101 protein-coding genes and 2 pseudogenes (2 of these 103 only partly in view) are annotated in these 114,637 nt (G+C 61.5%); 45 read left to right on the top strand and 58 right to left on the bottom strand.

The window, feature by feature from the left end:
• A protein-coding gene (locus AC4LFW_RS09160; protein WP_491818769.1) for a response regulator crosses the window boundary here: on the top strand, positions 1-451 show its final stretch. It extends 1,652 nt beyond the left edge of the window; 451 of the gene's 2,103 nt are visible here — the last part of the coding sequence; the start codon falls outside the window, past its left edge; the stop codon is at positions 449-451.
• 77 nt (positions 452-528) lie between these two features.
• On the opposite strand, the gene AC4LFW_RS09155 is transcribed toward AC4LFW_RS09160, so the two are convergent.
• A complete protein-coding gene (locus AC4LFW_RS09155; RefSeq protein WP_491818768.1) occupies positions 529-3,105 on the bottom strand; it encodes a bifunctional diguanylate cyclase/phosphodiesterase in 2,577 nt (858 codons plus the stop codon).
• A gap of 566 nt (positions 3,106-3,671) precedes the next feature.
• On the opposite strand from AC4LFW_RS09155, the gene pgm reads away from it, so the two are divergent.
• Both pgm and AC4LFW_RS09145 read left to right on the top strand, forming a co-directional pair.
• Positions 3,672-5,336: a phosphoglucomutase (alpha-D-glucose-1,6-bisphosphate-dependent) gene (pgm, locus tag AC4LFW_RS09150; protein WP_491818767.1), complete on the top strand. Its 1,665-nt coding sequence runs from the start codon at positions 3,672-3,674 to the stop codon at positions 5,334-5,336.
• A 192-nt stretch (positions 5,337-5,528) separates the two neighbouring features.
• A complete protein-coding gene (locus AC4LFW_RS09145; protein WP_491818766.1) occupies positions 5,529-8,585 on the top strand; it encodes a PAS domain-containing hybrid sensor histidine kinase/response regulator in 3,057 nt (1,018 codons plus the stop codon).
• Between the two features lie 88 nt (positions 8,586-8,673).
• Here the strand turns inward: AC4LFW_RS09145 and AC4LFW_RS09140 are convergent, their stop codons facing one another.
• From AC4LFW_RS09140 to AC4LFW_RS09120, 5 genes are all read right to left on the bottom strand, one after another.
• On the bottom strand, positions 8,674-9,969 hold the full coding sequence (locus AC4LFW_RS09140) for a TRAP transporter large permease (protein ID WP_491818765.1): 1,296 nt from the start codon (positions 9,967-9,969) through the stop codon (positions 8,674-8,676).
• Positions 9,959-10,435 (bottom strand): TRAP transporter small permease, encoded by a 477-nt coding sequence (locus AC4LFW_RS09135; RefSeq protein WP_491818764.1) that lies wholly within the window; start codon positions 10,433-10,435, stop codon positions 9,959-9,961. The genes AC4LFW_RS09140 and AC4LFW_RS09135 overlap by 11 nt, the downstream gene beginning before the upstream one ends.
• Positions 10,436-10,484: 49 nt before the next feature.
• The gene (locus AC4LFW_RS09130; RefSeq protein WP_491818763.1) at positions 10,485-11,480 is read right to left on the bottom strand and encodes a DctP family TRAP transporter solute-binding subunit; all 996 of its coding nucleotides are present in this window, start codon (positions 11,478-11,480) and stop codon (positions 10,485-10,487) included.
• A 283-nt stretch (positions 11,481-11,763) separates the two neighbouring features.
• The gene (locus AC4LFW_RS09125) at positions 11,764-12,168 is read right to left on the bottom strand and encodes a hypothetical protein (RefSeq protein ID WP_491818762.1); all 405 of its coding nucleotides are present in this window, start codon (positions 12,166-12,168) and stop codon (positions 11,764-11,766) included.
• A gap of 115 nt (positions 12,169-12,283) precedes the next feature.
• A complete protein-coding gene (locus AC4LFW_RS09120) occupies positions 12,284-12,682 on the bottom strand; it encodes a DoxX family protein (protein WP_491818761.1) in 399 nt (132 codons plus the stop codon).
• A gap of 241 nt (positions 12,683-12,923) precedes the next feature.
• On the opposite strand from AC4LFW_RS09120, the gene AC4LFW_RS09115 reads away from it, so the two are divergent.
• The 5 genes from AC4LFW_RS09115 (at position 12,924) to AC4LFW_RS09095 (ending at position 20,570) form a co-directional block, all read left to right on the top strand.
• Positions 12,924-14,744: a YbhB/YbcL family Raf kinase inhibitor-like protein gene (locus tag AC4LFW_RS09115; protein WP_491818760.1), complete on the top strand. Its 1,821-nt coding sequence runs from the start codon at positions 12,924-12,926 to the stop codon at positions 14,742-14,744.
• Between the two features lie 52 nt (positions 14,745-14,796).
• A complete protein-coding gene (locus AC4LFW_RS09110; RefSeq protein ID WP_491818759.1) occupies positions 14,797-16,599 on the top strand; it encodes a thiamine pyrophosphate-requiring protein in 1,803 nt (600 codons plus the stop codon).
• A gap of 311 nt (positions 16,600-16,910) precedes the next feature.
• Positions 16,911-17,990, top strand: coding sequence for an endonuclease/exonuclease/phosphatase family protein (locus tag AC4LFW_RS09105; RefSeq protein WP_491818758.1), 1,080 nt, complete (start codon positions 16,911-16,913; stop codon positions 17,988-17,990).
• A 245-nt stretch (positions 17,991-18,235) separates the two neighbouring features.
• Positions 18,236-19,357: an aldo/keto reductase gene (locus tag AC4LFW_RS09100; RefSeq protein ID WP_491818757.1), complete on the top strand. Its 1,122-nt coding sequence runs from the start codon at positions 18,236-18,238 to the stop codon at positions 19,355-19,357.
• 145 nt (positions 19,358-19,502) lie between these two features.
• Complete coding sequence (locus AC4LFW_RS09095; protein ID WP_491818756.1) at positions 19,503-20,570, top strand: M42 family peptidase; 1,068 nt, start codon at positions 19,503-19,505, stop codon at positions 20,568-20,570.
• Positions 20,571-20,639: 69 nt separating this feature from the next.
• Here the strand turns inward: AC4LFW_RS09095 and AC4LFW_RS09090 are convergent.
• Positions 20,640-20,744, bottom strand: a pseudogene (locus AC4LFW_RS09090) (DUF2188 domain-containing protein); the annotation flags it as partial.
• Positions 20,745-21,169: 425 nt separating this feature from the next.
• Between AC4LFW_RS09090 and AC4LFW_RS09085 the strand changes: the two are divergent.
• Positions 21,170-21,940 (top strand): 3-hydroxybutyrate dehydrogenase, encoded by a 771-nt coding sequence (locus AC4LFW_RS09085; RefSeq protein WP_491818755.1) that lies wholly within the window; start codon positions 21,170-21,172, stop codon positions 21,938-21,940.
• Positions 21,941-21,990: 50 nt separating this feature from the next.
• On the opposite strand, the gene AC4LFW_RS09080 is transcribed toward AC4LFW_RS09085, so the two are convergent.
• The 12 genes from AC4LFW_RS09080 to AC4LFW_RS09025 form a co-directional block, all read right to left on the bottom strand.
• Entirely contained in the window at positions 21,991-23,481 is a 1,491-nt protein-coding gene (locus tag AC4LFW_RS09080) for a sigma-54 interaction domain-containing protein (RefSeq protein ID WP_491818754.1), read from the bottom strand.
• 101 nt (positions 23,482-23,582) lie between these two features.
• The gene (locus AC4LFW_RS09075) at positions 23,583-24,950 is read right to left on the bottom strand and encodes a TRAP transporter large permease (RefSeq protein ID WP_491818753.1); all 1,368 of its coding nucleotides are present in this window, start codon (positions 24,948-24,950) and stop codon (positions 23,583-23,585) included.
• A 16-nt stretch (positions 24,951-24,966) separates the two neighbouring features.
• Positions 24,967-25,578: a TRAP transporter small permease subunit gene (locus AC4LFW_RS09070; protein ID WP_491818752.1), complete on the bottom strand. Its 612-nt coding sequence runs from the start codon at positions 25,576-25,578 to the stop codon at positions 24,967-24,969.
• A 70-nt stretch (positions 25,579-25,648) separates the two neighbouring features.
• The gene (locus tag AC4LFW_RS09065) at positions 25,649-26,734 is read right to left on the bottom strand and encodes a TRAP transporter substrate-binding protein (protein ID WP_491818751.1); all 1,086 of its coding nucleotides are present in this window, start codon (positions 26,732-26,734) and stop codon (positions 25,649-25,651) included.
• Positions 26,735-27,168: 434 nt separating this feature from the next.
• Entirely contained in the window at positions 27,169-27,564 is a 396-nt protein-coding gene (locus AC4LFW_RS09060) for a MerR family transcriptional regulator (protein WP_491818750.1), read from the bottom strand.
• 123 nt (positions 27,565-27,687) lie between these two features.
• The gene (locus AC4LFW_RS09055) at positions 27,688-28,314 is read right to left on the bottom strand and encodes a CoA transferase subunit B (protein ID WP_491818749.1); all 627 of its coding nucleotides are present in this window, start codon (positions 28,312-28,314) and stop codon (positions 27,688-27,690) included.
• A gap of 2 nt (positions 28,315-28,316) precedes the next feature.
• Entirely contained in the window at positions 28,317-29,012 is a 696-nt protein-coding gene (locus tag AC4LFW_RS09050) for a CoA transferase subunit A (RefSeq protein ID WP_491818748.1), read from the bottom strand.
• Between the two features lie 38 nt (positions 29,013-29,050).
• The gene (locus AC4LFW_RS09045; RefSeq protein ID WP_491818747.1) at positions 29,051-29,953 is read right to left on the bottom strand and encodes a hydroxymethylglutaryl-CoA lyase; all 903 of its coding nucleotides are present in this window, start codon (positions 29,951-29,953) and stop codon (positions 29,051-29,053) included.
• Between the two features lie 111 nt (positions 29,954-30,064).
• The gene (locus AC4LFW_RS09040) at positions 30,065-31,963 is read right to left on the bottom strand and encodes an acetyl/propionyl/methylcrotonyl-CoA carboxylase subunit alpha (protein ID WP_491818746.1); all 1,899 of its coding nucleotides are present in this window, start codon (positions 31,961-31,963) and stop codon (positions 30,065-30,067) included.
• The gene (locus AC4LFW_RS09035) at positions 31,960-32,763 is read right to left on the bottom strand and encodes a gamma-carboxygeranoyl-CoA hydratase (RefSeq protein WP_491818745.1); all 804 of its coding nucleotides are present in this window, start codon (positions 32,761-32,763) and stop codon (positions 31,960-31,962) included. Before AC4LFW_RS09035 ends, AC4LFW_RS09040 begins: the two co-directional genes overlap by 4 nt.
• 164 nt (positions 32,764-32,927) lie before the next feature.
• Positions 32,928-34,535 carry a carboxyl transferase domain-containing protein gene (locus AC4LFW_RS09030; protein WP_491818744.1) on the bottom strand — a complete coding sequence of 536 codons (1,608 nt, stop codon included), beginning with the start codon at positions 34,533-34,535 and terminating at the stop codon, positions 32,928-32,930.
• 83 nt (positions 34,536-34,618) lie between these two features.
• Positions 34,619-35,782, bottom strand: coding sequence for an isovaleryl-CoA dehydrogenase (locus AC4LFW_RS09025; RefSeq protein WP_491818743.1), 1,164 nt, complete (start codon positions 35,780-35,782; stop codon positions 34,619-34,621).
• A 232-nt stretch (positions 35,783-36,014) separates the two neighbouring features.
• Here AC4LFW_RS09025 and AC4LFW_RS09020 point away from each other — a divergent pair, with 232 nt between their 5' ends.
• The 8 genes from AC4LFW_RS09020 to AC4LFW_RS08985 all read left to right on the top strand — a co-directional run bounded on the left by AC4LFW_RS09020 (position 36,015) and on the right by AC4LFW_RS08985 (position 44,712).
• Positions 36,015-37,694 (top strand): AMP-binding protein, encoded by a 1,680-nt coding sequence (locus tag AC4LFW_RS09020; protein WP_491818742.1) that lies wholly within the window; start codon positions 36,015-36,017, stop codon positions 37,692-37,694.
• 39 nt (positions 37,695-37,733) lie between these two features.
• The gene (locus AC4LFW_RS09015) at positions 37,734-38,327 is read left to right on the top strand and encodes a peroxidase-related enzyme (RefSeq protein ID WP_491818741.1); all 594 of its coding nucleotides are present in this window, start codon (positions 37,734-37,736) and stop codon (positions 38,325-38,327) included.
• Positions 38,328-38,427: 100 nt separating this feature from the next.
• Positions 38,428-39,696: an OprD family porin gene (locus AC4LFW_RS09010; RefSeq protein WP_491818740.1), complete on the top strand. Its 1,269-nt coding sequence runs from the start codon at positions 38,428-38,430 to the stop codon at positions 39,694-39,696.
• 236 nt (positions 39,697-39,932) lie between these two features.
• A complete protein-coding gene (locus AC4LFW_RS09005; RefSeq protein ID WP_491818739.1) occupies positions 39,933-40,706 on the top strand; it encodes an ABC transporter ATP-binding protein in 774 nt (257 codons plus the stop codon).
• Positions 40,703-41,419 (top strand): ABC transporter ATP-binding protein, encoded by a 717-nt coding sequence (locus AC4LFW_RS09000; RefSeq protein WP_491818738.1) that lies wholly within the window; start codon positions 40,703-40,705, stop codon positions 41,417-41,419. The genes AC4LFW_RS09005 and AC4LFW_RS09000 overlap by 4 nt, the downstream gene beginning before the upstream one ends.
• Positions 41,420-41,500: 81 nt before the next feature.
• Entirely contained in the window at positions 41,501-42,718 is a 1,218-nt protein-coding gene (locus tag AC4LFW_RS08995) for an ABC transporter substrate-binding protein (RefSeq protein WP_491818737.1), read from the top strand.
• A gap of 78 nt (positions 42,719-42,796) precedes the next feature.
• Positions 42,797-43,684: a branched-chain amino acid ABC transporter permease gene (locus AC4LFW_RS08990; RefSeq protein WP_491818736.1), complete on the top strand. Its 888-nt coding sequence runs from the start codon at positions 42,797-42,799 to the stop codon at positions 43,682-43,684.
• A gap of 35 nt (positions 43,685-43,719) precedes the next feature.
• Positions 43,720-44,712 (top strand): branched-chain amino acid ABC transporter permease, encoded by a 993-nt coding sequence (locus AC4LFW_RS08985; protein WP_491820185.1) that lies wholly within the window; start codon positions 43,720-43,722, stop codon positions 44,710-44,712.
• A gap of 57 nt (positions 44,713-44,769) precedes the next feature.
• On the opposite strand, the gene AC4LFW_RS08980 is transcribed toward AC4LFW_RS08985, so the two are convergent.
• Entirely contained in the window at positions 44,770-45,546 is a 777-nt protein-coding gene (locus AC4LFW_RS08980; RefSeq protein ID WP_491818735.1) for an enoyl-CoA hydratase, read from the bottom strand.
• Between the two features lie 172 nt (positions 45,547-45,718).
• On the opposite strand from AC4LFW_RS08980, the gene AC4LFW_RS08975 reads away from it, so the two are divergent.
• Entirely contained in the window at positions 45,719-46,609 is an 891-nt protein-coding gene (locus AC4LFW_RS08975; protein ID WP_491820184.1) for a LysR family transcriptional regulator, read from the top strand.
• Complete coding sequence (locus AC4LFW_RS08970) at positions 46,606-47,628, top strand: AraC family transcriptional regulator (protein WP_491818734.1); 1,023 nt, start codon at positions 46,606-46,608, stop codon at positions 47,626-47,628. Before AC4LFW_RS08975 ends, AC4LFW_RS08970 begins: the two co-directional genes overlap by 4 nt.
• 25 nt (positions 47,629-47,653) lie before the next feature.
• Here the strand turns inward: AC4LFW_RS08970 and AC4LFW_RS08965 are convergent, their stop codons facing one another.
• The 4 genes from AC4LFW_RS08965 to AC4LFW_RS08950 all read right to left on the bottom strand — a co-directional run bounded on the left by AC4LFW_RS08965 (position 47,654) and on the right by AC4LFW_RS08950 (position 51,889).
• Positions 47,654-48,100: a 3-phosphoshikimate 1-carboxyvinyltransferase gene (locus AC4LFW_RS08965; RefSeq protein ID WP_491818733.1), complete on the bottom strand. Its 447-nt coding sequence runs from the start codon at positions 48,098-48,100 to the stop codon at positions 47,654-47,656.
• 65 nt (positions 48,101-48,165) lie between these two features.
• The gene (locus tag AC4LFW_RS08960) at positions 48,166-49,488 is read right to left on the bottom strand and encodes a leucine-rich repeat-containing protein kinase family protein (RefSeq protein WP_491818732.1); all 1,323 of its coding nucleotides are present in this window, start codon (positions 49,486-49,488) and stop codon (positions 48,166-48,168) included.
• A gap of 113 nt (positions 49,489-49,601) precedes the next feature.
• A complete protein-coding gene (locus tag AC4LFW_RS08955) occupies positions 49,602-50,654 on the bottom strand; it encodes an RNA methyltransferase (RefSeq protein WP_491818731.1) in 1,053 nt (350 codons plus the stop codon).
• Positions 50,655-50,740: 86 nt separating this feature from the next.
• Entirely contained in the window at positions 50,741-51,889 is a 1,149-nt protein-coding gene (locus AC4LFW_RS08950) for an MFS transporter (protein WP_491818730.1), read from the bottom strand.
• A gap of 206 nt (positions 51,890-52,095) precedes the next feature.
• Between AC4LFW_RS08950 and AC4LFW_RS08945 the strand changes: the two genes are divergently transcribed.
• The 3 genes from AC4LFW_RS08945 (at position 52,096) to AC4LFW_RS08935 (ending at position 53,966) form a co-directional block, all read left to right on the top strand.
• Positions 52,096-52,398 (top strand): DUF1883 domain-containing protein, encoded by a 303-nt coding sequence (locus AC4LFW_RS08945; RefSeq protein ID WP_491818729.1) that lies wholly within the window; start codon positions 52,096-52,098, stop codon positions 52,396-52,398.
• Positions 52,399-52,531: 133 nt separating this feature from the next.
• On the top strand, positions 52,532-53,062 hold the full coding sequence (locus tag AC4LFW_RS08940; protein WP_491818728.1) for a MarR family winged helix-turn-helix transcriptional regulator: 531 nt from the start codon (positions 52,532-52,534) through the stop codon (positions 53,060-53,062).
• On the top strand, positions 53,055-53,966 hold the full coding sequence (locus tag AC4LFW_RS08935; protein WP_491818727.1) for a DMT family transporter: 912 nt from the start codon (positions 53,055-53,057) through the stop codon (positions 53,964-53,966). Before AC4LFW_RS08940 ends, AC4LFW_RS08935 begins: the two co-directional genes overlap by 8 nt.
• A 16-nt stretch (positions 53,967-53,982) precedes the next feature.
• Here AC4LFW_RS08935 and AC4LFW_RS08930 read toward each other — a convergent pair whose 3' ends face one another.
• From AC4LFW_RS08930 to AC4LFW_RS08910, 5 genes and pseudogenes are all read right to left on the bottom strand, one after another.
• Complete coding sequence (locus AC4LFW_RS08930) at positions 53,983-54,306, bottom strand: chorismate mutase (RefSeq protein WP_491818726.1); 324 nt, start codon at positions 54,304-54,306, stop codon at positions 53,983-53,985.
• Entirely contained in the window at positions 54,303-54,791 is a 489-nt protein-coding gene (locus tag AC4LFW_RS08925) for a GNAT family N-acetyltransferase (RefSeq protein WP_491818725.1), read from the bottom strand. Before AC4LFW_RS08925 ends, AC4LFW_RS08930 begins: the two co-directional genes overlap by 4 nt.
• 135 nt (positions 54,792-54,926) lie before the next feature.
• Positions 54,927-56,891, bottom strand: a complete 1,965-nt coding sequence (locus AC4LFW_RS08920) for a TonB-dependent receptor domain-containing protein (RefSeq protein ID WP_491818724.1) — start codon at positions 56,889-56,891, stop codon at positions 54,927-54,929.
• A 514-nt stretch (positions 56,892-57,405) separates the two neighbouring features.
• Positions 57,406-58,494: an endonuclease/exonuclease/phosphatase family protein gene (locus AC4LFW_RS08915; RefSeq protein WP_491818723.1), complete on the bottom strand. Its 1,089-nt coding sequence runs from the start codon at positions 58,492-58,494 to the stop codon at positions 57,406-57,408.
• Between the two features lie 207 nt (positions 58,495-58,701).
• A pseudogene (locus AC4LFW_RS08910) lies at positions 58,702-59,655 on the bottom strand (glycoside hydrolase family 5 protein); the annotation flags it as partial.
• 639 nt (positions 59,656-60,294) lie between these two features.
• Between AC4LFW_RS08910 and AC4LFW_RS08905 the strand changes: the two are divergent.
• Entirely contained in the window at positions 60,295-61,428 is a 1,134-nt protein-coding gene (locus AC4LFW_RS08905; protein WP_491818722.1) for a pyridoxal-phosphate-dependent aminotransferase family protein, read from the top strand.
• A gap of 243 nt (positions 61,429-61,671) precedes the next feature.
• On the top strand, positions 61,672-61,890 hold the full coding sequence (locus tag AC4LFW_RS08900; RefSeq protein ID WP_491818721.1) for a hypothetical protein: 219 nt from the start codon (positions 61,672-61,674) through the stop codon (positions 61,888-61,890).
• A gap of 78 nt (positions 61,891-61,968) precedes the next feature.
• Here AC4LFW_RS08900 and AC4LFW_RS08895 read toward each other — a convergent pair whose 3' ends face one another.
• Positions 61,969-63,645, bottom strand: a complete 1,677-nt coding sequence (locus AC4LFW_RS08895) for a putative bifunctional diguanylate cyclase/phosphodiesterase (protein ID WP_491818720.1) — start codon at positions 63,643-63,645, stop codon at positions 61,969-61,971.
• A gap of 203 nt (positions 63,646-63,848) precedes the next feature.
• Here AC4LFW_RS08895 and AC4LFW_RS08890 point away from each other — a divergent pair, with 203 nt between their 5' ends.
• A complete protein-coding gene (locus AC4LFW_RS08890; protein WP_491818719.1) occupies positions 63,849-64,439 on the top strand; it encodes a YqaA family protein in 591 nt (196 codons plus the stop codon).
• A 9-nt stretch (positions 64,440-64,448) separates the two neighbouring features.
• Here the strand turns inward: AC4LFW_RS08890 and uvsE are convergent, their stop codons facing one another.
• The 3 genes from uvsE to AC4LFW_RS08875 all read right to left on the bottom strand — a co-directional run bounded on the left by uvsE (position 64,449) and on the right by AC4LFW_RS08875 (position 68,013).
• Complete coding sequence (gene uvsE / locus AC4LFW_RS08885; RefSeq protein ID WP_491818718.1) at positions 64,449-65,462, bottom strand: UV DNA damage repair endonuclease UvsE; 1,014 nt, start codon at positions 65,460-65,462, stop codon at positions 64,449-64,451.
• Between the two features lie 159 nt (positions 65,463-65,621).
• Positions 65,622-67,451 carry an NAD(P)-binding domain-containing protein gene (locus AC4LFW_RS08880; RefSeq protein WP_491818717.1) on the bottom strand — a complete coding sequence of 610 codons (1,830 nt, stop codon included), beginning with the start codon at positions 67,449-67,451 and terminating at the stop codon, positions 65,622-65,624.
• A gap of 295 nt (positions 67,452-67,746) precedes the next feature.
• Complete coding sequence (locus AC4LFW_RS08875) at positions 67,747-68,013, bottom strand: hypothetical protein (protein ID WP_491818716.1); 267 nt, start codon at positions 68,011-68,013, stop codon at positions 67,747-67,749.
• Positions 68,014-68,022: 9 nt separating this feature from the next.
• On the opposite strand from AC4LFW_RS08875, the gene AC4LFW_RS08870 reads away from it, so the two are divergent.
• The 3 genes from AC4LFW_RS08870 to AC4LFW_RS08860 all read left to right on the top strand — a co-directional run bounded on the left by AC4LFW_RS08870 (position 68,023) and on the right by AC4LFW_RS08860 (position 72,438).
• A complete protein-coding gene (locus AC4LFW_RS08870; protein ID WP_491818715.1) occupies positions 68,023-69,633 on the top strand; it encodes a sigma-54-dependent Fis family transcriptional regulator in 1,611 nt (536 codons plus the stop codon).
• Between the two features lie 113 nt (positions 69,634-69,746).
• The gene (locus AC4LFW_RS08865; protein WP_491818714.1) at positions 69,747-71,735 is read left to right on the top strand and encodes a UvrD-helicase domain-containing protein; all 1,989 of its coding nucleotides are present in this window, start codon (positions 69,747-69,749) and stop codon (positions 71,733-71,735) included.
• 82 nt (positions 71,736-71,817) lie between these two features.
• Positions 71,818-72,438, top strand: coding sequence for a glutathione S-transferase (locus AC4LFW_RS08860; RefSeq protein WP_491818713.1), 621 nt, complete (start codon positions 71,818-71,820; stop codon positions 72,436-72,438).
• A 388-nt stretch (positions 72,439-72,826) separates the two neighbouring features.
• On the opposite strand, the gene AC4LFW_RS08855 is transcribed toward AC4LFW_RS08860, so the two are convergent.
• A complete protein-coding gene (locus AC4LFW_RS08855; protein WP_491818712.1) occupies positions 72,827-72,970 on the bottom strand; it encodes a hypothetical protein in 144 nt (47 codons plus the stop codon).
• 171 nt (positions 72,971-73,141) lie between these two features.
• On the opposite strand from AC4LFW_RS08855, the gene hppD reads away from it, so the two are divergent.
• From hppD to AC4LFW_RS08840, 3 genes are all read left to right on the top strand, one after another.
• Positions 73,142-74,221, top strand: a complete 1,080-nt coding sequence (hppD, locus tag AC4LFW_RS08850) for a 4-hydroxyphenylpyruvate dioxygenase (RefSeq protein ID WP_491818711.1) — start codon at positions 73,142-73,144, stop codon at positions 74,219-74,221.
• A 358-nt stretch (positions 74,222-74,579) separates the two neighbouring features.
• Positions 74,580-75,440 (top strand): polyamine aminopropyltransferase, encoded by an 861-nt coding sequence (gene speE / locus AC4LFW_RS08845; RefSeq protein WP_491818710.1) that lies wholly within the window; start codon positions 74,580-74,582, stop codon positions 75,438-75,440.
• 355 nt (positions 75,441-75,795) lie between these two features.
• Complete coding sequence (locus tag AC4LFW_RS08840) at positions 75,796-76,137, top strand: ribonuclease E inhibitor RraB (RefSeq protein WP_491818709.1); 342 nt, start codon at positions 75,796-75,798, stop codon at positions 76,135-76,137.
• Between the two features lie 10 nt (positions 76,138-76,147).
• Here AC4LFW_RS08840 and AC4LFW_RS08835 read toward each other — a convergent pair whose 3' ends face one another.
• Positions 76,148-77,104, bottom strand: a complete 957-nt coding sequence (locus AC4LFW_RS08835) for a LysR family transcriptional regulator (RefSeq protein ID WP_491818708.1) — start codon at positions 77,102-77,104, stop codon at positions 76,148-76,150.
• Between the two features lie 107 nt (positions 77,105-77,211).
• Here AC4LFW_RS08835 and AC4LFW_RS08830 point away from each other — a divergent pair, with 107 nt between their 5' ends.
• Positions 77,212-77,967: a sulfite exporter TauE/SafE family protein gene (locus AC4LFW_RS08830; protein WP_491818707.1), complete on the top strand. Its 756-nt coding sequence runs from the start codon at positions 77,212-77,214 to the stop codon at positions 77,965-77,967.
• 8 nt (positions 77,968-77,975) lie between these two features.
• Here AC4LFW_RS08830 and AC4LFW_RS08825 read toward each other — a convergent pair whose 3' ends face one another.
• A complete protein-coding gene (locus AC4LFW_RS08825) occupies positions 77,976-79,367 on the bottom strand; it encodes an MATE family efflux transporter (RefSeq protein WP_491818706.1) in 1,392 nt (463 codons plus the stop codon).
• 122 nt (positions 79,368-79,489) lie between these two features.
• On the opposite strand from AC4LFW_RS08825, the gene pdxB reads away from it, so the two are divergent.
• From pdxB to AC4LFW_RS08785, 8 genes are all read left to right on the top strand, one after another.
• Positions 79,490-80,635 (top strand): 4-phosphoerythronate dehydrogenase PdxB, encoded by a 1,146-nt coding sequence (gene pdxB, locus AC4LFW_RS08820; protein WP_491818705.1) that lies wholly within the window; start codon positions 79,490-79,492, stop codon positions 80,633-80,635.
• Between the two features lie 103 nt (positions 80,636-80,738).
• Positions 80,739-82,766, top strand: coding sequence for a DNA polymerase III subunit gamma/tau (gene dnaX, locus AC4LFW_RS08815; RefSeq protein WP_491818704.1), 2,028 nt, complete (start codon positions 80,739-80,741; stop codon positions 82,764-82,766).
• A gap of 19 nt (positions 82,767-82,785) precedes the next feature.
• Entirely contained in the window at positions 82,786-83,112 is a 327-nt protein-coding gene (locus tag AC4LFW_RS08810; protein ID WP_025241324.1) for a YbaB/EbfC family nucleoid-associated protein, read from the top strand.
• A 134-nt stretch (positions 83,113-83,246) separates the two neighbouring features.
• Complete coding sequence (recR, locus tag AC4LFW_RS08805; protein ID WP_491818703.1) at positions 83,247-83,846, top strand: recombination mediator RecR; 600 nt, start codon at positions 83,247-83,249, stop codon at positions 83,844-83,846.
• A gap of 191 nt (positions 83,847-84,037) precedes the next feature.
• On the top strand, positions 84,038-85,027 hold the full coding sequence (locus AC4LFW_RS08800; RefSeq protein WP_491820182.1) for an ABC transporter substrate-binding protein: 990 nt from the start codon (positions 84,038-84,040) through the stop codon (positions 85,025-85,027).
• A gap of 94 nt (positions 85,028-85,121) precedes the next feature.
• A complete protein-coding gene (locus tag AC4LFW_RS08795) occupies positions 85,122-85,865 on the top strand; it encodes an ABC transporter ATP-binding protein (RefSeq protein WP_491818702.1) in 744 nt (247 codons plus the stop codon).
• On the top strand, positions 85,865-86,638 hold the full coding sequence (locus AC4LFW_RS08790; protein ID WP_491818701.1) for an ABC transporter permease: 774 nt from the start codon (positions 85,865-85,867) through the stop codon (positions 86,636-86,638). Before AC4LFW_RS08795 ends, AC4LFW_RS08790 begins: the two co-directional genes overlap by 1 nt.
• Positions 86,639-86,649: 11 nt before the next feature.
• Complete coding sequence (locus tag AC4LFW_RS08785) at positions 86,650-87,360, top strand: type 2 periplasmic-binding domain-containing protein (protein WP_491818700.1); 711 nt, start codon at positions 86,650-86,652, stop codon at positions 87,358-87,360.
• 7 nt (positions 87,361-87,367) lie between these two features.
• Here the strand turns inward: AC4LFW_RS08785 and AC4LFW_RS08780 are convergent, their stop codons facing one another.
• From AC4LFW_RS08780 to hemN, 4 genes are all read right to left on the bottom strand, one after another.
• Positions 87,368-87,976, bottom strand: a complete 609-nt coding sequence (locus AC4LFW_RS08780) for an SCO family protein (protein ID WP_491818699.1) — start codon at positions 87,974-87,976, stop codon at positions 87,368-87,370.
• Position 87,977: 1 nt separating this feature from the next.
• The gene (locus AC4LFW_RS08775) at positions 87,978-88,526 is read right to left on the bottom strand and encodes an adenine phosphoribosyltransferase (protein WP_491818698.1); all 549 of its coding nucleotides are present in this window, start codon (positions 88,524-88,526) and stop codon (positions 87,978-87,980) included.
• Between the two features lie 5 nt (positions 88,527-88,531).
• Positions 88,532-89,266, bottom strand: a complete 735-nt coding sequence (gene fnr, locus AC4LFW_RS08770) for a fumarate/nitrate reduction transcriptional regulator Fnr (protein ID WP_491818697.1) — start codon at positions 89,264-89,266, stop codon at positions 88,532-88,534.
• Positions 89,267-89,372: 106 nt separating this feature from the next.
• Positions 89,373-90,755 carry an oxygen-independent coproporphyrinogen III oxidase gene (hemN, locus tag AC4LFW_RS08765; RefSeq protein ID WP_491818696.1) on the bottom strand — a complete coding sequence of 461 codons (1,383 nt, stop codon included), beginning with the start codon at positions 90,753-90,755 and terminating at the stop codon, positions 89,373-89,375.
• A 198-nt stretch (positions 90,756-90,953) separates the two neighbouring features.
• Between hemN and nadE the strand changes: the two genes are divergently transcribed.
• Positions 90,954-91,787, top strand: coding sequence for an NAD(+) synthase (gene nadE, locus AC4LFW_RS08760; protein WP_491818695.1), 834 nt, complete (start codon positions 90,954-90,956; stop codon positions 91,785-91,787).
• A 60-nt stretch (positions 91,788-91,847) separates the two neighbouring features.
• Here nadE and AC4LFW_RS08755 read toward each other — a convergent pair whose 3' ends face one another.
• From AC4LFW_RS08755 to ccoN (AC4LFW_RS08700), 12 genes are all read right to left on the bottom strand, one after another.
• A complete protein-coding gene (locus AC4LFW_RS08755) occupies positions 91,848-92,588 on the bottom strand; it encodes a sulfite exporter TauE/SafE family protein (protein WP_491818694.1) in 741 nt (246 codons plus the stop codon).
• A complete protein-coding gene (gene ccoS, locus AC4LFW_RS08750) occupies positions 92,581-92,790 on the bottom strand; it encodes a cbb3-type cytochrome oxidase assembly protein CcoS (RefSeq protein WP_491818693.1) in 210 nt (69 codons plus the stop codon). Before ccoS ends, AC4LFW_RS08755 begins: the two co-directional genes overlap by 8 nt.
• A 57-nt stretch (positions 92,791-92,847) precedes the next feature.
• Positions 92,848-95,286 carry a heavy metal translocating P-type ATPase gene (locus tag AC4LFW_RS08745; protein ID WP_491818692.1) on the bottom strand — a complete coding sequence of 813 codons (2,439 nt, stop codon included), beginning with the start codon at positions 95,284-95,286 and terminating at the stop codon, positions 92,848-92,850.
• Positions 95,287-95,292: 6 nt separating this feature from the next.
• Positions 95,293-95,799, bottom strand: coding sequence for a FixH family protein (locus AC4LFW_RS08740; protein ID WP_491818691.1), 507 nt, complete (start codon positions 95,797-95,799; stop codon positions 95,293-95,295).
• A gap of 11 nt (positions 95,800-95,810) precedes the next feature.
• Complete coding sequence (gene ccoG / locus AC4LFW_RS08735; protein ID WP_491818690.1) at positions 95,811-97,223, bottom strand: cytochrome c oxidase accessory protein CcoG; 1,413 nt, start codon at positions 97,221-97,223, stop codon at positions 95,811-95,813.
• Between the two features lie 135 nt (positions 97,224-97,358).
• Entirely contained in the window at positions 97,359-98,276 is a 918-nt protein-coding gene (gene ccoP, locus AC4LFW_RS08730; protein ID WP_491818689.1) for a cytochrome-c oxidase, cbb3-type subunit III, read from the bottom strand.
• The gene (locus AC4LFW_RS08725; protein WP_491818688.1) at positions 98,277-98,459 is read right to left on the bottom strand and encodes a cbb3-type cytochrome oxidase subunit 3; all 183 of its coding nucleotides are present in this window, start codon (positions 98,457-98,459) and stop codon (positions 98,277-98,279) included. It lies immediately after the preceding gene.
• 6 nt (positions 98,460-98,465) lie between these two features.
• Entirely contained in the window at positions 98,466-99,077 is a 612-nt protein-coding gene (gene ccoO, locus AC4LFW_RS08720) for a cytochrome-c oxidase, cbb3-type subunit II (protein ID WP_491818687.1), read from the bottom strand.
• Positions 99,078-99,089: 12 nt separating this feature from the next.
• The gene (ccoN, locus tag AC4LFW_RS08715) at positions 99,090-100,517 is read right to left on the bottom strand and encodes a cytochrome-c oxidase, cbb3-type subunit I (RefSeq protein ID WP_491818686.1); all 1,428 of its coding nucleotides are present in this window, start codon (positions 100,515-100,517) and stop codon (positions 99,090-99,092) included.
• 353 nt (positions 100,518-100,870) lie between these two features.
• Positions 100,871-101,806, bottom strand: coding sequence for a cytochrome-c oxidase, cbb3-type subunit III (ccoP, locus tag AC4LFW_RS08710; protein ID WP_491818685.1), 936 nt, complete (start codon positions 101,804-101,806; stop codon positions 100,871-100,873).
• 92 nt (positions 101,807-101,898) lie between these two features.
• Positions 101,899-102,510, bottom strand: coding sequence for a cytochrome-c oxidase, cbb3-type subunit II (gene ccoO, locus AC4LFW_RS08705; protein ID WP_491818684.1), 612 nt, complete (start codon positions 102,508-102,510; stop codon positions 101,899-101,901).
• A gap of 11 nt (positions 102,511-102,521) precedes the next feature.
• Complete coding sequence (gene ccoN, locus AC4LFW_RS08700) at positions 102,522-103,946, bottom strand: cytochrome-c oxidase, cbb3-type subunit I (RefSeq protein ID WP_491818683.1); 1,425 nt, start codon at positions 103,944-103,946, stop codon at positions 102,522-102,524.
• An 84-nt stretch (positions 103,947-104,030) separates the two neighbouring features.
• Between ccoN (AC4LFW_RS08700) and AC4LFW_RS08695 the strand changes: the two genes are divergently transcribed.
• Positions 104,031-104,723: an alpha/beta family hydrolase gene (locus AC4LFW_RS08695; protein ID WP_491818682.1), complete on the top strand. Its 693-nt coding sequence runs from the start codon at positions 104,031-104,033 to the stop codon at positions 104,721-104,723.
• A 150-nt stretch (positions 104,724-104,873) separates the two neighbouring features.
• On the opposite strand, the gene acnA is transcribed toward AC4LFW_RS08695, so the two are convergent.
• A complete protein-coding gene (acnA, locus tag AC4LFW_RS08690; protein ID WP_491818681.1) occupies positions 104,874-107,549 on the bottom strand; it encodes an aconitate hydratase AcnA in 2,676 nt (891 codons plus the stop codon).
• A gap of 305 nt (positions 107,550-107,854) precedes the next feature.
• Here acnA and rlmM point away from each other — a divergent pair, with 305 nt between their 5' ends.
• Together rlmM and tusA are read left to right on the top strand one after the other, a co-directional pair.
• A complete protein-coding gene (gene rlmM, locus AC4LFW_RS08685) occupies positions 107,855-108,904 on the top strand; it encodes a 23S rRNA (cytidine(2498)-2'-O)-methyltransferase RlmM (RefSeq protein ID WP_491818680.1) in 1,050 nt (349 codons plus the stop codon).
• 64 nt (positions 108,905-108,968) lie between these two features.
• Positions 108,969-109,220 (top strand): sulfurtransferase TusA, encoded by a 252-nt coding sequence (gene tusA / locus AC4LFW_RS08680; RefSeq protein WP_491818679.1) that lies wholly within the window; start codon positions 108,969-108,971, stop codon positions 109,218-109,220.
• Between the two features lie 44 nt (positions 109,221-109,264).
• On the opposite strand, the gene AC4LFW_RS08675 is transcribed toward tusA, so the two are convergent.
• Genes AC4LFW_RS08675 through coxB form a run of 3 tightly spaced genes read right to left on the bottom strand, consistent with a single transcriptional unit; the run spans position 109,265 to position 113,039 of the window.
• Positions 109,265-109,624 carry a hypothetical protein gene (locus AC4LFW_RS08675; protein WP_491818678.1) on the bottom strand — a complete coding sequence of 120 codons (360 nt, stop codon included), beginning with the start codon at positions 109,622-109,624 and terminating at the stop codon, positions 109,265-109,267.
• A complete protein-coding gene (gene ctaD, locus AC4LFW_RS08670) occupies positions 109,624-112,149 on the bottom strand; it encodes a cytochrome c oxidase subunit I (protein WP_491818677.1) in 2,526 nt (841 codons plus the stop codon). Before ctaD ends, AC4LFW_RS08675 begins: the two co-directional genes overlap by 1 nt.
• Positions 112,146-113,039, bottom strand: coding sequence for a cytochrome c oxidase subunit II (gene coxB / locus AC4LFW_RS08665; protein ID WP_491820181.1), 894 nt, complete (start codon positions 113,037-113,039; stop codon positions 112,146-112,148). The genes ctaD and coxB overlap by 4 nt, the downstream gene beginning before the upstream one ends.
• Before the next feature lie 144 nt (positions 113,040-113,183).
• Between coxB and AC4LFW_RS08660 the strand changes: the two genes are divergently transcribed.
• A complete protein-coding gene (locus AC4LFW_RS08660) occupies positions 113,184-113,648 on the top strand; it encodes a DUF2231 domain-containing protein (RefSeq protein ID WP_491818676.1) in 465 nt (154 codons plus the stop codon).
• Between the two features lie 74 nt (positions 113,649-113,722).
• On the opposite strand, the gene AC4LFW_RS08655 is transcribed toward AC4LFW_RS08660, so the two are convergent.
• On the bottom strand, positions 113,723-114,136 hold the full coding sequence (locus AC4LFW_RS08655; protein ID WP_491818675.1) for a CopD family protein: 414 nt from the start codon (positions 114,134-114,136) through the stop codon (positions 113,723-113,725).
• Positions 114,137-114,256: 120 nt separating this feature from the next.
• Positions 114,257-114,637, bottom strand: the final stretch of a protein-coding gene (locus AC4LFW_RS08650; RefSeq protein WP_491818674.1) for an ion transporter. The gene runs 498 nt beyond the window's last position; 381 of the gene's 879 nt are visible here — the last part of the coding sequence; its start codon lies off the right edge, out of view; its stop codon occupies positions 114,257-114,259.

Raw genomic sequence — 114,637 nt, 5'->3', positions numbered from 1 at the left:
CTACATTCCGCTGGCACAGTCCGAGTCAGTAGAGGAGCCGCGGGTCAATAAAGGCGCAACGGTCACTTCGGGCGATGGGCAGAGCATTCTCGTGGTGGAAGATGACGACTCCGTACGCCTGCTGCTCGACAGCGCGCTTCGAGACATCGGCTACCACGTTCACCTCGCTGAAGACGCTCAGCAGGCGTTAGGCTTGCTCAGCCGAATAGAGCGTCTCGACCTGTTGATCACCGACGTTGGTCTGCCGGGGCTGAACGGCCGCCAGCTGGCGGAAATCGCTCAGCACCAGCGACCTGACCTGCCTGTGCTGTTTATCAGCGGTTACGCCGAAAACGCCGCGATTCGCTCTGAATTCCTTGGCCCCGGAATGAACATGATGACCAAGCCATTCACCCTCGATTGTCTGGCGCAGACTGTAGCGAGGGCGTTTCAGGCCGAGGTGATCCACTGAGCTGCAGCCGCTGTCGCCAGACCGCAACCGGGACAACGCACCGGTTGCATTGGCCTGTCGACTCGGACCCTCGCCGGTCAGTCCAACCCGCCCCCGACGGGTGTCGGCGCCCCCTGCATGTCCGAGACATTCTGCTTGAACAGTGTCTGTGCCATGGGGCGGCCCAGATAGAAACCCTGGGCCTGGTCACAGGCGAGCTCTGTCAATTTGCCAAGTTGTGCCACGGTCTCGATGCCTTCAGCGGTGACGGTGAGGGAGAGGGCGTGGCCCATACTGACGATCGCGTGAACGATTGCCTCGCTGCTCTGCGACTGGTCGAGCCCCGCGATAAAGCTGCGGTCAATCTTGATGCCATCGAACGGATAGCTGCGTAGATAGCTCAGGGAGGAGTAGCCCGTCCCGAAATCATCCATGGACAACCGGATACCCAGTGTCTTGAGCTGATTCATCGTGATCAGCGTTGCTGCGGCATCTTCAAGCATCACGCTTTCAGTGATTTCCAGTTCAAGACGCTGCGGTGCAATCCCGGTGCGATTCAGCACCGCAGCGATGCGCTCCACCAGATCATCGCGTTGGAATTCAACCGGCGACAGGTTCACCGAAACCATCAACCCGTCCCCCCATTCCAGCGCGCTCGCGCAGGCCTCGCCGAGGACCCAGTCGCTGAGTTCGACGATCAACCCGGTTTCCTCGGCCAACGGGATGAAACTGGCGGGACTGAGCAGGCCCCGGGCCGGATGCAGCCAACGCACCAGCGCTTCGGCGCCGACAATGCGCTGCGAGGCTGCGTCGTAGCGTGGCTGGAAATCGAGGCGGAACTCATGCCGTTGCAAGGCTTGGCGCATATCCATTTCCAGCTGCCGGCGCGCCATGATTCGCTCGTTCATCGCTGGCTCGTAGAACCTGAACAGATTCCGGCCGCTGGATTTGGCCTCGTAGAGGGCGATATCGGCATAGCGCAGCAAGTCTTCTGCGGTCAGTCCGTCATAGGGGGCAGCGACAACGCCGATGCTGGCACCGACGCTGATCTCGTTGCCGGCAATCCGGATCGGCTGGTTGATCTGTTCGATCAACCGCTGGCACAGGCGTTCCGCTTGTTCGTGAGTCCGGCAATCGGTGGTCACGACGATAAATTCGTCCCCCCCCAGCCTGGCGACCAGATCCGTGCCGCGAGTGCTGCCGGTCAGTGCGTTGGCGATCTCACGCAAGACCAGGTCGCCGGCGGCGTGACCGAACGCATCATTGACGGGTTTGAATCGATCGAGATCCAGCGCCAGGACGAACATGGGTCGCTCGCCGCTCAAGCCGTCGTCGAGGCGGGCGTTGAGGAAGTGATTCAGACGATGCCGGTTGGCCAGCCCGGTCAGGGCATCGTGCTGGCTGATGTGCTCGATGCGCGCCTTGGCTTCGATTTCCTCGGTAATGTCGCAAACGGTGCCCAGGTACCCCTGGAGCGTGCCATCGATCCGAACAGCGCGGGCGGATAGCTGGCAATAGCGCCGCGTTTCGTCGTTGTCGCGCATTTCACAGCGAATCGGCTGACGCGCACTGACGCCTGGCTCGGCGATGGTGGCCAGCGCTTGGGTGTCATAGTTCAGCAAGTCCTTTAGCGGCCGGCCCAGCCAGGCATGACCAGGCAGGCCGGTGACCTGGCTGAAGCGCTCGGACAGGTAAGTCAGGTTCTGCTTTGAGTCGGTTTCCCATATCCAGTCCGATGAGGCTTCGCAGATATTCCTGAATCGCTGCTCGCTGATGTGCAGGGCTCGCTGAGCAGTCTCGATCATGTCCGTGGCATGGATTACCCGCCGACGTAGCCAGACCACAAGTACGGATACCAGCAGGCCGAGCGCGAACAGCATCGGGAGGAATTTCTTCAGCAGGGTCATGCCCCGTTCCTCGCTCTGCCATTGCAAGGTTACGGTGATCCCGATATCGGATTGCAGAGTGAGTTTCGGCGCCGGAGCGAGGCTTAGGTTGCCTGAGGCTGCCCGGAGCCCGCGAAGGTCGAACGCTTCGTCGATGACCTTCAGCTTCGCCTCGGTCAGCACGTCGACAAAGATGAGATACGACAGGCGGCTGAAGTCGGTGTAGGAACTGTCGGGGCGCATTACCGCTGCGGAGACAATGGCAGGCACCCCAGCGACGGAAAAATAGACCTGCGACACGCCGTCGTCGGCTGACTTGAGTCGCGCGTCGGCCAGTAGCGCGCCGAGGTTTCCGGTAATCCAGTCACTGGCCGCCGTGTCGCTGAGCTCGCCGTCGACGATGCCGTAGCGGGTCGTCGCGTCCGGCCCCAGAACAAATACACCGTCCAGGCCGTAGGTGGAAAACAGCGAGGGGCCTATGTTGTCCCCTTCGTAGGCCCAGGTCGCGTCGACGTCAGGGCTCATGTGCTGGTAGGCGTCATTCCAGAAGGCGTAATCGGCCAACGCTGTGCCGATCTTGTCTTGCCTGCTTTCGATGGCCTTGGCGGCATCCGTTTCACTGTGACGCACCTGCTGCTGATCCAGCGAAAGGCAAAGATAAGCCAGTGCCAGGCCAGCCGAGACAAACAGCATGGCAACAAGGTAGATGAAGCCGAGTGACGTCTTGCGGGTAATGGCGGTGTATTGCACCGCCTGGTCATGAAGGTTCGTTGAACAATGAGAGGTCATCGGTAATCGCCGGGTTCGACAGGAGTGAAGCCAAGTGGCTGACTGCATGACCTGTATCGGCCGGATGAGTGAATGCGTTGGGCTTGTACGACCTGATCCGACAAGTGGCTGGTCTGCTGGGGCCATGATCCTTGCCTGCAGCCTCTGTCCGGCTCTGATGGGCTTTGGTTGGCATGTGCCGAGCGAGCGACCTCCTGACGTCTGGGTGCAATAGCGGAGACCTGCGCTGCCAGCCGCACGCTCTGCGGCCGGTTGTTCGGCGTGTACGGATGTTCCAGAACGATCGAACTGATTCCGGCCCATCTTCCATTCATCGCTGCTACGAGCGTTGGGCAAGAGAGGCACATGCTGATCTGAGTCGCGGGACCAGACGTTCGCATGCGCTTAGCCAAGTTCTTCGGCGCCTCGTATCATGCCGCCGATGAGCCTGCGGATTAACCTCGACTGCTGGGGAACCAAAGCCCGAGGATCGGGGGTCGAAGCGCCTAGACAACCACCTTGACCCGTCTTGGTTCTTTATCGCCCCTAACCCGAGGCGACCTATTCAACCTTCAAAGGAACGACAGATGAGCACCGACCTCAACGCAGGACGCCTGCCGGACGAACACACCCTGACCAACATTCCGCGCCTGATCTCGCGCTATTACAGCGAGCGGCCGGACCCATCCGATCCGGCGCAGCAGGTGTCGTTCGGTACTTCCGGTCATCGAGGCTCCTCGCTCAAGGTCAGCTTCAACGAGTGGCATATCCTCGCCACTACCCAGGCGATCTGCGATTACCGCCAACAGCAGGGCATCGACGGCCCCATTTTTGTCGGCATGGACACTCACGCGCTGTCCGAGCCGGCGTTCGTTTCGGCGCTGGAGGTGCTCGCGGCCAATGGTGTCGAGACGCGCATCGACGCCGGTTGCCCCGAAACCAACGGCGAGCCCGGCTACACGCCGACCCCGGCGATTTCCAACGCCATCCTCGAATACAACGCCGGCCGCAGCCAGGGCCTGGCCGATGGCATCGTGATCACGCCGTCGCACAATCCTCCGGCGGACGGCGGCTTCAAGTACAACCCCACCAATGGCGGCCCGGCTGACACGGGCGTGACCAAGTGGATCCAGGAGCGCGCCAATGCGTTGCTGGCCGATGGGCTCAAAGGCGTCAAGCGGATGGATTATTCGCAGGCGCTAAAGGCGCCGACGACACAGCGCTTCGATTTCATCGAAAACTATGTGGGGGGTCTGGAGCAGGTAATCGATCTCGAGGCGATTCGCGGCTCGGGTCTCAAATTCGGTGTCGATCCACTGGGCGGCGCTGGCGTGCATTACTGGACGCGCATTGCCGAACGCTACGGCCTGCCGCTCGAGGTCCTCTCTACCCGCGTCGACCCCACCTTCCGCTTCATGCGCCTGGACTGGGACGGCAAGATCCGCATGGACTGCAGCTCGCTGCACGCCATGGCCGGGCTGATCGAGAACAAGGACCGCTTCGACGTCTCCTTCGCCTGCGACACCGACCACGACCGCCATGGCATCGTCGCGCGGTCGGTTGGCCTGCTGAACCCCAATCATTACCTGGCCGTCGCCATTGAATACCTGTTCACCCACCGCCCGGAATGGAGCGCGGGTGCTGGCATCGGCAAGACCCTCGTGTCGTCCTCGATGATCGATCGCGTCGCGGCCGGCATCGATCGCCGGGTGGTCGAGGTGCCGGTGGGCTTCAAGTGGTTCGTCGATGGTTTGATGGATGGCAGCCTCGGCTTTGGCGGCGAGGAATCCGCGGGCGCGTCCTTCCTGCGTAAGCAGGGCGGTGCCTGGTCCACCGACAAGGACGGCCTTATCCTCGGGCTGCTGGCCGCGGAAATCACTGCCGTCACCGGCAAGGACCCGGGCGAGCGCTACAAGGCGCTCACTGAACGTTTCGGCGCGCCGGTGTACCAGCGTATCGATGCCCCGGCGAACCGTGAGCAGAAGGCAAAGCTCGGCAAACTCTCCGCCTCGCAGGTCACCGCGGGCGAACTGGCCGGTCAGCCGATCACCCAGATCCTCACCGAGGCGCCCGGTAACGGCGCGGCTATCGGCGGGCTCAAGGTCGTGACCGAAAACGGCTGGTTCGCCGCGCGGCCATCGGGCACCGAGGACGTCTACAAGATCTACGCCGAAAGCTTCGAAGGCGAGACGCACCTCAAGCGTATCCAGGACGAGGCCAAGGCGCTGGTGGATAGCGTACTGGCAGGCTGAATGGCCATTGGCGCAGCCGCTACAGGCCGCGCCAATCTCAGCCCTGCAGGTCTGGTCAGGCGTTGGCAGTTGCACGGTGATTTGGCTACCGCTACGTGTTCCGCCGAGTTTCGAGGGAGAGATCCTGTGGTTGTGCTGGCGCGGTGCAAACCTCGACAATTGCGTTGTATTCGTAGTCCAGCCCCGTGAACCATGGCTGACGGCCCGCCATCGTCATCTGATCCCGAGATAGGTATCGCCCTGAAAGACCTTACCCGAGAAGCGCTTGAGGCGGAGGTCGTGCGCTTGCGCACGGTCCTCGAGAAGGCCGGGATCGGCGCTGAGCATCAGGCTTGGCGCGCGGTGCAACAGCCGGCTCCCTCTCCAACATGCCAGCCGGCAACGACAGCCGATCCCGCAACGCTGCAGGCGCTGACGGCAGAGCTCTCGGCCAGCCAGGCCGCTCTTGCCCGCAGCGAGGCGTTCCAGCGAGCAGTGTTCGACAGTGTCACGGAATTCGCCATTATCCTGACTGATCCGGCCGGTTTGATTACCGGATGGAACGCGGGGGCCGAGCAGGTGATGGGGTGGAGCGCCCGGGACATGCTTGGCCAGCGCAGCGATCTGATCTTCACGGTGGCCGACCGAGCCAGTGAACGGGCCAAGCAGGAGATGGACGAAGCCCTGCGTCAGGGTCGCGTGACAAGCGAGCGCTGGCATCTGCGCAAGGACGAGCAGCCGTTCTGGGCGTCGGGGTCGATGTCGCCGCTTTTCGGTGATGACCGTAGCCATCTTGGCTACGTGAAAATCCTGCACGACCGCACCAGTGAGCACCTGGCGAGCCACGCCATCGAGGACACCCAGCAGCGCTATCGTCTGGCTGCCAAAGCGACAAACGACGCCGTCTGGGATTGGGATCTGAGCACCAACCATGTGCTCTGGAACGATGCGCTGGAGCAGGCTTATGGCCATCCGATGGCGGACGTCGAAAACTCCGGTGACTGGTGGATCAACCACATCCATCCAGACGACCGCTCACGCATCCACTCCTCGATCCACGCTGTTATCGATGGCAGCGGCACCACCTGGACGGATGAATACCGTTTCCGCCGTCAGGATGGCTCATACGCTGATGTGCTCGATCGCGGCCAGGTAATCCGCAACGCCGAAGGCCGGGCCGTGCGCATGATCGGCGCAATGCTTGACCTGACCCGCCTGCGCGCTGTCGAGATAGCGTTGCGTCAGAGCGAAGAGCGGTTCCGAACCATTCTGGAGACGATCGAAGCGGCCTTCGCTATCGTTCAGGTCAAGTTCGACGCTGACGACCAACCTGTGGATTACCTCTTCGTCGAGGCCAATCCTGCGTTCGAGCGTCAGACAGGTGTCGATCTGCGCGGCAAGTGGGTTACCGAATTCGCCCCTAATCTGGAACAGTTCTGGTTCAAGACCTACGGCCACGTCGCCAAGACCGGGGAGCCGGCCAGTTTCGAAAGTTACGCTGGAGCGTTCGAGCGCTGGTTCGATGTGCGGGCCGTTCGCGTCGGCGACCCTGCCGAACGGAAGATTGCGATCCTCTTCAGTGATGTCACCCAACGGCGACATGCCGAAGAGCGCCTGCGCGTCAGCGAATCGCTTGCTCGGGAAAACATCCAGCGCGTCCAACTGGCGCTCGCGGCCGGCGCGATCATTGGCACCTGGAACTGGCATCTGCCAACCGACCAGTTCACGGTCGACCAAGGCTTCGCACACGTCTTCGATCTGGATCCGACCCTCGGCCGCGACGGGCTCAGCCTCGAGCAGGTGATCGCCAGCGTGCATGCCGAAGATCGGGAGGGGCTGAAGGCTGCGATAGCGGAAGTGATCTCCCGCGGTGGCGCTTTCGCCCACCAGTACCGGGTACGCCGCGCTGACGGCAGGTACTACTGGATCGAGGCGAACGGACGCGTGGAACACGCAGCAGACGGTACCCCTCATCGCTTCCCTGGCGTATTGATCGATGTTGAGCACAGGCGCTCCATAGAGGCGGAGCGCGACCGGGCAACTGCCGCCTTGAGAGCGCTCAACGACACCCTGGAACAGCGCGTGGCCGAGCGGACGGCAGCGCTGATCCAGACCGAAGACAAGCTGCGACAGTCGCAAAAGATGGAAGCCGTCGGCCAACTCACCGGCGGGCTAGCCCACGACTTCAACAATCTGCTCGCCGGGATATCGGGCGCGTTGGAACTGATGAGTCTAAGGGTGTCCCAGGGGCGTCTGGAGGATATCGACAAATACGTGACCTCTGCCCAGGGTGCGGCAAAACGCGCCGCAGCGCTGACGCACCGCCTCCTTGCGTTCTCGCGGCGCCAGACGCTCGACCCGCGCCCGGTCGACGCCAATGTACTGATGGAAGGCATGACTGAGCTGATCCAGCGCACCGTCGGTCCGGGTATCCGAGTGGAGACCCTCAGCGCCAAGAACCTCTGGTCGGCCTCCGTCGATGCCAGCCAGCTCGAGAATGCCATCCTCAACCTGTGTCTCAATGCGCGCGATGCCATGCCGGACGGTGGACGTATCACCATCGAAACGGCCAACCGGTGGCTGGTAGGCGATACGGCCCGTGCATACGAGGTACCCGAAGGGCAGTACCTGTCGCTGAGCGTAACGGACACCGGAACAGGCATGACAGCTGCCGTCATTGCCAAGGCATTCGACCCCTTCTTCACCACCAAACCCATCGGCCAGGGCACTGGCCTTGGGCTTTCGATGATCTATGGCTTTGCCAAGCAATCCGGTGGCCAGGTCCGCATTGATTCAGAGGTAGGGCGGGGCACCCGGGTTTCCATCTTTCTGCCGCGCCATATCGGGAAATCGACCGAGGGCGCAGCGACCGCAGCAAGGGCGGATACAGCCCTTGGAGCGGGCGTTGGCACGATCCTGATCGTGGACGACGAGCCGAGCGTGCGCCTGCTGCTCATGGATGTGCTGGGCGACCAGGGCTATACGCTGATCGAGGCTGCCGACAGTCTCAGCGGGTTGAAGGTGCTGCAATCGGATGTAGCCATCGACCTGCTCATCACCGACGTCGGCTTGCCGGGTGGCATGAACGGACGACAGATGGCCGATGCCGGTCGGGAGGTACGTCCGGACCTCAAGACCCTGTTTATCACCGGCTATGCCGAGAGCGCCGCCCTCGGCAACTATTCACTTGGGCCGGGGATGCAGGTGCTGACGAAACCCTTCGCCATCGATGCGCTTGCGCTGCGAGTCCGGGACCTGCTGGCTCAGTAGCTCAGGTGAGCTGGGTCATCGGCCGGTGCCGCTCCTGACGCGGTGCACCGGCAGCTGTAGGCATTCGGACAGAAGCGGCCACCGATTCTCAGACCCCATACCCCAGCAGGCGTGGCAGCCACAGCGCAATCTCGGGGAACACCGCCACCAGCACCAGCGCACTGCCCATCACCATGACGAACAGCAAGGCCCAACCAACCGTCTGTTCCAGCCGGATCTTGGCGACTTCTGCGGTGACCATCAGGTTGATCGCCACCGGTGGGGTGAACTGGCCGATGGCGATGTTCATCGCCAGCAGAATGCCGAACCACACCGGATTCCAGCCGAAGTGCTGCATGACTGGAATCAGGATCGGCATCAGGATCAGGTAGATGGAAATCGCATCGAGCAGCATGCCGGCCAGCAGCACCGCGATCATTACCAGGATCAGCAGCACGGCGCCGTTATCGGAGAGCGAGATCAGCCATTCGGCGAGGTGGCGGAAGGTGCCGAGCATGGTGCCGGCCCAGGCAAAGATGCCTGCCAGCGCGATGATCAGCATCACCACGCCGGAAATGACTGCCGCCTCGCCGCAAAGTCGCCAGAGGCTGCGCCAGTCCAGTTCACGAGTGACGAAGATGCCGATAACCACGCCATAGGTCACTCCAGCCACTGCTGCCTCGGTCGGCGTGAACAGGCCGCTGCGCAGGCCGCCAAGAATCAGCACGGGGGCAAAGAGCGCCGGTAGTGCCTGGCGGAAACTTTCACCCAGTGGCGGGCGTTCGGCGCCTTCCGGGTTTTCCCAGCCGTGGCGGCGTGCCAGCAGCCAGGCCGGCAGCAGCAACACAAGCCCAGCGATGATCCCCGGGAACAGACCCGCTGCGAACAAGGCTCGCAGGTCGACGCCAGGCACCACGATGGAATAGAGGATCAGCGCAATCGATGGCGGAATCAGAATCGCGGTCGAAGCGGATGCGGCTATCAGCGTGGCCGAGAACGGCTTGGGATAGCCGGCGCGGGTCATGCTCGGCAGCATCACCATGGCAACCGCGGCAGCGTCGGCCGGGCCGGAGCCACTCATGCCACCCATGATCAGGCAGACCAGAATGGCGACCATCGCCAGTCCGCCATGCCGTGGGCCGATCAATGCCTGGGCGAAGCGCACCAGGCGCAGCGCCACACCGGATTTCTCGAATACCAAGCCGGTGAGGATGAACAGCGGAATGGCAATCAGGGGGTATTTGGCGACCCCGTTGTAGGTGTTGGTGCCGAGCGTGGCGAGCATGTCGGGCGACAGGCCGGCAACGATGCCAATGGCGCCGGAGAGCGCGAGAGAAAACGCCACCGGCACGCCAATCAGCAATAACAGCAGAAAGCTGGCGAGCATCCAGAGATCAGGGCTCATCGGTGAGCCTCCCGCGCAGGCGGTCGATGGTCATCTGCGTCAGGCGTACCAGCATCAGCAGTGCCAGCAGCGGCAGCCATACCACGTACCACCAATTGGGCAGTCCCAGGCCGGGCGATTCGGATTCCCACTGGTATTCCTCCAGTGCGAACTGCCCGCCGTACCAGAGCACCATGCCGAGCACCAATACGCTGGCCAGCCACTGCAACAGGATCAGCGGCGTACGCAGGCGCGGAAACATCCGCTCGGCGAAGCCGATGCGGATGTGGCGGTTGCTGCGCATGGCCACCGAGGCACCGGCGAAGGTCAGGATCACAAGGAGAAATACGGAGATTTCTTCGGTAAAGGCAAAGGAGGCATCGGTGAAATAGCGCACCACCACGTTGGCCAGGCTGATCAGGCTGATGATCATCAGCGCCAGGGTAGCCAGCACGCGCTCAAGGCGCGCGTCCTGTCGATTGTTCATGGGTTTCCTCGAATCCCGGCGGCGTCGCGCCGCCGGGTAGAACGGTTTTTTACTTTGCAACGGCCGTGCGGGCCGCTTCGACCAGGTCGGCGCCGATTTTCGACGTCCATTTCTCGTGCACGCTGCGAGTCGCATCCACGAAAGCCTGATGCTCGGCCTCGCTCAGTTCGGTGACCTCGACGCCGCGGGCGCGAATGTCTTCCAGGCGCTTGGCTTCGGCGTTGCGCGACAGCTCGATCTCCCATTTGCCGGCGTCGATGGCGGCCTGGCGCAGCAGCTCGCGGTCGGCTTCCGGTAGTTCCTTCCAGACGCGCTGGTTGACGGCAAAGATCAGCGGGTCCGCCATGTAGTGCCAGAGTGTCAGGTGTTTCTGCCCGACCTGATCGACCCGCGCCACGTCGAATACCGACAGCGGGTTTTCCTGGCCGTCCACCGCGCCGGTGGTCAGCGCCGGTTTGGCGTCGGCCCAGCTCATCTGGGTGGGGTTGGCACCCAGTGCTGTAAAGGTGTCCTGGAACAAAGGCGAACCGACGACGCGAATCTTCAGGCCTTTCAGGTCGGCGGGGGTTTTCACCGGCTTGACCGAGTTTGATATCTCGCGGAAGCCGTTCTCGCCCCATGCCAGCGGGACGATGCCGCGCTTCTCGATGGCGGCGAATGCCTGCTCGCCAGCGTCGCCCTGGGTGATGGCGTCGAGATCGGCGCTATCGGCCATCAGGAAGGGCAGGGAGAACAGATTCAGCTCCGGTACCTGCGGCGACCAGTTGATGGTCGAGCCGACAGCCATGTCGATCAGGCCGGAGCGCATGGCGGAAAATTCCTTGGTCTGGTCACCGGCGACCAGTTGCGCATTGGGGTACACGCGCAGCGTGATCTCGCCATTGGAACGCTCCTCGACCAGATCAGCCCACTTCTGGGCGGCCTGGCCCCACGGGAAGGCATCGGACAGCACAGTGGAAACGGAGTATTCACGGGCCGAAGCGGCAAAGGTGGCAGAGAGCGCGGCAGCAGCAGCCAGCGCGGTCAAGCAGCGGGTCAGTTTCATGGGGCGTCCTTGTTCGGATCGGTCTTTTGGTTGTTATCGGTGATCGGCCGGGCACTGAAAACAGCGTCGGCTCGGCGATGGCAGGTGGGCCATCGAAACGCGCGGGGTTGCGCGAAGGACGCGGCAGGCTGCGGGCGGGTAGAGAGCAGCGAGACTCGCAAGGCGTCACAAGCGCTGTCAGCTTTGTGGGCTGACAGCAGTCCAGCCGTCTGGCCGGTCGGGCAACTATCGCAGATGGCGGCAGCGAGTGCCATTACCGGGCATCCCGGCTCGGCATCGTTCGTCAGGCATCACGCAACAGGTCGTGGGCATTGAGCAGGCTGAAGGCAATATCCGGGCGCTTTTCCAGGCCGCGGCGGATCGCAGCGGGGATCGACTGGCGGGTCTTGCGGCACAAGCCGGGCAGGTCGGCGATGTCGATGCGGATGCCGCGCATGCTGCGCACTTCGTTCAAACCCGGTGCGATGGACAGGCGAATCCCCAGCTGTTCGTAGAGACGTTGCTGCATGTGCTCCAGGTCAGCCAGGCTCTGCAGGCTTTCCAGGCGAGACAGGAGGCGGTTCTCCTCCTGGCGGGTCAGCCGCAGGATGCGCAGGTCATTGCTGTCGGGCGCTTCGAGCAACTGGTCGCGCCCGCAGATGCAGGCACCGGGCGGGCAGGGGGAGCGAGTTGGGGCGGTTGGGCTCATGGGTTCAGATCATAGCCATGCCAACCGGTGATTGCGCAAGCCGCCCAGCGGGCGGTGCGCTAGTTTTGCCCAGGCCATGGGGCGGTCACCCGGCACGGGCAGGCCGCGCCATGCGCTAGTTGTAGCGGCCGTTCAGGCCACCCACGCTCAGACGGCCGGCGCCCAGCAATGCGATGGCGATCGAGCCGAACAGGAACAGGCCCTGGGTTTCCAGCGCCCAGCCGCCCATATTGCCGAGCGAGAACAGTTCCGACATGTGCGCAAGGGCAAAAGCCACCAGCATGTTGCCGACCATTAGCAGCGCACCGATTCGGGTGAACAGACCGATGATGACCAGGACGGGGCCGACCACTTCACCGAGGTAGACCCCGTAGGCGAGAAAGGTGGGCAGCCCGTATCCGGCCAGCATGCCGGCAATCCCGCCGACGCCGCTTTGCAGCTTGGCAATTCCGTGCAGGAGGATGAGCAAGGCGACGCTCACTCTCAGAACCAGCTTTCCGATGTCGTCAGTCATGTGTCCCGTCCTATCTAGCCTAAGGGTTGCTGAATGTCCTATCACGGTAGCCCAGCGTTTGGGTGGGTGCATGCAGTCACCTCGCGCCCGGAGATTATCGGGCCGTTTCCTGGGGTGCCGGCGTGGCAGATTGCGTGCCGCTACATCTCTCCCGACCGGCGGTGGAACTCAGTCAACCGCTGCGGACTCGCAAAAGAACACGCCCGCTGTTAGGCCCGTCCGCCTTTGACAAGGATCCCTCATGCGACCCGTCCCGTTTTTCCTTGCTCTGACCCTTATGCCGGGCGTAGCCCTGGCTGAACCCCTGCCGGCTCAACTGAAGGACGCCAAAACGCCTGACGTGAAGATCACCGGCCATATCGTCCGGCCGAAGCCAAAGGCCATACCGGCGTCAGAGCTTGATGTACCGCCGGGCTTCGAGGTGCAGGTCTTTGCCGATGATCTGGTCAATCCGCGCATGCTCGCTGTGCATGACAGCGGCACCGTTTACGTCACTCGGCGCAAGCTGGGCGACGTGCTCATGCTGCGCGATACCGATGGCGACGGTAGGGCGGACGAGCGCCGGGTCGTGGCCAACCGGACAAACGCCCATGGCATCGCCATCGATGGCGATACGCTCTATCTGGTCACCATCAAGGAACTCTACAAGACCAGCATCCAGACCGATGGCAGCCTGGCTCCGCTGGAACGCCTGATCAGCGATCTGCCCGATGCCGGGCAGCATCCCAATCGCACCCTGGTCGTCGGGCCGGACAAACAGCTCTATCTGTCGGTCGGCTCGACCTGTAATGCCTGTGCAGATGACAACCCGGAAAACGCGACGCTGCTACAGGTCAAGCCCGATGGGTCGAGTCGGAAGATATTTGCCAGCGGTCTGCGCAATACCATCGGCTTTGCCTTCGAGCCGGAGACCGGCGCGCTCTACGGCATGGATCACGGCATGGACTGGCTCGGTGACAACGTCCAGCACGAAGAGCTGAACCTGATCCAGAAGGGCAAGAGCTACGGTTGGCCCTATATCTACGAAGAAGACGGCATCAATCCGGCCGATCAACCGCCAGGCAAGATCACCCATCAGCAATGGGCCGCACGCAGCGTGGCGCCGGTGGGGCTCTATGTGCCGCACTCGGCGCCCATGCAGATGGCGTTCTACACCGGCGACCGGTTTCCCGAGGAGTATCGGGGGGATGCGTTCGTGGCCATGCGCGGCTCATGGAACCGCCGTCCTCCGTCGGGTTACGAGGTATTGCGGATCCGCTTCGATGAGGGCAAGCCGGTAGGCTTCGAGCCGCTGGTCAGTGGGTTTCTCGTTCAGGACGGCGAGGGCTGGGCGCGCTCGGCACGGCTCGCCGGCCTGGCACAAACCCGCGATGGCGCCCTGCTGGTTTCCGATGACGACAACGGTGTGATCTATCGCGTCAGCTACACAGGCAACAGCGGCAATGGCGAAGAAAGCAGCGACGCGAGCCGCCAACCGACCCATGCCGAGGGCTCGCGCGTTGGGATGCTGCAAGGCCCGCAAACGACGCGAGAAGCACAGCCGGACAAGCCCGCAGAGCTCAGCCGGGCCATCCTTGGAGCCCGGGGCTCCTCACTGGAGCTGCAGTCTTCGGCGTTTCAGGATGGCACCACGCTGCCCGACGAGCATGCCGCCGAACAGGACAATATTTCGCCACCGTTGCAATGGAAGGCGGGACCAGACGGCACCCGGAGTTACGTGGTGATCATGGAAGACCCGGACGTGACCAGCGAGCCGCCATTTGTCCACTGGCTGCTCTACAACCTTCCGGCTGACACCACCGAGCTTACAGCCGCAGTACCAGGCGCGGCTGCGTTGGAAACACCCAAGGGCGCGCTCCAGGGGCGTAATGACCGGGGCAGCCTCGGCTACTACGGACCACGCCCACCGAAGGGCGATTCCCCACATCACTACCACTTCCAGGTGTTTGCGCTGGATCGCATGCTGGATGTGCCCCATGGCGCCAGTCGCGCCGAGTTGCTGAAGGCCATGCGGGGCCATGTTCTGGCGGCCGATGAGGTGGTGGGCCGCTATTCGCGATGAATCCTGGGGGCCCGCCCCGTTCGATAACGCATCAACTTTTGAAGGAATACACATGAGCGCAATGACTGTTGGTGATTACTTCGTCGAACGGCTTTATCAATGGGGCGTGCGCCGCATCTACGGTTATCCGGGCGACGGCATCAACGGCGTGCTCGGCGCGCTGAACCGGGCCAATGGCAAGATCCGCTTCATCCAGGCACGCCATGAAGAAATGGCGGCTTTCATGGCTTCGGCGGACGCCAAGTTCAGCGGCGGTCTGGGTGTCTGCCTGTCGACATCGGGCCCTGGCGCCTCGCACCTGCTCACCGGCCTCTACGATGCGCGTCTCGATCACATGCCCGTGCTTGCCATCTGTGGGCAGCAGGCGCGCACAGCCATGGGCGCCCACTATCAGCAGGAAATCGATCTGCAGGCGATGTTCAAGGATGTTGCCGGCGCCTTCGTCCAGCAGGCGGCCGCGCCGGCGCAGGTGCGCCATCTGGTAGATCGGGCGATCCGCACCGCTTATGGCGAGCGCAAGGTAACGGCCATCATCCTGCCCAACGACCTGCAGGAAGCCGAATACAGCGAGCCGCCGCGTGCTCATGGTGCGGTGCTTTCCGGCGTCGGCTATACCCGGCCGAAGATGGTGCCCTACGAAGCCGACCTGCAACGCGCGGCCGAGGTGCTCAACGCCGGCAAGAAGGTTGCGATCCTGGTTGGTGCGGGGGCGCTGGACGCCACCGACGAGGTCACCGCCGTGGCTGAACGACTGGGTGCCGGTGTCGCCAAGGCGCTGCTCGGCAAGGCGGTGCTGCCGGACGACCTGCCCTGGGTCACTGGCTCCATCGGCCTGCTCGGAACCGAGCCCAGCTACAAGCTGATGACCGAGTGCGACACCTTCCTGATGATCGGCTCGGGCTTTCCCTATTCCGAGTTTCTGCCCGAGGAAGGGCAGGCGCGTGGCGTGCAGATCGACATCAAGGCCGACATGCTGAGCATTCGCTACCCGATGGAGGTGAATCTACAGGGACAGTCCTCGGAAACGCTGCGTGCGCTGCTGCCCTTGCTCAAGGAAAAGACCGACCGCAGCTGGCGGCAGCAGGTCGAGAAGTGGCGCGGTAAATGGGAGGAAGAGCTGGAAGAGCGGGCCATGGCCACCGCCAACCCGGTCAATCCCCAGCGTGTGGCCTGGGAACTGTCGCCGCGCCTGCCGGACCAAGCCATCATTACCAGCGACTCGGGTTCTTGCGCCAACTGGTTCGCCCGTGACATCAAGATCCGTCGCGGCATGATGTGCTCGCTATCGGGCGGGCTGGCCTCGATGGGCGCTGCCGTGCCCTATGCCATCGCTGCCAAGTTCGCCTATCCGGAGCGCCCCGTGGTGGCGCTGGTCGGCGATGGCGCCATGCAGATGAACAACATGGCCGAGCTGATCACCGTCGCCAAATACTGGAAGGAATGGCCCAGCCCGAAATGGATCTGCTGCGTGTTCAACAACGAAGACCTCAACCAGGTGACCTGGGAACAGCGCGTGATGGAAGGCGATCCGAAGTTCGAGGCCTCGCAGAACATCCCGGACGTGCCATATCACAGGTTTGCCGAGTCGATCGGCCTGAAAGGCATCTTCTGCGACCGCGAAGATGGCGTCGCCGCCGCGTGGGAAGAGGCGCTGGCAGCCGACCGGCCGGTTTTGCTGGAATTCAAGACCGATCCGAACGTGCCGCCGCTGCCTCCGCACCTCAAGCTGGCGCAGGCAAAGGCCTATGCCTCGGTGTTGCTGCAAGGCGACCCTGATCAGGGCGGCATCATCAGGCAGACCGCCAAGCAGGTGCTCGGCTCCGTGATGCCAGGGCACCACAAGGACGATAAATGACGCAGCGGCTGACACCGCCATTCACGCCTGTGAGTGGCGGCCTGCCCTGTGCCGACCGATGCGACCGAAGCCAAAGGGACCTTTGCCTGTGACGCCACCGCCCATGGGCAAGCCGTCATCTCCTCCATGGCGGCTTCACTTATCGCCGGGGGCCTTGGTTGGGTCATCCTGCGCAGCGGAGGGGGGAGGCGAAAGGCGAGGGCACCGATGCCCAGGCCCCGCCTGCCCGGGCTGACAGCGCGGCGGAACAATCGGCATGAGCTGGCAGCCGAACTCTCTATGGACCTCACCCACTGCATAAACGAAGCAGCATGATCAAAGGCATCCTTGTCGGCGTGACCGTGGCGTTCGTCGCGATCACCCTCATCCAGTACTGGAGCCAGCCGAGCTGGTGGGACCGGGGCTGGGACTTTCCCAAGCTGCAGATCGGCGCGCTCTTGCTGCTCCTGCTGCTGGCGCAGGGGATGCTGCTGGATTTTTCGAACCATTGGAACCTGATCCTGCCCCCGCTGACGCTGTGCTGCTTGGCCTACCAATGGTGGTGGATCCGGCCTTATACGCGTCTGGCGCGCTGCGAGGCCGCTTGGGCCGATCCCGACGATGATGCGCCGCGGATCCGCATCCTTTCTTCCAATGTACTGACCCCGAATCGGCACGCCGGCCGCCTTGTCGAACTGGTCCGGCAATATCGTCCGGACGTGCTGGTAACGCTCGAGACCGACCAGTGGTGGGAGGATGAGCTGCAGGTGCTCACCGACCAGTACCCGCACTGCATGCGATGCCCGCTGGATAACCTCTACGGCATGCACGTGTTCTCGCGGCTGCCGCTGGAACATCAGCGGCTGAGCTTTCTGGTGCAGGACAACATCCCCTCGATGCACGCGCGGCTGCGGGTCAATGACGAGGTGTCGGTGCGCATGCATTTTCTTCACCCCGCGCCACCGAGCCCGACGGAAAACGACGAATCCACCGAGCGCGACGTCGAACTGCTGATTGTCGGGCGCAGTGTCAGGCAGGCCGGCGGTCCGGTCATCGTCACGGGTGACCTCAATGACGTGGCCTGGTCGCCGACCACGCGGCTGTTCCGCAAGGTCAGCGGCCTGCTCGATCCGCGTATCGGTCGCGGCATGTACAACACCTTCCATGCCCAATACCGTTTCCTGCGCTGGCCGCTGGATCACTTCTTCCATAGCGCACATTTTCGGGTGGCGCGTATCGAACGCCTGCCAAGCATTGGCTCGGACCATTTTCCTATGTTCATCGAACTCCAGTACGACTGCCGCCAGAGCAGCGAGCAGCACAGTCCGGAGCTTGATGCAAAAGGCCGCGCCCGTGCCCAGCACAAGGTCGAGCAGGAACCGGCCAGCAAGTCGGATGTGCCGCAGCCCTGAGTGGCTGCTCACGCGCAGTCAGCAAAGGGCAGCTTCGCCGGGTCGTATTGCAAGCGGCATGACCGCCCGTCCCACTGCGGGAATGCCATGCCGCGTCGACAGTCCCTTCATTAGCCCTATGCGCTGCAGATTCGAAGCGCCAGTCATCAGTAACCGCTGTGGTAAGCAGCTGAAGAGAGCAGAGCCTGCCGACACGAACGTTCGTTCAGCGCAGGCCGTCAGGCCCACCCGACTCAGGAGCCGTTATGCAACGACGATCATTTCTCTCCACCCTCGCGGCCGGTAGCGCCCTCGTGCTTGGCGCTCCGCACCTGCTGGCCCAGAGTGGCACTGGGCAATCAGCGAATCGATCCCCCGAGGCGTTGCCTCGCAACGAGGGTGATCATCCGCGTTACAGGCCCCAGCAGCGTTTCGGCCTCGGCGGCGCCATTGCGCTGGGCGACATGCGTCGGCAGATCTCCGAAGAGCAGGCCCGGGCCATTCTCACCGCGGCCTGGGAGCAGGGGATCCGCTACTACGACACCTCGCCCTGGTACGGGCTGGGCCTCAGTGAGCGGCGGGTCGGCCAGCTGCTTTACCCTCGCGAGCGTGACAGTTTCGTGCTGTCTTCAAAGATCGGCCGGCTGCTCGAACCGGACCCCGGCTACGACCATCCGGGCTGGAAGGGCATCGATAATTTCCGTCCCGAATGGGATTTCTCCGCATCGGCGACACGGCGCTCGATCGAAGACAGCTTGCAGCGCATGGGTGTACCGCGACTGGATATGGTGTTCATTCATGACCTCTCGCCCGACCACATGGGCGAGCAATGGCGCGAGCACTTCGAAGTCGCGCGCAAGGGTGCCATGCCCGAGCTGGTGAAGATGCGCGAAGAAGGTTTGATCAAGGGCTGGGGGCTGGGCGTCAATACCCTCGAACCCCTGCTCAAGACGCTGGAAGTCTCCGACCCGGATATCAGTCTGCTGGCCACTCAGTACTCGCTACTCAAGCATGAGGACGCCCTGACACGTGCATTCCCTGCGTGCCGGGAGCGCAACGTCTCGCTGGTGCTCGGAGCGCCGCTCAATTCCGGCTACCTGGCCGGAGGCGAGTTCTACAACTACAACCGCGGCGCGCCACAGGACATCGCACAGAGGCGCGAGCGCTACCAGGCCTTGGCGCAGGAACATGGCGTCGACCTGCGCACCGCGGCGCTGCAATTCTGCAACGCACCGGACGTCGTCGCCGCGGTAATCCCCGGAGCGAGCAGCCCCGAGCAGGTCCGCGAAAACGTCGCCTCGATGGTCGAGGCTCGTGTTCCGAGCGCCTTCTGGAAGGCGGCCAAATCGCAGGGGCTGATGCATGAAGATGCACCCACGCCGGGCTGAGCCGGTCTGTACCCGCACCAGGTTGCGTGCGGTTAATGCGGTCAACCTGGCTCACGTCCTTTGATAGCTGTCCCATCGCGGCCAGACAGGGGCACGCGGCGGGCACTGAGCTGTCACACCGTCGACACTCAGATCAGGAGGCCTCATGTCGATTGAAGCGGATTTCTCATTGCTCGAATCATTGCTGCTGGCCCGAGGGCCTGGAGGGCAGGAAGAAGAGGTTCGGACACTGTGCCGTACAGCACTCGAAGCGAGCTGCGACGAAGTCTGGCAGGACGCCGTCAACAACCTGATCGGCGTGATACGGGCAGCTGACGTCTCACGCGAAGATGCGCAGGCTCGCGCCATTCGCGTCATGGCTCATCAGGATGAAATCGCGATGGTCGTCAAGCGCATCGGCAATGACGGCCGGCTGCATGTCGTTGCGCTGGGCGGGGCGTTCCCGGTCAACTTCGGCATGTGCCCCGTCGATGTGATGGGTGAAACACAGGTCCTGCCAGGGGTGCTGTCATTCGGCACCATGCACGGTACCAGCGAATCGCCGCAGTCGGCCGATATTCTCAGCGGCAACGTCAAGTGGCCGGACGTCCATGTAATTACCCGCCGTACCACCGAGGAACTCGCTGAATCTGGCATCAGGCCTGGCTCCCGCGTGGTCCTCAGCCAGCATTGGCGAAGGCCGTTCCGGGTCCACGATGCAATCGCTGCCCATTTCCTCGATGATCGGGCGCCGGTCGTGGCTGCTCTGCGCAGTGCCGAAGACGTGGCGGGGCGCAAAAGCGAACTGCAGCAGGACGTGTATTACGTGTTGACGACCAACGAGGAAGAAACCAATTCAGGCGCGCAATATGCTGCACGGACGCTACCGGGCACGGTCTGTGTTGCGCTGGAGGTAGGTCCGATCGCTGATGAATACAGCACACGGCTGTGTGCCGACCCGATCATCCTTACCGGCGACGAGAAAGGGCTTTATACCAAGTCGGTTTCCGACGAGTTGTTAAAGGCAGCTGTCCGCTGCGGTTACACGCCCCAGCCGGCGTTGATGCCAGGGTTTGCGTCGGACGCGAGCGCTGTGCTTGGTTCCGGATCATCACCCCGCGCAGGATGCCTGGCGATTCCTACGGAAAACACCCACGGATACGAGCTGATTACCAGGGACGGCATGCAGGCGTGCGCACGCACCCTGACTGAATACCTGTTGAGCATTAGCTAAGCCGGCAACAAGACCGCCCTTCAGCCACGGCTACGATGCGGCTTGGAGCCGCCACGATGACGCTTGCCTTCAACCCGGCGAGGCCGACGGATCGGCTGAGCGGGGGTAGGTTCGTTCCTCCTCGAAGGTTCCGTCCATCTTGTGGATCTTTACCGAGCCCGTCTTGCCGGCCATGTCCCTGTGGGCAGGTCCCGTTAAACAGACATGCATCGCTTTAATTCGGCAGACATGTACGGAAATCTGGACATGCAGGGTTGCGCGATAGCCGCTTAAATGAACGGAGCAGTGTCCGGAACCCGCTGTAAATGGCCCGCGCAGGAGGGTATCGGGTGTCATCCGCCGGTTTGGCATGGCTTTCGCTACCGTTTGGTTCCGATCGATCAATTAGTCACAGGCGTAACGCCCATCCAGGCGAGGCGTATAACAACAAGGAATCCCTGTATGAATCCGATCCGCAAACCCATGCGGCGCCACCAGGGCAGCGGTGAGACTGCTGCTTCGAGCCGTTCATCCATGGTCGGCCGTAAACGCGCTTCCCATCATTGCCATGCCCCTATATGCCCTGCGACGCCGGTGGCTCGACGCGCACGGAGCAAGCCATGAGTCTCGACGGCAAGATTGCCCTGGTAACGGGCTCGACCAGCGGTATAGGCCTGGGCATTGCCTGCAAGCTGGCCGAGGCGGGTGCCCATGTGATGCTCAACGGGTTCGGCGAAGTGGATGCGGCCGTTTCACGGGTTTCGGCTTATGGCACGCGAGTACTTCACCATCGGGCGGATGTATCCGATCCCGATCAGATCGCCGACATGGTCAGCCAGACCGAGCGCGAATTCGGTGCTTTGGACGTGCTGGTCAATAACGCCGGCATACAGCATGTGGCGCCCGTCGAGGCCTTCTCGGTGGAGCGCTGGAACAGCATCCTCGCGATCAACCTGTCCTCGGCCTTTCATAGCATTCGCCTGGCCTTGCCAGGCATGCGCGAGCGCAACTGGGGACGGATCATTAACGTCTCGTCTGTGCACGGGCTGGTGGCCTCGGCGCAGAAGTCGGCCTATGTGGCGGCCAAGCATGGGCTGATCGGGTTGACCAAGAGCGTTGCCCTGGAAACTGCCACTACCGGCATCACCTGCAACGCGCTCTGTCCCGGCTGGGTGCTGACGCCCTTGGTCCAGCAGCAGATTGACCATCTCGCCAAGGTGCATGGCGACGCTCAGCGCGCAACCCGGGAGTTGCTCATGGAGAAGCAGCCCTCCCTGGATTTCGTGACACCGGAACAGCTGGGTGAACTGGCCCTGTTTCTCTGTAGCGAGGCGGCGAAACAGGTTCGTGGCGTGGCCTGGAACATGGATGGCGGCTGGGTGGCCCAATAGCGGCCATAGTCTGTATGAGTCGATGGGCTGCGCGCTGATGAGGCGCGAGTCTATCGCTCGCTCAGCCCGTGCAGCTGCAACTTCGAGTACAGGCTCGCGCGGGAAATGCCAAGTTCGGTGGCGGCGCGGCGCCGGTTGCCTTTGCAGGCGAGGAGCGCGCTTTGCAGGGCGCGACGTTCGGCCTGAGCGATGCTTTCGGCAAGGCGTTGCAGCGGAACCTCTTCTGCAGGGGTTGCCTCCACCATCGTGAAAGGGTGGGGCACCGGCGCTGGCTGAGTGGTTCTCATGGTCTGCTCGCCCAGCAGCGGCAGGAAATGTCTCGCTTCCAGCGGTGCGCCATCGGTGCTCAGTTGTGCGCGCTCGAGCAGATTGCCCAGCTCGCGGACGTTACCCCGCCAGGGCTGGTTGCAGAGCAGCGCTATCGCGCCCGGGGTGAGTTCCATCGGCGCATGGCCGGAACGATTGGCGATGTCATCGAGCAGGTGTTCGATGACTGCCGGAATGTCGCTGGCACGTTCGCGAAGCGGGGGAACGTTAAGCGCCAGTACGTTCAGACGGTAGTACAGGTCGTCGCGAAACTGCCCGGCAGCGACCCTGGCTTCCAGATCGATATGCGTGGCGGCGATGACCCGCACATTGAGCGGCTTGACCTGGTTGGAGCCCAGCGGCTCGATTTCCTGCTCCTGCAATACGCGAAGCAGCTTGGCTTGCAGTGCCAACGGCAGGTCGCCGATTTCGTCGAGAAACAGGGTGCCGCCATTGGCGACTTCGAACTTGCCGATGCGCGCCTTGCGGTCCGCACCGGTGAAGGCCCCCGGCGCGGTGCCGAAGAGTTCGGCTTCCACCAGCGTCTCCGGGATCGCGGCGACATTCACCGCCACAAAAGGCCCGTTGGCGCGCGGCGACAGGTTGTGGATGCCCTGCGCGAGCAACTCCTTGCCGGTGCCGGTCTCACCGCGAATCAGCGCCGTGGCATCGAGTTGCGCGACGCGACGGGCCTGACGTTTCACCTCGCTGGCGGCGGGACTGGTGCCGATGAAGCCGGCAATGGTGTAGCGCGCACGGCGCGCCTTGGCCAGCTCGTTCTGGGTCGCGACCAGCTGCGTCTGCAGGGTGGTGAACTTTGCCATCAACGGCTTGAGGTGCCGGGCCCGGTCGAACAGCACGAAGCCCAGCGCACCCACCAGGGTGCCGTCTTCGTCGCGAAGTGGAATGCGGGTGACAACGAAATGTTCGCTGCCGAAGGCCATGAGGTCGAGCATGCTGGGCTGACCGCTTTCAACTACCTCGCGCAGACGGCTGGCGGGCAGTACGTCCTCGACTTCCTTGCCGAGTACGCTGCGCGGATCGCTGATACCGATCTTCTCGGCGTACTTGTCGTTGATCCAGACGATGCGCGCCTGCCGGTTCACCGCGATGGTGCCTTCGCACTGGGCATTGAGGTGATCGAACAGCAGCGGCATGGCCACCGCACGGAAACGTTCGGGAGAGACGCCGATGGTCAGGCCGTTGCTGTCGAGGTCATTGCGGGCGATTGCCATGGGTTCGAGCTGTCCGGTGAGGTTCGGCCGATTATGGAAGGCGCCGGCTGCCAGGGGCAAGGCAGCCGGTTTCAACGCAGTATTGTCAACGCAGGTGGTTTTTACTGCGCATACACCTCGTTGGGCAGCCAGGTCGCCAGCGGCGCGAAGAAGAACACCAGCGCCAGCCCCAGCAACTGGATCAGGATGTAGGGCAATACGCCGAGGTAGACATCCCTGGTGGTGACTTCTGGCGGGCAGACGCCCTTGATGTAGAAGAGCGCGAAGCCCACTGGCGGGGTGAGGAAGGAGGTCTGCAGGCAGAGCGCGAAGAGAATCGCGAACCACAGCGGGTCGACGCCCATGGAGAACAGCACCGGGGCCACCAGCGGCAGGATGATCAGCGTGATCTCCACCCAGTCGAGGAAGAAGCCCAGCAGGAAGGTGATCAGCAGAACGGTCAGCAGCACACCGGTCTGGCCGAACGGCAGGCCGGTGAGCGCGGCGCGGATCACGTCATCACCGCCCAGGCCACGCAACACCGCGGCGAACACCGTCGCGCCGATGAAGATGCCGAAGATGAAGGCCGAGGTGCGGCTGGTCTGGTAGAGCGCATCCTTCAGCACCGTCATGTTCAGCTTACGGCTGAAGCCGGCCATCAGCACCGCACCGAAGGCGCCGACCGCTGAAGCCTCGGTGGTGGTCGCAATGCCGAAGAAGATCGAGCCCAGCACCGCAAGAATCAGCACGAAGGGTGGCACCACCGCCCAGAACACATCGATCAACGCCTTGGCATCAAGCTTCTGGCGGTTGGCCGGAGCAGGCGCGAAATCCTTCTTCAGCCAGGCCACCACCACGATGTAGAGGATGTACATCAGTGCCAGCATCATCCCCGGAACCAGCGCGCCCATGAACAGCTTGCCCACCGAGGCTTCGGACGTGCCGAGGCGGTCAGCCATCAAGACCAGCATGATGCTGGGTGGAATCAGGATGCCCAGCGTGCCGACCGAACAGGCGGTGCCGACAGCCAGGCTCTTGTTGTACTTGGCCTGCAGCATCGGCCCGATGGACAGCATGCCGAGCAGTGCCACCGAGGCGCCGACGATGCCGGTGGAGGCGGCGAGCAGAATGCCCACCAGCACGACGGTAACGGCGTATCCCCCGCGCAGCGGGCCGAGCACCCGAACCAGGCTGTGCATCAGCCGTTCGGCGATGCCTGAGCGGTCGAGCATGATGCCCATGAAGATGAACAGCGGCAGGGCCACCATCAGCTCGTTGGCGACAATGCCGTAGATGCGCGCATCCAGAACGCCAATGGTGCCGTCCCAGGTGAACCAGAGATCGGCATCGAAGTGTTCGACCATCACATGGCCGAGTACGGCAAACAGCAGCCCGATGCCGGCCAGCGACCAGGCGACCGGGAAGCCAAGCAGCAGCAGCCCCATGAAGGTGGCGAACATGCTGATGACGAGGATTTGTTCCAGACCCATGATTACGGCTACTCCGTCAGGGCTGCAGATGGCCGCGGTCGCGGTCATGCGTCGGGCCGATATAGGCCCGGGGGAAATCGAACAGCAGCGTGCTGCAGCGCGTGGCCCTTGAAAGCAGTGCCAGCGCTACCAGAGTCAGGCCAATGGGCAACACGCTCTTGAAAATGAAACGGTGCGGCAGGCCGCTTGGCGCCTGCGAGCGCTCGTCGTAGATGAAAGCCTGATAGGCGAACGGCACCAGTGCGTCGACCATCAGCACCACGATCGGCAATGCCAGGAACAGGATCGCCAGCAGCTCGATGATGGCCTGGCTTCGCAGGCTGAACTTTTCCCGCAGCACATCGACCCGCACATGGTCATCCCGTACCACCGCATAGGCGAGGGCCAGCATCAGAGCGGCGCCGAACAGATGCCAGGACAACTCTTCCAGCGCGATCGAGCCGCGGGACAGAACGAAGCGGCTGAACACGTTGGTCAGCACCACGGCCAGCACCAGCAGCCAGATCCAGGCACTGGCTTCGCCAATGGCGACCAGTACCCTGTCCAGCCAGAGGGACAGGCGGTTGTGCGGCAGCGGATCGCCGGGCGAGACGCTGCCGGCGGAATCGGAAACAGGAGGAACGGACACGGTTTCACCTCGACAGTGCGGACGGGAAGAGGGATGGGCGCGCCTTGCCCGCGCGCCCAAGGTCAGGCTCTCAGTCGTACTGGTAGTAGGTGCGCGGCAGGTAGCCCTTGCTGTGCCAGATCGAGTGGTGCTTCATGAACTCGCGCTGGCTGCTGAGCACGCGGTTGAACATCTCATCGCCAGCGGCGATTTCGTCCAGCACTTCGTTGGTCACGCGTTCCAGCTCGCGTAGAACCTCTTCAGGCAGAACCTGCGCCTTCACGCCCTGTTTCTCGTAGTCGCGCAGGGCCGTCGGCTGGGCCCACTCGCTTTCGGCGAAGCCCTTGAGCGTGGCGGATTCGCACCCCATTTCGATCAGCGCGCGGCTTTGCGGCTCGAGCTTGTCCCAGACATCCTTGTTGACCAGCAGGTGCGAGGTGGTCAGCGTTTGGTGCCAGCCGGGCATGATGTAGTTCTTGATGATCTGGTCCAGGCCCAGCATCTTGTCGACCGCAGGCTGCGAGAACTCCGTTGCGTCGATGGTCTTACGTTCCAGCGCCTGATAGATCTCGCCGCCCGGGATCATGGTGACCGAAGCTCCCAGCTTTTCCAGTACCTTGCCGCCGATGCCCGCAAAGCGGATGCGCAGGCCGTCGATGTCCTCGAGTTTTTCGATGGGCTTGGCAAACCAGCCGGCACCTTCCGGCCCAATGATGCTGCACAGCATCGGGTGGATGTTGCGCTCGGCGTAGATTTCCTCGAGCAGCTTCCTGCCGTCGCCCTCGTAGTACCAGGCCAGGTAAGCCGGGGGTTCCATGTTGAAGGGCGCGCCGGAATACAACGGCAGGGCGGCGATGGTGCCCTGGTCGTAGCCGATCCAGGTGTAGCCGGCCGGGTACTTTCCATTGCTGACGGCATCCATGATCTCGAATGGCGGCACCAGTTCGCCGGGTTCGTAGTAGCGCAGTTGAACGTCGCCGCCGGAAATCGTCTTGAGCGATTCGGACAGGTGCTTGATTGGAGTGGTCAGGCCCACCAGGTGAGACGGAAAGGCCAGCGGCACCTGCCAGCGGATCTTCTCCGCGGCCAGGGCGGTGCCGCTGTGCAGGCTGGCACTGAGTACCGTGGTGGCGCCGATGGCACAGGCGAGACGGGAGAGCTTTTGCATGATCGACATCAGGAGATTCCTTCTTGTTGTTGTTCTGGTGTTCAAACCCGGCGCTGCAACCGGGAAGCGGGATGAACCAGCCGCAGGTGTTTTCGCCCTGTCGGGTGCTCTGCTGCGTGACGGGTATTGCTTAGCAGGTTCTGTGCCTGAGTTCGGATACCCCTGTAACAGCCGATCCAGAGCGGTTGAGGGCGGTCGATGATGCACCGGTGTCCAACGGGGTGGACACAGCGAGGCGCAGGTTGCGCAGCTGTCCAGAATGCTGGACGAGTGTCCGGCTCGCTGGATTTGCTTGGGCGGGTCGGCGGGCGCGGGCACAGCTGGCCAGGCTGAACCTGAAGGATTCGATTGCCTGGTCGGCGGGTGATTACCCCTCGCTTCGCATGGCGAGAGGGGGCGGCGTCTCTTCAGGGAGTCCCGCCCATGCGGATGCGGGGCTGAGCTCAGCTGGCTTCCTTGCCCATGGTCGTTTTCAGTGCCGAGAGGCAGCGCTCTTCAGCGGTGTCCAGTTCCAGCTGCATCTGCTGGATATCGAGCAGTTGCTGCTCGAGCTGCTGGCGGCGCTCGGCGATCATGCCAAGCATGATGTTGAGCTGCTTCTGGTTGCCGGCCTTGGGATCGTAGAGCTCGATCAGCGTCTTGCATTCGGCCAGCGAGAAACCGATGCGTTTGCCGCGCAGGATCAGCTTCAGGGCCACGCGATCCTTGGGGGTGTAGATCCGTTCCTGGCCGCGGCGTGTCGGCGAGAGCATGCCTTGTTCTTCGTAGAAACGAATCGCACGGGTGGTGATGTCAAGTTCGTTGGCCAGATCGGAAATGCTGTACGTCTGCTTTGCCATGGAGGTGTCCAGTCCTGCTTGGTCAGCCGCGGCTCGCGATGAGCCGGGCGTTGGTCATCGGCGTGCGCCAAGGCTACACGCGGATGGGGTCGATGCACAGTGGCATCGGGCCATGCTCCCGACTCAGCGCCGGATCGGGCAGCCCGTGGCGTCCTGTATCTGCTCGAAGCTCACCCCAACGGCCAGTTCGACCAGTGTCAGCCCTTGCTCCGTCACGTCCAGTACGCCGAGGTCGGTGATGATCCGGTCGACCACACCGACACCCGTCAGCGGCAGGTCGCAGTGCGGAATGATCTTGTGGGCGCCCTTGGCAGTGTGCTCCATCAGCACCACGACGCGCTTGACGCCCGCGACCAGGTCCATCGCGCCGCCCATCCCCTTGACCATCTTGCCGGGGATCATCCAGTTCGCCAGGTCGCCTTTTTCGGACACCTGCATGGCACCGAGGATAGCCAGGTTGATATGGCCGCCGCGGATCATGCCGAAGCTCATCGCATTGTCGAAAAAGGCGCTGCCGGGCAGGGCGGTGACGGTCTGCTTGCCGGCGTTGATCAGATCCGGGTCGATCTCGTCTTCCGTGGGAAAGGGGCCGATCCCGAGCAAGCCATTCTCGCTCTGCAGCCAGACGTCCATCCCCTCGGGGATGTAGTTGGCGACCAGTGTCGGCAGGCCGATGCCCAGATTGACGTAGAAGCCGTCCTGTAACTCCTGCGCGGCGCGTTGCGCCATCTGCTCGCGTGTCCAGGCCATGATCAGCTCCTCACCGTGCGTTTTTCGATGCGCTTCTCGGCGTTCGGGTTGTGGATGATGCGCTGTACGTAGATGCCGGGAAGGTGGATCTGGTCCGGGTCCAGCTCACCGGTTTCCACAAGGTGATCGACCTCCACCACGCAGACCCTGCCGGCCATGGCGGCGAGCGGGTTGAAGTTGCGTGCGGTCTTGTTGAAGACCAGGTTGCCGGCCTTGTCCGCCTTGAACGCCTTGACCAGCGAGACATCGGCTGGCAACGATTCTTCCATCACGTACCACTCGCCGTTGAATTGGCGGGTTTCCTTGCCCTCGGCGATCAGCGTGCCGTAGCCGGTGCGGGTGTAGAACGCCGGAATACCGGAGCCGGCCGCGCGCAGCTTCTCGGCCAGCGTGCCCTGCGGGGTGAACTCCAGTTCAAGCTCGCCCGCCAGATACTGGCGCTCGAACTCCTTGTTCTCGCCCACGTAGGAGGAAACCATCTTGCGCACCTGGCGCGTTTCCAGCAGCAGGCCGAGGCCGAAGCCATCAACGCCGGCATTGTTGCTGATCACCGTGAGGTCCTTCTTGCCGGTGTCTCGCAGCGCCGCGATCAGCGCCTCGGGAATGCCGCACAGGCCGAAACCGCCGACGGCAAGCGTCATGCCGTCTTCGACCAGGCCGTCGAGCGCCTGTCTGGCGTTGGGATAGATCTTGTTCATGCGAGCCTCTTGATATCACCTGTGGGCCATCGGTCGTGTCATTGCGCGCTCAGCCGCGCCCGGGCGACGCGTGATCCGTTGGGGCGACCCAGCACATCGCTGATGCGTTGTCCGGCTTCGATCAGCATGTCCAGATCGATTCCGGTCTGGATGCCCAGCCCGTCGAGCATGTAGAGCACGTCCTCGCTGGCGACATTGCCACTGGCACCCTTGGCATAGGGGCAGCCACCAAGTCCGGCGACCGAGCTGTCGAAGGTGCAGAGGCCTTCCAGGAGGCTGGCATAGATGTTCGCCAACGCCTGGCCGTAGGTGTCGTGGAAATGCCCAGCGAGCTTGTCCCGCGGGACCTCGCGACTCACCACCTCGATCAGCTGACGCGTCTTGCCCGGCGTGCCGGTACCGATGGTGTCGCCCAGGGACACCTCGTAGCAACCCATGGCGAACAGCTCGTGGGCGATGTGGGCGACCCGTTTCGGATCGACTTCACCTTCATAGGGGCAGCCCAGCACGCAGGAGACATAACCGCGTACCTGAACACCGTTCTCCCGCGCCGCAGCCATCAGCGGGGCGAAGCGCGCCAGGCTTTCATCTATCGAGCAGTTGATGTTCTTCTGTGAGAAGGCTTCAGACGCGGCCCCGAACACGGCCACTTCGCTGACACCTGCGTCGATGGCCGCTTCGAGCCCCTTCAGGTTCGGCGTCAGCGCCGCGTAGGTGACGCCGGGCTTCTGCCGGATCTGCGCGAAGACATCGGCCGATCCCGCCATCTGCGGCACCCATTTGGGCGAGACGAAGCTGCCGACTTCAATGTAATGCAGGCCGGCAGCGCTCAGGTCATCCACCAGACGTACCTTGTCGGTCACGCTGATGGGTTGCTTCTCGTTCTGCAGGCCGTCGCGGGGGCCAACTTCGACCAGGCGCACATGTTTGGGCAGGGACATATCGATGCTCCGTACGGTTATGGCTTCGGTGCTTGTCACCGCTGCGTTGCGTTGCTGGAAGCTGTGTCGCACGTTTTCGCTCTGTACCCGATCCTCTATCGGGTCGAGGCATCAAGCGTCTTCCATTTCCAACAGTACTGCGCCTTCGTCGACCATGTCGCCCTCGGCGCAGAACAGCTTGCCTACCACTCCTCCCTGTTGTGCGCGGATGCTGTGCTCCATCTTCATCGCTTCCAGCACCACCAGTGTGGCACCGGCTTCGACATGTTGCCCCTGCTCGACCAGCACGCGCACGATGCTGCCGTTCATGGGTGCAGTCAGGCCTCCATGGTGCTGATGGCTGGCTTCGGCTTCGGCGATGGGGTCGAACGCGGTGACGGCTTGCAGTTCACCATTCCACTCCAGATACAGCGTGTTGCCCTGGCGGATGGATTTCGGCTGACGATCACCGGGATGAGGCGCCCTGTCGATACGCACCAGCCGGTCTTCACCGTTGCACATAAGGTGCACGCCTATGCGTGTCGGCATGCCGAAACGCAGCCCATCACACTTCGCCCAGGGCGATTGAGCATCGTCGTCGCGAATCTTCGCCGGTTCGGTCTGCACATAGAGCTCGCCCGCCAACTGCCAGAACTCATCACCCAGCTGGCCGGGTGTGCGCATCAGCTCGGCTTCGTGGCGCGGGATGAAGCCCGTGTCGAGCTCGGTGGCGGCGAAGGCGGGATGGGCGATCACACGGCGCAGAAAGGCGAGGTTAGTGCGTACGCCGCCGACGCTGGTTTCATCGAGCATGGCCAGCAGGCGAAGACGTGCTTCTTCACGGTTTTCGCCCCAGGCAATCAGCTTGCCGAGCATGGGGTCGTAGAACGGCGAGACCGTGTCGCCTTCAGCCACGCCGCTATCGACCCGACGACCCGGCCCTGACGCCGACTCGCGATACAGATCGAGCGTGCCGGTGGCTGGCAGAAAGTCGTTGTCCGGGTCTTCCGCGTACAGACGCACTTCGATGGCGTGACCGTTGAGCGGCACCTGATCCTGAGTGATCGGCAGCGACTCACCCCGAGCGACGCGAATCTGCCAGGCCACCAGATCCAGGCCGGTGATGGCTTCGGTGACCGGGTGCTCGACCTGCAGGCGGGTGTTCATTTCCATGAAGAAGAACTCGCCGCGCGCGTCGAGCAGGAACTCTACGGTGCCGGCCCCGACATAGCCGATCGCCTGCGCCGCCTTGACCGCAGCTTCACCCATGGCGCGGCGCAGTTCGGGCGAAAGCCCTGGCGCAGGCGCTTCCTCGACGACCTTCTGGTGGCGGCGCTGGATCGAGCAGTCGCGCTCGTTGAGGTACAGGCAGTTGCCGTGCTGATCGGCGAATACCTGAATCTCCACATGGCGCGGTTTGAGCACGTATTTCTCGACCAGCATCCGCGAGTCGCCAAACGACGACTGCGCCTCACGCTGAGCCGATTGCAGCGCTTCGGCCAGATCCGCCTCGCGCTCGACCACCTTCATGCCTTTGCCGCCACCGCCGGCAGTTGCTTTGAGCAAGACTGGATAGCCAATCTTTTCTGCCGCGACGCGGAAGGTTTCCAGGTCCTGTGCTTCGCCGTGATAGCCCGGCACCAGCGGCACGCCGGCCTTGTCCATCAGCGCCTTGGCGGCGGACTTGCTGCCCATGGCGTCGATGGCGGTGGCTGGCGGGCCGAGGAAGATCAGCCCGGCATCCTCGATGGCGCGGGCGAATTCGGCGTTCTCCGAGAGAAAGCCATAGCCGGGGTGAATTGCCTGAGCGCCGCTGGCTTTGGCCGCAGCGATCAACTTGTCGATCATGAGGTAGCTGTCGGCTGGCTTGGCCCCGCCAAGGTCGACTCGAACGTCGGCTTCCTGTGCGTGGCGTGCGTCGCGGTCGATGGCGCTGTGCACGGCAACGGTAGTCAGGCCCATGGCCTTGGCGGTGCGCATCACGCGACAGGCGATCTCGCCGCGGTTGGCAACCAGCAGGGTGGTTATCATTGTTCTGGCTCCTGCATCCAATTAGGTTTGCGCTTTTCCAGAAAGGCGCTGAGTCCTTCCTGCCCTTCGGGACTGACTCGGATCCGCGCAATGGCATTTTCTGTGTAGCGGCGCAGCGCGGGGCTCAGCGAGACGCTGGCAGCTTCGCGCAGCAGGTCCTTGCTGGCTCGCATCGCCTGTGGGCTGTTGAGCATGAGGTTGTCGAGCCAGGCCTGCAGGGCGTCATCCAGTTCGGCCGCAGCGTAGGTCTCCGACAACAGGCCAAGGTCGCGGGTGCGCTCGCCACTGAAGCGCTCGCCGCTTATGGCGTAACGACGCGTGGCGCGCTCACCCATGGCCTTGACCACGAAGGGACTGATCACCGCAGGTGCGAGGCCGATGCGGACCTCGGACAGGGAGAACAGTGCATCATGCGCACCGATAGCCATGTCGCAGCAGGCGACCAGCCCGACCGCACCGCCAAAGGCCGCGCCCTGCACGACCGCCAGTGTCGGCAGCTTCAGGTGATAGAGGCTGTACATGAGCTCGGCCAGCTCGCGGGCGTCAGTGAGGTTGGCTTCGAAATCCAGCTTTGCCGATTGCTGCATCCAGGTCAGATCGGCACCGGCCGAAAAGTGCTTGCCGCGCCCCCGCAGTACGAGGAAGCGCAGGGTTTTGTCCGCCTGTACCTGGTCAATGGCCGAGACCAGCTCGCGGATCATCTCGGCGTTGAAGGCGTTGTTCTTTTCCGGACGGTTTAGCCAGAGCGTGGCGAAACCGCGGGGGTCTTTGTTCAGCTCGATGGTGCTGAAAGTCGTCATCAATCTGTCCTCATGTAAAGTGGAAGACGCTCTTTTCTTCCACCGTGGTGCATCCAGTTGGTGGATGGGTGAAGCGTCATCCACCCTACAGTCTTCAGCCCTTGGCTAGCGGTTGAAAGCAGTACGTCCAGCCTCAGCCTCCAGCGCGGTTATCGGTTTTTCCCTTACATCCGGAATACGCCGAACCGGGTCGGTTCGATCGGCGCGTTGAGACTCGCCGAGAGTGCCAGGCCCAGTAGGTCCCGCGTCTGCGCGGGGTCAATAACCCCGTCATCCCATAGTCTGGCGCTGGAGTAGTAGGGATGCCCCTGGTGCTCGTATTGCTCGAGGATCGGTTGTTTGAGTTGCGCCTCGTCCTGCTCAGAGAAGGTCAGCCCGCTGCGCTCGGCCTGCTCGCGCTTGACCTGTACCAGTACACCGGCAGCCTGCTCGCCGCCCATCACACCGATGCGCGCGTTGGGCCACATCCACAGAAAGCGCGGATCATAGGCACGACCGCACATGCCGTAGTTGCCCGCGCCGAAGCTGCCGCCGATGACAACCGTGAATTTCGGTACCTGGGCGCAAGCGACAGCCGTGACCAGCTTGGCGCCGTGCTTGGCGATGCCGCCGGTCTCGTATTTCTGCCCGACCATGAAGCCGGTGATGTTCTGCAGGAACAGCAGCGGGATGCCGCGCTGGCAGGCCAGTTCGATGAAATGCGCGCCTTTCTGCGCGGCTTCGGCAAAGAGGATGCCGTTGTTAGCCAGAATCGCGATGGGGTAGCCATGCAAGGTGGCGAAGCCGCACACCAGAGTGGTACCGAACAGCGCCTTGAACTCATCGAACTCGCTGCCGTCCACCAACCGCGCGATGACTTCGCGCACGTCATAGGGCTGCTTGGCCTGCGCCGGGATGACGCCGTAGAGCTCGTCGGCCGGGTACAACGGCTGGCGTGGCTGATGGACTTGCACCTGGCCGAGCTTCTTCCAGTTGAGATTGGCGACGCAGCGGCGGGCGATGGCCAGCGCGTGTTCGTCGTTCTCAGCGTAATGGTCAGCTACACCGGACGTTTTGCAGTGCACATCCGCACCGCCCAGGTCCTCGGCGGTCACGACTTCACCAGTGGCGGCTTTTACCAGCGGCGGACCGGCGAGAAAGATGGTTGCCTGATTGCGCACCATGATGGTCTCGTCGGCCATGGCCGGCACATAGGCGCCACCAGCGGTGCAGGAGCCCATTACCACGGCGATCTGCGGGATGCCCATGGCGCTCATGTTGGCCTGGTTGAAAAAGATGCGACCGAAGTGTTCGCGGTCCGGAAAGACCTCGTCCTGACGCGGCAAATTGGCCCCGCCTGAATCCACAAGATAGATGCACGGCAAACGATTCTGCTGGGCGATGGATTGCGCGCGCAGGTGCTTTTTCACCGTGAGTGGGTAGTAGCTGCCGCCTTTTACCGTGGCGTCGTTGGCGATGATCATGCATTCGACACCCTCGACCCGCCCGATGCCGGCGACCACGCCCGCTGCGGCGACGTCTTCGCCGTAGACCTCATGTGCCGCCAGCGGCGCTATTTCCAGAAAGGCCGAGCCCGGATCGAGCAGCGCGTCGATGCGGTCTCGCACCAGCAGCTTGCCGCGTGAGACATGGCGCTGCTGGGCTTTTTCACCACCGCCTTCGCTGACGCGACCGAGCAGGGCGCGGAGGTCGTTCACCTGGTCGAGCATTGCTGCGCTGTTGGCAACGAACTCGGGGGAACGGGGATTGATTTGGGTGTGTAGGACGGCCATAGAACCCTCGAAAAGAGCGCTGGAGGCTGGAGGCTGGACGAGGGCGGGCGCCGCTTTTCGTCCAGCCTCTAGCCTTCCGCGGCTTATTTGCTTTCGTTAAACAGCTCGCGCCCAATCAGCATCCGGCGGATCTCGCTGGTGCCGGCGCCGATTTCGTAGAGCTTGGCATCGCGCAAGAGGCGGCCCGTGGGGAATTCGTTGATGTAGCCGTTGCCGCCGAGAATCTGGATGGCCTGAAGTGCCATCTGAGTGGCGGCCTCTGCGGTGTAGAGGATGACCCCGGCGGCGTCCTTGCGGGTGGTTTCGCCACGGTCACAGGCCTGGGCGACGGTGTAGAGATAGGCGCGGCTGGCGTTGAGCTGGGTGTACATGTCGGCCACCTTGCCCTGGATGAACTGGAACTCGCCGATGCTCTGACCGAACTGCTTGCGGTCATGGATATAGGGGACGACCACGTCCAGGCACGCCTGCATGATCCCGACCGGGCCACCGGCCAGTACCACGCGTTCGTAATCCAGGCCGCTCATCAGTACCTTGACGCCACCGTTCTCGACACCCAGCACGTTCCCTTCCGGCACCTCGACGTCGTCGAAGAACAGCTCGCAGGTGTTGGAGCCGCGCATGCCGAGCTTGTCGAACTTGTTGCCGCGGGAGAAACCCTTCCAGTCGCGCTCGACGATGAACGCGGTGATGCCATGGGGGCCCTTGTCCAGGTCGGTCTTGGCATAGATCACGTAGGTGTTGGCGTCCGGGCCGTTGGTGATCCAGGTCTTGCTGCCGTTGAGGACGAAGCGGTCGCCCTTGCGGTCCGCGCGCAGCTTCATCGATACCACGTCGGAACCGGCATTCGGCTCGCTCATTGCCAGTGCGCCGACGTGCTCGCCGGAGATCAGTTTGGGCAGGTATTTCGCTTTCTGTTCTGGCGTGCCATTGCGGTTGATCTGGTTGACGCAGAGGTTGGAATGCGCGCCGTAGGACAACCCCACGGAGGCCGAACCGCGGCTGATTTCCTCGATGGCGATGACATGCGCCAGGTAACCCATGCCAGCGCCGCCGTATTCCTCGTCTATGGTGATACCGAGCAGGCCCATGTCGCCGAACTTGCGCCACATGTCGCCGGGGAAGAGGTTGTCGCGGTCGATGGCTTCGGCGCGGGGCGCCACTTCGTCGGCCACGAAACCGCGCACCTGGTCGCGGAGCATGTCGACGGTCTCGCCGAGAGCGAAGTTGAGGCCTGAATAGTTCATGTGCCACCTGTCTGTCTTGTAGTTGTTCTGTTCGACTGCCAGCCGAGGGAGAACGTCGACGCCCCCGATCAGCCTGTGTTTTCTGCGATCCAGCCCGGTTCCTCGAAGCAGGATGCGGTGGGTTGTCACGCTGTTACCTTTACGTTAACGTAACCATGTCCCGAATGGCTGTCAACAGCGGAAAACCGGGCAGCAAGGCCTCATAACAAACATAAGACTGAGGAATTTCGACATGAGTCTTCCGAGCTACACCTGCGGACCGCAGACCAAACCCCTGTTGCCGATGACAATTGGTGCGGCGTTCGACCGGACGGTCGAGCGATTCTCAGACCGTGAGGCCCTGGTCGTGCGACATCAGAACCTGCGCTTTACCTGGGCGCAGCTCGCCGATGAAGTGGATCGTTGCGCACGCGGATTGCTCGCGCTGGGTTTGCAACCGGGCGAGCGGGTGGGCATCTGGTCACCGAACAATGCCCAGTGGTGCATCACACAGTTCGCCACCGCCAAGATCGGCGTGGTGCTGGTGAACATCAACCCGGCGTATCGCCTGAGCGAGCTCGAATACGCACTTAAACAGTCCGGCTGCCGCTGGCTGATCTGCGCCGATGCGTTCAAGACGTCCGACTACCACGCGATGCTCAACGAGCTGTTACCCGAGCTGGAACGCTCCGCCGTGGGCGCGCTGCAAAGTCATATGCTTCCAGAACTGCGCGGCATCATCAGCCTGTGCGACAAGCCGGTGGATGGCATGCTGCTGTGGAACGGGCTGATGGATATGGCCGAGCAGGTTGGCCCGGAACAGCTGCGCCAGTGCGGAGAGCAGTTGCAGTTCGATGACCCCATCAACATCCAGTACACCTCGGGCACCACCGGCTTCCCCAAGGGGGCCACCCTAAGTCACTACAACATTCTCAATAACGGCTACATGGTAGGCGAAAGCCTCAAGCTCACCGAACATGATCGACTGGTCATTCCGGTGCCGCTGTACCACTGCTTCGGCATGGTGATGGGCAACCTGGGCTGCGTCACCCATGGCACCACCATGATCTATCCGAGCGCCGCTTTCGAGCCGCTGGCGGCACTGCAGGCGGCTGCCGAAGAGAAGGCCACCGGTATGTATGGCGTGCCGACCATGTTCATCGCCATGCTCGATCACCCGGAGCGCCAGTCGCTGGACCTCACCAGCCTGCGCACCGGCATCATGGCCGGCTCAACCTGTCCGATCGAAGTCATGAAGCGCGTCATCGATGACATGCATCTGGCCGAGATGCAGATCGCCTACGGCATGACCGAGACCAGCCCGGTGTCCACCCAGACTGGCCCGGATGACGACCTCGAGCGGCGCGTGACCAGCGTCGGTCGTACCCAGCCCCACCTGGAAAGCAAGGTGGTGGACGAGCACAACCGTATCGTGCCGCGCGGGCAGATCGGCGAGCTCTGTACCCGTGGCTACAGCGTCATGCTGGGCTACTGGAACAACCCGGAAGCGACCGCCGGCGCCATCGACGGGGCGCGCTGGATGCACACCGGCGACCTGGCGATCATGGACGAGGAGGGCTACGTGAAGATCGTCGGCCGCAACAAGGACATGATCATTCGCGGCGGTGAAAACGTGTATCCGCGCGAGATCGAGGAGTTTCTGTTTACCCACCCGGCCGTCGCGGATGTGCAGGTCATCGGTGTGCCGGACAAGACCTATGGAGAAGAGATCGTCGCCTGGGTCAAGTTGCATCCGGGGCACCAGGCTGGTGCCGAAGAGCTGCGGGCCTTCTGCAAGGGCCGCATCGCGCACTTCAAGACGCCGCGACATATCAGGTTCGTTGACGACTTCCCCATGACCATCAGTGGCAAGGTGCAGAAATTCAAGATGCGCGAGGTAAGCGTGGCCGAGCTGGGGCTTGCTGATCTGTAACTGCCATCCCACCGTACCGGGTTTCTTGAGGAGCACAGCATGACCCAGGCCATCAGTCGTTTTCCGCTGGTCGACAACCTCGACGAGCTGCCGTCCGATGTGCGCGAACGTATCGTCGCGGTGCAGGAGAAGGCCGGCTTCATACCTAACGTCTTTCTTATGTTGGCCCATCGACCTGATGAATTTCGCGCCTTCTTCGGCTATCACGATGCTTTGATGGAACGAGAATCCGCGAGCCTGACCAAGGCCGAGAAGGAGATGATCGTTGTGGCAGTGAGCGCTGATCATGGTTGCCTGTATTGCGTGGTAGCCCATGGGGCGATTCTGCGGATCCTGGCCAAGGACCCGTTCATCTCTGATCAGATTGCGGTCAACTACCACACCGCGCCGATCGGCGAGCGCCAGCGGGTGATGCTGGATTTTGCGTTGAATGTGGCTGCTGAGCGAGGTGTGCTGGATGACACCTGGCAGGCGCGTTTGGAAGAAGTGGGCTTTACTCTCGACGACATCTGGGATATCGGGTCGATTGCGGCGCTGTTCGGCTTGTCAAACCGCCTGGTATCGATGGCGCGAACACCTCCCAACGACGAGTTCTATTTGCTGGGCCGGGTGCCCAGGGCTGCCGCCAACTGAGCGGAAGCAGAAGATTTACCGCACGCCGCGGTAATACGGGCCGGCTGTACAAGTCGGCCGGACAGCTGCATCAACCAAGACAATAACAAGAGAGATGACTATGCACCTGAAACCCCTAAGCCGTTTCTTCGTCTTCAGCAGTCTGGCAGCCAGTGCGCTGGGTACCTCGACGATGGCGTCCGCCGCGTTTCTCGATGACAGCAAGGCTGGCGTCGAGCTGCGCAACTTCTACATGAACCGTGATTTCCGCCAGAGCGGTGCGCCTCAGTCCAAGGCCGAGGAATGGGCTCAGGGCTTCATTCTGAAGATCGAATCGGGTTACACCGAGGGTCCGGTGGGCTTTGGCCTGGACGCCATCGGTCTGCTGGGGCTCAAGCTGGACTCCAGCTCGGATCGGGCCGGCACCGGGCTGCTCCAGCGTGACCGCAACGCACCCGGCCGAGCCCAGGATGACTACGGGACAGCAGGCCTGACGGCCAAAGCTAAGATGTCCGATACCACTCTGCATGTCGGCACGCTGCAGCCAATCATTCCGGTTGTGATGCGCAACGACAGTCGCTTGCTGCCCAATGTCTATCGAGGAGCCTGGCTGCAGAGCAAGGAAGTCGATGGGCTTACGCTCGATGTGGGGATGCTCGACCGCATCAGCTATCGCGACTCTTCGGACTATGAGGAGATGACTGTATTCAATGGTGGCGCCAGGAACATCACGCTGGGTAGCAACGCTACCAGCGACGAGTTCCTGTTCGCCGGTGGCCGCTACCAGATAATGCCCGAGCTGACCGGCAGCTATTACTACGGTGGCCTGGACGGCATCTATAAGCAGCACAACATGCAACTGGTGCACGTCATGGCGCTCGGTGAGAGCCAGAGCTTCAAGACGGATTTGCGCTATGTGCGGTCCACCGATGATGGCGGCAGCAATGTCGACAACAACGCCTTCGGAGCACTGTTCACCTACAAGCTCGGAGGTCACGGCTTCACCGGGGGTTATCAGAAAATGAGCGGCGACACTGGCTTCGCGTATGTCAGTGGCGGCGACAACATGCTGATCAATCTCTTGCAGATCAATGACTTCGGCAACGAGGACGAGAAATCGTGGCAGGTCCGCTATGACTACGATTTTGCCGCGATGGGCATACCCGGACTGAGCCTGATGACCCGTTATGTCAGCGGCGACAACGTCAACCTGGCCGCTGGTGGGGAGGGCGAGGAATGGGAGCGCGATACCGATATCGCCTATGTCGTGCAGCAAGGGCCGCTGAAGAACCTGGGATTGAAAGTCCGCAACGCGACGGTGCGTAGCAACTTCGGGCCAGACATGAACGAAACCCGGGTCATCCTCAGCTACTCCCTGGCGCTGTGGTAACCACTGCCGGAACACACTGAGACAGCTCCTCGTTGATCCCTTTCCGGGCCTCCGGGCCCGGTTTTTTCCATGAAGTCCAATCGCACCAAGGCATTGCTGAGGTACCTGCCGGGTCAGTCATGCGTTTGAAAACGAGGCTTGCCTCGTGTTGCAAACGCTTGTTATCGTTTACGTAAAGGTCACCCAACGACCTGCGCCATTAACCAACAAGAATAATCAAGGTTAGAGGGCATCCCATGGAACCAGAGTTCGTGCTGGAAACGCGCGGCCTGACCAAGGAATTTCGCGGCTTCACCGCGGTGGATTCCGTCGATCTACGTGTACAGAAAGGACACATCCATGCCTTGATCGGCCCCAACGGTGCCGGCAAGACCACGGTATTCAATCTCCTTACCAAATTCCTCACGCCCACGCGTGGCGAAATCCTCTATCGCGGCAAAGCCATCACGGCGATGAAGGCGAACCAGATCGCGCGTCTCGGCCTGGTCCGCTCGTTCCAGATCTCTGCGGTGTTCGGCCATATGAGCGTGTTGGAAAACGTGCGCGTCGCACTCCAACAGAAACTGGGCAATTCGTTTCACTTCTGGAAGTCGGAGCGCACCCTGCGGGAACTCGATGAGCGGGCCCTGCAGCTACTCGCCGAGGTCGAGCTGGAGAGTTATGCCCAGACGCTCGCCATAGAATTGCCTTACGGGCGTAAGCGTGCGCTGGAACTGGCTACGACTCTCGCGCTGGACCCCGTAGTGCTGCTGCTCGACGAGCCGACCCAGGGCATGGGCGGCGAGGACGTCGACATGGTCGTGGCGCTGGTACGGCGCGCGGCGGAAAACCGAACGGTGCTGATGGTTGAGCACAACCTCAGCGTGGTCAGCCGCCTCTGCGATCGAATTACCGTTCTGGCGCGCGGCTCCGTTCTGGCCGAGGGCGACTATGACAGCGTTTCGGCCAACCCTGAAGTGCGCGAGGCCTACATGGGCAGCGAAGCCGATGCAGAGGAGGCTCACGCATGACGCCCATGGCCGATCGCGATCAGTTGCGGGTCGATGACCTGCATGCCTTTTATGGCGAGTCCCACATTCTGCATGGCGTCGACATGGTGGTCGGCCGTGGCGAGCTGGTCACGCTGCTCGGGCGCAACGGCTCAGGCCGCAGCACCACGCTGCGGGCCATCATGAACATGGTGGGTCGACGCACAGGCTCCATCATCGTCAACGGCAACGAAACCATGGGCATACCTGCCCACCAGATTCCCAGACTCGGCGTCGGCTATTGCCCTGAAGAACGCGGCATCTTTTCCAGCCTGAACGTCGAGGAAAACCTGCTGCTACCCCCAACCGTGCGCAGCGGCGGCATGGGCCTGGACGAAATCTACGAGATGTTCCCCAACCTCTATGAGCGGCGCTTCAGCCAGGGCACCCGGCTGTCTGGCGGCGAGCAGCAGATGCTGGCGATGGCGCGGATCCTTCGCACCGGCGCCAACCTCCTGTTGCTCGATGAAATCACGGAAGGGCTGGCCCCGGTGATCGTCCAGAAGCTTGCCGAAGTGTTGATCAAGCTGAAGAAACGCGGGCTGACCATCGTCCTGGTCGAGCAAAACTTCCGCTTTGCCGCACCCCTGGCTGACCGTCACTACGTGATGGAGCACGGGCAGATCATCGAAGAGATCCATGCGGTCGATCTGGATTCGAAAAAGGAATTCCTGAATAGCTGTCTCGGGGTCTGAAGCCCGGTCAGAAGGACCTGCCGGTCTGCAGTACACCGGCATTTCATCAACCACCAACAAAAACAACCACAGTGGGTGAATATGAAATCTCTACGGAAAACCGCAGCCGCCGCGCTCGTGTCCAGCGTCATCATGGGTGCCGCACAGGCCGAGATCAGCAATGACGAAATCCGAATCGGGTACCTGGCCGATATGTCAGGAACCTACCGTGACCTGTCCGGCCCCGGCGGGCTGGAAGCCCTGCAAATGGCGATCGAGGATTTCGGCGGCACGGTCAACGGCAAGAAGATCGTTACCTTCAATGCCGATGATCTGAACAAGCCCGACGTCGGTGCCAACACGGTTCGCCAGTGGATCGACGAGCGCAACGTCGACATGGTGACTGGTATGGTCGCAAGCTCCGTGGTCCTCGCGGCCGCCAAGGTAGTGGAGCAGGGCGGCAAGCTCGCGCTCATCTCCGGTGCAGCGGCCTCGAGCATCACCAACGAGTACTGCGCGCCCAGCCATATCCACTGGACCTACGACACCTTCGCTCTGGCAAACGGCACCGCCAACGCCGTGCTCAAGGATGGCGGCAAGAGCTGGTTCATCCTCACTGCCGACTACGCGTTCGGCCACGCCATGGAAAACGACATCAAGAAGGTCGTCGAAGCCGAAGGCGGCAGCGTGGTCGGCACGGTGCGCCATCCGTTCCCGAGCAGCGACTTCTCGTCCTACATCCTTCAGGCTCAGGGCTCGGGCGCTGATGTGGTCGCGCTGGCCAACGCCGGTGCGGACACTGTGAACTCGCTGAAGACCGCCAGCGAATTCGGCGTGACCCAATCCGGCCAGAAGCTCGCCGGCATGGTGGTCTTCCTGAACGACATCCATGCGATGGGGCTGGATGTCACCCAGGGGTTGATGCTGACGACGGGGTGGTACTGGGACATGAACGAGGAAACCCGCGCTTGGGCCAAGCGGTACCAGGACCGCGTCGGTCGCATGCCAGGCATGGTGCCCGCCGGCATCTACTCGGCGACCATGCACTATCTCAACGCCGTGAAGGAAACGGGCAGCGACGACGCCCAGGTCGTTCGCGCGCAAATGGCCAAGACACCGGTCAACGACATGTTTGCCAAGAACGGCAAGATCCGCGAGGACGGCCGCATGGTGCACGACATGTATCTGGTCCAGGTCAAGACACCGGAAGAATCCAAGGGCGAATGGGATCTGTACAAGATCGTCAGCACCATTCCAGGCGATGAGGCCTTCCGCCCCATCGGTGAGAGCCAGTGCCAGCAGATGGCTCCGAAGGGCTGACCACACTGGCGTACCGCTACCCGGTCAGCAGTGATGTTGCTCTGGCCGGGTGTTCCGGAATCCTTTGGGTAGTGAATCATGACTCTCGTATTCGGCGTTCCCCTGAGCGTACTGTTCGGGCAGCTGCTGCTCGGCCTGATCAATGGGTCGTTCTATGCGCTGCTGAGCCTTGGCCTGGCGATCATCTTCGGCTTGCTGCGCATCATCAATTTCGCCCACGGCGCGCAATACATGCTCGGCGCCTTTGCTGCCTTCATTGGTTTGAATTACCTGGGCGTCAATTACTGGATGGCATTGCTGCTGTCGCCGCTGCTGATCGGCCTGCTGGGCATGGGCATCGAGCGCGGCCTGCTGCGTCGTATCGCCGGGGAGGATCATCTGTACGGCCTGCTACTGACCTTCGGGCTGGCGCTGATCGTCGAGGGCAGCTTCGTCAAGTTGTTCGGTGTGTCCGGGTCCCCTTATCCCATGCCTGAGCTGCTCAAGGGCGGGCATAACCTGGGCTTCATGTTCCTGCCGACCTATCGCGGCTGGGTGATCGTCGCGGCGCTGACGGTGTGCTTCGCGACCTGGTACATGATTGAACGGACCCGGCTGGGATCGTACCTGCGCGCCGGCACGGAGAACCCGAAGCTGATGCAGGCGTTCGGTATCAACGTTCCGCTGCTGGTCACGCTGACCTACGGCTATGGCGTTGCGCTGGCCGCGTTTGCTGGCGTGCTTGCCGCGCCTATCTACGCCGTCACGCCTGGGATGGGCTCGAATCTGCTGATCGTGGTGTTTGCGGTTGTGGTGATCGGCGGGATGGGCTCGATCATGGGCGCGATTGTCACCGGCCTTGCGATGGGGCTGATCGAAGGGCTCACCAAGGTGTTCTATCCGGAGGCGGCCAACACGGTGATCTTCGTGATCATGGTGCTGGTACTGCTGTTGCGGCCGGCCGGTCTGTTCGGAAAGGAGGCATGAACATGTCGACTCGAGAAAGCGTTCAAGCGTCTCCCATGCAGGCATCGGCCATACAGGTCAGGGCCAATGCCGAACGCGAGCGCCGCCGGGCGGCGCGGCGACGGCAGCATCTGTTCTACCTGGCGCTGTTGGGCGTGGCGATGGTGGCACCGTTGATGGTGTACCCGGTGTTCCTGATGAAGCTGCTGTGCTTCGCCCTGTTCGCCTGTGCGTTCAATCTGCTGCTGGGCTACGCAGGGTTGCTGTCGTTCGGGCATGCGGCATTCTTCGCCTGTGGCGGCTATATCACTGGCTATATGTTGAGTACCTATACGGGCCTGAGCACCGAGCTAGGCATCGTCGCCGGTACATTGGCTTCGGCTGTGCTGGGGTTTGTCTTCGGCTTGCTGGCGATTCGCAGGCAAGGCATTTATTTCGCGATGATCACCCTCGCACTGGCGCAGATGGTGTTCTTCGTCTTCGTCCAGGCGCCGTTCACCGGCGGCGAAAACGGCATGCAGGGCGTACCGCGAGGGCATCTGTTCGATCTGTTCGACATGCAGAACAACATGTCCCTGTATTACTTCGTGCTCGCTGTGTTCGTGTTGGGTTTCGTGATCATCCAACGAACGATTCATTCGCCCTATGGACAGGTGCTTAAGGCGATTCGCGAGAACGAGCCGCGGGCTATCTCGCTGGGCTACAACGTCGACGCGCACAAACTGTTGGCGTTCGTGATTTCCGCCGCGCTGACAGGGTTGGCCGGCTCTACGAAGACGGTGGTGTTTCAGCTCGCGTCGCTGACCGACGCCCACTGGCACATGTCCGGTGAGGTGATCCTGATGACGTTGCTTGGCGGCGTTGGCACCATCCTCGGCCCGGTCGTGGGTGCGACGGTCGTGGTCACGCTGCAGAGCTCGCTCTCCAACGGCCCGCTGGGCGAATGGGTGCATGTGATCCTCGGGGTGATCTTTGTGCTCTGCGTGCTGCTGTTTCGCTCGGGAATCGTGGGATGGGTGGAGCGATTGGTCAGGCGGAATTTCAAGTAAAAAAGCAGCTGGAAGCTTGAAGCCGGAAGTCAAAGCTTCAGGCTTCAGGCGACATGTTCAGGCGTTTTTCCAGGTAGGGCTGCGTTTTTCCAGGAAGGCATTGACGCCTTCCTTCTGGTCCTGGGTGTCGAAGAGTTCGGCGAAGAGTTCGCGCTCGGCGACCCAGCCGGTGGCATGGTCGTTGTGACGGGCATTCATCACCAGTCGTTTGCAACGGCTGACGGAGGAGGGGCTTTGCTTGCTTGCGCCTTCGGCAAGCTTGAGCGCCGTGGCGAGAGCCTCGCCGCGTGGGACCACTTCCTCGACCAGGCCGATCTTTTCGGCGCGCTGGGCGTCGATGCGCTCGCCACAGAGGATCATCCGCTTGGCCCAGCCTTCGCCTACCAGCCAGGGCAGGTTCTGGGTACCACCGGCGCAGGGCAGCAAGCCGACGCTGGCTTCGGGGAGCGCCATCTGGGCGTGTTCTTCAGCAATGCGGATGTCGCAGGCCAGCGCGCACTCCAACCCGCCGCCCATGGCGTAGCCGTTGATGGCGGCGATGGACACACCGCGAAAGCGCGTCAGTGCATCGAAGGCACGACCGAAGAGTTCCGCCACCTCGCGTGCGCCATCCTTGTCGCCGTCAGCGAACTGCTTGAGGTCCGCCCCTGCCGAGAAGAATTTTTCTCCCTGGCCGGTTACGACCAGCGCGTAGACCTCAGGGTTGTCGTTGAGCTGGCCAATCATCTGTTCCAGTGCCGCCAGCGACTCGCGGTCCCAGGTGTTGGCAGGTGGGTTGGAGATGGTCAGCAGGGCCGTGTGGTCGCGCATTTCGAGCTGAATCTTCTCGCTCATGTCGGTTCCTTCTTCTTGGAATGATGCGGATGCCGGGAGGCACAACGGGTTCGATAAACGAGACTAGCAGCGTAAAAACAGTAAACCCATGGTGCGAAACGCAGAGGTATTCTGTGTTTTTGCACAGCGAGCCGCGGACGGCACGCGGCAACTGATGGATCTGGAGCTTGTAGTGGACTGGGACAACCTGCGTTTTTTTCTCGAACTTTCGCGTGCGGGCAAGCTGACGGTCGCCGCAAGGCGGTTGGCCGTAGACCACACCACGGTGGCGCGACGAGTGCAGGCGCTGGAGAAAAGCCTGGACCGGCAACTTTTCATTCGTGCCAAGGCGGGATATCGACTGTCCGAAGCGGGCCGCGAGCTGCTGGCCCAGGCCGAGGCGATGGAAAGCGCCATTGCCTCCATCGAACAGCCGAGCCTGACCGCCGACAAACTCTCCGGCCAGGTTCGCATTGGCGCCACCGAGGGGTATGGCACCGTCATGCTGGCAAGCCAACTGGCCAACCTGACCCGCGATTATCCGCACCTGGGCGTGGATCTGCTGGCGGTGCCGCGCTCGGTACGGCTGGCGCGGCATGAGGCGGACATCGTCATCACCCTGGAGCGGCCCGAACGGGGACCCTACGTCATCACCAAACTCACCGACTACGTGCTGCGCCTCTACGCGTCCGAAGCCTACCTCGCCTCTCATCCGCCTATCCGCAGCCGCGAAGATCTGGTCGGCCATGTGTTTGTCAGCTACATCGAGGACCTGCTCTACAGCAAGGAGCTGTACTTTCTCGACGAGATCGTCCGCCCGCGCCAGCACTCGCTGCGCAGCACCAGCATCATGGCCCAGCAGGAAGCCGTCGCCGCCGGGGCTGGGCTGGCGATCCTGCCGGCGTTCTCGGCACGCAAGGAGCCGCGGCTCAAGGAAGTGCTGCTCGAAGAGATCGAATTCACCCGAACCTTCTGGATGCTGATGCCGGTGGAGAACAAGGATCTGGCGCGAATGCGGGTGTGCTGGGATTTCCTGCGGGACGTGGCCGCCAATAGCCATGACGTGATGATGGGGCGCGCATGAGCCGCGACGGCAAGGGCACCATTTCCGTCAGGCTGGTGGAGGAGGCGCTGCAGGGCTTTACCAGCTCTTCGCGATCAGCCGAAAAGCTGCTGCTTCAGCTCGGGCTCACCACCATTGACCTGGCCGACAGCGAAGCGCGTATCGATGTGGCCGAATACAGCAAGCTCTGGCGACGCCTGGCGCGGACGTTTGACGATGAATTCTTCGGCATGGACGCGCGGCGTATGCGAACCGGCAGTTTCGCCTTCGTCTGCCGCGCGGCCATGGCCCAGCCGACACTCGAGACTGCGCTTCGTGTGGCGCTGGAGTTCTTCAGGCTGACCTTCGAAGGCTTTCGCGGTGAGCTGTTTCGCAGCGAAAGCCTGGCGGAAGTCATGCTGTCGGAGCCGGGAGATGCGCCGCCGCTCAGAGCCTTCAGCTACTTCACTTTCTGGATGCTGCTGCACGGCCTGGCCTGCTGGCTGGTGGGGCGGCGCATTCCGCTGCTGGCCGTAGAGCTGCGTTGCGACGAGCCGGCCTATACCGATGACTACCGCATAATGTTCTCGCGCAACCTGCGCTTCGCGCGGCCTGGCACGCGGATCATCTTCGCTGCCGAGGTGCTCGACCTGCCGGTGCGCCGCAGCGAGCAGGAACTGCACGGGTTCCTGGCTCAGGCACCGGCCAACATCCTGGTCAAATACCGCGACACCACCAGTCTCGCCAGCCGCATCAAGGCCCAGCTGCGCGAATTGCCTGCCGAGCAGTGGCCCACGAGCGAAATGCTTGCTCAGACCTTGTGTGTCTCGCCCTCGACCTTGCGCCGTCGGCTGGCTGAAGTTGGGCAGACATACCAGGCCATCAAGGACCAGGTGCGCCAGGAGATGGCCACGCTGTGGCTGGCTGACCCTTCGATCACCTACGCCGAAATAGCCGAGCGCCTGGGTTTCGCCGACGTCAGCTCGTTCTACAAGGCGTTTCGTAAATGGACCGGGACCAATCCGGGGCAGTATCGCGGGTTGATTCTCGGCAACCCCTAACGGTGGGATCACGGTGCGGGCACGCTCAATGGCCTTTGAACCAATCCCACAGGCCCAGCGAATAGTTTGGAAAGAGGTTGATTCCGAGGGCCGACTTGGCCAGGTACAACGCGACCAGGCCCACCAGAATTGAGAAGAACAGAAACAGGGTAAGCACACCGGCCTTGGCGGCCAGCGACAGGTTGCGCTGGGCGCGAGACAGGTTGCGCTTGTTGCGTCCGCCCACCAGGACGAAATAGTACTGGTTGCTCCACAGCCTGAAGGTGCCGCGCAGATCCAGCTTGTGCCTGGCCCACGAGCGGGTCGCAAAGGCATTGCGCAACGCATCCAGTTGCTGCGGGGTGAAGCTGTCCCGCAGATCTCTGGGAAGGCGTTGTTTGAGGCCGAGGACAAACGGATCGTATTCCAGCGCGATGACATCGTTGGTGTCTGTGGATTGCGCATCTTCAACGTTTGATTCAGGAGCGAGCATAGCGTCAGGTAGCCGTCGGAAACCGTGGGAGACAACGGCTTATGCAACTACCTGGCCGAAAAGCCTTATCTACCGAGATTCTTCAGTTCAGCCGCCAGACGGGCGAAATCGGGACGCTGGGCAGGATCTTCCATCAGACATTGATGCCGCAGCGCAGATAGCCGCTCGATGCGAGCGTCTTCCTGTGCCGGGTCGCAGCGCTCCAGCAACTCCTCCAGCAGGCAGCCGAACGCGCGGGCTTCGAGGCGTTGCAGGGCCAGTGCAGTGGGCGTGTTCGGGTCGAAAAACGAGGCGGCACCGAAATCGCTGAGTAGCGTCTGGCCGCCTGCATCGACCAGCAGGTTATGCGCGTAGAGGTCGCCATGGAGGATGCCGCGCTGGTGCAGATGGCCGATGGTGCAGGCCGTACCTGTCGCGATCTGCAGCGCCTCATCGGCAAAAAACCGGCGCATCGGTTCATAGCAATCGCGCGTACAGCTGGCCAGCGATGGTGGGCCGGCCAGCACCCGGAACGCCGGATCGATAAGCTCCATGAGCAGCCCGGGCAGGGCATCGGACTGCTCGGCCAGCGGTCCTGTGACGCTGATCAGGTTGGGATGTTCGCCTGCGGCGATGCAGGCCGCCATCTCGCTATGTGGCAGGCCGTCGCTGGTCAGGTTGCCCTTGAACAGCTTGACCGCCATCGGCTGTGTTGCCTTGCCGGGCTGCTGCCACTGCGCTTGATGGATCACCCCGGATGCGCCCTGGCCCAGCACTTCACCCAGGCTGATCTGCTTGCGCTCGACCGGAGCCAGCGGGTGCTGCGCCAGGGTTTGCGCTTCCAGAGCATCGCTGAACGGGTTGCCGGCAAATGCCAGCCAGCTCAGCCGGGGCATGCGCAGCAACCAAAGCGGGAGGGCAGGCAACCGGTTGGCAGCAATGCGCAGCAATTCCAGCCGACTGCAGTTGGCAAGCGATTCAGGCAGTGCCTCCAGCTGGTTGCCCGCCAGCATCAGCTTCTGCAGGTTTCCGCAGCGGCCGATCTCCTCCGGCAGGGCTTCGAGTCTGTTGTCAGTGAGGATCAGCCAGCGCAGCTTCGGTGGCAGTGCTTCGGCGGGGAGTCGCTGAATGCGGTTGGCCTTGAACCCGACCATTTCCAGATTGGCACAGCGGCCGATCGAGGCGGGGACCACGGTGAAGAGGTTGTCCGAACAGAACAGGATGCGCAGCCTGTGCAAGCGTGACAGGTCGTCCGGCAGGCTGCTGAGCCGGTTGCCTGACAGATTGAGCACTTCCAGGCTGTCGGCCAGCTCGAAGATCGCCTGCGGAAAGGCCTCGAGCTGCTCGGACAGGTCGAGGCGGGTGGCTCCGGCGAGTTCGCCGCGTTCAAGTTGCGCCAGTGTGTGCATGGGCGAGTCACTTATCGGTGATCAAGGGGAATGGAACGGACACCGGGCGGCATCCGCGCTCATTTGCCCAGGGGGTTGGTCAATGCGCTCGGACAGTGCCCATGACGTCCCGTTCATTCGGCCTGCTCAGGCATCGCCTTGCTCGTGGAGCGCAGGCGCACCACTCGCTCGGCGCGGGCGCGTAGCTGTCCGCAGCCGCCGTCGATGTCCTGTCCCGCCGAGTTGCGCACCTTCGTCAGCACGCCGTTTTCGTGCAGGTAGCGCATGATCTGGTGGATACGATCCGCGTCGGGGCGCCGGAATTCGTCGTCGTCCAGGCTGTTGTAGGGGATCAGGTTCATGATCGCGAACTTGCCGCGAAGCAGCCGGATGATCCCATCCATTTCGTCCTGACCATCGTTGATGCCCTTGAGTAGCGTCCACTGGTACTGGATCGGGTAGTCGACCAGGCGCGCATAGGCTTCACCCAGCTCGACCAGATCGGCAGGATCGAACACCGGCGCACGGGGCAGCAGCTCGCGGCGCAGTGCCGCGTCGGTGCTGTGCAGGGAGAGGGCCAGAGCTGGCTTGACCTTTTGCCTGGGCAATCGCTCGAACACCCTTGGATCGCCCACGGTGGAAAACACCAGATTCTTGTGACCGATGCCGCCATCGGTGCCCAGCAGGTCGATGGCATCGAGGACGTTGTCCAGATTGTGGGCCGGCTCGCCCATGCCCATGAACACGACTTTCCGGACCGGGCGAAACCGCCGGGCCAGGGCGACCTGGGCGACGATCTCGGCGCTACCCAGCTGGCGCAGCAGGCCGCTTTTGCCGGTCATGCAGAACACGCAACCCACCGCACAGCCCACTTGGCTCGACACGCACAACCCTGCGCGGGGTAGCAGCACGCTTTCGACCATCTGGCCGTCTGCAAGCGCCACCAACAGCCGTGCGGACCCGTCGGCTCCCGGATGTTCGGAGCGCAGGCTGACCAGACCCTCTATGGCCTGGCTCACGGCGGGCAGTCCGTTGCGTACCGAGAACGGCAGGAAGTCTTCGGTTTTCTGATGGCGAGTGCCAGCGTCAAGCGGCAGGCCGTTCAGCCAGGCGCGGGTCATCCTGCCGATATGGACAGGCTTGGCGCCAAGGGTGGCGAGCTGCTGATGAATGTCTTGGATGCGCATAGGGCGCGCATTCTAGCCAAACGCCCCTGTTGGGTCTGTAGCTCAATGCATGAGCACAGCGGCCGATGAGCGCATTTGCACGACCGTCACTCACGGAACCGATGGCTGCCCAACGCCAGAACGACCAGCAACAGTGCCAGCAGGCCGAACGCCAGGGTCAGCGAGGCGTAATGGGCGATCACGCCGATCAAGGCCGGGCCTGCCAGAACACCGGCAAAACCGATTGTCGTTGCGGCCGTGATCGCCTGGTGCACAGGCATGGCGCGCTGTCGACTCAACGAGGAAATCAATACCGGCGAAACATTCGCGCAACCAAGACCACAGAGTCCATAGCCGATCAGGGCAAGTAACCAGTGTTCGGTCAGGATGCTCAGGCCGATACCGAACGCGGCGAGCAGCCCGCCCAGACCGATGACCCTGGCAGTGCCAAGGCTGTTGACCACCGGCGCTCCGGCGAAACGACCAATGGTCACCATCATGGCGAAACTTGCGTATCCGAGGCCGCCTTTGGCTGTTTCCAGCGCCTTCTGCTCGGTGAGGTACAGCGCACTCCAGTCCAGCACGGCCCCTTCGGCCAGATAGACGATAAAGGTCATCGCGCCGACAAGAAGGACCATCCCGGTCGGCCGGACAAAGGCGACTCCGCCGCCGGGCGCCCGGTCTCGCAGGAAGCCGGGCGTGACGGCCACGTAGGCCAGCGCGATCAGGCCCATCATCAGCAGGGTGCCTGTAGCGGGTGCGAGGCCGAGGATCAGTGCGCCGGTGAGCGCCAGCGCGCCGCTGATGGAGCCAAGGCTGAACATGCCATGGAAATTCGACATATGCCGCTTGCCGGTATCACGCTCGATCAGTACGCCCTGAATGTTGAGCACCACATCGATCACGCCCAGGCTTCCGCCAAAACAGAACAGTGCGAGCGCGAGCACGGCAATGGATTCGGTGAAGGCCACTCCGAGCAGTGCCAGGAGTAGCAGCGCGACACTGCTCAGCACGACAGGGCGAATGCCACGCCGCGTCACCAGCAGACCTGACAAGGGCATCCAGGTCAGCGAACCCAGGCCAATGCACAACAGCAAGGTACCGAACATCGCATCGCTCATCTCGATGCGCGCACGTACGTAGGGGACCAGCGGTGCCCATATCGACAGGCCGAACCCGGCCATGAAAAAGCCCACACGGGTGGCCCGGCGTGCAATCGGCGAAGCAGCATCGAGGGGCGGCGTGACCGCGGGCATGTTCGGATGTCCTTGCTTGAAGAGGGGGTTCAGATTGGCAGTGGCGGACCGTGGTGAAGCCAAGGGGCGCATTGTGTCAAAGAACCCCGGCGTGAGCCGATCCTTCGATGCGAGAGAGCCTCGACCGGTTGCCCGGTGCAGCGCAGCCAGCCATGCAGGCTCCATGATAATCTTCGCGTTTGCCAACACGCGGCCCGGAGCGGTACATGAAGTTCATTCACCAGCGCGAACACCTCAATGAAGACGACTTCGTGATCATCGAATGCTCGCAGCCCTGCAACATTCGTCTGATGAACGACAAGAATTTCCGCAGCTTCAAGAATGGCGGCCGACACGCCTATCACGGCGGAGCATTCGACAAGTTTCCCGCACGGATCAAGGTGCCCAACACGGGATTCTGGAACATCACCATCGACACTGTGACCCGTAAGGCCATCAGCGTAACGCGCAAGCCAGCCTTGACCCACTCGATCAAGATCGTGCGCAACTCGCCCTCCGAGCTCCGTTGAGTCGGACGGGGTTGCCCCTGGCTGCCCCCGAGGGCGGCGATCCGTCGGTCGGCTGGCTGGCGGATCGCTGAACCTGCACCTGCCAGGGCGCGTCGGATAGCTTCATATAGAGATTCTTTCTCTGAAGCTATCCATGCCCAGATTGCAATCCGTAGATCCGCAGCCGGACGACCATGTGGACCTTGTGCTCGCACAATGGCGCAAGGTGCGACCTGACCTCGATGCCTCCCCAATGGCGGTCTTCACCCGCCTGTACCGCCTATCCAAATACCTCAACCGCAACGTAGCCACAGTGTTTCGCCGGCACGGCCTGCACGATGGCGAGTTCGATCTGCTGGCCACCCTGTACCGCAGCGGTCAGCCACAGGGGCTTACGCCTAACGCGCTGCGTCGCGCGGCAGTGCTCAGCTCGGGCGCGATGACCAATCGGCTCGACCGACTCGAGTCAGCGGGACTGATCAAGCGCGTGCCCAACCCGGAGGACCGGCGCAGCTTGCTGATCCGTCTGAGCGGTGAAGGGCAGTCGGTGCTGCTGGGTTGTCTCGACGAGTACCTGGCGGCGCTGCAACAGATGCAGGCCCCGCTCGATGCCGGGCAGAAGGAGCTGTTGGCAGGCGCACTGCGCACTCTGCTTCTGGCCTTGGAGGAACGGGGTGATGACTGACCCGCGGCGGCGCGTTTCGCTGGCACACCTGGGCATGCTGCTCTGGGCGCTCTTCGTAGGGTTGTCCTTTCCAGCGGTAGGTTTGGTGACCGAAGGCCTGCCGCCGCTGCTGCTGACGGCGATCCGCTTCACTATCGCGGCGCTGGCGCTGTTTCCCTTGTTATGGCGCCACGCCGAACGCCTGCCCAGTCTGCGGGGCCTGCTGCTCTACGGGCTGATGGGGCTCAGTCTGGCGGGGTTCTTTGGCACCATGTTCTGGGCAGCTCACCGGATCAGCGCGCTGTCGATGGCGACACTGTTTGTCAGCGTGCCGCTGCTGGCCTATTGCATCGGGCGGGGGCTCGGTGTCGAGCAGCCGGCCGGGCGTCTGCTGGCCATCCTGGCCCTGGGCGCCTCGGGTGCGCTGGGGCTGGCATGGGCGGAGAACGGTGGAGACTTCACCGGGTTGCAGCTTGGCCGGGGCGAAGTGGTGTTCTTTCTGGGTTGCGTGGCCTCGGCTCTGTATCCGGTTCTGAGCAAGTGGGGACTGCATCGCGGCTGGTTGGCGCCCCAGGCTGTTTTGCGAACGTTCTGGAGTCTGCTGATCGGGGCGCTGCTGATCGGTACGCTGGGTTTGTTCTGGGAGCGCCCCGGTTCGCTCGCCTACATGACCACCAGTGACGTCGCCCTGGTTGCCTATCTGGGCGTGTTCTCCAGCGGTATGACCTTCTTCCTGCAACAGCGTGCAACTTCGGTACTGACCCCCGGGGCGGTAACCGCTTACAGCTACCTGGTGCCGTTCGTATCGATGCTGCTGCTATTCATTGAGCAGCCGCAAGTGGTCGGGTGGCAATGGCTGCCGGGCAGCCTGCTGGTGACGATCGCAATCGCATTGTTGCTGAGGCGCGGTGCGGCATCAGGCTGATGTTGCTTGCTCTCGTTCAGGTCGGCTGATTCAGGGCGTGCTCGGCCAGCTCCGCCTCGATGAATGCTGCGATCATCGATCGGTAGACCTGTTCGGTAACGTCTCGGTTGGCGTTCAGCTCGTCAGCCAAGGCACCGACCTTGGCAATTACCTGCTCGACTCTTTGAGGCGATCGAACATCCTCGGTTGTTTTTTTGAACACAGCTGCGCGTTTAACATAGCTGCCGCGTTCAGCCAGCAGCGTCACGATGGTTCGGTCGATACGATCAATGTTCTCGCGGACATCTTCAATCGAGGTGCAAGCAATTGGGCTGAGCATGAGGGGTTCCATTTCGGTCATTTAACGCTAGCGCGGCGTAGTCTCAGGTGAATCAATGCAACTCGTTGGCCTTTTCGATCCTGTCTTTCCTCTACCGCAAAGGGTTCGAATCCGAGCTTTGGGTAAAGCAACAGGCCCGCGGTGTTGTGGTTGAAGCAGGATACAAGCACTTCCGTTGAGTCGTATTTTGTAAATGCTGAACCGCACAGGTGTTCTACCAGAAAGGCCGCAGCACCCAACTGCCGGGCTTTTGGAGAGACAAGCACATTGCCGATGGCGCATGTGCCGCCTTGTTCCCATCGATAGAAATTAGCGAACGCCACGGCACGTTCAGCCAGGCATACCACGGTCGACTCAGTACGCTGTTCGATCACCTCTGCCATCTGGCGCTCTGTAAGGGGATAGTCGGCTTTGGGAAAGCAGTAATACAGCTCGTCCTCGTTGGCCGGCCATCGACAGATTTCCGGAATGTCGTCGAAGCTAACGCAGCGGGTCGTGAAGCTCATCAGGGCATCCTGCATTCTGGTCAAGGCTCGCTAACCTAACGGTTGCGTGAGCTTCAGGTCCAGCGGCCCCATAGGTAGTAACGCCGTCATTTTTATTGATAGCCCGGCAGGCGGCCTGCCGGACAGCATGGCGGATCAGATGTCGTAGCTAAAGCCGACGAATAGGGTGCGTCCCATGAGAATGTTGTCGATCGACCGGGCCACGTCGTCGCGCTTTTCGTTCATCAGATTGTTCATTCCAGCCTTGAGTGACAGTTCGCGGGTGGCCCGATACCTCGCGCCTAGATTCAGCTGATGAAACGCGCCGCTTTCCACATAGGGTTCAGCCGCCGAAACGTACAGCAGCTGGCTGCCGGTATATTGATAGTCCAGGTTCAACCCCAGCGTAGTCGTGGCCTGCCAGTCGAAACCGAGGTTGGCAACATGCCGAGGCGTGTTGCGCAGTTGCGTATCGGTATCACGGTCCTCTGCATCGGAATAGGTGTAATTGGCGCGCAGGCCCATGGTGTCACTCAGGTTGTAGCGACCGGTCAGCTCATAGCCTCGTACCCGGGCTTTGCTGACATTGCTATAGGTCATCACTGCTGGCCTGTATCCGGCACGCCAAGTGTCGGTGATGATCATGTCATCGATGTAATTGCTGTAGACCATGATGCCGGCTTCCAGGCGCTCGTTCTGGAAATGCGTGCCGAGTTCATAACTTGTCGCGGTTTCCGGCTTTAGGTCCGGATTGCCCACCAGTGTGCACATGCCCCGGCAGGCTAATACGCCATAGGTTACATCGGACTGATAGATGCTTGGTGCCTTGAACGAGCGGCCTGCACCACCCTTGATCACCCAATTGCCGGTAAGGTTGTAGACGCCGTAGACACGCGGGCTGAACTCGCTGTCAAAATCGGCATGGTCATCCAGTCGCGCACTCAGCGTGACATCCAGCTCGCCGACAGAAAATTCGTCCTGTAGATAAACCGCTTTCTGCTCCACCTCGGTCTCGCTGCTGAGGTTCTGGTTGTGGGTCAGTTCGGTGCGACGGAACTCGCTGCCGACGGTCATAAGATGATCGCCAAGAAATGCTGTGACTTGACCATCGACAGTGTGATTTCTTTGCTGAACGTTGCCCTTGGCTCCACGCAGCAGGGTCATGATCTGCGAGTCGTCCATCAGGTCAACCTGCTCGTGGTAATAGCGAATCCGGGTGTTGAACCCCTGCCAGTCACCGGTGTGGCCTAGCCCGAACGTCCAGCGCTCCATTTCCTGGGTGTTCAGGACGACCGCGCCGTAGTTGTTCCATTCGGCTTCCCGATCATCGTTGCGATGGCTGATGTCCAGATCAATGGTCTGGCGCTCGTTAATCAACCAGCTCAGCGAGCCGTAGCTGCTGCTGTTCTGGCGCTGTTCGACTGCATCAGTGTTCGGATTGACCGTTTGTTCGCTGAGCCAGGCGGCGTGGTCGGTCTTCTCCAGAATCAGCGTGCCGCGCAGCTTGTTGTCTATCAGCGAGCCGCTTACGTAGCCGCTCGCTTTATGTCTGTCGCCCGAGTCGCCCTCGGTCGGGTGTTCATAGGTATAGCTGATGCCTGTTCTGGTCTCTTCGCTAGGCAAGCGCAGAATGACGTTGATGACGCCGCCCAGCGCATCGGCACCGTAAAGCGACGACATTGGTCCGCGTATAACCTCGATGCGCTCGATGGCGGCCATTGGAATCGAGGATAGATCGAAATCGTTCGCGTAGTTGGATGTCAGGGCTTCGCGAGAGTTGACGCGCCGCCCATTGACAAGAAGCAGTGTGTAATCCGAATCCATTCCGCGCAGCTTGATTTCCTGACGTCCATAGGTAGACGACGGATAGAGATGCACGCCGGGGAGATACTTCACCGCATCCGCCAGGTTGTAGACCGGTCGCCTCTCCAGCTCTTCACGGGTTATGACCGAGATGCTGGCCGGAGCGCTCAGTTCACTATGCGCAGTCTGGGTTGCGGTAATGACTTGATGCTCCAATGCGACTGGTTCAGTAGCGAAGCAGCTCAATGGCAGAAAGCTCGCAAGTAGGGTTGATGACAGGTGATGAGGGCGGCCGATACCGCGATTTCTAAAGCTCATTGCAAGTTCCGTTGCTGCTGTTCTGGTTGGAATCGGCTCATCACGGGGTCTGGCGAGTTCATCCCGCCTGTTGTTTAGTTTTGGCGAGGGAGACGTGGCGACTTCGGCTGATCAGCAATAGATGGTTGTCACGCATCCGGCTGCCAGACGGGCAGCATCTTAAATCAGATGATAATAATTATCAAAGGAGACTGTTTCGTATTAGAGGCGGCGATTAGCGGGTCCTGGATCATTCCTGACCGTTGCGGCCAGTTGATGGTCGCCAGGCTGGCGACAGCCCTTGGCCGAGCCTTGCAGGACCGGCCTTTCGAAACTTAGGTAAAAACGCCGCTGGTTGCGTACGGTTGAGAAACGCCAGGCCAGACGCCGCGTGGTTACGGCAACGATGCGCGTTGGCGGCTACAGCGCCCGGCAGCTCAGTCAGTGTTCCTCTCACTCGCAAGCCGGCAACCGCAGGTAATTTCATTGCCGGGCGCAGCAGGATTCAGCCAAACACCTGTCCTGCATGGAGGTCTCAACCTTTTTCCGGTTCAGGTACATCGGACTCGTCAACCTGCTCCTTGGCGATCTTCTCGTTGGCCTCCTGTTCGTCTTCGGCGTCGCCTTGCAGGCTTTGCTGTTCAGGCGCGGGGTCGTATTGCAGTTCGACCAGAACCGGAAAGTGGTCAGACCCAAACTCATGCAGCCGCTGAATCTTGACCAGGCGGAAGTGGTGGCTGTGAAACAGGTGGTCCAGGGGCCAGCGCAGGAACCAGTGCTGCGCATGAAAACTATTGACCATGCAGCGCCCTACGCGTGGGTCCAGCAGCCCACTGATCTTGCGGAACAAACGGGTGTTGAATGACCAGGCGACATCGTTGAGGTCGCCAGTGACGATGATGGGGATGTCGTCCTTGTCGTCACGCACGCTTTTGGCCACCACGAGCAATTCGACGTCGCGCTCCGTCGACTCATCGTTTTCGGTCGGGCTGGGCGGGGCGGGGTGCAGGAAATGCATACGGATCGCAATCTGGCTGGTGAGCCAGACCTTGGCATGCATCGAAGGCACGTCATCCTCGACCAAAAAGCGGGTTTCGGCATTTTCCAGCGGCAGCCTGGAATACACATGCATGCCGTAGAGGTTGTCCAGTGGACAGCGTATGGAGTGAGGGTAGGCGTCGGTGAGCTCTTCGAGTTGCTCCTCCCACCAGCTGTCGGTTTCGAGCGTGACCAGTATGTCCGGCTCGAATTCGCGGACCAGGGCCTTGAGCCGATCGGCCTGGCGATTGGGGGTCAGTACATTGGCAGCCATCACCTTGATGCGCGGCTTGTCGTCGTTTGTCCCTGCTGACTTGACCTCTTTCGGCCACAGCCAGGTGTAGGGAATGATCCACCACGCCTGGTAGGCGAGGCAGACTATCGCCACGCCGGAAATGAACATCTGTAACGGCTCGGAATATGACAGCAGCAGTGCTTGCGCCAGGAGAAGGGCAAACGCGAGTACACAAAGCTGCAGTCGAGGAAAGTCGAGCCCGCGTATCGACCAATGCGGGTTCTTCCATAGCGGCAAGAATGTCAGCAGGACCATCAGAAAGGTCAGTGCCAACAATATCCCTTCTTTCATATCCATCTCCGGGACCGAGGGCGGCCATCTTCGTGTGGGCCGTTGATGCGTCGTGAGAGCAAGCGCTCAGGTTTCGTCCCGGTTGTTGCCCCATTGGTTCCGCTTGCAAGCCCGCCGATCGCAGGTTCCGTCTGTTTTCAGGAGCTCAGAATGAAAAAAACCTGACACCGCAAGCGGTGTCAGGCCTTTGTCCAGGCGTCGGCTGGCTTACATCGGTGCGCGAAGGGCGGCGCAGCGGTTTGGCATGGCGGCGTGCTTTCTCAATACGGCGAGCTGCGGTTGCTCGGCGCCGCCGGTGACATCCAGCGAGAGGATGTATTTGCCCCACCAGGGGCCAGCGGCCCAGTAGGTGAGCGGTACACAGTTTTCACGGAGATAACCAAGCAGGTTGTCCATGGCCAGTATCGCGTCGGGCGCATAGTTCGGTACGCCCATTTCGCCGATAAAGCCGCGTAGCTTGTTGGCGTTGAGCCACTCTACGAAGGGTTTGGCGCGAGTGATCCCCAATTCCGGAGCGAAAGTTTCGGTCTTGTCCGCGTACATGCCCGAGGTGTCGCGATCGAGATACATGTGAGCTTCATAGATCAGGTTGTTCTTCGGATCACGCATCCAGGGATCGGCGATCAGCTGCGAGTTGGACTGCGGCCAATGCCAGGCGCTGGAATAGCGGTCGCCTGCCACGTAGATCCAGTGAGCCTTGTCCACCTGCCGGATTGCCTTTGCCGCGGCCAGCGCTGCTGCAGGCCAGAGCCCCTTGGTGTTTGGCTCGTTCATCAGGCCGTAGCCGTCCAGCGCCGGATGTTTGCCAACCGTCTTCGCGATCCGCTGCCAGGTATCAGCGAACGATTGGATCGGTACCGCTTCCGAGCCAATCGGCTGTTTGTAGTAGCGGTAATAGTTGTGCATGTCGAGGATTACCTTCACGCCATGCTTTTTGGCGTAATCCAAAGACTGCTTGAGCAGCGCCACTTGAGCGACATCGAGCTCGGCGCCGAGTTTCGGCTGGATGCGCTCCCAGAGAAACGGCAGCCGTACAAGCGTGAGGCCCTGGGCTGCGTATTTTTTGTAGTACGACTCCGAGGGGTAGATGTAGTTGGTGCCATGCTTGCCCGGGAGTGCTGAGGAGCCAAACGCGGCTCCAGACAGATTGACACCCACCAGTTGCACCGGTTGCGCGGCTGCGGTCGGCACTATTGCTCCCAGCAAGGCGGCAGCAGTGATGAAGGGTATTAACGCTCGCCGGAAAGGCGAAAGGATGTTAGCCGGCATTGATCTCACCATGACTAGTTTCACATCCGGCGTTCAGCCGCCGGATGCAGCGGCAGGGGGAGGTTGATCGATAAGCGGTGTGGCCTGGAAAGGCGCTGACCTACAAACGGAACGAACCTGTGCGACAGGGCATACGGCTAGCCGATGCCTCGTCTCGGCCGCCGTTATAAGCCGTTTCGCTTATAGGTGACATATGAGCAGACCGTTATCTGGCGCCAATTAAATGTCTTTCCTGTTGGTTTGGCTGTTTCTTGCGCAATCTGCTTGGTCGGGAAGGGCTGTAGCACGCTGTTCACAAGGCTAAAGCAGTATTTGGCGCCATATTTTTGAATAGACCGCTGGTCGGCTCCCTGTCGATAATCTTCTATTGCCGACAGACGGCTGGCTGGAAAGGGAACTTTCCGGGGAAGGTTCGGTATGCGCATCCGGGCGGGTCATTAATTGCGTGCATCACTGGGAACAGCGCAGCGCCTTGTAAAGCGGAATGCGTTCGGGCAGGGTCGAACCTCTGTCCAGTCAGCGGAGTCACCCATGTCGAATCTTTATCCCAGCGTCGATCCCGACGGCTTGATCGAATATTCGGTGGTGTATACCGATCGGTCGCTCAACCACATGTCCCGGTCGTTTCAGACCGTCATGCACGACATCTCAGGCACGCTCAAAAACGTCTACAACGCCGATTCGGTTGCTGTGGTCCCGGGCAGTGGCACCTTTGGCATGGAGGCGGTGGCGCGTCAGTTGGCGCACGGTGCGAACTGTTTGGTCGTTCGCAATGGCTGGTTCAGTTATCGCTGGACGCAGATATTCGAGATGGGGCGCATTCCGGCGAGATCCACTGTGCTCAAGGCGCGCGCGCTGGACCAGGAACCGCAGTCGCCATTCGCCCCGCCACTCGTGGAAGAAGTGGTTGCTGCGATCGCCTCGGAGAAGCCAGACCTGGTATTTGCACCGCATGTGGAAACCTCATCCGGAATCGTTTTGCCGGACGAGTACCTGAGGGCCGTGGCGGATGCGGTGCATGAGGTCGGAGGGCTGTTCGTGCTTGATTGCATCGCCTCCGGTGCGCTTTGGGTCGATATGCGCGCAACCGGCGTGGACGTGCTGATCAGTGCACCACAGAAGGGTTGGAGTGCTTCGCCCTGTTGTGCGCTGGTGATGCTCAGCGAGGCTGCACGATCCAGGGTCGAAGCCACTCAGAGCAGCAGCTTTGCCTGTGACCTGAAAAAATGGTTGCAGATCATGCAGGCCTACGAGCAGGGCGGTCATGCCTACCATGCAACCATGCCCAGCGATGCACTGGCGCGGTTCCGCGATGTGATGCTTGAAACCCGGGATTGCGGCTTCGAAACCGTCCGCGCGCGGCAGTTGGAACTGGGGCACCGCGTGCGCACGCTCCTGGCTGAAAGAGGCTTTGCCAGTGTTGCAGCCGAAGGCTTCGAGGCGCCTGGCGTTGTGGTTTGCTATACGGATGACGCCGGAATCAAGAATGGCAGCAAGTTCGCGGCGCAGGGCTTGCAAGTCGCTGCCGGTGTTCCATTGCAGTGTGATGAGCCGGCCGATTTCCAGACGTTTCGCATCGGTCTGTTCGGACTGGAAAAACTGAAGAATCTGGATCGCACCCTTGACCTGCTGCGGCGCGCGTTGGACCAGATTCGCGCGAGCTAGACATGCGGAGGTTTGCAGAGGTACCACTCGTCGTCCGCTGGAGCCCGTCTCCAGCGGTTAGCGAACCGGATATCGCGTCGCTCCAACACGCCAGACCCCCGACGCGCGGCTCCTGAACCGGCAGATACTGCTGGAACCTGCGAGATAGACACATCCTTGAAACAAAAATGTGTTTGCACGAGTGGCCAGGGTGACTACTCTCAAGGTGTACAGGCTTATTACAACAAGAAAGAGGGGCTAACTATGATCAACAACCAGAATGCTCAGGTCGTTGCACTCGAGTTGTGGCGCTTTTGCGCTCACTGCGTTGCTGCCATTGTTGTTGTAGGAGCGGTACTGATTGGGTTCCTTGGATCATGGGAGCTGGGACTCAAGGTCGGCGTCTTGCCGTTGCTGGCATTGATAGCCGCCGATCTGGTGGCCAAACGCCGGGAGCATGACATTCAACTAAGGAATTCCTGACCACCTATCCTGCGCTGACCGGTGGGGTTGGCGCAGGGCATTCCTGCTCGACACCGTAGAAGGGCTCGCCAGGCTCGGCTACTGATGTGACAACTCATAGCGCGCAACCCAATCGACGACCTGCACAGCTGGCATGGGCGAGGCAATGCCATAGCCTTGCGCCAGGTGGCACCCCATTCCCAGCAACATATGCCCCTGAAGATCAGTCTCGACCCCTTCGGCAATTACCTCCCGGTGAAACGTGCGGGAGAGATTGATGATTGCCTCGCATAGGGCAAGGTCGTCCTTGTCGTGCAGGATGTCGCGCACGAAGGACTTGTCGATCTTGATGGTCTGGGCTGGCAGGCGTTTCAGGTAGTTGAGAGACGAAAAGCCGGTATCAAAATCATCGAGGGAAAAGGTCACTCCAATCCTCTGGCAATCGATCAGGCATTGGCTGACATGCTCGAGGTTATCGATAGCCGTGGATTCGACGATTTCCAGATCGAGCATGCATGGCGCAACGTCCGGGTGCATCGCCAGCAGGCGCTGCAGCCGAGCGACAAAGTCAGGCAGCTGGAAATGCCGCGCTGCGATATTCACGCTGATGGGCCAGTTATGCCCTTCGCCTGACCACTCGCGTATCTGCCTCAGCGCCTGTTCCATGACCCAATCGCCGATCTGGATGATGACATCGGTCCGCTCGACCGACGGAAGAAAGGCGGCAGGTGGCACCAATCCCATCTGCGGGTGCTGCCAGCGCAGCAGGGCTTCGAAACCGATGACCTTGCCGCTGCGCAGATTCACCTTGGGCTGGTAGTGCAGGCGCAGTTCATCATTCTTCAGTGCGCGTTGCACGCCGTCGATCGTCCTGAACGCGGCTTGGGTCTGGTTGTTGATCGATACGTCAAAGAAACGGAAACGATTGCGGCCGGTCTGCTTGGCCTCGTACATCGCCTGATCGGCATGACGCAACAGGGTGTCCGGGCCCTCGTCATCTTTCGGATACAGGGTGACCCCGAGCGAACCGGCGACCTTCAGCAGATGCCCGTCGATGTGAAAGGGCACGGCGATTACGTCGAGAATCCGCTGCAGTGCCGAGGGCAGCAGGGCTTCGTCGATCTGATCCAGCAGGAGTACGAACTCGTCCCCACCCAGACGGGCTAGCAAATCTTCGGCACGCAACTCCCGCGTGAGCCGGTTGGCCACTTCAACCAGCAGCAGGTCGCCCATCGCATGGCCGTAATGGTCGTTCACGGCCTTGAACCCATCGAGGTCAAGGATGCATACCGCAAGTGATCGACCATGCCGCTGGGCCGCGGAGATGGCCTGGTGCAGACGATCGTGGAGGTAGACCCGGTTGGGCAGTGCGGTGAGCACATCATGGGAAGCGCGCCACTGCAGTGCTTCGAGCAATTCCTGCTTCTCGGTGACATCGAAACGAATGGAGATGTATTTTTCGACCCGCTCCCCCCGGTCGTCGCTGATCGGCAAGATGGTGCTGTTTACCCAGTACAGCGACCCATCCTTGCGGCGGTTGCAGATCTCGCCTTTCCAGATTCCACCGCTGGAAATGGTTCGCCAGAGATCGCGGAAGAACTCTGGCGGATGCTGTCCTGAATTGAGGATTCGGTGATTGGCACCGATGAGTTCGTCTCGGCTGTAGCCGGAAATGGTGCAGAACTGATCGTTGATATGGGTGATCGTCCCGCGCAGGTCCGTCTCCGAGTAGATCGCAGCAGCGTCCACGGCAGTCCGGTATTTGTCGTCAGTCATTGGCTAAACCACGCAAAGCGACGCTTATGGGCTCTAAATCATCACGGCCCCTTTGGGTTAATACTGACTCGGTGGGGCCGCAAAAGTGCAGCGTCAACGCGGATTAAGCTTGGTTCCTGCGCAAACAGGTGGAACGCGTCGCTTGGGGGCAACTCCGATGGGATAGGTACAGCGTGCCGCTGACTCATCAACTGGACCCACTCATGCCTCAACCCCATCTGACTTCCGCACGTGCCTGGCTCGACCGACTGGACCGATCCCGCCACGCCATGCTGCTGCTGTTCCTGGCATCCATGATGGAAACCTTGCTCATCCCGATACCGATCGAGGTGATCCTGATCCCCTGGATGCTCTGTCACCCTCATCGCAAATGGCGTATCGCAGCTGTCGCTCTCGCTGGAAACCTTGCTGCGGCGACCCTGGGCTATTACCTCGGCGTGTTTGCAATGGATCAGTGGGGCGACACCCTGGTCGCCATGTTCGGTGGTCAGGAAGCGTACGACGCTTTCGACCAGCAGTTTCGCCAAGAGGGGTTCAAGGCGATTCTGGCGATCGGGATCATTCCGATACCTTTCCAGATCGCCATGCTCGTCGCCGGAGCCAGCGGGTATCCGATCGCACTGTTCCTGGCTGCCGCCTGCGCTGCCCGCGGCCTTCGCTACTTCGGGCTTGCGCTGCTGATAAAGGTTGCCGGAAAGGCGGCGCTGGATCTCTGGAATCGGCACGCCAAGCCCATCGGCATCATCGGCCTGGTGTTGTTTGCCGTGTGGGTCTGGTTCGAGTGGTTCAAATGACTGGGGCGCCTATCCCATGTAGTCCCGGTGGAAATCGAGCGTCGCCAGGTTCTTGTCCTTGGCTTCGAACATGATGTCGAAACGATCGAGAAATTCTCGAGCGTAGAGGTTGGTCCAGCGATTCCACATGCGCTTGCTGTGGCTATAGAGTTCGCGCTTGTTTACTTTCGCCAGCAAGGCCGGCATCTCCAGCTTGTCGTCTGGCGAAAAGCCGGACTCCATCAGGCTCTCCGGTGGCTGCGAGTAGTGCATCGTGGGCCGCACGCCCCGCCAGCTGTCGATGATCCGTGCCACGCGGGAGGCGTGGGGATCGATGTAGTCGTCCTCGTTGATCCAGCAGTGATGGATGTCGAGCACCACCGGCGCCAGGTCGGCCAGTTGCAGGCAGTCATCGACGCCGTAGGTCTTTTCCTCGTTCTCGAAGGTAATGCAGTTTTGCGCTTCCCGGGACAGTCGCGGCCAGATCGCACGGACCCCTTCGGCGCCCAGTCGGCCGGCGATGTGGACGTTGCATTTGAAATCCTGAAACCTCTGACCGAAGCCCATCATGCGGATCATGTCGGCGTGATACTCGAACTCTGCCAGGCTGTTTTCGACCACCTGGGGCTTGTCCGAGCCGAGCACGCAGTACTGTCCCGGGTGGAAGGACAGGCGGATGTCGAGCTCCCGGGCGCGATCGCCGATACGGGCGAAGTGCCGCTCGATCAGGCCGCGCACATCGGTCTGGCGATAGAAGTCAGCGGCCTCCGGGTGGCTGTAGAACGGCAGCAGATCACTGCTCAGGCGCAGCATGCGCAACTCGCCCGGTAGCGTTCCGACGTAGTTCAGAAGCCGTAATTGCGCAGCCAGGTTGTGCTTGATGATGCTATTCAGCTTTTCCCGAGCGACATCCTGCGTAACGCTGTTGAGCCAGCGCAGCGTAGTGGAGCGCGGATTGAAGGCCCGCTCAATGGTTTCCAGTTCCTTCAGCGACTCGCTGTGGCCGGGATGGCGGTACATGCAGGCAAAACCGATTCGGGACATGAACACCTACTTCGTAGCGGTAACCGGAAAGTCGGAGCTGCAGGCTATTCGATGTGGCGGGGCGACTGCAAAAGTATCCGGACGAGGCGAAGGCTCGGCTGGATACCTGTTAGCAAAAGGGGCCTGCGCAGGCTGCGAAGGCCCCATGGCTCTCTTAGTTCAACCGCAATGGAAGCTTGGTGCGAGCTTGTACACAGGCGTATCCAGCCCCTCGAAACGCGCCTTTAGCTGCAGCGCCAGGTACAGGGAATAATGCCGCGACTGGTGCAGGTTTCCTCCATGAAACCAGAGGTTCTGCTGCTGGGTTGGTTTCCACATGTTTCGCAGTTCGCCCTCGTAGGGCGCCGGGTCCTTGGTCGTACCGGAACCCAGCCCCCAGCAGCGACCGACCTTGTCGGCAACTTCTTGTGAAATCAGTCTGGCTGCCCAGCCGTTCATCGAGCCATAGCCTGTGGCGTAGACGATCAGGTCTGCCGGCAGGCGGCTGCCGTCGCTCAGGATCACCGCATCCGGCTCGATCCGCTCGACGTTGAGGCCTGACCCACTTTTGAGCCGGATGGTGCCATTGGCGATCAGCTCCGATGCCCCGACATCGATGTAGTAGCCCGAGCCGCGGCGGACATACTTCATGAACAGGCCAGACTCGTCGTCACCGAAGTCGAGCATGAATCCCGCTGCGCTCAACCGATCGTAGAACGCCTTGTCGCGCTCCTTGACCTGCTCGAATGCCTGGCGATGAAACTCGGGCATCACCTTGTAGGGAATCGATGCGAAAAGCATGTCGGCCTTGTCCGTGGTCAGGCCGCTCTCAAGGGCCTCTTCCGAATACAGTGGGCCGAAGACGATCTCCATCAGCGAGTCGGAGCGCACGATGTGGGTGCTGGAGCGCTGCACCATGGTGACCTCGGCGCCGTTTTCCACCAGGTCGGCACAGATGTCATGGGCCGAGTTGTTGGCCCCGATGACCACCGCTCGTTTGCCGCGCCAGGCATCACCGCCCGGATGCTGGCTGGAATGGTGCTGCTGTCCGGCGAATGTTTCGGCACCGGGATAGACCGGCACATTGGGCACGCCGGACATGCCGGTGGCGAGGATCAGCTGCGTTGGCCTGAGCGTCATCGGCTTGCCGTCGCGCATCACTTCGACGGTCCAGCGGCCTTCCGCTTCGTCGAAGCTCGCCTTAACGCACTCGGTCTTCGCCCAGTAGTTGAGCTCCATGACCTTTGCGTACATCTCCAGCCAGTCGCCGATCTGGTCTTTCGGGGTGAACACCGGCCAGTGTTCGGGAAAGGGCAGGTAGGGCATATGGTCATACCAGACCGGATCATGCAGACACAGCGACTTGTAGCGTCCGCGCCACTGATCGCCGGGGCGCTCGGCCTTGTCGATGATCAGCGAGGGTACGCCAAGACGCTTCAGTCGGGCTCCCAGCCCCAGCCCTCCCTGACCGCCGCCAATCACCAGGCAGTAGGGCTGTTCGGTGATGCCCAGTGCCGCCTCTTCATCACGGCGTTTTTCCAGCCAGTTGCGCTTGTCCTCGCGACCATGGCCATGCTCGGCGCCCAGCGGCCGGCGGCGGCCGAGAGGCTCTTCGAATCCCTTGAGCTCGCGCATGGTGGTCAATAGCGTCCAGCACAGGCCGTCCTTCAGGCGCACGTAGCCCTTGCCACGTGCTACCTCGGTTTCCAGGCTGATCCAGCCCTCGAGTACGCCGTCGGCCAGGGTCGCTTCGCCTTCGAGCTTCCAGTTTTCCGGTTGGGTAGCTTCGAGGCGGGTCTCGAGCATGTCGCGAATACCGGCCTTGCCTTCCAGAGTGACCAGATTCCAGCTGAACAGGACCAGATCACGCCAATGACAGTCCTCGGCGAAGAGCTCGAGGGTGCCGTCCACATCCCGCTGGGCGAGGCGCTGACCGAGACGGTCGACCCAGGCCGCGAGCTGGGCGGTCGGGGTCTGGGTAGGCGCCATGGTGTCGATACTGATGTTCATCCGCACGTCCTTCAGTGAAGTTCTTGTTATGCACGCGGTGCGCCTGTGCACAGCGTTATCTACATCGCGTTGCCCAGTGATCAGAGCAAAGGCCGGGCCATTCGCATGCGATGCCCGAGCCTGAGCGGGGTGAGCGGCCAGGTCGGTCCGTCGACCAGGTAGCGGCTGTTTCAGATCTGACACAGTCAGGCGTGACAGTCTGTCCCCTGTCCGAGACGGCATGCGGTGCGCCGTCGATTGGCCTATGCTGGCGCAGACCGCTCCAGAAACAGCGCGGAGAACAACAACAATGACGTCACCGCAGATCGCTCGGCATGCCCATCAGGTTCTCAGTTTCGGCGAGGGGCTGGACATAACCCATGGGCCAGCTTCTGACCCCGCCATCGCCCGGTCCTGGCGTCGGTGTCTGGACCAGCACCGGCTCGACCCAGGCAGCGCCCGGGCCACCTGCGTAGTCGAGCAGACGCGCTTGCGAGAGCATCGCCAGCAACTTGAGCAGGTGGCCAGCGTGGCCCATTGGCAGATGAACAGCCTGCACCAGCAGCTGGGTGGAGGTGGTCACGCCATCCTCTTGACCGACGCCCGAGGTGTGGTGATCGATAGCGTGTCCAGCGAGGCGGAGCGGCCGGAGTTCCAGCGCGCAGGGCTATGGCTCGGTGCAGTGTGGGACGAGGCCGTGGAGGGCACCAATGGTGTAGGTCTATGCCTGTTGGAACGCCAGGCGCTGACGATCTGCCGCGACGAGCATTTCCGCGGCCGCCATGCGACGCTGACCTGCTCGGCGAGTCCGGTTTTCGATCCGCAGGGCGAACTGCTGGCGGTGCTGAACGTATCTTCGGCTCGTGAGGAGCTGTCGCACCAGCGGCGCTTTCACACCATGGCGCTGACCAACCTGTCGGCCAAGCTGATCGAAAGCTGCTTCTTCCTGCAACACTGCGAAGGCGCCTACCTGCTGCGCTTTCATGCCCAACCCGAATACATCGGCCTGCTCAGCGAGGGCTTGTTGGCGTTCGATGGTGGCGGCCAGATCAGCGCTGCCAACGACGCCGCGCTGAATCTGCTCGGCAGCCGCCGTGATGCGCTGCTGGGCCGGTCGCTGGAACAGATACTGGACATTCGGCTGGATGAGTTGCTGCAACGCGCATCACCCCAGCCGGGCGCATGCTGGCCGCTTCGTACCGCTGGCGGTCAGCTGCTGCACGGACAGCTGCGCGGCCCGACGATGCGCGAGGTTCAGCCGGCCCGGCGGCATGTGGCGCCTATCCCGGTGGGGCTGTGTCTTCATGACCGGTCCATGCGCGCCGGCTTCGAGCGTGCGCTGAAAGTGCTGGAGCGAGATGTGCCGGTACTCCTGCACGGCGAGACCGGTACTGGCAAGGAGGCCTTTGCCGCGGCCCTGCATCGCGGCAGCTCTCGGGCGGGCAAGCCTTTCGTCGCGCTCAACTGCGCAGCCATCCCCGACACGCTGATCGAAAGCGAGCTGTTCGGCTATCGCGGGGGCAGCTTTACCGGTGCACGCAAGGAGGGCATGAACGGCAAGCTGCAACAGGCCAATGGCGGCATCCTGTTTCTCGATGAGATCGGCGACATGCCGCTGGCCCTGCAGACCCGGCTGCTTCGTGTGCTGGAAGAACGCGAAGTCGTTGCGCTCGGCGCGGTATCACCGACCCCTCTGGATATACGGCTGATCAGCGCCAGCCACCGTGATCTCCAGGCGATGGTCGCGCAAGGTACGTTTCGTGAGGACCTGTTCTATCGCCTCAATGGCCTGGTGGTGAACCTGCTCCCGCTGCGCGAGCGCAGCGACCTCGACGCCTTGCTCGATCATCTGGTGGCCGAGGAAGCGAGCGGCGAAAGCGTGCAGCTGGAGCCGGATGCGCGGCAACGGCTGCTTTCCTATGCCTGGCCGGGCAATGCGCGGCAGATGCGCAACCTGCTGCGTACCCTGATCGCGCTGTCCGAGGACGGGCGCATCCTGACCTCGGATGTGAACGCGGTGCTGCCGCCTGCGACAACGGTGCTCGAGCCGGTGGCGGATCCGCTTGGCGCTGCCGAGCGCGATACGCTCTTGACCATGCTGGAGACGCGGCAATGGCACATGAGTCGCGTCGCCCAGGATCTCAAAATCAGCCGCAATACGCTGTATCGCAAGCTGCACAAATACGGCATCCGCAGGCGTTAACCGGCTGCACGACGCCGGCGCTCTCCGGCACGCCACTGCTCGTACGGCCAACAGGTGACGCCGGAAAACCCTTACCATATCAACCACCTGTTGATGCTCTGGTTGGTTTCCTGATGTTGTCTGCCGTCAAGCGCTACAAACTCCTGCTGTCCGGAGCCCTGGCGCGTTGTTTTCCCCGTACGTCGGCCCATGTGAAATCGGAAGAAGAACTGCTCCTGCGTCGCTGGCCCGGCGCCAGCGTGCAGCAGATTGCAAAACAGACCGGCAAACGTCCCGTAAAACCGGCCGGTCGTGCCAAGACCAAGGCCAGCCGCACGCCCAAGCGACCATCCGGGGACCCGAATGCCGTCAAGGCGAAAGCCAAGCCCCGCCAGGCCGCCAGCGAGGGCATCTATGGGCCGGCGAAATTGCCAGTCGGCGAGTCGCACATTCAGGCCATGCGACTGCGGGTTGGTCGGGCTGTCGAGGCGGGTGTGGTCTGCGCGCCATCGGACGAGCAGTGGGCCATGATCCTCAGCGACAGCCCGGTGACGCGGATCTTCGCCGGTGCCGGTTCTGGCAAGTCCACCACGCTGGTGCTGCGCGTCGTGTTCATGATGTGCCACATGAACCTCACGCCGGAGCGGCTGACGGTGATTTCCTTTACCAACGCCTCCTGTGCGCAACTGCGCGAGCAGCTGGTCCGTGTGCTGGGCTTCTGGAATGTCGATTTCGACCCGGCCGATGCGCGCCAGTGCGTACGGACCTTCCATTCGGCCATGGCGCTGCTGGCCCGGGAAGTGCTGGGCAAGCCGGTCTGGTTCGAGCAGCTGGACGAGAAGGGCGCGTCGCCTACCGAACTGGATAATCCGCTGACTTCCTCGCGTTTGCGGCCCGCACAGCAGCGCCTGCTGAAACAGGCCTACCAGAGTTGCTACGCCGAAGTCGAAGCCTTCCGAGCCCTGGTGCACGAGCTGTTGCAGCTGCCACCGCCAGGCGACCGCGCACCCAAGGCGCCGCTGGACGCCTTCAAGCTGCCCGGCGAATTTGCGCCGATGCCTTTGTTCGAGGCGTTCTACACCCAGGCCGGTTTCATCGAAAGCATCGGCATTCGAATCGATCAGATGCAACCTGCCCGAATGGATTGCCAGGCACGTGAACGGTCATTCGTCGAGGCGTTGATCCTGTTCTGGAAGCATTTCCAGGCGCTGCTGGAAAGCCAGGGGCTGATCACCTTCAACGGGGCTTTTCAGGCACTGACACAACGATTGGCCGCATCGGAGCGTGACGTGTCCGCCGCCGCTCTGGCCCCGTTCAGTCATCTGCTGATTGATGAATTCCAGGACATCTCACCGCAGATCGTCCAGTGGCTGCAGGCGATGCACAGCGCATTGGCACGCCGGGGCGAGGCGGTAAGCCTGATGGCCATCGGAGATGACTGGCAGTCGATCTATGGCTGGCGTGGCAGCTCGCCGGAGCTGTTCATGGATTTCGACAAGTATTTCCCCGGTCGTGGCGCGTCGAAAAAGAGCAGGGTGCTGATGCTTGAAACCAATTACCGCTCCATCGAACCCGTCATTCGCGACGGCGAATCGGTGCTCGCTGGCGTGGCGTTCAAGCAGGCGAAGGTCAGCAAGGCCGCCAGGACCACGCAAAAGGGCGATCACGGCGTCAAGCTGGTAACCCGTTTCGATGTGAAGTCCCGCCTGCCTGATCTGATCAGGGAGATCCAGGCTCAGTGCGAACACGTTGCCGGTCGGCCGAATGCCGATCGCAACGCGGTCCTGGTCCTCAGTCGGCGCAACGAACCCCTGCGCGCAATCGAGGCGCAGCTTGACCGCAAATGGCCGGTCAGGACCTACACGATCCACCGCGCCAAGGGGCTGCAGGCCGAGGTCGCAATCATTGTCGATGACTGTCTGCCGCCCGAACGCCACCCCTTGCGCAATGCGCTCTACGCCTACTGCGGGTTCTTTCGCAACAGCTACGATCAGGCCATGGCCGATGAAAGCCTGCGTCTGGCCTACGTGGCGATCACCCGTGGTGTCAGTCGGGTCATCTGGTACACGCAAAAGGCTCAGGGCGCGACGCGACTGCTGGCGGACAAGGGCAGGTCTCGATAGGCGCTCAGCGGTGGCGGACGGTAAAGCTTTAAGGCTAGGGTGAAGGGAGTCGTCATCGATGCCGCACAGGAGCGCAATCGCCATGCTGAAACTCTGGGGACGCAGCAACTCGACCAATGTGAAAAAGGTTTTCTGGGCCCTCGAAGAATTGCAGGTTCCCTATACGCGCATTGACGCCGGCGGAGCCTTTGGCGTGGTTGGCGAGGCGGACTATGCCGCCAGGAATCCCAACAAGCTCGTCCCCTGTCTGGAAGATGGCGAGCTGGTCTTGTGGGAATCCAACGCCATCGTACGGTATCTCGCGGCTCGGTACGGCCAAGGCGTGCTGTGGAATCCGGATATCGCCCAACGTGCCCATGGCGACAAGTGGATGGACTGGACGACATCTACGCTGGCAGCACCGTTCCGGCCGCTGTTCTGGAACATCGTGCGTACCGCACCAGAGCAGCGCGACACTGCCGCGGTGCAGGCGGCGTTGGATGAGTGTGGCAGGCTGCTCGCCATCGCCGACCAGACGCTGGCGACGCAGCCTTATCTGTCCGGCGACTCTTTTGGCATGGGCGATATTCCGCTGGGCTGCTTCGCCTATGCCTGGTTCGAGATGCCCATCGAACGGCCAGATCTGCATCACTTGTGCCGCTGGTACGAGCGGTTGCAACAGCGTCCGGCCTATCAGGCCGCGGTGATGACGCCACTGACATGACCAGTGTTGAGCGCGCAGAGAGGTCTTCTTGTGAGGCAAGGTGAGCGGGTCGAGACCCTCGTCTGACGCCGCTGGAAAGAGGTGTCCCGCCAGGCCCTGAGCCTTTCGGGGCTTGCCTCGAGCAATCAAGCAAAGGTTGGCCGTGGATCGGCGCTACCCTGAAGGGAGCGTTGGCTCTCGGCCGCGCTGACAGCGGGTGAGGCTTGACACTGGCGCGCGACTCACGCAGATTCCGCTTAACGTAATTTGATTACGCAAAAAAATAATAGAGCGCTGACAAAGCGCGACCTTGCAGGCCTTGATCATGGAATCGCACGCGCAACACCATTGCACTTCTCTCGCGGCGGCATTGCACGAGTTGCATTGTCGTTCGGTTCCAGTCAAGCGCCTACGCGGGCTGCCGGTGGCTGTAGATCCGGTGCCGGCGTGGGTTGGTCAGCAGGCGAATGAAGGCTTCAAGCCGTGCGCAGTCCTGTCCAGAGATCACGATCTCCGCTTCGGCAAGCCAGAACAGCGCGTTGCGGCGCGGCATCCGCTTGCGTCTGTAGAGCAGCCAGACAGGCCCTAAGATGAAAATCCTCGGCTTTCGACTGACCCTTGGCGACCACCTTGGTCGCAGCGTTCGGGGTATTTCCTGTGCACCGCCGGGCTGACGGTTGTTCTCGTCATTCCATCCAATGCACAGCCAGTCAAGGAGCCAATCATGGCCGACCTGTTTGAAAACCCCATGGGCCTCATGGGTTTCGAATTCATCGAATTTGCCTCGCCCACCCCGAACGTCATCGAGCCGGTGCTGGAAAGCATGGGCTTCTCCCACGTTGCCAACCACCGCTCAAAGAACGTCGCGCTTTACCGCCAAGGCCAGATCAACGCCATCGTCAACCGTGAGGCGACGGGGATCCCGGCCTATTTCGCCGCCGAGCATGGACCCTCGGTGTGCGGCATGGCGTTTCGCGTCAAGGACGCGCAAAAGGCCTACGCCCGGGCGCTGGAACTGGGCGCGCAGGCCATGGAGCTGCCCACCGGGCCGATGGAATTGCGCCTGCCCGCGATCAAGGGCATCGGTGGTGCGCTGCTGTATCTGATCGACCGCTTTGGCGAGGGCAGCTCAATCTATGACATTGACTTCGTATTCCTGGACGGCGTCGATCGTCATCCGGTCGGCGCTGGCCTGAAGCTCATCGACCACCTGACCCATAACGTGTATCGCGGGCGCATGGCCTACTGGGCCGATTTCTACGAGAAGCTGTTCAACTTCCGTGAGATCCGCTATTTCGACATCAAGGGCGAGTACACAGGGCTCACATCCAAGGCCATGACTGCCCCGGACGGCATGATCCGCATCCCGCTGAACGAGGAGTCATCGAAGGGCGCCGGACAGATCGAGGAGTTCCTCATGCAGTTCAATGGCGAGGGGATCCAGCACGTGGCCTTTCTCACCGACAATCTGATCGAAACCTGGGACAAGCTGAAAGCCCGCGGCACTGTCTTCATGACGGCGCCACCGCAGACCTACTACGAGATGCTCGAAGGGCGGCTGCCCAACCACGGCGAGCCGGTGGAGGAACTTCAGTCCCGCGGCATCCTGCTCGACGGGGCGGAGGAAAACGGCGAGCAGCGCCTGTTGCTGCAGATCTTCTCCGGCACCGTGCTGGGGCCGGTGTTCTTCGAGTTCATCCAGCGCAAGGGCGATAGCGGCTTTGGCGAAGGCAACTTCAAGGCGCTGTTCGAATCCATCGAGCGGGATCAGATCCAGCGTGGCGTGCTGAGTACCACCGAGTAATGCCGAGACGGCAGCGGGGCCCTGCTGCCGTTTTCTCTTGGTTGCAGGTACCGGTAGCCAATTGGCAGGCTAGCGGTTCATCAGGGACCGCTCAGTACCGGTGGTGCGCACTGGCATCCGCCGGTCCTCTGCGGTCAGACGACCAAGCCGTAGCTCGGGACTGCATATCGCCTGGCCGCCAAGGCTTCACCAAGCGAGCGCTATAACGACCATGGATAGGCATGTCTTCACAAGGCAGACGTTGACCGCCGCTTGGTATCCCGCTGTCATACGACCAAAGTAGAATGCCTGTTCTTGCCTTGGGTCATTTGCGCTTTGCGCGGCCGACCCTCTACGCCATCCATCATGGAGATAGCCCATGAGCGACTATCAGGAAACTCTCTACGAGGGGTACGGCCAACGATTCTCGGTCGATCGGATGCTGTACGAGGCGCGTACCGAACATCAGCAGCTGACCATCTTCGAGAACGCACGCATGGGGCGTGTCATGGCGCTGGATGGGGTGATCCAGACGGCCGAAGCCGATGAATTCATCTATCACGAGATGCTCGCCCATGTGCCGATCCTGGCGCATGGGCTGGCGCGGCGCGTCCTGATCATTGGCGGCGGCGACGGCGGCTTGTTGCGGGAGGTGGCCAAGCACCCGGATGTGGAAAGCATCACCATGGTCGAGCGCGACGGCACTGTGGTGGACATCTGCCAGGAGTACCTACCCGAGCATTCGAAAGGGGCTTTCGCGGACGCCCGGCTGAACCTTGTGATCGATGACGGTATGCGCTTCGTCGCCACCACCGAAGAGAAGTTCGACGTGATCATCTCCGATTCGCCGGACCCCATCGGGCCGGGCGAAGCGTTGTTTTCCGAGGAGTTCTATCAGGCCTGTCGCCGGTGCCTCGAGCATGGCGGCATTCTGGTTACGCAGAACGGCACGCCATTCATGCAACTGGCCGAAGTGCAGACAACGGCGAAGCGGATGGCGGGGCTCTTTCCCGACTGGCATTTCTACCAGGCGGCAATACCCACCTATATCGGCGGCTCGATGACTTTCGCTTGGGGCGCCTGCGACGCTGGCAGCCGCAAGCTGCCACTGGAGACGCTCTGCCAACGTTTTGCCGGCAGTGGAATCGTCACGCGTTACTACAATCCTCATGTGCATATCGGGGCGTTCGCGCTTCCGCAGTATCTGCTTCAGGCGATCTGCAAGCCCAGTAACGACTGAGCGACCATCATCCAGACGTGCGATGTTGCTGATGGGTGAAGGCCTGCCCGGTTTCCGGCGCAGGTCTTTTTGCGTCCACCGAAATCAAGGATCCAAGGTGCCCGCGCTGGAGCGGGGTTGAACTGCCGCAATCTGCGCGGTTCTATCTCACTGACAGCTTCTTTTTTTTGAGTTGCCATGCGCTGCGTCTGATTCTGTTGATGCAGCCGGGCGTTCAGCCTGCTAGCTTGTCATCGTGAGCATGCAGATGCCGCGCCGTTTCATGTAGCGATCGTGATCATTTGGTCTTTCCGGGACGTTTGAGTGGGCTCGGGGCTGGCCAATACCATCCACGCTTGAGAGGAGGTTGTTTTTTATGAGTACCACCTTCCATGAAGATGTCAGCAGCAACGTTCTGATGCGTATGAAAGAGGGCGGTTTCGACTTTGCCCGTGTCCATCCCATCGAGTTTTATGCCGTTTTTCCTGACAAGGAGCAGGCGATTGCAGCGGCCAGCAATTTTCGCGGCGAGTGCGTCAACACCCAGATATCATCGCGTGACGACGGGGCCTGGGATCTTCAGGTAAGCAAAGTCATGTACGCCACCTTCGATGGCATTGGCGATTTCGAACAGGATCTTGAAAATCTGGTCGAGCCCTTGGGCGGCGTAGTGGACGGCTGGGGGGTTACTCAGGAACTCTCCGCCTGCGCGATGTAATTTCAGCCCGTCAACCTGTCCTCAATCCGCTTTGCAGCGCCTGATCCCACGGCGGGATCGGGCCGAAGCGGTTCCTGAGAAACTCCAGCAACAACCTGGTTCTCGAGTCAGCCTCCCTGGTCAGACGCAACGCATAGATGCCGCTTGGTTCCGGCAGAGGAAGGCCCTGCTCGCAGAACAGCGGCAGCAGCTCCCCTCGAAGAAGGTGGTCGCTGATCAGCCAGGTTGGAAGATGTGCCAGCCCGAGGCCCGCCAGGGTGCCGCTGAGCAATGCTTCAGCATTATTGGCCAGCATCCGGAGCCGTTTCGGGCGTAACAGTTGCCACTTTCCTTCGTATTCGAAACGCCAGGCGTAGGGTGGCGCCAGGGCGTCCCAGTCCAGTCCGTCATGATCAGGCAGCTCCGCCACGTTGCGTGGCATCCCCCTGCGTTGAAGATAGCCAGGGCTGGCGCAGACGATGCGTGTCATCGGCGCGAGCGCTGTTGCGACCAGTCGCGTATCGGCCAATTCACCAATGCGCAGCACAAGGTCAACCTCGCCCAGGTGCTCGCCATGCAGATCCGTGAAACTGTCGATCAGGCGCAGCTGGATGTCCACGCCGGGGTACGCCTGAAGAAATTCGGCAAGTGCAGGCGCCAGATGCCGACGTCCGAAAGGCGCTGGCGCATCAATACGGATGCGACCTTCGGGCGCGGTCTGCAACGAGGCCATCTCCGCACGCGCCAGATGAAGCTCCTGCACGATGCGCCTGGCTCGCTCGGCAAAGGCCTGGCCAGCCGTCGTGGCGCGAATCGCATGGGTGCTCCGACTGACCAGCTGGCAACCGACGGAGCGCTCCAGCGCGTCTATGCGTCTGGCGACGGCCGAAGGGGTGAGGCCGTGCACCCGTGCCGCTCCGGAGAAACTACCGGTGTCGAGCACATCGAGAAACAGCTTGAGCTGGCCGGTTAGAACATCGGGCTGCATATCGATCCATGCCTTTGCGTTAAGCGCAAAAGCATTGTGCGTGGCTTTGCGTATCCGTGCCAGCTTGCGGGCAGTAGCATCACCGTTTTCGTGGCTGGAAGTGACCGATGGACCTGCTTTCAATTGTGTTGAACATCGTCCTGGGCATGGCCCTGGGCACGCTCGGTGGGCTTTTCGGTATCGGAGGAGGGCTGATCGCAATACCGGTGCTGGGTGTGCTGTTCAACCTCGACCAGCAACTGGCGCAGGGCACAGCGCTGGTGATGGTGGTGCCCAATGTGATGTTGGCCATCTGGCGCTACCACCAACGTAATCGGATCGACATCAGGCATGCGGCTGCGCTGGGTATCACCAGTTTCTGTTTTGCCATCGGCGGTGCGGCTGTCGCTGTGTCACTGGACGCCGAGCGCATGCGAATCGGCTTTGTCGGTTTTCTGCTGGCGCTTGCCGCTTACACCCTGCTTCGTGTGTTTCTCCGTCCGCAGCCGGGCGGCACCGACCTGCGTCACCCCTGGCCATGGCTTGGGGCTCTCGGTGCGGGGGCGGGCGCGCTGGGTGGTCTTTTTGGAGTAGGTGGAGCGGTACTGGCTACACCGATACTGACGACGGTATTCGGCACGTCCCAGGTTGTCGCCCAGGGCCTTTCCCTGTCTCTCGCGGCGCCCAGTACGGCGGTGACCCTGGCGACTTACGCTTCGCATGGACAGGTTGACTGGGCGCTGGGATTGCCGCTCGCGGTCGGTGGCCTGTTGAGTATCAGCCTGGGCGTGAAACTGGCCCATGCCTTGCCTGAGCGGCTGCTGCGTCTTCTTTTCAGCGGCTTCCTGTTGTTGAGTGCGGTGATGCTGGCATTGGAAGTCTAGGCGGGGAATCAGGCGACTCGCTGCCGCCGTGCCTGCTGGCGTATCTCACGGCGGGCGCTGCGTATCAGCCGGATGCTCAGCAACACCGCGGCGCAACTCAGACCGGCGATCAGGCCCTGCCACAGGCCGGCTGGTCCGCTGGGCTCACCCAACCGATCCGTCAGGCCCAGCAGATAGCCGACGGGCAAGCCAATGCCCCAGTAAGCGAACAGCGTAAAGACCATGGTCATGCGCGTGTCCTGATAACCCCGCAGCGCGCCCGCGGCAGTGACCTGCACAACGTCCGAGAACTGAAACAGGGCTGCATAGAAGAACAGGCTGGCCGCCACTGCGATCACGGCAGGGTCGGGGGTGTAGATGCGTGCGATCTGCTCGCTGAACAGCAGCATGCTGCCAGCCGAGAAACAGGCGTACACCAGGCTCGAGACGATGCCCACCCCTGCGACGAAGCGAGCGTCTCGTGGTGCGCTGCGCCCCAGCGCCTGACCGATACGGATGGTGATCGCCATGCCCAGGGAAAGAGGAATCATGAAAATCAGTGAGGTGAAATTCAGCGCAATCTGGTGGCCTGCAACCACAGTCGCGCCCAGGCCGCCGATAAGCAGCGCGATCACCGAGAAGATACTGGCCTCGGCAAACACCGCGACCCCTATTGGCACGCCCACCGAGAGCAGGCGCTTGAGTATCGGCCACTGCGGCCATTCAAAATGGCTGAACAGCTTGCTTGGCTGGTAATAACTGGCGCGGCGAACCCAGAACAACATTGCGACAAGCATGAAACCCATCACTGTTGCCGTGGCCCAGCCGCAGCCGACACCGCCCATGGCAGGCAGGCCGAACTTACCGTAGATGAAAATATAGTTAAGCGGGATATTCAGCATCAGCGCGAGAATGCCCACCACCATGCTGGGGCGGGTATGCCCGAGCCCATCGCTGTAACAGCGCAGCACCTGGTACAGAGCGACCGCCGGAAACCCGCAGGCAACCGCGCGCAGGTACGCCATGGTGGGGGCGATAAGGGCCTCCTCCACTTGCATCAGATGCAGTACCGGCTCGGCGTTCCACATCAGCAGCGCGAACAGCGAGCCGATCCCCAGCCCCATCCACAGGGCCTGGCGCACCAGGGGTCCGATCTGCTCGTGCTGGTTACTGCCGAAACGCTGGGCAACATTTGGCGTGGTGGCAAGGATGACGCCTGTGACCAGGAGAAACACAGGGACCCAGATGGAATTGCCCAGTGCCACGGCGGCCAGGTCCGCAGGGCTGACGCGTCCGGCCATCAGGGTGTCGACAAAGCCCATGGCGGTGTTTGCCAGCTGGGCGATCATCATGGGCAGGGCAAGGGCAAAGAGGGTGCGGAGTTCGTCGCGAACTCGCCTGAGTTTCAACTCAGTGGGCATTGCTGGGCTATCCGATTGTATACAGGAAGCCAGCTAGTCTACGCCGCGGCGATCGTTCTGGGGAAGGCGGCAGGGACGGGCCGGGCAGTCTAGAATGTGCCGATCATAAATGGAGCTCGCTCATGCGCATTCTTGCTGACGAAAACATCCCATTGGTCGACGCGTTTTTCGCAGAGCATGGACAGATCCGCCGCATGCCCGGTCGCAGCATAAACCGGGCTGCGTTGGAGCAGGCGGATGTCCTGCTGGTGCGCTCGGTAACCCGTGTGGATCAGGAGTTGCTCGAAGGCAGCGCGGTGCGATTCGTCGGTACCTGCACGATCGGCACCGATCATCTCGACCTCGATTACCTAGACGAAGCCGGGATCGACTGGGCCAGCGCGCCTGGGTGCAATGCCCGCGGTGTCGTGGACTACGTCCTGGGTAGCCTGCTGGCCCTGGCAGAAGGCGAAGGTGTGGACCTGTCAAAACGCCGTTACGGCGTGGTGGGTGCGGGCGAGGTCGGCGGACGGCTTGTGGAAGTGCTGCGTGGCCTGGGGTGGGATGTTCGGGTGTGCGATCCGCCTCGTCAGGCTCGGGAACTGGGAGAGTTCGTCGACCTTGACGAGATCCTGTCCGAATGCGATGTCATCAGCCTGCACACTCCGTTGATCCTTGAAGGCAATCACGCCACCTTCCATCTTTTCAATGAGGATCGTCTGGGGCAGCTACGTCCCGGGGCCTGGCTGATCAACGCAGCTCGGGGAGCGATCGTCGATAACTCGGCTTTACGCGTCCAGCTTGCCCAGCGCCCGGACGTTCAGGCTGTGCTCGACGTCTGGGAAGGGGAACCACAGGTAGACGTCGAGCTGGCGGAACTGTGCTGGATTGCCACCCCGCATATCGCCGGCTACAGCCTGGACGGCAAGCTCCGGGGGACCGCCCAGGTCTATCGAGCGTTCTGTGCGGCGAAAGGGTTGGAGCCGACGGTGGAGCTGGCTGACCTCATGCCGAAGGCACCGTTGCGTGGGCTTGTCTTCGATCCTTCGGCCGATCCTGCACAAATGCTCAGTACCCTCTGCCGCTCCGTCTATGACCCGCGTCGCGACGATGCGGCCTTTCGTCGGAGCCTGGTTGGCGACGAGGTTCAGCGCCGAGCCGGTTTCGATCGGCTGCGCAAGGACTATCCTGCCCGTCGAGAGATTGATGGGTTGCAGGTCAGCCTTGGCGCGGGTCAGCCACGCCTGGAGCAGATCGTGAGGGCCCTTGGCGCGATCTTGAAAGCATGACCTGCCAAGGCTACGGTTCGTTGTCCCGGAGCACAGGCCGGATGCAATTTGTGGCTTGCTCCGCTAGCATTGCCCATCCTCTGCTTTATCCCGCGATGGTGTTATGAGTTATCAGGTCCTAGCCCGTAAATGGCGTCCGCGCACGTTCCGCGAAATGGTCGGCCAGACGCATGTGCTCAAGGCTCTGATCAACGCGCTGGACAGCCAACGCCTGCACCACGCCTATCTGTTTACCGGCACCCGCGGCGTGGGCAAGACCACCATCGCACGGATTATCGCCAAGTGCCTCAACTGCGAAACCGGTATCAGCTCGACGCCCTGCGGACAGTGCTCGGTCTGCCGTGAAATCGACGAGGGGCGTTTCGTTGACCTTATCGAAGTCGACGCTGCCAGCCGTACCAAGGTCGAAGATACCCGCGAGTTGCTCGACAACGTGCAATACGCCCCGAGCCGTGGACGCTACAAGGTCTACCTGATCGACGAAGTGCACATGCTTTCGTCGCACTCGTTCAATGCATTGCTCAAAACGCTTGAAGAGCCGCCGCCACACGTCAAGTTTCTGCTGGCAACGACCGACCCGCAAAAGCTGCCGGTCACGATTCTTTCGCGCTGCTTGCAGTTCTCCCTGAAAAACATGCCGCCGGAGCGGGTGGTCGAGCATCTGACCCACGTGTTGGGTGTCGAGCAGGTGCCCTTCGAGGAAGATGCGCTCTGGCTGCTTGGCCGCGCGGCCGACGGGTCGATGCGTGACGCCATGAGCCTGACCGACCAGGCTATCGCCTTTGGTGAGGGCAAGGTACTCGCAGCCGATGTGCGCAGCATGCTGGGCACCCTGGATCATGGCCAGGTGTACGGTGTGTTGCAGGCGTTGCTGGAGGGCGACGCCCGTGCACTGCTCGAGGCGGTTCGCCATCTAGCCGAGCAGGGGCCGGACTGGGGCGGCGTCCTGGCCGAGATCCTCAACGTGCTGCATCGTGTTGCCGTCGCACAGGCACTACCCGATGCGGTCGATAACGGGCAGGGCGACCGCGACCGTGTGCTCGCCCTGGCTCAGGCATTGCCTGCCGAAGACGTGCAGTTCTACTACCAGATGGGTTTGATTGGCCGGCGTGACCTGCCCCTGGCGCCCGATCCGCGTAGCGGCTTCGAGATGGTGCTGTTGCGGATGCTCGCGTTTCGCCCCGCCGGCAGTGAAGACGCGCCGCGAACATCACTAAAGACGATTGGAATCAGTCCGGCCACGACTGATTCCCAACCAAGCGCAGTGGCCGGTCCGGCCGCACAGGCTTCGCCGGTACCCGACCTGCAACCCAAGCCAGCCGCTGCGGTGCAGCCCATCGCAGCGGCTCCGCTGGAACCGCCACAGCCGGCCGATGCGCCAACAGCGGCCGATTCACTTGCTGTGCATCAGGCGCAGCCGGCAGCAAAACCTGCGCACGAGCCTCAGCCCGTTGCGCCGCCCATCGTTGACTTGCCCTGGAATGAGCCGCCGTCCACGCCGCCCGTGGCAGTGGAAAGCGAAGCCCTCGAGCAGCGGCCGGTCGGACAACCCCAAGAGCGGGAGCATCAGGCAGCGGTCGTCGAGGTCAACGAGCCGGACGACGATGAACCGCCATTGACCGACGAGGACTACTTCGAGGTCGAAACCCAGGCCGAGGCCTTTCTCGATGGGCTGGATGACCCGGTGGAGAAGCCTGCAGTGGCTGAGCCTGCGCCTGCCATACAACCTGCCACCGGGCTTGCGGCGGAGTGGCTGGACCTCTATCTCAAACTGGGACTGACTGGACTGACTGGTAGCATCGCGGCGAACTGTACGCTGATCGCTGTAGAAGGCGATCGCTGGCTGATGCATCTCGATCCTGCCCAGAGCGCACTGTTCAACGCGACCCAGCATCGTCGTCTGACCGAAGCGTTGAGTCAGTTCCACGGGCGTACGCTGCAGCTCGATATCGAGTTGCAGACCCCGCAACAGGAAACTCCCGCCCAAGCGGCGGCCCGCCGTCGTGGGGAGCGTCAGCGGGCAGCTGAACAATCGATTCAGACCGATCCGCTGGTGCAACAACTGATGCAGCAATTCGCCGCGGTGATTCGCGACGGCACCATCGAACCCATAGAGCAACCCGTATCCTGATCTACCAGAGGTGATCCCCATGATGAAAGGTGGCATGGCAGGCCTGATGAAGCAGGCGCAGCAGATGCAGGAAAAAATGCAGAAGATGCAGGAAGAACTGGCGAACGCCGAGGTTACCGGGCAGTCCGGGGCCGGGCTGGTCAGCGTTGTGATGAACGGTCGCCACGACGTCAAGCGTGTCAGCCTGGATGACAGCCTGATGCAGGAAGACAAGGAAATCCTGGAAGACCTGATCGCGGCAGCCGTCAATGATGCCGTTCGCAAGATCGAACAGAACAGCAAGGAGAAGATGGCCGGCATGACCGATGGCATGCAGCTTCCACCTGGCTTCAAGATGCCGTTCTGATTCACCCGGAGCGCCGCCACGCGCTCCTTCCCGACTGGCTCTGCCAGAGGTTTCTTCTGGGCAGGCGTGGTGGTCAGCCAGTAGGCGGCGTCTCTCCTCGCAACGTTGCGCATTCCGTATTTTTCGGTGACTTGATGTCTTTCAGCCCCCTTATTCGCCAACTTATCGATGCGCTGCGCGTCCTGCCTGGCGTCGGTCAGAAAACCGCTCAACGGATGGCGCTGCAAATGCTCGAGCGCGACCGCAGCGGTGGCTTGCGGTTGGCACAGTCGCTTACCCGCGCAATGGAAGAGGTGGGCTATTGTCGGCAATGTCGAACCTTGAGCGAGGACGAGCTCTGTCCACAGTGTGCCGATCCCCGCAGGGATGACTCGCTGCTGTGTATCGTACAGAGTCCGGTGGATGTGTTTGCGGTGGAGCAGACCGGCTTTCGCGGGCGTTATTTTGTCTTGAAGGGTCATCTTTCGCCGCTGGACGGCCTCGGCCCGGAAGCCATCGGCATCCCGGAGTTGCTGGTGCGAGTCGCTGAAGGCAGTTTCAGCGAGGCCATTCTTGCGACGAATCCGACCGTTGAGGGCGAGGCCACCGCGCACTACATCGCCCAACTGTTGATTCCCAAGGGGCTGACCCTTAGCCGTATTGCTCATGGGGTGCCCTTGGGCGGTGAGCTCGATCTGGTCGACGGCGGCACCCTGGCTCACGCCTTTGCCGGACGCAAAACAATCACGCTTTGATGCTGCCGCCAGCCTCGCTAACGATGCCTTTATAGCCAGCAGTTAGCAGCTTATCGCTGCTAACAAGTGCCGGCGCTCGAGATATTCGTGTAAAGTTCTAAGCCACTAATGATCAATAACCAATGCACATATACCCCGTTTATTGGGTTATATGGCTGGTCTTCTGCATGCCTAGATAGCGTGAGGTAATGATGAAAGTAAAACTCTGGCTGGTTCCCGCCCTGTTGTTGGTCAGCGCTTTCGCGCAGGCACAGGAGAAATTCAAAGTCGGCTACATCCGAGTGATGGACGATGCACAGGCGATGGTCGCGTATGAAGGCGAGATGTATAAGAAGCACGGCCTTGATGTCGAGTTGGTCGAGTTCAGTTCCGGCACTGACCTGATCAAGGCCATCGTTGGCGGGCAGCTGGATACAGGCGTACTCGGGTTCACCAACGCAGTCGCATGGGCATCCAAGGGGGCGGACCTCAAGGTGGTCGGCGGTGCTCAGCAGGGTTATCACTCCATCGTTGCGCGCGAGGGAACGGGTATCGAGAAGGTGGCGGACCTGAAGGGCCATGTGCTGGTATCGCAAAAGGAAGGCAGTACGGCCGATGCCGTGTTGCGTGGAGTGACGCTCAAGGCAGCCGGCCTGGCACCCAGCGAGGTGAACATCATGGGTACCAGCCCGGCTGTGGCCGTGCAATCACTGGTGTCCGGCCGTGCGGACGCAGCGTTTCTCTTCGAGCCCTATGATCGGATCGCGCAACTGGTGGCTCCGGTGAAGCAGGTCTACGAGATTGGTGAGGTCTGGCCATTCCCCTGCATGGTGGTGATTACTTCGGGCAAAACCCTTGAAACCCGCAAGGATGCTGTCTGGAAGTCCCTTGATGCCCAGCGCGAGGCGATCGATCTGCTGGAAAACCAGCCAGCTGAAGCGGCCAAGCTGATTGCCGACTACTTTATCGCCGAGCCGACGCTCAAGACCCTCAATCGCGGCGAGCTTGCTCGTGAAGTGGTGATCGAAGAAGCCATTGCCACCCAGACGTTCAGCTCGAAGCTCGGCAGCGAAGACCTGGCACGTATCCAGGAGCTGGCGAACATCCTCCAGGAGCTCGGTTCCTTGAAGACTCGCGACGGCAAGCCCTTCGATACCAGTGCGATTCTCGATCTGTCCTGGCAGCAGGCCCGTGAACTCTAAGCGCGTCGGCTAACCCGCAACAGACCGCCCGGCCAAAGTGCCGGGCAGTCATTCCGCCCGCTAAAGGGGTTGTTCACGAGGTCTTCAAAGCGTTATGCAGCTCAGGTTTGAAGAAGTAGACAAGCATTTCGGCCAGCTGGAAGTCATAAAAGGCTTCAACGGCGAGTTCGCCCAGGGCGAGCTGGTAGCCCTGGTTGGACCCTCTGGCTGTGGCAAGTCCACACTGTTGCATCTGGTTGCCGGTCTGGAAAACCCTACTGCGGGCCGTGTGCTTGCTGATGGCAAGAAGATTCCAGGGCCGAGCCCTCGCCGAACATTGGTGTTTCAGGAGCATGCCCTATACCCGTGGCTGTCGCTGCAGGCGAACGTTGCCATGGCACTCGAACTTCAGGGCGTCGACAAGGCGAGCGCTTTCGAGCAATCGAAGGTTTGGCTCGAGCGGGTCAGCCTCGATGGCTTCGAGCACTACTATCCGCACCAGGTCTCGGGCGGCATGCGTCAGCGCACCGCTTTGGCTCGGGCATTCATTGCCAAGCCCGAGGTGTTGCTGCTGGATGAGCCCTTTGGCGCGCTGGATGCACTGACGCGAATGGCATTGCAGGATGTATTGCGCGAGCTGATCGCCGAACATCAGCCAACTGTTCTGCTGGTAACCCATGACGTCGACGAGGCGCTTTACCTGGCTGACCACATCCTGGTGTTCAGCGCACGGCCCGCGCGCGTACTGAAGACCTTCAACATGACACATTGCGAGAAGAGTCATGACCTGTCCGAATTCGCCGCCGAGCGTCGCGAGATTCTGCGACTGCTGGGCATCAAGACCGAGGTAGGCCACTGATGAGCCAGGGACGTCGTCTTGCCGGGCCGAAAAAATACCTCGCCGTGGCACTGGCGGTATTGTTCATCCTGCTGATCTGGCAGGCCGCTGCATGGAGCCTGCCTGCGTTCCTGATGCCAGGTGTGCCGGCTGTTTTCGAGCGCCTGTTCGCCACGGTGCAAGAGCCCGAGTTCCGCGATGGCCTTTACGGCAGCATGAGCCGGCTGGGAAGCGGGTACAGCTTCGCGCTGCTTTTTGGGATCGGTTTTGGCCTGGTCGGCGGAGTCTTGTTCTTCTTTCGCGAGATCCTGCGCTCGGCCATTGTCATCCTCCAGTCCATCCCATCCATTGCCTGGGTTCCGCTGTTTCTCATTGTGATGGGCTTTGGCAACCTGCCGATCATCGTCGTCGTCGCGCTGGCCGCGTTCTTTCCCATGGCGCTCTCGGTGATGAACGCCACCGAAAGTGTCCAGCCTGTCCATGTCGCAGCGGCGCGGGTGATGGGCGCGTCTCGCTGGCAGTTGCTCAAGCGCGTATACCTGCCTGCAGTGATGCCGGAATTGATTACCGGCGCCCAGCTGGCATTCGGTAACGCCTGGCGCGCCTTGATCTCGGCAGAAATGCTGATCGGCTTCGGACAGGGTTTGGGGCGCTCGCTGGCCTACTCCGGCGAAATCGCAGACATGGCCGGGGTGATGATGAACATACTGGTCATTGCGATCCTGGCTACCTTGATCGATCAGGTGGTGCTGGAAAAATTCAAGCAGCGCATGCTTCGCTACCAGTACGTCTGACAGGTCAGGCCGTGAAGCGCTTAGCGACGCATCTACTAGCGATGTTGCTGGCAATGCCGCTGGGCTCGTTGGCAGCGCCCTTGTCTGCAGTGCTTGTCGGCGAGTATCGGCCCCTCAAGGCTTCTGAAACCGAACTGGTAACAGAAGGGTTCGAGGCGTCCGTGCTCTATCGGCTCGGCGACGCGCTGGGCCGCGAATCCGCCCTGGAAGAGGCGGGCAGTGTCGCTCCTGATCTACGACTGGGTGCTGTCTCGTCTGGGGTTGTTTACTACAGCAGTGAAGCGGCTGCGTTGACTTCAGCCCAAGCAGGTCCGGAAAGTTGGTCCGATCTTGCAGGCCAAGCGGTTTGCCTGGAGGCGGGCAGTCCTCATGAGACATCCATGTCCCGCTTCGGCGGGTTGGTTCGCCGTTACCCAAGTGCGGCGCAGGCCTTGATAGGCCTGAAGCTCGGCGAATGCGAGGCGGTGGTAGCTGATCGAGTGCTGTTGGAGCAGATCGCCGAATTGCCTGAATGGCAACGCTACAGCCGGCTACTGCCTGCGCTTGAGAATTCTGCTGTGACACTGCGGCTCGACGCCATCGATCCTGCACTGCGCAAGCAAATCGAGAGCGTACTGGCCGGTGAAGAGGGGCGGGCACGGCTTGCCGAAGTCGTGCAGCACTGGATCGACGAGGTTGCGTTTCAAGCCTATGTTTTGGCTGATTCTCTCGACTGCCATTAAGCGGGTATCAGTCAGCCTCGATCAGCTGTGGCAACGCCTGGCTGAGCGCATCCAGTTTCAATGGGCTGCGGATGTAGCCTCGTAACTTGCCGTTGGGCGCGACGATCGCAATATTGCCGCTGTGAGCGACGGTATAGTTCCCGCTGGTCGGCTGTGGCGGAACAATCGGTAGCCCCAGTGCTTTGGACAAGGCAAGCAGCTGCGCCATATCACCGGTCAGTCCCATGAACCCTGCGCGGTAATAAGCCAGGTAGTTCCGCAGCGCTTCGGGCGTATCGCGGGCCGGATCGGCGCTGATCAGCACAAGTTGCAACTGCTTGCGAATGTCCCCCGGAAGGTCGGCGAAGAGGCGGCGCATGTCACTGAGGGTCGTAGGGCAGATATCTGGACAGGCGGTAAAGCCGAAGAACATTAGGTGCCATCGACCGTGAAGCGAATCGGTATAGAAGGTCGCGCCTTTTTCATCTACGAGCTGCAGGCTAGGTAAGGCCCGCTCGCGTGGAAAAAGCAGCAGGTTGGCGTCGTCGAGCAGTGAATTGCGGTCCAAAGCCATGGCCGACGAGCAAAAGAGCAGCATGACAAGCCAAGCTGCAGGACGGGCTAGACCGAAGCGCATCCTAGCGCTCGTTCAGCCCGAACGCAGTGAGGGTGAAGGTGGGGATTCCCATATCCTGAAGCTTGCGCGATCCGCCAAGTTCCGGAAGATCGATAATGGCCGCAGCTTCGTATATCTGCGCGCCCATGCGTCGAACGAGCTGAGCGGCGGCGATCAAGGTGCCGCCAGTGGCGATGAGATCGTCGAGCAGCAGCACGGAATCGCCCTCGCACAAGCTGTCGGCGTGGACTTCCAGGAAGGCTTCGCCGTACTCGGTGCGATAGGCCTGGGCAAGCACATCGGCAGGCAGCTTGCCTTTCTTGCGGAACAGGATCAGCGGACGATTCAACTCGTAGGCAATGATCGATCCGATGATGAAGCCGCGCGCATCCAGGGCGCCGACATGGGTAAAGTCGGTTTCGACATAGCGCTGAATGAGGCTGTCTGCAACCATGCGCAGTGCCTTGGGTGACTGCAGCAAGGGAGTGATATCGCGAAAAACCACGCCCTTACTGGGAAAGTCCGGCACCGGACGAATCAATGTCTTGATCGAGAACTCGTCGAAAATCATCTGCGTCAGGCGTCCATGTTGCCGCCCGCCAGGGCGCATAGTTGGATGGAGTCGAGGATACGAACTTCCTTTCCCTCGGCCTCGATCAGCCCGTTTGCCTGGAAACGTGTGAAGACTCGCGAAACGGTCTCCACGGCCAGCCCCAGAAAACTGCCGATCTCATTGCGTGACATTGGCAGGCGGAACTGGTTGGCCGAGAAACCGCGCGCACTGAAACGCGCCGACAGGTTGATCAGAAAGGTAGCAATTCGCTCGTCTGCGGTCTTCTTGGACAGCAACAGCATCATCTGCTGATCGTCGCGAATCTCACGGCTCATGATGCGCATCAGCTGGCGGCGCAGCTGCGGCAGCAACACGCTCAATTCATCAAGACGTTCGAACGGGATTTCGCAAACGGACGTGGTTTCCAGCGCCTGCGCCGAAACCGGGTAGGCCTCGGTATCCATGCCCGAAAGCCCCACCATCTCGCTGGGAAGATGGAAGCCGGTGATCTGTTCTTCACCGGCATCAGTGACGCTGAATGTACGCAAGGCGCCGGAACGAATGGCAAATACCGAACTGAAGGCGTCGCCCTGGCGAAACAGCATTTCGCCTTTCTTTAGCGGGCGACTACGCTTGACGATGTCGTCAAGGGCTTCCATGTCTTGCATGTTCAGCGAAAGAGGCAGGCACAGGCCGGAAAGACTGCAATCCTTGCAGTGCGCTTGCCGCTGCGTGCGGACCTTGATCGACTCGGACATTAGGGGTTCCCGGAAAAACCTTACTGGATGTGCAAGGTTAACCCAGGCAAGCCGCTCAGCCAATTGCACTGGCGTCGCAGTTGATCAAATAGCAGATACCGGGCGCTCAGATGACCCGAGAAAGTTGCTGGTGTCTGTGTTCGGGCAGGTAATGATCGAACTGCATGCACACAGCGCGTACCAATAGTCGTCCCGCTGGCAATATGGTGATCCCAGCGTCGCCCAGCAGAATCAGCCCGTCGTCGGCCATCTGTTGCAGCGCAGGCCATGCCGTATTGAAGTAATGCCGGAAGTCGATCTTGAAGCGGTGTTCGATGGGTTCGAACTGCAACTCGAAATCGCAGATCAGCCTCTGGATTACTTCACGCCGGATCCTGTCGTCCTCGTTGCAGCGCAAGCCGCGTACCGTCGCAAGCTGGCCCTGGTCCAGCGATTGCTGGTAGAGGGTTATATCGCTGTTGTTCTGACAATAGACCCCGCCGATCTGGCTGATCGCAGACACACCCAGGCCGATCAGGTCGCAATGGCCATGGGTCGTATAACCCTGGAAGTTGCGTTGCAGGGTCCCGTCTTCCTGCGCCATGGCCAGCTCGTCGTCGGGGAGAGCGAAATGGTCCATGCCGATATAGCGATAGCCAGCATCGGTTAGCTGTTCCACGCTGTTTTGCAGGATTGCCAGCCTGTCGGCTGGGGTCGGCAGGTCTGCGACATTTATGCGTCGCTGCGGCATGAATCGCTCAGGAAGGTGAGCATAACCGAACACGGAGACGCGGTCGGGTTGCAGGGCAATCACTTCCTGGATCGTCCTTGTGAAGCCTGCCGGGGTTTGCCGCGGCAGCCCATAGATCAGATCGATATTGATGGAGCGATACTGGAGCGTGCGTGCCGCCTCTATGATCGTCTGTGTCTGTTCAAGGGTTTGCATGCGATTGATCGCGCGCTGCACGTCTGGATCCAGGTCCTGTACGCCGATGCTTACGCGATTGAAACCAAGCTCGCGCAACAGGCCCATGGTCGGCCAGTCTGCCTCGCGGGGATCGATCTCGATGCTGATATCTCCGTGGTCATCGTCCTGCAGGTGGAAGTGCTTGCGCAGGTGCGCCATGAGCCGTCGCAACTCGTCGTGGCTCAGGAAGGTGGGCGTGCCGCCGCCCAGATGAAGTTGCTCGACAATCTGGTCCGGCCCGAGGTGGCAGGCGACCATTTCGATTTCCTTTTCCAGACGCTCCAGATAAGGAAGGGACCGGCCTCGATCCTTGGTGATCACCTTGTTGCAACCGCAGTGATAGCAGACGTTTGCGCAGAACGGCACATGGACGTACAGCGAGAGAGGGCGAACGGTTTGGCGACTGCTACGCAGGGCATGCAGCAGGTCGAACGAGCCCACGCTACCGTTGAACTGAAGTGCAGTCGGGTACGAGGTGTAGCGCGGTCCGGCCAGATCGTAGCGATTGATCAGATCAGCGTTCCAGCGGATGACGTCGAGCATCGGGTGTTCTCGGGTTGACTGCAGTGACCGGATTCTAGGCGGCGGGTTGGCGCGCGGACTTGACCTGTATCAAACCAGTCGGGCCCCTGCGCCCCTGCCGCAGACCAGCGGCACGCGGGGGGAGATTTATTTGGCGAATTGTGGTCGGATGGCGAGTCCAAGCCCTGAACCGCATCGTTAATCGGATAGGAGAAACCCATGCAAAGCCGCCAGCAAGAAATCGCTGCCGCCCTCAACGTCCGGCCGCCTTTTGACGGGCCAGCATCCGTCCAGGCCGAAATCGACCGGCGCATCACTTTCATCCAGAACTGCTTGCGTGAGTCGGGGCTGAAAACCCTCGTGCTGGGCATCAGTGGCGGAGTCGATTCGACAACCGCGGGCCTGCTTGCACAGCGAGCCGTCGAGGGCATGCGCGCCGCGGGCGAGGGGGACGACTATCGTTTCATTGCGGTACGCCTGCCTTACCAGGTGCAACATGATGAAGACGAGGCGCAGCTGGCCGTCGACACGATCAAGCCGGACGAATGCCACACCGTGAACATCGGTGCAGCCGTGCAGGGCCTGTCGCGAGCGACCGAGGCGCTCGATGCGCTGACACCGGAAAAACGTGATTTTGTACTCGGCAACACCAAGGCGCGGATGCGCATGGTGGCGCAATACACCATCGCCAATGCGCGTCAGGGCCTTGTCATCGGGACCGATCATGCAGCCGAAGCCGTGATGGGCTTCTTTACCAAGTTTGGCGATGGTGCCTGCGATCTCACCCCGTTGGCAGGCCTGGTCAAGAGCCAGGTGCGAGAAATCGCAGCTGCACTGGGCGCACCTGAGCAGCTGGTGAAGAAAGTACCCACTGCCGATCTAGAGGAGCTCTCCCCAGGCAAGCCGGATGAGGCGGCGCATGGGGTCACCTACGCAAACATCGACGCTTTCCTGCAGGGGCGCGAGATACCCGAAGAGGCGGCTCGTATCATCATCGATACCTATGACAAGTCAGAGCACAAGCGTCAGCTGCCGAAAGAACCCGGACTTTGAACCCCGCATCCAGGCTTGGGCTGCTTTCGACCTTTCGCCGCAGCCCGGCTTGAGATTAGATCAGTGGTGCTGATGCTGGTGCTCGCCGGCAGACTGCTGTTGGGCGGTCGATGAAGCGCTGTGGCCCATCAGCCATTGCTGGTGGGGGCCTGGCAAGGTCCACAAGCCGAACAGCATCACCGTGATGCCGCCCAGTGTCCGCACGCCACGTTTGCGCAGCAGGGCGGTCAGGTGTTCGGCGGCCAGGCCGGTCGCCAACAGTACCGGCCAGGTACCTATGCCAAACGCCAGCATCAGCAGCGCGCTGTCGGTGGCGTCGCCCTGACTGGCTGCCCAGAGCAAGGTGCTATATACCAGGCCGCAAGGTAGCCAACCCCACAACGCGCCGAGCAACAACGCCCGCGGTACGGTCCTGACAGGCATCAGCCGGCTGGCGAAAGGTTGTATACGCCGCCACAAGCCCCGGCCCAGCGCCTCAACCCGTGTCAGTCCGCTCCACCAGCCGGCCAGATAAAGCCCCATGCTGATGAGCAGCAGCGCTGCGATGACCCTCAACGCCATGGCTGCGGGGCTGTTGGCCACCGCCCACCCGGCCAGACCAAGAACAAGCCCGGCGGTTGCATAGCTGAGGACACGCCCGAGGTTGTAGGCGACCAGAAGGCGCAAGCGCCTGCTCCGCTGTTCTGCCGGAATTGCCATGGTCAGCGCCCCCATCAGGCCGCCACACATGCCCAGACAATGTCCGCCGCCCAGCAAGCCAAGCACCAGGGCGGAGACCAGCAAGGGCAACAGATCAATCACGATGCGGTTTCTCCCCGTCTTTTTCCTGGTCGGCTTCCTCGATTCCCGCTTTATGCTTCGGGTCTTCATCATCGAACAGGATGCTGTGCGCGGGACCGTCGAGGTCATCGTACTGGCCGCTGTCCACTGCCCAGAAAAACACCCAGATCGCCAGCGCCACCAGCACGACGGCGACGGGAATCAAGATATAGAGTGCGGCCATGTAACCTCCGGTGGTGCATCAGCAAAGGGGCTGCCAGGCGAGGGTCTGTCGATCGTCCTAGGCCAGACTGTTGGAGCTGTCGGCTTTTCCGGGCGATGGTAAGCGCGTCAACCTTAACGCGTTCAACACCACAAGCAACGAGCTGGCCGACATGCCGAGTGCGGCCCATAGCGGGGTTACCCAGCCAATGGCCGCAAAGGGCAACACCAGGCCGTTGTAGAGTGTCGCCCAGGCGAGGTTCTCGATAATGATGCGTCGGCTGCGGCGAGCGACGCCAAACAGTTGAACCACGCTGTCGAGGCGGTTGGACAATAGCACCGCGTCGGCGCTGGTCTTTGCCAGATCGGTCGCGGAACCCATGGCCACGCTGATGTCAGCGGCGGCCAGGACGGGAACGTCGTTCACCCCGTCGCCAAGCATCAGGACCCGGTGGCCTTTGCCCTGAAGCCGCTGCAGATGGGCGAGCTTGTCTGCGGGCGTAAGGCCGCCCAGGGCCTCCTGGATACCCAGTTGCCGTGCAATGTCGGCCACCATCGGTGAGCTGTCCCCGGACAGCAGCAGCGTACGCCAGCCGCGGCGTTGGCAGGCCTGCACCAGGGCAGCGGCATCGGCACGCAGACGATCGTTCAGGACCAGCCAGGCCAGTGGGCCATTGGCATCGCCAAGCAGCAGCCACTGCCCTTGATCACCCGGGATGCTAGGCGCTGCACCTGCATAGCCGGCCGCAACGAAGTCTGGCTGGCCGATGCGAAGCGCTCGTCCTGCTACCGAGCCCTGCAGGCCGAGCCCGGGCACGCTCTCGACCGCCTCTGCTGCCAGGGGCGCACGACCGAACGCCTTGGCAATCGGGTGCTCGGAGCGGTTCTCCAGCGCCGCCGCCAGCTCGAGGCAGCTGTCCGCGTTCAGGTCGGACAGCGGGATGATGTCCCTGAGCGTAAGGCGACCTTCGGTAAGCGTGCCGGTCTTGTCGAATATCACCGTGTCGATATGGTTGAGGCCCTCCAGAACGTGACCCCGGGTCAGCAGCAGACCGAGCTTGTGCAGTGTGCCCGTGGCTGTGGTCAGTGCAGTAGGGGTCGCAAGGGACAAGGCGCAAGGGCAGGTAGCGACCAGCAAGGCCAGAACGATCCAGAAAGCGCGCTGTGGGTCGATCTGCCACCAGACGATTCCCACCACGGCGGCAGTGATCAGCACCACCAGCAGGAACCATTGGGCGACACGGTCGGCAAGCTCGGCGAGGCGCGGCTTGTCCGACTGGGCGCGCTCGAGCAGGCGAACAATAGCGGATAGGCGCGTATCGTCGCCGAGCGCCTGTACTTGCAGCGTGAGCGTACCCTCAACGTTAAGGGTTCCCGCTGTTACGCTGTCACCGGCGCTTCTGGCCCGCGGGAGGTATTCTCCCGTGAGTACGGATTCATCGATACTGGACTGCCCGTCCAGAATCATGCCGTCGGCGGGGATCAGCGAGCCAGGCTGGACCAGCACACGATCACCAAGCCGCAGCTCGCTGAGCAAGATTCGCGAGGTGTGGCCGTGGCTGTCGAGTCTTAAACAGGATGCGGGCAGAAGGTTGACCAGCTGCGCTGTCGCAGCAGCCGTACGTTCCCGTGCACGCCGTTCGAGAAACCGTCCGGCCAGCAGGAACAGTGCGAACATCCCCACCGCATCGAAGTAGAGCTCGCCTTGCCCGGTCACGGTTGACCAGATGCCGGCCAGATAAGCACCACCAATGGCCAGCGAGACCGAGACGTCCATGGTCAGGTGGCGCGTTCGCACGTCGCGCAGGGCGCCCCTGAAAAAATCCGTGCAGCAATAGAAGACGATGGGCGTGGTCAGCAGCAGCGCGGTCCAGCGCAGAATACTGGCCATGCCAGGCGAAAGGTCGATGTTGAACTCTGGCCAGGTCGCCATTGTGGCCATCATTACCTGCATCCAGAGCAGGCCTGCCACACCAAGCTGCCGCATGCTCCGGCGGTTCTCCCGGGCCAGCCGTTCAGCAGCCTGATCAGCCTGATAAGGATGGGCGGCATAACCAATGCGTCGCAGCTCAGCAAGCAGCTCGCTCAAGGGTAAAGTGGCGTCGCTCCAGCGTACCCGCAAGCGATGGTTGGAAAGGTTCAGGCTTGCCTCGACCACTCCGTCGAGGGTGCGCAGATGTCGTTCGATCAGCCAGCCGCAAGCGGCGCAACTGATGCCATCGATCATCAGTGCTGTGCTGGCCAGTTCTCCTTGATGGTCAACGAAGGGCTGCTGGACATCCTTGCGGTCAAGCAGCGCCAGTTCCTCGTTGAGGGCCTGCGGCAGGGCGTCCGGGTTGGTCGACGCCTCGCTGCGGTGCAAGTAGTAGCTTTCCAGCCCGCTCTTGACTATCGCTTCGGTGACTGCCTGGCATCCAGGGCAGCACATCGCACGCGTCTCATTGAGCACGCGCGCGTGATAGTTGCTCCCGGCCGGAACAGGAAGACCGCAGTGATAACAGGGGAGGGGGCTCGACATCGAGAATCAGTAGTTCAGATCGAGGGTCTGCCCACCGGTGACATCCATTTCCTCGAAAAGCCGCCAGTCCTGCTCGCCTTCGCGCCCGAGCAGCTCGACAAAGCGCCGCCCGCTGACTGGCTCCTGCATCTGTCCCTGATAGAAGCCGTCGCCCTGCGGCTGCAGCACGATACGGCGGTCACGCTCGGGCTGGGTAGGGGAAAGCAGGTTGAGCACCAATTGTTGTGGGCGCGTATCGCCAGACAACTGAAGCTCGGCGAGCCCGCGCTCATCGTTGAGCACAAGCGTTGCCTGGACCTGCAGACGCTCAGCGAGCTTTTCACGATCCAGCGACTGGTTGATTCCCTTGCCAGCGTCGTAGTAGTTGTCGGCGACCAGCGAATCGGCGTTGCGGATCGCGATGGTTAGCATGGTGGTGCCGAGAACCACCGACATCAACAGGATGCCGATTACGAACCAGGCCCAGAACTGTTTGTACCAACGGCTGTTTTCACTATCGGAAGATGCGTTCATGTACTACCTGTTCAACGAATGCTGGGGCCGATGAAGCGGCTTTCCGATTCGTCCTCGATGGTGGGGTCATCAGCCGAACGGATATGAAAGACGATTTCGTTCGTACTCGATGGGAGCTTTTCGGGTGCAACCGAAAGCTCGACGGGTATGGTGACCAGCTCACCTGCTGCCGCCTGAACTTCGCTGCGCCCTTCGTACTTCAGGCCATCCAGACCAGACGCTTCTATGACAAACGTCTGCTCGTTCTGCGCCTTGTTCATGACTTTCAACGTATAGACGTTTTCGATCCGGCCCTGCTCGTTTTCCCTGTAGAGCACGCGGTCCTTGAGCACGTCGAGCTTGACCAGTGCGCGATCGCTCACGGCGTAGGTGAAGACGCCCATCATGGCGACCAGCGCGACGGCGTAGCCGATCAGGCGGGGCCGGACCAGATGAGTTTTCTGACCAGACAGGTTGTGCTCGGTGGTGTAGCTGATGAGTCCGCGTGGGTAGTTCATCTTATCCATGATGGTGTCACAGGCGTCGATGCAGGCAGCGCAACCGATGCATTCGATCTGCAGGCCGTCGCGGATGTCGATGCCTGTGGGGCAGACCTGTACGCACATCGTGCAATCGATGCAGTCCCCGAGGCCCATGGCCTTGTAGTCTGCATCCTTCTTGCGAGGACCACGCCGCTCACCACGGCGCGGATCGTAGGAAACGATCAGTGTGTCCTTGTCGAACATAACGCTCTGGAACCGTGCGTAGGGGCACATATAGATGCACACCTGCTCGCGCAAATAGCCGGCGTTGCCATAGGTCGCCAATGTAAAGAAAGCGACCCAGAACGCCGCCCAGCCGCCGACCTGGAAAGTCAGCAGATCCGGCACGAGCTCGCGGATCGGGGTGAAGTAACCGACGAACGTGATGCCGATCGCGAGGGAAACCGCCAGCCAGATAGCGTGCTTGGCAAGCTTGCGAAAAAACTTGTTGCGGCTCATTGGCGCCTTGTCCAGCTTCATACGCTGGTTGCGGTCACCTTCGGTGATCTTTTCGGCCCACATGAACACCCAGGTGAATACGCTCTGCGGACAGGTATAGCCGCACCAGACACGCCCGGCGAATACCGTGATGAAGAACAGTCCGAAGGCGCAGATGATCAGCAGTGCAGACAGCAGAATGAAGTCCTGCGGCCAGAACGTGGCGCCGAAGATATAGAACTTGCGCTCGGGCAAGTCCCACCAGACAGCCTGCCGCCCGTTCCAGTTAAGCCAAACGGTGCCGAAGTAGAGGACGAACAGGAGTGCACCACCAACCCGTCGCAGGTTGCGAAACAGGCCGGTAAAGGCGCGGGTGTAGATCTTTTCACGCGCCGCGTAGAGATCGGCTGACGCGTTGACCTTGGCCGGAGGAGTTACATCATGAACGGGGATTTGCTCAGTCATCGAGTGTGTACCACGGCGTTGGGTGAGTGTCCCGGCGGTGCGTGCCTACCGGGATCGATTTCAGACCTGCTGCGAATGGTACGCCCCGATGTTTGGCGTCAGGTGCGACCGAGGGTCGCTCCCGATGCTCGCCGATCAGTTCTCCGCCTTTTGTGAAAGGCTGTACACATAGGCTGCCAGCAGGTGCACCTTGTCGTTGCCAAGGTTCGCTTCCTGCGCTGGCATACGACCGTTGCGACCATAACGCAGGGTCTGCTGAATCTGTCCGAAGCTCGAGCCGTAAAGCCAGACGTTATCGGTCAGGTTCGGTGCGCCCATGGCCTGGGTGCCTTTCCCTTCAGGTCCATGACAGGCTACACAGTTGGCTGCGAAGATTTTTTGACCCTGCTCAATGTCGACGCTTATACCCTCAGGGGTATCGCGACCGGACAGGCTGCGCACATAGCCGGCAACGTTACGGATGCCTTCTTCGCCAATCACGTCACGCCATGCCGGCATTGCTGCCTGGCGCCCGCCAAGGATGGTCGTCTTGATGGTTTCCGGCTCACCGCCCCACAGCCAGTCATGGTCGGTCAGGTTGGGGAAGCCATAGGCGCCTTTGGCATCGGAGCCGTGGCAGACGGAGCAGTTGGAAGCAAACAGTCGTCCACCCATCTTCAGCGCCTGCGGATCCTGAGCGACTTCCTCGACCGGCATCGAGGCGAACTTCGCGTAAAGCGGTCCATACAGTTCGTTGGCCTTGTCCACTTCACGCTGCCATTCCTTGACCTGGGTCCACCCGCCTTCATAGCCGGGCAGCATGCCTTTCCAGTTGCCCAGGCCAGGGTAGAGCGCCAGATAGCCGAGGGCAAAGATCACTGTGGCGACGAACAGCATGAACCACCAGCGCGGAAGCGGGTTGTCGTATTCCTCGATGCCGTCATAGGAATGGCCGACGGTTTCTTCGGTGCTGTCGTGGCGTTGTCCCTTGCGAGTTGCGAGCAGCAGCCAGACCAGGGCAGCAATGGTGCCCAGGCTCAGCAGGGTGATGTACCAACTCCAAAACGAGGTCATTTATTTCTTACTCCTGGAAGCTTCTTCATCACGCTTCTTGGCCTCGGGCTCATCCGCAAAGGGCAGGTTGGCTGCTTCGTCAAAACTTTTCTTGCGCTTGCTGCTGTAGGCCCAGAGCACGACGCCAATGAAAGCGACGAAAACCAGAATGGTGCCCAGACCGCGAAGAGTCCCGATTTCCATGGTGCGTTACCGTTTGTTGGTGAGTGCAGTGCCAAGTACTTGCAGGTAGGCGACGAGGGCGTCCATCTCGGTCTTGCCCTTTACCGCATCCTTGGCACCGGCGATGTCTTCCTCGGTGTAAGGCACACCTACGCTACGCAAGGCTTCCATCTTCTTGGCTGTGTTCTTGCCATCAAGACTGTGCTCCACCAGCCAGGGATAGGACGGCATCTTTGACTCGGGCACCACGTTGCGCGGGTTGTACAGGTGCGCGCGATGCCAGTCATCCGAGTAGCGTCCACCGACGCGGGCCAGGTCCGGACCGGTGCGCTTGGAGCCCCACAGGAAGGGGTGGTCGTAGACGCTTTCACCTGCGACCGAGTAGTGACCATAACGCTCGGTTTCGGCGCGGAACGGACGGATCATCTGCGAGTGGCAGCCCACGCAGCCTTCACGGATGTACAGGTCGCGGCCTTCGAGCTGCAGCGCGGTGTAGGGCTTCATGCCCTCGACCGGCTCGTTGACGGCGTCCTGGAAGAACAGCGGAACGATCTGGGTCAGGCCGCCGATGCTTACCGCAAGGATCATGAACAGGGTCAGCAGACCGACGTTCTTTTCGAGTATTTCGTGATTCTTCATCTATCCGTTTCCTCAGGCGATCTGTGCCGCAGCGTCGAGTTCGGACGCCTTGGATACACGAACGGTGCGCCAGGTGTTGTAGGCCATCAGCAGCATGCCGGTGAGGAAGAATGCACCGCCCAGTGCCCGGACAATGAAGCCTGGGTGGCTGGCTTCCAGTGCCTCGACAAAGGAGTAGGTGAGGGTGCCGTCTTCGTTGATCGCGCGCCACATCAAACCCTGGGTGATGCCGTTGACCCACATCGAGGCGATGTAGAGCACGGTGCCGATGGTCGCCAGCCAGAAATGCGCATTGATCAAACCAATGCTGAACATCTGCTCGCGGGCAAACACCTTAGGAATCAGGTGGTACATGGAGCCGATGGTGATCATCGCGACCCAACCGAGGGCGCCGGCGTGAACGTGGCCGATGGTCCAGTCGGTGTAGTGGGACAGGGCGTTGACGGTCTTGATGGCCATCATCGGACCTTCGAAGGTCGACATGCCGTAGAACGCCAGCGAGACCACGAGGAAGCGCAGGATCGGATCGGTGCGCAGCTTATGCCAGGCGCCAGACAGGGTCATCATGCCGTTGATCATGCCGCCCCAGCTTGGCGCAAGGAGAATGATCGACATCACCATGCCCAGGCTCTGAGCCCATTCAGGCAGTGCGGTGTAGTGCAGGTGGTGCGGACCGGCCCAGATGTACAGGGTGATCAGCGCCCAGAAGTGCACGATGGACAGACGGTACGAATAGACCGGGCGACCTGCCTGCTTCGGGACGAAGTAATACATCATTCCGAGGAAGCCGGTGGTCAGGAAGAAGCCTACCGCGTTGTGGCCGTACCACCACTGAACCATGGCGTCGGTCGCGCCCGAGTAGATCGAGTATGACTTGAACAGGGTCACCGGCACTTCAAGGTTGTTGACGATATGCAGCATCGCCGTCACCAGGATAAAGGCGCCGAAGAACCAGTTGCCCACATAGATGTGACGTGCCTTGCGCTTCAGGATGGTGCCGAAGAACACCGCGATATAGCTGACCCAGACGAGGGTGATCAGAATATCGATCGGCCATTCCAGTTCGGCGTATTCCTTGGAGCTGGTGAAGCCCTGCGGAAGGGTAATCACCGCGAGTACGATGACTGCCTGCCAACCCCAGAAGGTAAAGGCGGCAAGGCCGTCGGAGAACAGCCGCGCCTGCGAGGTGCGCTGAACGACGTAGTAGGAGGTGGCAAACAATGCGCATCCGCCAAAGGCGAAAATGACCGCGTTGGTATGCAGCGGACGCAGACGGCCGAAGCTTGTCCACGGCAGGTCGAAGTTGAGTTCAGGCCACACAAGCTGTGCGGCGATGAAAACGCCCAGACCCATCCCGATAATTCCCCACACCACCGTCATGATGGCGAATTGGCGAACCACCTTATAGTTATATGCAGTCTCACTTATTGCTGTGCTCATGCAAGGCTTCCACGCTAATGGCATTTCAGGGGGCAAAAACGGCGGCAAGTATGGAGAAAGGAGGGGGGCAATGCAATCAAGGCCCAGGCCATCTCGTGCCGTTCGGACCCTGATCCCAAGCGTTTTCCATGCTTTTTGCAGGGTCGTTTTACACATCAGGCCGATGTGTCGAATCGAGAGTTTCGCCTTGTAATTCTGCGTAGTTCGGCGAGTGGGGGGAAATATAGAAGGGTCAGCCTTTACAGGCCAAGCGATGATCGCTCGACCGGTGTGCGACAGAGCGTCGCACTGCGGCTTTTTGGGGCATTTTTTGATTCAGAACAGGGCGGCGCGTTGCACCGCCCTGCATGGCTTTATTGCTTGGCGAGATGTTCGGGCTTCTGCGACAGACTGTATACATAGGCGGCGAGCAAGTGCACCTTGTCGTTGCCCAGGTAGGGTTCCTGCGCAGGCATCTGTCCATTGCGGCCATGACGGATAGTCTGCTGCAGCTGCGGCAGGCTCGATCCGTAGATCCAGCCCGCTGCGCTGGTCAGTTGCGGAGCGCCCATGGCAGCTGTTCCCTGACCATTGGCACCGTGACAGACAGCGCAGTTCTGCGCGAACACCTGCGCTCCAGCCGCCACGTCCGCATCGTTGCCTTCCGGCAGAGGCAGCCCGGCCAGCCCGTTGCGTACGTAGGCCGCCACGTTTTTCACGCCTTCTTCGCCGATCACCGGCCCCCAGGCCGGCATGGCGGCTACACGGCCGTGAAGAATGGTGGTCTTGATAGTTTCAGCGTCGCCGCCCCAGCGCCATTCATTGTCAGCCAGATTCGGGAAGCCATTTGCGCCCTTGGCGTCGGAGCCGTGGCAGACGGCGCAATTGTTCGCAAACAGCCGGCCGCCGATTTTCAGGGCCCGTTCATCCTGCGCAACCTGTGCCACGCTCATGGCGGCATATTTGGCAAAGATCGGGCCGAACTTGGCCTCCGCCTGGTCAACCTCGCGCTGCCATTCCTTGGTTTGGGTCCAGCCGTCCTCGTAGCCCGGCAGCACGCCTTTCCAGTTACCCAGACCGGGATAGAGCACCAGGTACAGAATGCCGAACAGGAGGGTGCCGATGAACAGCATGAACCACCACTTCGGCAGGGGGTTGTCGTACTCCTCGATGCCGTCGAAGGAATGCCCCATGGTTTTATCGGTCATGCCGGCTGCTTCGCCCTTGCGCGTGGCGAAGATCAACCAGAACAGAGCGACAATGGTGCCCAGCGTCAGCAGGGCGATGTATCCACTCCAGAACGTACTCATGTGCTACTCCTGGGCAGCCCGACTTTCTCCGGGCTGTCCGCGATTTGATCCCAGGCGCGTCGATCGCGCCGTTTTCAGTGACAGTGCCCGGCTCAGCGCTTGTTCTGCAGCGCCGTGCCCAGTACCTGCAGATAGGCGACCAGGGCGTCCATCTCGGTTTTTCCCTTGACACTTTCGCCTGCGGCAGCGATTTCCTCGTCGCTGTACGGAACGCCCACTGCGCGAAGAGCCGACATCTTCTTGGCGGTGTCCTTGCCATCGAGGGTGCTCTCTACCAGCCAGGGGTAGGACGGCATCTTCGACTCGGGCACCACGTTGCGCGGGTTGTACAGGTGCGCGCGATGCCAGTCATCCGAGTAGCGACCACCGACGCGGGCCAGGTCCGGACCGGTGCGCTTGGAGCCCCACAGGAAGGGGTGGTCGTAGACGCTTTCACCTGCAACAGAGTAGTGGCCATAGCGCTCTGTTTCGGCGCGGAACGGGCGGATCATCTGCGAGTGGCAGCCCACGCAGCCTTCACGGATGTACAGGTCACGGCCTTCAAGTTGCAGCGCGGTGTAGGGCTTCATGCCCTCGACCGGTTCGTTGACCGCATCCTGGAAGAACAGCGGAACGATCTGGGTCAGGCCGCCGATGCTCACCGCGAGGATCATGAACAGGGTCAGCAGACCGACGTTCTTTTCGAGTATCTCGTGCTTCTTCATCTCTCGGTTCCTCAGGCGATCTGCGCGGCGGCGTCGTATTCGGCCGGTTTGGCAGCACTCACGGTGCGCCAGGTGTTGTAGGCCATCAGCAGCATGCCGGTGAAGAAGATCGCACCGCCGATCATCCGCACCACGAAGCCTGGATGACTCGCTTCAAGCGCTTCGACAAAGGAGTAGGTGAGGGTGCCGTCTTCGTTGATAGCGCGCCACATCAGGCCCTGGGCGATGCCGTTGACCCACATCGAGGCGATGTAGAGCACGGTGCCGATGGTCGCCAGCCAGAAATGCGCGTTGATCAGGCCAATGCTGTGCATCTGGGCGCGGCCAAAAACTTTTGGGATCAGGTGATACAGCGCGCCGATAGAAACCATCGCCACCCAGCCGAGGGCGCCGGCGTGTACGTGGCCGATGGTCCAGTCGGTGTAGTGGGACAGGGCGTTGACGGTCTTGATCGCCATCATCGGACCTTCGAAGGTCGACATGCCGTAGAACGCCAGCGATACCACCAGGAAGCGCAGGATCGGGTCGCTGCGCAGCTTATGCCAGGCGCCCGACAGGGTCATCATGCCGTTGATCATGCCGCCCCAGCTTGGTGCCAGCAGAATCAGCGACATCACCATTCCCAGGCTCTGCGCCCAATCCGGCAGGGCGGTGTAGTGCAGGTGGTGCGGGCCGGCCCAGATGTAGACGGTGATCAGCGCCCAGAAGTGGACGATCGACAGGCGATAGGAATACACCGGACGCTCGGCCTGCTTCGGCACGAAGTAGTACATGATCCCGAGGAAGCCCGCGGTCAGGAAGAAACCTACCGCGTTGTGGCCGTACCACCACTGAACCATGGCGTCGGTCGCGCCCGAGTACAGCGAATAGGACTTCATCGCCGTGACCGGAATCTCCAGGTTGTTGACGATATGCAGGATGGCCACGGTCAGGATAAAGCCACCGAAGAACCAGTTGCCGACATAGATGTGCTTGACCTTGCGGGTGGCCAGGGTGCCAAAGAAGACGATGGCGTAGCCGACCCAGACGACTGTGATCAACAGGTCGATCGGCCATTCCAGTTCGGCATATTCCTTGGAACTGGTGAAACCCAGCGGCAGGGAAATCGCGGCGAGCAGGATGACCAGCTGCCAGCCCCAGAAGGTGAACGCAGCCAGTTTGGGTGCGAACAGGGTGGTCTGACAGGTGCGCTGTACCGAGTAGTAGGACGTCGCGAACAATGCACAACCACCAAAGGCGAAGATCACCGCGTTGGTGTGCAGGGGGCGTAGACGACCGAAACTGGTCCAGGGCAGGTCAAAGTTCAGGAAAGGCCAGGCCAATTGTGCTGCGATGAAAACGCCGAGCCCCATCCCGACGATTCCCCACACCACCGTCATGATGGCGAATTGGCGGACCACCTTGTAGTCGTAGGCGGTACTGGTTGCTGTGTTCATGTATGGGCTTCCATCCACGGGTAATGAGCAGTTTTTTTGTCGCGCGTAAGCAGTCAGATCTTTCGATAGAAAGCGGGAGCAAGCATGGGGAAAGGGCAAATGGCCGGTATTGACGCTGATCAATGCGTACGGTCCGGTGAAATTCCATTCGTCCGGGCCGATCGGCCGGAAGGCGTGACTCTCGCAAGCCTGATTCTGGCGCATGGAGCGGGGGCGCCGATGGACAGCTCGTTCATGCAGGAGATGACAGAACGCCTTGTGGCGCGGGCTGTTGCAGTGTTTCGCTTCGAGTTCGCCTACATGGCCGAGCGCCGGATTAGCGGACGCAGGCGCCCACCCAACCCCCAGGCCCAGCTGTTGCAGCAATGGCGGGACGCGTACGCACTGGTGCGACAGCAAGCCGCAGGGCGTCTGGCGATCGGGGGCAAGTCCATGGGCGGAAGAATGGCAAGTCTGCTCGCCGACGAACTGGCGGCTAACGCGCTGATCTGCCTCGGCTATCCCTTTTATGCGGCAGGCAAACCCGAGAAACCCCGGGTGGCGCATCTGGCCGGACTGCGCACGCCTACCCTAATTGTCCAAGGTGAGCGTGATGCGCTGGGCAATCGCGAGACCGTCGCCAGCTATGACTTGTCTCCGACGATCAGGCTTGAGTGGCTGACTGCCGCGGACCACGACCTCAAACCCTTGAAACGCTCAGGGCTGACCCACAAGCAACATCTCGACAGCACAGCAGATGCCATCGCGGCGTTTCTGCAGAGCGATCGACTCATATAGCTGAAGCCGCAACCACCAGAGTCTCCAGCTTCGCTGGGTCTGCTCCATACACAGAGAAAGCAGCTTACCGCTGGCTCGCCCGCGCGGCACAAGAAAGCCCGTTGCAGGTCCGCTGCAACGGGCTTGGTAGCAACGCTTGATGCTCCTCTGTCAGCCTTCGATCAGCTGGCGAAGTACATAGTGCAGGATGCCGCCGGCCTTGAAGTATTGAACCTCATTGAGGGTGTCGATGCGGCAGAGCACCTGGAAGCTGTCGCGTTCGCCGTCGGCGCGTTCGACCTCGACGGTCAGCAGCTCGCGGGGCTTGATGTCGGCGCTCAGGCCGCGGATCGACAGTTTTTCGTTGCCGGTCAGGCCCAGTGATTGCCGAGTCTGGTCGCCTACGAACTGCAACGCCAGAACACCCATGCCGATCAGGTTCGAACGATGGATTCGCTCGAAGCTCTCGGCGATGACAGCCTTGACGCCGAGCAGGTTGGTGCCCTTCGCAGCCCAGTCGCGGCTGGACCCGGTGCCGTATTCCTTGCCGGCAATGACCACCAGCGGCACGCCTTCGTTCTGATAACGCATGGCAGCGTCATAGATCGACATACGCTCACCGCTGGGCTGGTACAGCGTGTCGCCGCCTTCCTCGCCGCCGAGCATCACGTTCTTGATGCGGATGTTGGCGAATGTACCGCGCATCATCACTTCATGGTTGCCACGACGGGAACCGTAGGAGTTGAAGTCCTCCGGTTGCACGCCCAGCTCCTGCAGGTAGACACCGGCCGGGGAGCTGGCCTTGATGTTGCCCGCCGGGGAGATGTGGTCAGTGGTAATGGAATCGCCGAACAGCGCCAGGATGCGCGCGTTCTCGACATCCACCGGCGGCGTCAGGGGTTGCCCGATGTCTTCGAAGAACGGCGGGTTCTGTACATAGCTGGAATTGTTATTCCATGTGTAAGTATCGCCTTCGGTGAATTCGATGGACTGCCAGTGCTCGTCGCCACTGAAAACGTCAGCGTAGCGCGTACGGAACATCTCCCCGTCAATCTTGCTGACCGCTTCGTCCACTTCAGCGCTGGTCGGCCAGATGTCCTTGAGATAGACCGGCTGGTTCTGTTCGTCGTAGCCGATCGGATCCTTGTCCATGTCGATTCGCGTGGTGCCGGCCAGGGCGAACGCCACGACCAGCGGCGGCGAAGCCAGCCAGTTGGCCTTGACCAGCGGATGTACACGGCCTTCGAAGTTACGATTGCCGGACAGCACCGAGGACACCACCAGATCGTTGTCGGTGATGGCCTGGCCAATGGCCTCTGGGAGAGGGCCGGAGTTGCCGATGCAGGTGGTACACCCGTAGCCGACCAGATTGAAGCCGAGCTGGTCGAGGTAGGTGGTCAACCCGGCGCGTTCAAGGTAATCGGTGACGACCTTGGAGCCGGGGGCCAGCGAGGACTTCACCCAGGGTGCACGCTTGAGGCCCCGCTCCAGCGCTTTCTTGGCCACCAGGCCAGCGGCCATGAGCACGTTCGGGTTGGAGGTGTTGGTGCAGGAGGTAATGGCTGCAATCACCACGGCGCCATGCTTAAGGCCATACTCTTCGCCGGTAACCGGGAATGATGAGTCGATCTGCTGCGTCTTGCCGCTGGTTTCCAGGAGCAGATCGAAATTCGCGCCGATGTCGCCGAGCGTTACCCTGTCCTGCGGACGCTTCGGACCGGCCAGCGATGGTTTGACGTCGGCCAGATCCAGTTCCAGCGTGGCGGTGAAGACCGGGTCCGGCGAGTTGCTGTCGCGCCACATGCCCTGGGCCTTGCTATAGGCCTCGACCAGCGCAATGCGATCTTCGTCACGACCGGTCAGGCGCAGGTAGTCGATGGTGACCTGGTCCACCGGGAAGAAACCGCAGGTCGCGCCGTATTCGGGTGCCATGTTGCCAATGGTGGCGCGGTCGGCGAGCGGGAGATGATCCAGACCGGGACCAAAGAACTCGACGAATTTGCCCACCACGCCATGCTTGCGAAGAATCTGCGTCACGGTCAGCACCAGATCGGTGGCAGTCACGCCTTCGTTGAGCCTTCCGGTCAGGCGCATGCCGATCACTTCCGGGATCAGCATCGAGACCGGCTGGCCGAGCATCGCCGCTTCCGCCTCGATACCCCCTACACCCCAGCCCAGCACGCCAAGGCCGTTGATCATCGTCGTGTGCGAGTCGGTGCCGACCAGGGTGTCGGGATAGGCGATGGTTTCGCCGTTCTCCTCCTTGGTCCAGACGACCTGGCCCAGATATTCGAGGTTCACTTGGTGGCAGATGCCGGTGCCCGGCGGTACCACACGGAAATTGTCGAAGGCCTGCTGGCCCCAGCGCAGGAACTCATACCGTTCGCCGTTGCGCTGCATCTCGATGTCCACGTTTTGCTCGAACGCGCTGTCAGTGCCAAAGCGGTCGACCATCACCGAGTGGTCGATGACCAGGTCGACCGGCGACAGCGGGTTGATCCGCTGTGGATCAGCGCCCGCGCGGGAGACCGCGTCACGCATGGCGGTGAGGTCGACGACCGCAGGTACGCCGGTGAAGTCCTGCATCAGTACCCGCGCCGGGCGGTACTGGATCTCGCGCTCGGAGGTGTGCGTCTTGAGCCACACCGCCAGCGAGTTGAAGTCATCGGCGCGAACCGTCACGTCATCTTCCCAGCGCAGCAGGTTTTCCAGCAGCACCTTGAGTGAGGTCGGCAAACGGCTGATGTCGCCCAGCTGCTTAGCCGCTTCTGGGAGGCTGTAGTAATGATAGGTCTTGCCGTTTACGTCGAGGCTGCGACGGCAATTCAGGCTGTCCAGGGATGGCATTCGTCTCTCCTTGTGCCCGCACGGTCGGGCTGAATGAGTAGGGAGCGTTCTTTGAACCTAGCCCCTGGCGAAATGATTCGCCACGAAACTGGCCGCCAATCGAAATGGCGAAGTGCGAGAGTCGGACCGCGGCAGCTGTTTTGCAGCGGCGCAAAGGCGCCGCTTGCCGCGGTGCAAACGATTCCTGCAACTCTTCACTGGACCGAACCAGCAAGCCCGTGGTTCCCCAGTCGGCTATCATGTGCGGCTTTTGTCGCAGGCCCACCTGCACCGATGCGCTTTGCGCCGCCTACAGGGTTCGTACCATGAATACATTGCTGCTGCATTGCCGTCCCGGTTTCGAGAGCGAAGTTTGTTCGGAAATCAGCGACCAGGCGGCTCGCCTCGATGTGTCCGGCTACGCCAAGGCGAAAGCTGACAGTGCTTGTGCCGAATTCATCTGTAGCGACGCATCTGGGCCGGAGCGCCTGATGCGCGGGGTGCGTTTTTCACGGCTCATATTTCCCCGCCAGTGGGCGCGTGGCGAATGGCTGGCGCTTCCGGAAACCGACCGGATCGGCGTACTGCTCGATCGGCTGAAAGCCATGCCAGTGTTCGGCAGTCTGTGGCTGGAAGTGTTGGATACCAACGATGGCAAAGAGCTGTCGAACTTCTGCCGCAAGTTCGAAGCCCCCTTGCGCAAGGCCTTGGAGAAGGCCGGGCGATTGAAGGAGGGCAGCCAGGGACCACGGCTGCTGCTGACGTTCAGGAGCGGCAGGGAGGTTTTCGTTGGTCTGGCCGAGGCAGACAACAGCGCCATGTGGCCCATGGGCATACCGCGGCTGAAGTTCCCGCGCCAAGCGCCGAGCCGCTCCACGCTGAAACTCGAAGAAGCCTGGCATCACTTCATACCGCGCGAGCAATGGGACGATCGCCTTGCGCCCGGCATGACGGCCGTCGACCTCGGTGCCTCACCGGGGGGCTGGACCTGGCAGCTGGTCAACCGCGAGATAGAGGTGATGGCGGTCGACAACGGGCCCATGAACGAGGAACTGCTCGAATCCGGCCTGGTTGGCCATTACCGCGCCGATGGCTTTGCCTTCCGCCCCAAGCGCCCGGTGAACTGGATGGTTTGCGATATCGTCGAAAAACCTGCGAAAAACGCGGCGCTGCTGGAAACCTGGATAGGGGAAGGCCTGTGTCGTGAGGCCGTGGTCAACCTGAAGCTGCCAATGAAGCAGCGCTATTCCGAGGTCAAGCGGTTACTGGAACGCATCGCCGACGGGCTTGCCGAAAGGGGGGTCAAAGCGAGCATTGGCTGCAAGCAGCTCTACCATGACCGCGAGGAAGTCACCTGTCACCTGCGCCGACTGTAATAAGGCGCCCGTCGCCCAGCCCCGATTCACCTGATTTTGCCAACCCGTTTCCGTGGAGCCTGTTATGCCTCAATCCAGTGAACTGCCCAGCGATGCATTGCTCGATGCCAGCGGCCTCAACTGCCCTGAACCGGTCATGATGCTGCACAACAAGGTGCGCGGCCTGGGTGGTGGCGAACTGCTCAAGGTCATCGCCACTGACCCGTCGACTCAGCGGGATATCCCCAAGTTCTGCGTGTTCCTGGGCCATGAGCTGGTCGACCAGCAGGCCGAAGACGGCACCTATCTGTACTGGATCCGTAAGAAGCTCGACTGAGCGAAGACTCCCCAAACCGGTCCGGCCATCTCGTTGTGAGACGGTCAGATGCAGGGCGGCAGGAACACCAGTTGCATCCCGACAAAGACGGTGGCCAGCGCCGCGATGAAGTGGATGCCGGTCGAAACCTTGAGCACGAAGACCTGCCGCTCGTTGAGCTCATGTGGCTCGCGTGACAGCTTCCATGTCCTGCGCCCCAGCCATAGCAACAGCGCTATCACCAGCACGGTGAACAGTCCGAATCCGGCGTTCAGCCAGTTGAAGACGCCCTTGTGCGGGTCCGGTGGGGCAATCCCGCACACTACCGCGTGCGAGGCATACATGGTGGCAAACCAGAGGCTCCAGATCGTCAGGCCGAAGGGGATCTGGATCGGATGAAAGACCGAAGTGCGGTTGTACTTCATCAGGCGCCTCCCCAGGCATTCGGGAACAGGACGATCGCGGCGTAGGCGCTCCAGACCACGCCGAGGTTGTAGTACCAGAGCTGCTCGACCACCACGACCTCGTACGGCGCCTTGTCCCCCACGTAGCCGTACATGACCCGCAAGGTCTGCAGCAGCGTGAGGATCGTCGCCAGGGCACAGTGGATCAGGCTGTATGCCAGGATCACGAAGACCACTGCATCGTGCGCCGTCTCCGTAACCTTCAGATCGGCTGTCAGCAAGAGCCAGAGCAACATTGCCCATTGCACTGCCCCGATCACCGTTATTGCGCCCAGGTTGAGCATCAGTCTCCCGCCGTTGCCTCGCCGCAGCCGGCCGGGCACAAGCCGCATCCACAGCGTCCCGATCGTCAGCAGCACGGCACTTGCGAGCATCAGCCAGCCGTTCAGGTCGGAATGCTCCGGCACCATCCATTCGGGTGAGACTGTCCACAGGTAGAACCAGCCAAACAGCAACGACAAGTAAAGAGTGCCGTTGGCCAGTAGGGTGACGCCCATTCCCCAGAGGCCGGGTCCGTCAAAGGTCCGCGAGTGCAGCGGTGGCTCGCCAGGTTGCGTTTGCGCATCTGGCGCAGCGGCGGGGTGGGCACCGTTCTCCCATGACCAGCGGAACAGCACGATCAACGTGGCGACCGTAGCGATCAGCGCGACCCAGTAGAACTTGTTGAGCAGGCTCAGGCAGAGCACGGCGAGAAACACCGAGGCCACGAATGGCCACCAGCTGTTTCCTGGTAGGTGTATCACCTCGCGCACCTTGCCGCTCAGCGGGTCCGAGCCCCAGGTTTCCCGTCGGCCATGGTCGATGGCTTTCAAGGCATGCTCGGCACGGGCAATGCTGTTTGGCAGATCGGGGTCCTTCCACAGCGGGTGCCGATCCGTCACATCCGGCAGGCTGACGAAGTTATAGGGGCTCGGTGGCAGGCTGGTCGCCCATTCAAGCGTGTCGGCATTCCAAGGGTTGGTCTTTGCCGGTTGACCGAAGCGGAAGTGCAGCACGATGTCCAGCAGGATGGTGCCGATGCCGATGGCCATGATGAAGCTGCCGATCGAGGAGATCAGATTGGGCAGGTCCCAGCCCAGTCCGGTGTCATAGGTATAGACCCGCCGAGGCATGCCGATCAGCCCCGTCCAGTGCATGATCAGAAAGGTGGTGTTGAAGCCGATGAACACCAGCCAGAAGCCCCAGCGGCCCAGGCGCACCGAAGGCATGCGGCCCGAAAAATGGGGCAGCCAGTAATACAGGCCTGCCATCAACGGGAAGAACATCCCGCCCACCAGCACGTAATGCATGTGCGCCACGACGAAATGAGTGTCGTGCACCTGCCAGTCGAAGGGCACCAGTGCCACCATCACGCCGGTCAGCCCGCCACAGACAAATACGATGAGAAAGCCCACCAGCCACAGCATCGGCACGTGAAACACTGGCTTGCCGAGCCAGAGGGTCGCCAGCCAGGCAAAAATCTGTACCCCGGTTGGGATGGCCACCAGCATGCTGGCCGCCGAAAAGAACCCCAGCGCCAGGGCAGGGATCCCGACGGTAAACATGTGGTGCACCCACAACCCGAAGCTCAGGAAGCCGGTTGTCAGTACGCCGAGCACCACCCACCGGTAACCCACCAGCGGACGCTGACAGAACACCGGCAACAGCGTCGAGACGATGCCGGCGCCCGGCAGGAAGATGATGTACACCTCGGGATGACCGAACAGCCAGAACAAATGCTGCCAGAGGACTGGATCACCGCCCTTCGCCGGATCGAAGAAGGGCAGGCCAGCCGCGCGCTCAAGCTCCAGCAGGATGCTGCCCAGGATCAGCGGCGGGAAGCCGAAAACGATCATCATGGCCATGACCAGGATGTACCACGCATACAGCGGCATCTTGTGCAGCGCCATGCCGTTGGTGCGCGTGCGCAGGATCGAAACCACCAGCTCGACGCCGGCGCTTACCGCCGAGATTTCCACGAAGGTGATGCCGAGCAGCCAGAAGTCCGAATTGACGCCCGGCATGTGCGCGGTGCTCGACAGCGGCGTGTACATGAACCAGCCCGCCTTCGGCGCGACGCCGAGAAATACGCTGGACAACAGGATGATGCCGCCGAAGAGGTAGCAGAAGTAGCCAAGCGAGGACAGCCGCGGAAAGATCAGGTCGCGGGCACCGATCATCTTTGGAATCAGGTAGACCGCCAGGCCCTCCATCATCGGCACGGCGAACAGGAACATCATTACCGAGCCGTGCATCGTGAAGACCTGGTTATAGACCTCCGGCTCCATCAGCACATAGCCCGGCAGTGCGAGCTGGGTGCGGATCAGCATCGCCATCAGCCCACCAATCAGGAAGAACACGGCGCCCGTGACGAGAAAGCGCAGGCCGATACTGGTGTGGTTGACGATGGTCAGCGCACGCCATCCGCGCGGATTTCCCCAGACGTCGTTGAACTGGTCGTGCAGCTGTTCCGGGTCCGTGCAGGGCGCACTATCAAGTTTTGTCATGGAGCGAGCGTCTCCAGCCAGTCGGCAATCTGATCGAGTGTTTGCGGCGGAACGTCGTCATGCGCGGGCATGCCGTTGCCGAACTTGAGCGTCTTGTGTTCGCGTAGCCAGCGGCGCAGGCCATCGTGATCATTTTCGATCACCCCGGCACCAAGGCTCGGCCGTGTCGCAAGATCGGTGAGGTCCGGGGCACGGTTGCCCTCGCTGATGCCGGCGACCCGGTGGCATTGGCCGCAGCGTTCATCGAATACCCGGCCGGCATCGCCTGGGGCACGCTGCGTGACCGTGAGGTTTTCCCGCGCGGCGATCCACTCGGCGAAGCCCGCCTCGTCGAGCGCTTCGACATGCAGTTTCATGTGGGCGTGCTGAAGGCCGCAGAACTCCGAACACTGCCCATGGAAAACGCCGGTGTGGCCGGCTTGGAGGCGAATCACGTTGGTCCGGCCCGGGATCATGTCCATTTTTCCGCCAAGCCGCGGAATCCAGAACGAATGGATCACATCGGCGCTGGTGACATTCACGTCGATCAGGCGACCGGCAGGAATGATCAGCTGGTTGGCCGTTGTGACGCCGCTGTCGGGGTAGTGTACTTCCCACCACCATTGATGGCCGGTGACCACCACTTTCAATGGCTGCTCCCCCTCGACCGGTAGCGGCATCATGCTGCGGCCGGTGGGAATGCCGAAGATCAACAGGACGACGATGCTCAGGCTTGGCAGCACGATGCCTCCGCCAATGACCCATCGGCGGTTGATCCTGATCGCCTGTTCCTTGCTGGTTTCGCGCGGCTTACGTGCCAGCGCATAGATCCACAGCGCGCTCACTACAACCAGCACCAGGGTGGCGAAGGCGAACATGCCCCACCAGACGTTGGAAATCTGGCGGGCCATGTGACTGGCCGGGTTGAGCGAGGACAGCGGCCCGCCACAAGCGCTCAGTAAAGGAACTGCCAGCGCCAGTGTGGTCCATTTCAAGAGATCGCCGGTTCGTTCCGTCCGGCGACGCACTCCCCGAACACGCTGCCGGAGCGCCGAATGGCCCGATACCGAGACTCCATCCATAGCCGTGCTGCGATAGCCGGTCACCCGCTGCACCCGATGCTGATTCATTTTCCCGTGGCTGCCTTGACCGGTCTGCTGCCAGTCGACCTGGCCCATCTCTGGACGCTGGACGATTTCTGGTGGCGTGCCGGCCTGTGGTTGTCTGGTGTCGGTGCGCTGGGCGGCTGGATCGCCAGCATCTTCGGCCTGATCGATCTTGCGACCGTGCGCGAGATCCGTCAGAAGATCACCGCGTGGTGTCATGCAATCCTGGCGGTGATGATGCTGTCGCTGGCTTCCCTGAACTGGCTGCTGCGCTACCAGAACGACGCGCAGAGCATGCAGCTCTGGGCGCTGTACCTGTCGGCTATCACCGCTGTGCTGATTTCCCTGGCCGCTTATCTCGGCGGACGGCTGGTCTATGAGCATGCCGTCGGAGTTGACCTGGATAAGGTCTGAGCCGGAAAGAAGCGGTAATTCGGATCGTTCGGTCATGGGCATCTTCAGGTTGATCGAGCGGTTCGGGTCATGGGCTAGAAGGGTTTCGCCAGCACCAGCCAAAGCGTCGCGGTAATGAAGGTCGCGGCGATTGCGCCAAGAAATCGACAACGAATGCTTACGCTCTGCTCGGGGGCCCGCTCCACATGCAATACAAGCACGCCACAGAGCGTGTGGCAGATGACCATGCCTGCGACCGTGCTGAGCTTGACGATCAGCCAACCGGCTACCAGCCCTTCGCTCAGGAACAGGGCGGTCCCCGACCCGATTGCAACGAGGGCCGCCGGCGTACCGATCAGGTTGAACACCATGCGCGTCAGATGGGCGTGGTCGCGGTAGAACAGCGGGTCACTGCGCCGAGTGCCGGCCGCTATCAGGGCGGGCAGGTAGAGCAAGGTGCCGCACCAGCACAGCAAGGCGGCGAAGTGCAGCAGTTTGAGCAAGGGCATTCGTGTCTCCATCCAGCCCGCGGCAGGGCAAGGCTTGTGACAGCCTCGTGCCGGAGCGGTTCGGAGCAAATGCCTGCCTTGTAGCGACAGAACAGGCGGCGCCTGGGCCAGGCGCTCTGCTCAGCTGTCGCGCCTGTCAGACGCGGGTGAAATGTCTTGATCGGGCGCCTCACGCTTGAACAACTGCGTACCACAGCGGCTGCAGAATGCAGCGTTCGGTTCGTGACTCAGCTTTTCGCAGGTAGGACAACGATGCTGAAGACTGTCTGCGCGCATCGCCGTAGCCAGTTCAGCGGTAAAGATGCCGGTCGGGACGGCAATGATCGAATAGCCGGTGATCATCACCAGGGTCGACAGCGCCTTGCCCAATGGCGTTTGCGGGGTGATATCACCGAATCCGACCGTCGTGATGGTAACCACTGCCCAGTAGATGCTCATCGGAATGCTGGTGAAGCCATGGGCGGGCCCTTCGACGACATACATCAGGGTGCCGAAGAGCAG

This window comes from Stutzerimonas sp. C6.4V (assembly GCF_058536345.1).
The sequence above is the reverse complement of the archived record's forward strand: the minus strand, read 5'-3'. Positions and strand labels throughout refer to the sequence as shown.

Coding starts and splice junctions, on each gene's coding strand:
- AC4LFW_RS09155 (WP_491818768.1), bottom strand. CDS start 3,105: ATGACCTCTCATTGTTCAACGAACCTTCATGACCAGGCGGTGCAATAC.
- pgm (WP_491818767.1), top strand. CDS start 3,672: ATGAGCACCGACCTCAACGCAGGACGCCTGCCGGACGAACACACCCTG.
- AC4LFW_RS09145 (WP_491818766.1), top strand. CDS start 5,529: ATGGCTGACGGCCCGCCATCGTCATCTGATCCCGAGATAGGTATCGCC.
- AC4LFW_RS09140 (WP_491818765.1), bottom strand. CDS start 9,969: ATGAGCCCTGATCTCTGGATGCTCGCCAGCTTTCTGCTGTTATTGCTG.
- AC4LFW_RS09135 (WP_491818764.1), bottom strand. CDS start 10,435: ATGAACAATCGACAGGACGCGCGCCTTGAGCGCGTGCTGGCTACCCTG.
- AC4LFW_RS09130 (WP_491818763.1), bottom strand. CDS start 11,480: ATGAAACTGACCCGCTGCTTGACCGCGCTGGCTGCTGCTGCCGCGCTC.
- AC4LFW_RS09125 (WP_491818762.1), bottom strand. CDS start 12,168: ATGAGCCCAACCGCCCCAACTCGCTCCCCCTGCCCGCCCGGTGCCTGC.
- AC4LFW_RS09120 (WP_491818761.1), bottom strand. CDS start 12,682: ATGACTGACGACATCGGAAAGCTGGTTCTGAGAGTGAGCGTCGCCTTG.
- AC4LFW_RS09115 (WP_491818760.1), top strand. CDS start 12,924: ATGCGACCCGTCCCGTTTTTCCTTGCTCTGACCCTTATGCCGGGCGTA.
- AC4LFW_RS09110 (WP_491818759.1), top strand. CDS start 14,797: ATGAGCGCAATGACTGTTGGTGATTACTTCGTCGAACGGCTTTATCAA.
- AC4LFW_RS09105 (WP_491818758.1), top strand. CDS start 16,911: ATGATCAAAGGCATCCTTGTCGGCGTGACCGTGGCGTTCGTCGCGATC.
- AC4LFW_RS09100 (WP_491818757.1), top strand. CDS start 18,236: ATGCAACGACGATCATTTCTCTCCACCCTCGCGGCCGGTAGCGCCCTC.
- AC4LFW_RS09095 (WP_491818756.1), top strand. CDS start 19,503: ATGTCGATTGAAGCGGATTTCTCATTGCTCGAATCATTGCTGCTGGCC.
- AC4LFW_RS09085 (WP_491818755.1), top strand. CDS start 21,170: ATGAGTCTCGACGGCAAGATTGCCCTGGTAACGGGCTCGACCAGCGGT.
- AC4LFW_RS09080 (WP_491818754.1), bottom strand. CDS start 23,481: ATGGCAATCGCCCGCAATGACCTCGACAGCAACGGCCTGACCATCGGC.
- AC4LFW_RS09075 (WP_491818753.1), bottom strand. CDS start 24,950: ATGGGTCTGGAACAAATCCTCGTCATCAGCATGTTCGCCACCTTCATG.
- AC4LFW_RS09065 (WP_491818751.1), bottom strand. CDS start 26,734: ATGTCGATCATGCAAAAGCTCTCCCGTCTCGCCTGTGCCATCGGCGCC.
- AC4LFW_RS09060 (WP_491818750.1), bottom strand. CDS start 27,564: ATGGCAAAGCAGACGTACAGCATTTCCGATCTGGCCAACGAACTTGAC.
- AC4LFW_RS09055 (WP_491818749.1), bottom strand. CDS start 28,314: ATGGCCTGGACACGCGAGCAGATGGCGCAACGCGCCGCGCAGGAGTTA.
- AC4LFW_RS09050 (WP_491818748.1), bottom strand. CDS start 29,012: ATGAACAAGATCTATCCCAACGCCAGACAGGCGCTCGACGGCCTGGTC.
- AC4LFW_RS09045 (WP_491818747.1), bottom strand. CDS start 29,953: ATGTCCCTGCCCAAACATGTGCGCCTGGTCGAAGTTGGCCCCCGCGAC.
- AC4LFW_RS09040 (WP_491818746.1), bottom strand. CDS start 31,963: ATGATAACCACCCTGCTGGTTGCCAACCGCGGCGAGATCGCCTGTCGC.
- AC4LFW_RS09035 (WP_491818745.1), bottom strand. CDS start 32,763: ATGACGACTTTCAGCACCATCGAGCTGAACAAAGACCCCCGCGGTTTC.
- AC4LFW_RS09030 (WP_491818744.1), bottom strand. CDS start 34,535: ATGGCCGTCCTACACACCCAAATCAATCCCCGTTCCCCCGAGTTCGTT.
- AC4LFW_RS09025 (WP_491818743.1), bottom strand. CDS start 35,782: ATGAACTATTCAGGCCTCAACTTCGCTCTCGGCGAGACCGTCGACATG.
- AC4LFW_RS09020 (WP_491818742.1), top strand. CDS start 36,015: ATGAGTCTTCCGAGCTACACCTGCGGACCGCAGACCAAACCCCTGTTG.
- AC4LFW_RS09015 (WP_491818741.1), top strand. CDS start 37,734: ATGACCCAGGCCATCAGTCGTTTTCCGCTGGTCGACAACCTCGACGAG.
- AC4LFW_RS09010 (WP_491818740.1), top strand. CDS start 38,428: ATGCACCTGAAACCCCTAAGCCGTTTCTTCGTCTTCAGCAGTCTGGCA.
- AC4LFW_RS09005 (WP_491818739.1), top strand. CDS start 39,933: ATGGAACCAGAGTTCGTGCTGGAAACGCGCGGCCTGACCAAGGAATTT.
- AC4LFW_RS09000 (WP_491818738.1), top strand. CDS start 40,703: ATGACGCCCATGGCCGATCGCGATCAGTTGCGGGTCGATGACCTGCAT.
- AC4LFW_RS08995 (WP_491818737.1), top strand. CDS start 41,501: ATGAAATCTCTACGGAAAACCGCAGCCGCCGCGCTCGTGTCCAGCGTC.
- AC4LFW_RS08990 (WP_491818736.1), top strand. CDS start 42,797: ATGACTCTCGTATTCGGCGTTCCCCTGAGCGTACTGTTCGGGCAGCTG.
- AC4LFW_RS08985 (WP_491820185.1), top strand. CDS start 43,720: ATGCAGGCATCGGCCATACAGGTCAGGGCCAATGCCGAACGCGAGCGC.
- AC4LFW_RS08980 (WP_491818735.1), bottom strand. CDS start 45,546: ATGAGCGAGAAGATTCAGCTCGAAATGCGCGACCACACGGCCCTGCTG.
- AC4LFW_RS08970 (WP_491818734.1), top strand. CDS start 46,606: ATGAGCCGCGACGGCAAGGGCACCATTTCCGTCAGGCTGGTGGAGGAG.
- AC4LFW_RS08965 (WP_491818733.1), bottom strand. CDS start 48,100: ATGCTCGCTCCTGAATCAAACGTTGAAGATGCGCAATCCACAGACACC.
- AC4LFW_RS08960 (WP_491818732.1), bottom strand. CDS start 49,488: ATGCACACACTGGCGCAACTTGAACGCGGCGAACTCGCCGGAGCCACC.
- AC4LFW_RS08955 (WP_491818731.1), bottom strand. CDS start 50,654: ATGCGCATCCAAGACATTCATCAGCAGCTCGCCACCCTTGGCGCCAAG.
- AC4LFW_RS08950 (WP_491818730.1), bottom strand. CDS start 51,889: ATGCCCGCGGTCACGCCGCCCCTCGATGCTGCTTCGCCGATTGCACGC.
- AC4LFW_RS08945 (WP_491818729.1), top strand. CDS start 52,096: ATGAAGTTCATTCACCAGCGCGAACACCTCAATGAAGACGACTTCGTG.
- AC4LFW_RS08940 (WP_491818728.1), top strand. CDS start 52,532: ATGCCCAGATTGCAATCCGTAGATCCGCAGCCGGACGACCATGTGGAC.
- AC4LFW_RS08935 (WP_491818727.1), top strand. CDS start 53,055: ATGACTGACCCGCGGCGGCGCGTTTCGCTGGCACACCTGGGCATGCTG.
- AC4LFW_RS08930 (WP_491818726.1), bottom strand. CDS start 54,306: ATGACCGAAATGGAACCCCTCATGCTCAGCCCAATTGCTTGCACCTCG.
- AC4LFW_RS08925 (WP_491818725.1), bottom strand. CDS start 54,791: ATGAGCTTCACGACCCGCTGCGTTAGCTTCGACGACATTCCGGAAATC.
- AC4LFW_RS08920 (WP_491818724.1), bottom strand. CDS start 56,891: ATGAGCTTTAGAAATCGCGGTATCGGCCGCCCTCATCACCTGTCATCA.
- AC4LFW_RS08915 (WP_491818723.1), bottom strand. CDS start 58,494: ATGAAAGAAGGGATATTGTTGGCACTGACCTTTCTGATGGTCCTGCTG.
- AC4LFW_RS08905 (WP_491818722.1), top strand. CDS start 60,295: ATGTCGAATCTTTATCCCAGCGTCGATCCCGACGGCTTGATCGAATAT.
- AC4LFW_RS08900 (WP_491818721.1), top strand. CDS start 61,672: ATGATCAACAACCAGAATGCTCAGGTCGTTGCACTCGAGTTGTGGCGC.
- AC4LFW_RS08895 (WP_491818720.1), bottom strand. CDS start 63,645: ATGACTGACGACAAATACCGGACTGCCGTGGACGCTGCTGCGATCTAC.
- AC4LFW_RS08890 (WP_491818719.1), top strand. CDS start 63,849: ATGCCTCAACCCCATCTGACTTCCGCACGTGCCTGGCTCGACCGACTG.
- uvsE (WP_491818718.1), bottom strand. CDS start 65,462: ATGTCCCGAATCGGTTTTGCCTGCATGTACCGCCATCCCGGCCACAGC.
- AC4LFW_RS08880 (WP_491818717.1), bottom strand. CDS start 67,451: ATGAACATCAGTATCGACACCATGGCGCCTACCCAGACCCCGACCGCC.
- AC4LFW_RS08865 (WP_491818714.1), top strand. CDS start 69,747: ATGTTGTCTGCCGTCAAGCGCTACAAACTCCTGCTGTCCGGAGCCCTG.
- AC4LFW_RS08860 (WP_491818713.1), top strand. CDS start 71,818: ATGCTGAAACTCTGGGGACGCAGCAACTCGACCAATGTGAAAAAGGTT.
- AC4LFW_RS08855 (WP_491818712.1), bottom strand. CDS start 72,970: ATGCCGCGCCGCAACGCGCTGTTCTGGCTTGCCGAAGCGGAGATCGTG.
- hppD (WP_491818711.1), top strand. CDS start 73,142: ATGGCCGACCTGTTTGAAAACCCCATGGGCCTCATGGGTTTCGAATTC.
- speE (WP_491818710.1), top strand. CDS start 74,580: ATGAGCGACTATCAGGAAACTCTCTACGAGGGGTACGGCCAACGATTC.
- AC4LFW_RS08840 (WP_491818709.1), top strand. CDS start 75,796: ATGAGTACCACCTTCCATGAAGATGTCAGCAGCAACGTTCTGATGCGT.
- AC4LFW_RS08835 (WP_491818708.1), bottom strand. CDS start 77,104: ATGCAGCCCGATGTTCTAACCGGCCAGCTCAAGCTGTTTCTCGATGTG.
- AC4LFW_RS08830 (WP_491818707.1), top strand. CDS start 77,212: ATGGACCTGCTTTCAATTGTGTTGAACATCGTCCTGGGCATGGCCCTG.
- AC4LFW_RS08825 (WP_491818706.1), bottom strand. CDS start 79,367: ATGCCCACTGAGTTGAAACTCAGGCGAGTTCGCGACGAACTCCGCACC.
- pdxB (WP_491818705.1), top strand. CDS start 79,490: ATGCGCATTCTTGCTGACGAAAACATCCCATTGGTCGACGCGTTTTTC.
- dnaX (WP_491818704.1), top strand. CDS start 80,739: ATGAGTTATCAGGTCCTAGCCCGTAAATGGCGTCCGCGCACGTTCCGC.
- AC4LFW_RS08810 (WP_025241324.1), top strand. CDS start 82,786: ATGATGAAAGGTGGCATGGCAGGCCTGATGAAGCAGGCGCAGCAGATG.
- recR (WP_491818703.1), top strand. CDS start 83,247: ATGTCTTTCAGCCCCCTTATTCGCCAACTTATCGATGCGCTGCGCGTC.
- AC4LFW_RS08800 (WP_491820182.1), top strand. CDS start 84,038: ATGAAAGTAAAACTCTGGCTGGTTCCCGCCCTGTTGTTGGTCAGCGCT.
- AC4LFW_RS08795 (WP_491818702.1), top strand. CDS start 85,122: ATGCAGCTCAGGTTTGAAGAAGTAGACAAGCATTTCGGCCAGCTGGAA.
- AC4LFW_RS08790 (WP_491818701.1), top strand. CDS start 85,865: ATGAGCCAGGGACGTCGTCTTGCCGGGCCGAAAAAATACCTCGCCGTG.
- AC4LFW_RS08780 (WP_491818699.1), bottom strand. CDS start 87,976: ATGCGCTTCGGTCTAGCCCGTCCTGCAGCTTGGCTTGTCATGCTGCTC.
- AC4LFW_RS08775 (WP_491818698.1), bottom strand. CDS start 88,526: ATGATTTTCGACGAGTTCTCGATCAAGACATTGATTCGTCCGGTGCCG.
- fnr (WP_491818697.1), bottom strand. CDS start 89,266: ATGTCCGAGTCGATCAAGGTCCGCACGCAGCGGCAAGCGCACTGCAAG.
- hemN (WP_491818696.1), bottom strand. CDS start 90,755: ATGCTCGACGTCATCCGCTGGAACGCTGATCTGATCAATCGCTACGAT.
- nadE (WP_491818695.1), top strand. CDS start 90,954: ATGCAAAGCCGCCAGCAAGAAATCGCTGCCGCCCTCAACGTCCGGCCG.
- ccoS (WP_491818693.1), bottom strand. CDS start 92,790: ATGGCCGCACTCTATATCTTGATTCCCGTCGCCGTCGTGCTGGTGGCG.
- AC4LFW_RS08745 (WP_491818692.1), bottom strand. CDS start 95,286: ATGTCGAGCCCCCTCCCCTGTTATCACTGCGGTCTTCCTGTTCCGGCC.
- AC4LFW_RS08740 (WP_491818691.1), bottom strand. CDS start 95,799: ATGAACGCATCTTCCGATAGTGAAAACAGCCGTTGGTACAAACAGTTC.
- ccoG (WP_491818690.1), bottom strand. CDS start 97,223: ATGACTGAGCAAATCCCCGTTCATGATGTAACTCCTCCGGCCAAGGTC.
- ccoP (WP_491818689.1), bottom strand. CDS start 98,276: ATGACCTCGTTTTGGAGTTGGTACATCACCCTGCTGAGCCTGGGCACC.
- AC4LFW_RS08725 (WP_491818688.1), bottom strand. CDS start 98,459: ATGGAAATCGGGACTCTTCGCGGTCTGGGCACCATTCTGGTTTTCGTC.
- ccoO (WP_491818687.1), bottom strand. CDS start 99,077: ATGAAGAATCACGAAATACTCGAAAAGAACGTCGGTCTGCTGACCCTG.
- ccoN (WP_491818686.1), bottom strand. CDS start 100,517: ATGAGCACAGCAATAAGTGAGACTGCATATAACTATAAGGTGGTTCGC.
- ccoP (WP_491818685.1), bottom strand. CDS start 101,806: ATGAGTACGTTCTGGAGTGGATACATCGCCCTGCTGACGCTGGGCACC.
- ccoO (WP_491818684.1), bottom strand. CDS start 102,510: ATGAAGAAGCACGAGATACTCGAAAAGAACGTCGGTCTGCTGACCCTG.
- ccoN (WP_491818683.1), bottom strand. CDS start 103,946: ATGAACACAGCAACCAGTACCGCCTACGACTACAAGGTGGTCCGCCAA.
- AC4LFW_RS08695 (WP_491818682.1), top strand. CDS start 104,031: ATGGGGAAAGGGCAAATGGCCGGTATTGACGCTGATCAATGCGTACGG.
- acnA (WP_491818681.1), bottom strand. CDS start 107,549: ATGCCATCCCTGGACAGCCTGAATTGCCGTCGCAGCCTCGACGTAAAC.
- rlmM (WP_491818680.1), top strand. CDS start 107,855: ATGAATACATTGCTGCTGCATTGCCGTCCCGGTTTCGAGAGCGAAGTT.
- tusA (WP_491818679.1), top strand. CDS start 108,969: ATGCCTCAATCCAGTGAACTGCCCAGCGATGCATTGCTCGATGCCAGC.
- AC4LFW_RS08675 (WP_491818678.1), bottom strand. CDS start 109,624: ATGAAGTACAACCGCACTTCGGTCTTTCATCCGATCCAGATCCCCTTC.
- ctaD (WP_491818677.1), bottom strand. CDS start 112,149: ATGACAAAACTTGATAGTGCGCCCTGCACGGACCCGGAACAGCTGCAC.
- coxB (WP_491820181.1), bottom strand. CDS start 113,039: ATGGCCCGCCAGATTTCCAACGTCTGGTGGGGCATGTTCGCCTTCGCC.
- AC4LFW_RS08660 (WP_491818676.1), top strand. CDS start 113,184: ATGGCCCGATACCGAGACTCCATCCATAGCCGTGCTGCGATAGCCGGT.
- AC4LFW_RS08655 (WP_491818675.1), bottom strand. CDS start 114,136: ATGCCCTTGCTCAAACTGCTGCACTTCGCCGCCTTGCTGTGCTGGTGC.